At 55.2% G+C, this 114410-nt stretch carries 102 protein-coding genes and 2 pseudogenes (2 of these 104 cut by a window edge); 36 read left to right on the top strand and 68 right to left on the bottom strand.

Annotated features, from left to right (window positions below):
- Both ACOTX5_RS10780 and ACOTX5_RS10775 read right to left on the bottom strand, forming a co-directional pair.
- Window positions 1-275: pseudogene (locus ACOTX5_RS10780) on the bottom strand (LysR substrate-binding domain-containing protein) (it extends 381 nt beyond the left edge of the window).
- A 139-nt stretch (window positions 276-414) separates the two neighbouring features.
- Window positions 415-1296, bottom strand: a complete 882-nt coding sequence (locus ACOTX5_RS10775; RefSeq protein WP_017693407.1) for a LysR substrate-binding domain-containing protein — start codon at window positions 1294-1296, stop codon at window positions 415-417.
- A 109-nt stretch (window positions 1297-1405) separates the two neighbouring features.
- On the opposite strand from ACOTX5_RS10775, the gene ACOTX5_RS10770 reads away from it, so the two are divergent.
- Window positions 1406-1990, top strand: coding sequence for a nuclear transport factor 2 family protein (locus tag ACOTX5_RS10770; protein ID WP_015570507.1), 585 nt, complete (start codon window positions 1406-1408; stop codon window positions 1988-1990).
- Between the two features lie 117 nt (window positions 1991-2107).
- Here ACOTX5_RS10770 and ACOTX5_RS10765 read toward each other — a convergent pair whose 3' ends face one another.
- From ACOTX5_RS10765 to ACOTX5_RS10755, 3 genes are all read right to left on the bottom strand, one after another.
- Complete coding sequence (locus ACOTX5_RS10765; RefSeq protein ID WP_045911743.1) at window positions 2108-3085, bottom strand: MBL fold metallo-hydrolase; 978 nt, start codon at window positions 3083-3085, stop codon at window positions 2108-2110.
- Between the two features lie 107 nt (window positions 3086-3192).
- Window positions 3193-4077: an SDR family oxidoreductase gene (locus ACOTX5_RS10760; RefSeq protein WP_017382335.1), complete on the bottom strand. Its 885-nt coding sequence runs from the start codon at window positions 4075-4077 to the stop codon at window positions 3193-3195.
- 111 nt (window positions 4078-4188) lie between these two features.
- Window positions 4189-4716 (bottom strand): GNAT family N-acetyltransferase, encoded by a 528-nt coding sequence (locus ACOTX5_RS10755; protein WP_032653615.1) that lies wholly within the window; start codon window positions 4714-4716, stop codon window positions 4189-4191.
- 131 nt (window positions 4717-4847) lie between these two features.
- Between ACOTX5_RS10755 and treZ the strand changes: the two genes are divergently transcribed.
- The 3 genes from treZ to glgX are packed head-to-tail and all read left to right on the top strand — an operon-like array spanning window position 4848 to window position 11191.
- A complete protein-coding gene (gene treZ / locus ACOTX5_RS10750) occupies window positions 4848-6635 on the top strand; it encodes a malto-oligosyltrehalose trehalohydrolase (RefSeq protein ID WP_047727088.1) in 1788 nt (595 codons plus the stop codon).
- Window positions 6632-9100 (top strand): malto-oligosyltrehalose synthase, encoded by a 2469-nt coding sequence (gene treY / locus ACOTX5_RS10745; protein WP_045911741.1) that lies wholly within the window; start codon window positions 6632-6634, stop codon window positions 9098-9100. The genes treZ and treY overlap by 4 nt, the downstream gene beginning before the upstream one ends.
- A gap of 15 nt (window positions 9101-9115) precedes the next feature.
- Entirely contained in the window at window positions 9116-11191 is a 2076-nt protein-coding gene (gene glgX, locus ACOTX5_RS10740; RefSeq protein ID WP_045911740.1) for a glycogen debranching protein GlgX, read from the top strand.
- On the opposite strand, the gene ACOTX5_RS10735 is transcribed toward glgX, so the two are convergent.
- Window positions 11188-11736: a winged helix DNA-binding protein gene (locus tag ACOTX5_RS10735; protein ID WP_003857118.1), complete on the bottom strand. Its 549-nt coding sequence runs from the start codon at window positions 11734-11736 to the stop codon at window positions 11188-11190. The genes glgX and ACOTX5_RS10735 overlap by 4 nt on opposite strands.
- A 224-nt stretch (window positions 11737-11960) precedes the next feature.
- On the opposite strand from ACOTX5_RS10735, the gene ACOTX5_RS10730 reads away from it, so the two are divergent.
- The 3 genes from ACOTX5_RS10730 to ACOTX5_RS10720 are packed head-to-tail and all read left to right on the top strand — an operon-like array spanning window position 11961 to window position 14671.
- Entirely contained in the window at window positions 11961-12683 is a 723-nt protein-coding gene (locus ACOTX5_RS10730; protein WP_003857121.1) for a DUF969 domain-containing protein, read from the top strand.
- A complete protein-coding gene (locus ACOTX5_RS10725; RefSeq protein ID WP_017382341.1) occupies window positions 12680-13666 on the top strand; it encodes a DUF979 domain-containing protein in 987 nt (328 codons plus the stop codon). Before ACOTX5_RS10730 ends, ACOTX5_RS10725 begins: the two co-directional genes overlap by 4 nt.
- 9 nt (window positions 13667-13675) lie before the next feature.
- Window positions 13676-14671: a DUF2891 domain-containing protein gene (locus tag ACOTX5_RS10720; protein ID WP_015570513.1), complete on the top strand. Its 996-nt coding sequence runs from the start codon at window positions 13676-13678 to the stop codon at window positions 14669-14671.
- Window positions 14672-14692: 21 nt separating this feature from the next.
- On the opposite strand, the gene ACOTX5_RS10715 is transcribed toward ACOTX5_RS10720, so the two are convergent.
- Complete coding sequence (locus ACOTX5_RS10715) at window positions 14693-16075, bottom strand: MFS transporter (RefSeq protein WP_045911739.1); 1383 nt, start codon at window positions 16073-16075, stop codon at window positions 14693-14695.
- Window positions 16076-16204: 129 nt separating this feature from the next.
- Here ACOTX5_RS10715 and ACOTX5_RS10710 point away from each other — a divergent pair, with 129 nt between their 5' ends.
- The 3 genes from ACOTX5_RS10710 (at window position 16205) to ACOTX5_RS10700 (ending at window position 17937) form a co-directional block, all read left to right on the top strand.
- Entirely contained in the window at window positions 16205-17134 is a 930-nt protein-coding gene (locus tag ACOTX5_RS10710) for a LysR family transcriptional regulator (protein ID WP_045911831.1), read from the top strand.
- Between the two features lie 63 nt (window positions 17135-17197).
- Entirely contained in the window at window positions 17198-17464 is a 267-nt protein-coding gene (locus ACOTX5_RS10705) for a DUF1778 domain-containing protein (RefSeq protein ID WP_003857131.1), read from the top strand.
- On the top strand, window positions 17452-17937 hold the full coding sequence (locus ACOTX5_RS10700; protein WP_003857133.1) for a GNAT family N-acetyltransferase: 486 nt from the start codon (window positions 17452-17454) through the stop codon (window positions 17935-17937). Before ACOTX5_RS10705 ends, ACOTX5_RS10700 begins: the two co-directional genes overlap by 13 nt.
- A 377-nt stretch (window positions 17938-18314) precedes the next feature.
- Here the strand turns inward: ACOTX5_RS10700 and ACOTX5_RS10695 are convergent, their stop codons facing one another.
- The 9 genes from ACOTX5_RS10695 to ACOTX5_RS10655 form a co-directional block, all read right to left on the bottom strand.
- Entirely contained in the window at window positions 18315-19577 is a 1263-nt protein-coding gene (locus ACOTX5_RS10695; RefSeq protein WP_234101230.1) for a type II secretion system protein GspD, read from the bottom strand.
- Window positions 19574-20608 (bottom strand): zonular occludens toxin family protein, encoded by a 1035-nt coding sequence (locus ACOTX5_RS10690; RefSeq protein ID WP_234101229.1) that lies wholly within the window; start codon window positions 20606-20608, stop codon window positions 19574-19576. Before ACOTX5_RS10690 ends, ACOTX5_RS10695 begins: the two co-directional genes overlap by 4 nt.
- A gap of 3 nt (window positions 20609-20611) precedes the next feature.
- Window positions 20612-20899, bottom strand: a complete 288-nt coding sequence (locus ACOTX5_RS10685) for a DUF2523 family protein (RefSeq protein WP_003033743.1) — start codon at window positions 20897-20899, stop codon at window positions 20612-20614.
- A 10-nt stretch (window positions 20900-20909) separates the two neighbouring features.
- Window positions 20910-22772 carry a hypothetical protein gene (locus ACOTX5_RS10680; RefSeq protein WP_234101228.1) on the bottom strand — a complete coding sequence of 621 codons (1863 nt, stop codon included), beginning with the start codon at window positions 22770-22772 and terminating at the stop codon, window positions 20910-20912.
- An 85-nt stretch (window positions 22773-22857) separates the two neighbouring features.
- The gene (locus ACOTX5_RS10675) at window positions 22858-23106 is read right to left on the bottom strand and encodes a hypothetical protein (RefSeq protein WP_023277127.1); all 249 of its coding nucleotides are present in this window, start codon (window positions 23104-23106) and stop codon (window positions 22858-22860) included.
- An 11-nt stretch (window positions 23107-23117) separates the two neighbouring features.
- Window positions 23118-23384, bottom strand: a complete 267-nt coding sequence (locus tag ACOTX5_RS10670) for a hypothetical protein (RefSeq protein ID WP_234101227.1) — start codon at window positions 23382-23384, stop codon at window positions 23118-23120.
- A gap of 30 nt (window positions 23385-23414) precedes the next feature.
- Window positions 23415-23750: a hypothetical protein gene (locus ACOTX5_RS10665; protein ID WP_065944866.1), complete on the bottom strand. Its 336-nt coding sequence runs from the start codon at window positions 23748-23750 to the stop codon at window positions 23415-23417.
- A 12-nt stretch (window positions 23751-23762) separates the two neighbouring features.
- Window positions 23763-24935, bottom strand: a complete 1173-nt coding sequence (locus tag ACOTX5_RS10660) for a replication initiation factor domain-containing protein (RefSeq protein ID WP_234101226.1) — start codon at window positions 24933-24935, stop codon at window positions 23763-23765.
- Entirely contained in the window at window positions 24926-25123 is a 198-nt protein-coding gene (locus ACOTX5_RS10655; protein ID WP_065944868.1) for a hypothetical protein, read from the bottom strand. The genes ACOTX5_RS10660 and ACOTX5_RS10655 overlap by 10 nt, the downstream gene beginning before the upstream one ends.
- 142 nt (window positions 25124-25265) lie before the next feature.
- On the opposite strand from ACOTX5_RS10655, the gene ACOTX5_RS10650 reads away from it, so the two are divergent.
- The gene (locus tag ACOTX5_RS10650) at window positions 25266-25493 is read left to right on the top strand and encodes a hypothetical protein (protein ID WP_065944869.1); all 228 of its coding nucleotides are present in this window, start codon (window positions 25266-25268) and stop codon (window positions 25491-25493) included.
- Between the two features lie 156 nt (window positions 25494-25649).
- Window positions 25650-26045, top strand: a complete 396-nt coding sequence (locus ACOTX5_RS10645) for a hypothetical protein (RefSeq protein WP_058671973.1) — start codon at window positions 25650-25652, stop codon at window positions 26043-26045.
- Between the two features lie 185 nt (window positions 26046-26230).
- Here the strand turns inward: ACOTX5_RS10645 and ACOTX5_RS10640 are convergent, their stop codons facing one another.
- Window positions 26231-27523 carry a glycoside hydrolase family 28 protein gene (locus ACOTX5_RS10640; RefSeq protein WP_023303742.1) on the bottom strand — a complete coding sequence of 431 codons (1293 nt, stop codon included), beginning with the start codon at window positions 27521-27523 and terminating at the stop codon, window positions 26231-26233.
- A 104-nt stretch (window positions 27524-27627) separates the two neighbouring features.
- Window positions 27628-28386 (bottom strand): DeoR/GlpR family DNA-binding transcription regulator, encoded by a 759-nt coding sequence (locus ACOTX5_RS10635; RefSeq protein WP_015570520.1) that lies wholly within the window; start codon window positions 28384-28386, stop codon window positions 27628-27630.
- Window positions 28387-28472: 86 nt separating this feature from the next.
- Here ACOTX5_RS10635 and ACOTX5_RS10630 point away from each other — a divergent pair, with 86 nt between their 5' ends.
- Entirely contained in the window at window positions 28473-29057 is a 585-nt protein-coding gene (locus tag ACOTX5_RS10630) for an NUDIX domain-containing protein (protein WP_017382349.1), read from the top strand.
- Between the two features lie 84 nt (window positions 29058-29141).
- Window positions 29142-29900, top strand: coding sequence for a trans-aconitate 2-methyltransferase (gene tam, locus ACOTX5_RS10625; RefSeq protein ID WP_023296628.1), 759 nt, complete (start codon window positions 29142-29144; stop codon window positions 29898-29900).
- A 6-nt stretch (window positions 29901-29906) separates the two neighbouring features.
- Here tam and ACOTX5_RS10620 read toward each other — a convergent pair whose 3' ends face one another.
- The 9 genes from ACOTX5_RS10620 to ACOTX5_RS10580 all read right to left on the bottom strand — a co-directional run bounded on the left by ACOTX5_RS10620 (window position 29907) and on the right by ACOTX5_RS10580 (window position 39628).
- On the bottom strand, window positions 29907-31097 hold the full coding sequence (locus tag ACOTX5_RS10620) for a cytochrome c biogenesis protein/redoxin (protein WP_017382351.1): 1191 nt from the start codon (window positions 31095-31097) through the stop codon (window positions 29907-29909).
- A gap of 135 nt (window positions 31098-31232) precedes the next feature.
- On the bottom strand, window positions 31233-32528 hold the full coding sequence (locus ACOTX5_RS10615; protein WP_017693422.1) for an ATP-binding protein: 1296 nt from the start codon (window positions 32526-32528) through the stop codon (window positions 31233-31235).
- Window positions 32525-33265, bottom strand: a complete 741-nt coding sequence (locus tag ACOTX5_RS10610; RefSeq protein ID WP_017382353.1) for a response regulator — start codon at window positions 33263-33265, stop codon at window positions 32525-32527. The genes ACOTX5_RS10615 and ACOTX5_RS10610 overlap by 4 nt, the downstream gene beginning before the upstream one ends.
- A 44-nt stretch (window positions 33266-33309) precedes the next feature.
- On the bottom strand, window positions 33310-34305 hold the full coding sequence (locus tag ACOTX5_RS10605; RefSeq protein ID WP_032634395.1) for an alpha/beta fold hydrolase: 996 nt from the start codon (window positions 34303-34305) through the stop codon (window positions 33310-33312).
- 134 nt (window positions 34306-34439) lie between these two features.
- On the bottom strand, window positions 34440-34667 hold the full coding sequence (locus ACOTX5_RS10600; RefSeq protein WP_254909581.1) for a GNAT family N-acetyltransferase: 228 nt from the start codon (window positions 34665-34667) through the stop codon (window positions 34440-34442).
- Between the two features lie 11 nt (window positions 34668-34678).
- Window positions 34679-36886 (bottom strand): peptidase domain-containing ABC transporter, encoded by a 2208-nt coding sequence (locus tag ACOTX5_RS10595; protein WP_047727094.1) that lies wholly within the window; start codon window positions 36884-36886, stop codon window positions 34679-34681.
- Window positions 36886-38139, bottom strand: a complete 1254-nt coding sequence (locus tag ACOTX5_RS10590) for an HlyD family secretion protein (protein WP_032624257.1) — start codon at window positions 38137-38139, stop codon at window positions 36886-36888. Before ACOTX5_RS10590 ends, ACOTX5_RS10595 begins: the two co-directional genes overlap by 1 nt.
- A 14-nt stretch (window positions 38140-38153) precedes the next feature.
- On the bottom strand, window positions 38154-38798 hold the full coding sequence (locus ACOTX5_RS10585; protein WP_032103015.1) for a CPBP family intramembrane glutamic endopeptidase: 645 nt from the start codon (window positions 38796-38798) through the stop codon (window positions 38154-38156).
- Between the two features lie 497 nt (window positions 38799-39295).
- Window positions 39296-39628, bottom strand: coding sequence for a hypothetical protein (locus ACOTX5_RS10580; RefSeq protein ID WP_071524110.1), 333 nt, complete (start codon window positions 39626-39628; stop codon window positions 39296-39298).
- Between the two features lie 444 nt (window positions 39629-40072).
- Between ACOTX5_RS10580 and ACOTX5_RS10575 the strand changes: the two genes are divergently transcribed.
- The gene (locus tag ACOTX5_RS10575) at window positions 40073-40621 is read left to right on the top strand and encodes a GNAT family N-acetyltransferase (protein ID WP_023303733.1); all 549 of its coding nucleotides are present in this window, start codon (window positions 40073-40075) and stop codon (window positions 40619-40621) included.
- Here ACOTX5_RS10575 and ACOTX5_RS10570 read toward each other — a convergent pair.
- The 8 genes from ACOTX5_RS10570 to sad all read right to left on the bottom strand — a co-directional run bounded on the left by ACOTX5_RS10570 (window position 40609) and on the right by sad (window position 49378).
- A complete protein-coding gene (locus ACOTX5_RS10570) occupies window positions 40609-41523 on the bottom strand; it encodes a bestrophin family protein (protein ID WP_003857155.1) in 915 nt (304 codons plus the stop codon). The genes ACOTX5_RS10575 and ACOTX5_RS10570 overlap by 13 nt on opposite strands.
- Before the next feature lie 201 nt (window positions 41524-41724).
- Complete coding sequence (locus ACOTX5_RS10565) at window positions 41725-43176, bottom strand: tagaturonate reductase (protein WP_047727095.1); 1452 nt, start codon at window positions 43174-43176, stop codon at window positions 41725-41727.
- 117 nt (window positions 43177-43293) lie between these two features.
- Window positions 43294-43821, bottom strand: coding sequence for a GNAT family N-acetyltransferase (locus tag ACOTX5_RS10560; RefSeq protein ID WP_023296618.1), 528 nt, complete (start codon window positions 43819-43821; stop codon window positions 43294-43296).
- Window positions 43822-43903: 82 nt separating this feature from the next.
- A complete protein-coding gene (locus ACOTX5_RS10555) occupies window positions 43904-44869 on the bottom strand; it encodes a sensor domain-containing diguanylate cyclase (RefSeq protein WP_023296617.1) in 966 nt (321 codons plus the stop codon).
- A 58-nt stretch (window positions 44870-44927) separates the two neighbouring features.
- The gene (locus tag ACOTX5_RS10550; protein ID WP_003857163.1) at window positions 44928-45290 is read right to left on the bottom strand and encodes a DUF4186 domain-containing protein; all 363 of its coding nucleotides are present in this window, start codon (window positions 45288-45290) and stop codon (window positions 44928-44930) included.
- A complete protein-coding gene (glsB, locus tag ACOTX5_RS10545) occupies window positions 45290-46216 on the bottom strand; it encodes a glutaminase B (RefSeq protein ID WP_003857165.1) in 927 nt (308 codons plus the stop codon). The genes ACOTX5_RS10550 and glsB overlap by 1 nt, the downstream gene beginning before the upstream one ends.
- Before the next feature lie 62 nt (window positions 46217-46278).
- A complete protein-coding gene (locus tag ACOTX5_RS10540) occupies window positions 46279-47868 on the bottom strand; it encodes a methyl-accepting chemotaxis protein (RefSeq protein ID WP_045911729.1) in 1590 nt (529 codons plus the stop codon).
- Window positions 47869-47995: 127 nt separating this feature from the next.
- Complete coding sequence (gene sad / locus ACOTX5_RS10535; protein WP_045911728.1) at window positions 47996-49378, bottom strand: succinate-semialdehyde dehydrogenase; 1383 nt, start codon at window positions 49376-49378, stop codon at window positions 47996-47998.
- A gap of 99 nt (window positions 49379-49477) precedes the next feature.
- Here sad and ptrR point away from each other — a divergent pair, with 99 nt between their 5' ends.
- A complete protein-coding gene (gene ptrR, locus ACOTX5_RS10530; RefSeq protein ID WP_017382364.1) occupies window positions 49478-50356 on the top strand; it encodes a putrescine utilization regulator PtrR in 879 nt (292 codons plus the stop codon).
- On the opposite strand, the gene ACOTX5_RS10525 is transcribed toward ptrR, so the two are convergent.
- Together ACOTX5_RS10525 and ACOTX5_RS10520 are read right to left on the bottom strand one after the other, a co-directional pair.
- A complete protein-coding gene (locus ACOTX5_RS10525) occupies window positions 50353-51165 on the bottom strand; it encodes a PhzF family phenazine biosynthesis protein (protein WP_032619672.1) in 813 nt (270 codons plus the stop codon). The two genes, ptrR and ACOTX5_RS10525, sit on opposite strands and share 4 nt — an antisense overlap.
- A 22-nt stretch (window positions 51166-51187) precedes the next feature.
- On the bottom strand, window positions 51188-51976 hold the full coding sequence (locus ACOTX5_RS10520) for a PhzF family phenazine biosynthesis protein (protein ID WP_017693433.1): 789 nt from the start codon (window positions 51974-51976) through the stop codon (window positions 51188-51190).
- Window positions 51977-52152: 176 nt separating this feature from the next.
- On the opposite strand from ACOTX5_RS10520, the gene ACOTX5_RS10515 reads away from it, so the two are divergent.
- Window positions 52153-53349, top strand: a complete 1197-nt coding sequence (locus ACOTX5_RS10515) for a sugar transporter (RefSeq protein ID WP_023296611.1) — start codon at window positions 52153-52155, stop codon at window positions 53347-53349.
- Window positions 53350-53586: 237 nt separating this feature from the next.
- On the opposite strand, the gene ACOTX5_RS10510 is transcribed toward ACOTX5_RS10515, so the two are convergent.
- On the bottom strand, window positions 53587-54252 hold the full coding sequence (locus ACOTX5_RS10510) for a MarC family NAAT transporter (protein ID WP_017693435.1): 666 nt from the start codon (window positions 54250-54252) through the stop codon (window positions 53587-53589).
- Window positions 54253-54507: 255 nt separating this feature from the next.
- Here ACOTX5_RS10510 and marR point away from each other — a divergent pair, with 255 nt between their 5' ends.
- The 3 genes from marR to marB are packed head-to-tail and all read left to right on the top strand — an operon-like array spanning window position 54508 to window position 55591.
- Entirely contained in the window at window positions 54508-54942 is a 435-nt protein-coding gene (gene marR / locus ACOTX5_RS10505; protein ID WP_017383983.1) for a multiple antibiotic resistance transcriptional regulator MarR, read from the top strand.
- Between the two features lie 20 nt (window positions 54943-54962).
- The gene (gene marA / locus ACOTX5_RS10500; protein WP_001303241.1) at window positions 54963-55343 is read left to right on the top strand and encodes an MDR efflux pump AcrAB transcriptional activator MarA; all 381 of its coding nucleotides are present in this window, start codon (window positions 54963-54965) and stop codon (window positions 55341-55343) included.
- Between the two features lie 32 nt (window positions 55344-55375).
- Window positions 55376-55591 carry a multiple antibiotic resistance protein MarB gene (marB, locus tag ACOTX5_RS10495; RefSeq protein WP_015570538.1) on the top strand — a complete coding sequence of 72 codons (216 nt, stop codon included), beginning with the start codon at window positions 55376-55378 and terminating at the stop codon, window positions 55589-55591.
- 38 nt (window positions 55592-55629) lie between these two features.
- On the opposite strand, the gene eamA is transcribed toward marB, so the two are convergent.
- Window positions 55630-56529 (bottom strand): O-acetylserine/cysteine exporter, encoded by a 900-nt coding sequence (gene eamA, locus ACOTX5_RS10490; RefSeq protein WP_045911727.1) that lies wholly within the window; start codon window positions 56527-56529, stop codon window positions 55630-55632.
- Between the two features lie 193 nt (window positions 56530-56722).
- Between eamA and ydeE the strand changes: the two genes are divergently transcribed.
- Complete coding sequence (ydeE, locus tag ACOTX5_RS10485) at window positions 56723-57940, top strand: efflux MFS transporter YdeE (protein WP_017383985.1); 1218 nt, start codon at window positions 56723-56725, stop codon at window positions 57938-57940.
- 46 nt (window positions 57941-57986) lie between these two features.
- Here ydeE and zinT read toward each other — a convergent pair whose 3' ends face one another.
- From zinT to ACOTX5_RS10445, 8 genes are all read right to left on the bottom strand, one after another.
- Complete coding sequence (gene zinT, locus ACOTX5_RS10480) at window positions 57987-58625, bottom strand: metal-binding protein ZinT (RefSeq protein WP_017693437.1); 639 nt, start codon at window positions 58623-58625, stop codon at window positions 57987-57989.
- 52 nt (window positions 58626-58677) lie between these two features.
- Window positions 58678-59376 (bottom strand): urea ABC transporter ATP-binding subunit UrtE, encoded by a 699-nt coding sequence (gene urtE, locus ACOTX5_RS10475; RefSeq protein ID WP_045911726.1) that lies wholly within the window; start codon window positions 59374-59376, stop codon window positions 58678-58680.
- A 9-nt stretch (window positions 59377-59385) separates the two neighbouring features.
- Window positions 59386-60183 carry an urea ABC transporter ATP-binding protein UrtD gene (urtD, locus tag ACOTX5_RS10470; protein WP_015570541.1) on the bottom strand — a complete coding sequence of 266 codons (798 nt, stop codon included), beginning with the start codon at window positions 60181-60183 and terminating at the stop codon, window positions 59386-59388.
- Window positions 60183-61256: an urea ABC transporter permease subunit UrtC gene (gene urtC, locus ACOTX5_RS10465; protein WP_015570542.1), complete on the bottom strand. Its 1074-nt coding sequence runs from the start codon at window positions 61254-61256 to the stop codon at window positions 60183-60185. The genes urtD and urtC overlap by 1 nt, the downstream gene beginning before the upstream one ends.
- Window positions 61256-62830, bottom strand: a complete 1575-nt coding sequence (urtB, locus tag ACOTX5_RS10460) for an urea ABC transporter permease subunit UrtB (protein ID WP_015570543.1) — start codon at window positions 62828-62830, stop codon at window positions 61256-61258. The genes urtC and urtB overlap by 1 nt, the downstream gene beginning before the upstream one ends.
- A gap of 22 nt (window positions 62831-62852) precedes the next feature.
- A complete protein-coding gene (urtA, locus tag ACOTX5_RS10455; RefSeq protein WP_015570544.1) occupies window positions 62853-64124 on the bottom strand; it encodes an urea ABC transporter substrate-binding protein in 1272 nt (423 codons plus the stop codon).
- Window positions 64125-64324: 200 nt separating this feature from the next.
- On the bottom strand, window positions 64325-65428 hold the full coding sequence (locus ACOTX5_RS10450; RefSeq protein ID WP_015570545.1) for a cobalamin-independent methionine synthase II family protein: 1104 nt from the start codon (window positions 65426-65428) through the stop codon (window positions 64325-64327).
- A gap of 156 nt (window positions 65429-65584) precedes the next feature.
- The gene (locus ACOTX5_RS10445) at window positions 65585-65995 is read right to left on the bottom strand and encodes a rhodanese-like domain-containing protein (protein ID WP_017383989.1); all 411 of its coding nucleotides are present in this window, start codon (window positions 65993-65995) and stop codon (window positions 65585-65587) included.
- Window positions 65996-66068: 73 nt separating this feature from the next.
- Between ACOTX5_RS10445 and ftrA the strand changes: the two genes are divergently transcribed.
- Window positions 66069-67067 (top strand): transcriptional regulator FtrA, encoded by a 999-nt coding sequence (gene ftrA / locus ACOTX5_RS10440; RefSeq protein WP_045911725.1) that lies wholly within the window; start codon window positions 66069-66071, stop codon window positions 67065-67067.
- Window positions 67068-67215: 148 nt separating this feature from the next.
- Here ftrA and ACOTX5_RS10435 read toward each other — a convergent pair whose 3' ends face one another.
- Window positions 67216-67578, bottom strand: a complete 363-nt coding sequence (locus ACOTX5_RS10435) for a hypothetical protein (RefSeq protein ID WP_015570547.1) — start codon at window positions 67576-67578, stop codon at window positions 67216-67218.
- Between the two features lie 243 nt (window positions 67579-67821).
- On the opposite strand from ACOTX5_RS10435, the gene ACOTX5_RS10430 reads away from it, so the two are divergent.
- Window positions 67822-68055 carry a DUF2554 family protein gene (locus ACOTX5_RS10430; protein WP_015570548.1) on the top strand — a complete coding sequence of 78 codons (234 nt, stop codon included), beginning with the start codon at window positions 67822-67824 and terminating at the stop codon, window positions 68053-68055.
- Here ACOTX5_RS10430 and ACOTX5_RS10425 read toward each other — a convergent pair.
- Window positions 68052-70016: a peptidase U32 family protein gene (locus tag ACOTX5_RS10425; RefSeq protein ID WP_015570549.1), complete on the bottom strand. Its 1965-nt coding sequence runs from the start codon at window positions 70014-70016 to the stop codon at window positions 68052-68054. The two genes, ACOTX5_RS10430 and ACOTX5_RS10425, sit on opposite strands and share 4 nt — an antisense overlap.
- 80 nt (window positions 70017-70096) lie before the next feature.
- A complete protein-coding gene (locus ACOTX5_RS10420) occupies window positions 70097-70624 on the bottom strand; it encodes a helix-turn-helix domain-containing protein (protein WP_015570550.1) in 528 nt (175 codons plus the stop codon).
- A gap of 92 nt (window positions 70625-70716) precedes the next feature.
- Between ACOTX5_RS10420 and ACOTX5_RS10415 the strand changes: the two genes are divergently transcribed.
- Window positions 70717-71883 carry a benzoate/H(+) symporter BenE family transporter gene (locus tag ACOTX5_RS10415; RefSeq protein ID WP_047727097.1) on the top strand — a complete coding sequence of 389 codons (1167 nt, stop codon included), beginning with the start codon at window positions 70717-70719 and terminating at the stop codon, window positions 71881-71883.
- Here the strand turns inward: ACOTX5_RS10415 and ACOTX5_RS10410 are convergent.
- Entirely contained in the window at window positions 71863-72735 is an 873-nt protein-coding gene (locus ACOTX5_RS10410; RefSeq protein WP_006810606.1) for a helix-turn-helix domain-containing protein, read from the bottom strand. The two genes, ACOTX5_RS10415 and ACOTX5_RS10410, sit on opposite strands and share 21 nt — an antisense overlap.
- 174 nt (window positions 72736-72909) lie before the next feature.
- Between ACOTX5_RS10410 and ACOTX5_RS10405 the strand changes: the two genes are divergently transcribed.
- Complete coding sequence (locus tag ACOTX5_RS10405; RefSeq protein ID WP_023303719.1) at window positions 72910-73806, top strand: DMT family transporter; 897 nt, start codon at window positions 72910-72912, stop codon at window positions 73804-73806.
- 34 nt (window positions 73807-73840) lie between these two features.
- Here the strand turns inward: ACOTX5_RS10405 and ACOTX5_RS10400 are convergent, their stop codons facing one another.
- Both ACOTX5_RS10400 and ACOTX5_RS10395 read right to left on the bottom strand, forming a co-directional pair.
- Window positions 73841-74515 carry a DUF3313 domain-containing protein gene (locus tag ACOTX5_RS10400; protein WP_047727099.1) on the bottom strand — a complete coding sequence of 225 codons (675 nt, stop codon included), beginning with the start codon at window positions 74513-74515 and terminating at the stop codon, window positions 73841-73843.
- A gap of 134 nt (window positions 74516-74649) precedes the next feature.
- Complete coding sequence (locus ACOTX5_RS10395) at window positions 74650-76245, bottom strand: ABC transporter substrate-binding protein (protein WP_045348280.1); 1596 nt, start codon at window positions 76243-76245, stop codon at window positions 74650-74652.
- Between the two features lie 111 nt (window positions 76246-76356).
- Between ACOTX5_RS10395 and pepT the strand changes: the two genes are divergently transcribed.
- The gene (pepT, locus tag ACOTX5_RS10390; RefSeq protein ID WP_045906708.1) at window positions 76357-77586 is read left to right on the top strand and encodes a peptidase T; all 1230 of its coding nucleotides are present in this window, start codon (window positions 76357-76359) and stop codon (window positions 77584-77586) included.
- Here pepT and tehB read toward each other — a convergent pair.
- A complete protein-coding gene (gene tehB, locus ACOTX5_RS10385; RefSeq protein ID WP_015570555.1) occupies window positions 77583-78176 on the bottom strand; it encodes a tellurite resistance methyltransferase TehB in 594 nt (197 codons plus the stop codon). The two genes, pepT and tehB, sit on opposite strands and share 4 nt — an antisense overlap.
- Window positions 78176-79171 (bottom strand): dicarboxylate transporter/tellurite-resistance protein TehA, encoded by a 996-nt coding sequence (gene tehA / locus ACOTX5_RS10380; RefSeq protein WP_023296595.1) that lies wholly within the window; start codon window positions 79169-79171, stop codon window positions 78176-78178. Before tehA ends, tehB begins: the two co-directional genes overlap by 1 nt.
- A 121-nt stretch (window positions 79172-79292) precedes the next feature.
- On the opposite strand from tehA, the gene ydcK reads away from it, so the two are divergent.
- A complete protein-coding gene (gene ydcK / locus ACOTX5_RS10375) occupies window positions 79293-80273 on the top strand; it encodes a YdcK family protein (protein WP_023296594.1) in 981 nt (326 codons plus the stop codon).
- On the opposite strand, the gene rimL is transcribed toward ydcK, so the two are convergent.
- The 4 genes from rimL to ACOTX5_RS10355 all read right to left on the bottom strand — a co-directional run bounded on the left by rimL (window position 80268) and on the right by ACOTX5_RS10355 (window position 84742).
- Window positions 80268-80807, bottom strand: coding sequence for a 50S ribosomal protein L7/L12-serine acetyltransferase (rimL, locus tag ACOTX5_RS10370; protein WP_032653529.1), 540 nt, complete (start codon window positions 80805-80807; stop codon window positions 80268-80270). The two genes, ydcK and rimL, sit on opposite strands and share 6 nt — an antisense overlap.
- 95 nt (window positions 80808-80902) lie before the next feature.
- Window positions 80903-82558: a glucan biosynthesis protein D gene (locus tag ACOTX5_RS10365; protein WP_017384001.1), complete on the bottom strand. Its 1656-nt coding sequence runs from the start codon at window positions 82556-82558 to the stop codon at window positions 80903-80905.
- Between the two features lie 230 nt (window positions 82559-82788).
- The gene (locus ACOTX5_RS10360) at window positions 82789-83562 is read right to left on the bottom strand and encodes an ABC transporter substrate-binding protein (protein ID WP_003857237.1); all 774 of its coding nucleotides are present in this window, start codon (window positions 83560-83562) and stop codon (window positions 82789-82791) included.
- A gap of 10 nt (window positions 83563-83572) precedes the next feature.
- The gene (locus ACOTX5_RS10355; protein ID WP_017384002.1) at window positions 83573-84742 is read right to left on the bottom strand and encodes a pyridoxal phosphate-dependent aminotransferase; all 1170 of its coding nucleotides are present in this window, start codon (window positions 84740-84742) and stop codon (window positions 83573-83575) included.
- A gap of 113 nt (window positions 84743-84855) precedes the next feature.
- On the opposite strand from ACOTX5_RS10355, the gene ACOTX5_RS10350 reads away from it, so the two are divergent.
- Window positions 84856-85698 (top strand): LysR family transcriptional regulator, encoded by an 843-nt coding sequence (locus ACOTX5_RS10350; protein WP_015570561.1) that lies wholly within the window; start codon window positions 84856-84858, stop codon window positions 85696-85698.
- Here ACOTX5_RS10350 and ACOTX5_RS10345 read toward each other — a convergent pair.
- Both ACOTX5_RS10345 and hglS read right to left on the bottom strand, forming a co-directional pair.
- The gene (locus ACOTX5_RS10345) at window positions 85685-87190 is read right to left on the bottom strand and encodes a carboxylesterase/lipase family protein (RefSeq protein WP_045911723.1); all 1506 of its coding nucleotides are present in this window, start codon (window positions 87188-87190) and stop codon (window positions 85685-85687) included. The two genes, ACOTX5_RS10350 and ACOTX5_RS10345, sit on opposite strands and share 14 nt — an antisense overlap.
- A 42-nt stretch (window positions 87191-87232) precedes the next feature.
- On the bottom strand, window positions 87233-88576 hold the full coding sequence (gene hglS / locus ACOTX5_RS10340) for a 2-oxoadipate dioxygenase/decarboxylase HglS (RefSeq protein ID WP_017384005.1): 1344 nt from the start codon (window positions 88574-88576) through the stop codon (window positions 87233-87235).
- A 227-nt stretch (window positions 88577-88803) separates the two neighbouring features.
- On the opposite strand from hglS, the gene ACOTX5_RS10335 reads away from it, so the two are divergent.
- The gene (locus ACOTX5_RS10335; RefSeq protein ID WP_015570563.1) at window positions 88804-89727 is read left to right on the top strand and encodes a LysR substrate-binding domain-containing protein; all 924 of its coding nucleotides are present in this window, start codon (window positions 88804-88806) and stop codon (window positions 89725-89727) included.
- A 41-nt stretch (window positions 89728-89768) separates the two neighbouring features.
- Here ACOTX5_RS10335 and ACOTX5_RS10330 read toward each other — a convergent pair whose 3' ends face one another.
- The 3 genes from ACOTX5_RS10330 to ACOTX5_RS10320 all read right to left on the bottom strand — a co-directional run bounded on the left by ACOTX5_RS10330 (window position 89769) and on the right by ACOTX5_RS10320 (window position 93046).
- On the bottom strand, window positions 89769-91460 hold the full coding sequence (locus ACOTX5_RS10330) for a methyl-accepting chemotaxis protein (RefSeq protein WP_040117625.1): 1692 nt from the start codon (window positions 91458-91460) through the stop codon (window positions 89769-89771).
- 159 nt (window positions 91461-91619) lie between these two features.
- A complete protein-coding gene (locus ACOTX5_RS10325) occupies window positions 91620-92738 on the bottom strand; it encodes an S-(hydroxymethyl)glutathione dehydrogenase/class III alcohol dehydrogenase (RefSeq protein WP_045911722.1) in 1119 nt (372 codons plus the stop codon).
- A 32-nt stretch (window positions 92739-92770) separates the two neighbouring features.
- Entirely contained in the window at window positions 92771-93046 is a 276-nt protein-coding gene (locus ACOTX5_RS10320) for a metal/formaldehyde-sensitive transcriptional repressor (protein ID WP_032104106.1), read from the bottom strand.
- 605 nt (window positions 93047-93651) lie between these two features.
- Between ACOTX5_RS10320 and ACOTX5_RS10315 the strand changes: the two genes are divergently transcribed.
- From ACOTX5_RS10315 to ACOTX5_RS10290, 6 genes are all read left to right on the top strand, one after another.
- Complete coding sequence (locus ACOTX5_RS10315) at window positions 93652-93963, top strand: hypothetical protein (protein WP_023303710.1); 312 nt, start codon at window positions 93652-93654, stop codon at window positions 93961-93963.
- 339 nt (window positions 93964-94302) lie between these two features.
- Window positions 94303-94926: a transporter gene (locus ACOTX5_RS10310; RefSeq protein WP_234101225.1), complete on the top strand. Its 624-nt coding sequence runs from the start codon at window positions 94303-94305 to the stop codon at window positions 94924-94926.
- A 168-nt stretch (window positions 94927-95094) separates the two neighbouring features.
- Window positions 95095-95367: a DUF883 family protein gene (locus tag ACOTX5_RS10305; protein WP_003857263.1), complete on the top strand. Its 273-nt coding sequence runs from the start codon at window positions 95095-95097 to the stop codon at window positions 95365-95367.
- 187 nt (window positions 95368-95554) lie between these two features.
- Window positions 95555-95794, top strand: a complete 240-nt coding sequence (gene ycgZ / locus ACOTX5_RS10300; RefSeq protein WP_003857265.1) for a regulatory protein YcgZ — start codon at window positions 95555-95557, stop codon at window positions 95792-95794.
- A 119-nt stretch (window positions 95795-95913) separates the two neighbouring features.
- Complete coding sequence (locus ACOTX5_RS10295) at window positions 95914-96213, top strand: hypothetical protein (RefSeq protein WP_032653519.1); 300 nt, start codon at window positions 95914-95916, stop codon at window positions 96211-96213.
- A 23-nt stretch (window positions 96214-96236) separates the two neighbouring features.
- Window positions 96237-96515: a biofilm development regulator YmgB/AriR family protein gene (locus ACOTX5_RS10290; protein ID WP_017384011.1), complete on the top strand. Its 279-nt coding sequence runs from the start codon at window positions 96237-96239 to the stop codon at window positions 96513-96515.
- Window positions 96516-96599: 84 nt separating this feature from the next.
- Here ACOTX5_RS10290 and ACOTX5_RS10285 read toward each other — a convergent pair whose 3' ends face one another.
- Entirely contained in the window at window positions 96600-98057 is a 1458-nt protein-coding gene (locus ACOTX5_RS10285; RefSeq protein ID WP_059452926.1) for an EAL domain-containing protein, read from the bottom strand.
- 285 nt (window positions 98058-98342) lie between these two features.
- Between ACOTX5_RS10285 and ACOTX5_RS10280 the strand changes: the two genes are divergently transcribed.
- Window positions 98343-99227, top strand: coding sequence for a hypothetical protein (locus ACOTX5_RS10280; RefSeq protein WP_023296585.1), 885 nt, complete (start codon window positions 98343-98345; stop codon window positions 99225-99227).
- 33 nt (window positions 99228-99260) lie between these two features.
- Here ACOTX5_RS10280 and ACOTX5_RS10275 read toward each other — a convergent pair whose 3' ends face one another.
- The 3 genes and pseudogenes from ACOTX5_RS10275 to ACOTX5_RS10265 form a co-directional block, all read right to left on the bottom strand.
- A complete protein-coding gene (locus ACOTX5_RS10275; protein WP_045911720.1) occupies window positions 99261-100436 on the bottom strand; it encodes an HlyD family type I secretion periplasmic adaptor subunit in 1176 nt (391 codons plus the stop codon).
- Complete coding sequence (locus tag ACOTX5_RS10270; RefSeq protein ID WP_040117621.1) at window positions 100433-102598, bottom strand: type I secretion system permease/ATPase; 2166 nt, start codon at window positions 102596-102598, stop codon at window positions 100433-100435. The genes ACOTX5_RS10275 and ACOTX5_RS10270 overlap by 4 nt, the downstream gene beginning before the upstream one ends.
- 176 nt (window positions 102599-102774) lie before the next feature.
- A pseudogene (locus ACOTX5_RS10265) lies at window positions 102775-114410 on the bottom strand (Ig-like domain-containing protein); it runs 6353 nt beyond the window's last position.

The raw sequence follows: 114410 nt of genomic DNA, 5'->3' as shown, positions 1-114410 counted from the left end.
CTGGGCTGTGGCATATTCATCGTCAAACAGCTTGCGTCTGACCCATGCATCGTGCGCCCCCGCGTTAACGCCGACATAAATATCCACATCGCCATTTTCCATCTGCGCTGGCAGCAGCGGGGTTTCCGGGAGCGAAAACGCAGGCGGATGCCTGGTGCTGCGCTGCTAATCTGATTCTGCAACTCTGCCCCCAGCATCAGCGCCGGGTTCTCGTGCAGGGCAATCACAAAGGTGCGGGTGCTGTTATGCGCGTTGAACGTGGTGGGTTCAAGCATCGCCGGCTGGCTGATGCCCAGCCGCGCGGCGGCATGGGTGATATTCTGATCCCTGAGTAACGCATCCAGCGTCAGGATCAGGTCCATATCCATATCGGAGGAGGGCATCTTATTGTGCGTCATAGCTTGCTGCCGTTATTCAACAGGGAAGGTTAGCCATTGCCAGAAAAGCAGTCACTGCATTACCTGGCTCCTGCATGCGGCTGATCATGACCAGATTTGCGGTCAACGCCTGAGCATTCAGGTTGCGGTAAATCAGTCCGGGTATTTGCACCTGTTGCAGGGGGGCGGGAACCAGCGCCAGACCGAGCCCGGCTGCGGCAAATGCCAGAACGCTTAGCGTACTGTTTGAACGATGTGCCACGCAAAAACCATCCCCGAGCTGCTGCGCCAGCAGCACAGTCAGATTTTCATTGGCGTCATGCGCGTCGTACAGGACCAGGGGATGACCGGCGAGCATTTCAACGGAGAGGTGCGGATGGATGGCTAAGGGATGATCGTCACACATTGCGATTATCATCTCCCAGTTTCCGGTTTTCTGCACCCTGATCTGCGGATCGGCTGTCGTACTGTTATCCGGTGTATAACCGACATCAATATGCCCTGCGAGGATCGCAGCTACCTGTTTCTGGGGAGCGATTTCCTGAATGGTGACTTCTGCATCCGGATGGGTTTTACGGAAGCGACGTACATCGGTAATCATTTTGCCACTAAAAATGGCGTTACCGGCAAAACCGACCCGTACACGCCCTGTCTCTCCCCGTATCGCACGCTGGACTGCCAGACGCGTGTGTTCCATCTGTTCCAGCATCAGTCTGGCTTCGCTGAGAAGAAGCGATCCGGCCTCAGTAAGTTCCACACGACGGCTGGTGCGGATAAACAGCGGACCGCCTAACTCGGTTTCAAGGGCTTTAATCTGCATGCTGAGCGCAGGCTGAACAATATTGAGTCGCTCAGCCGCGCGTCCAAAATGCTCTTCCTCTGCAACAGCCAAAAAATAGCGTAAGTGCCGGAGTTCCATTGCCACCCTGTCTCATCATTAAAAATGATTGTTTAGTAAAATATATATATTTGAGTATAAACCGCTTCACGGCCAAACTGAACGCATCAACTCAAACAGGAATCAAACAATGCAAACTCACCAACTGCAAGACCGTCAGGATCTTAACGACCTCATGAATGGCTGGATGCACCGCGACCTGGGCGAATGGGAGCAGCTGCGTAATCTTTTTCATCCGGACGGCACAATCGAAATTACGTGGTTCGAAGGGCTCGCGAGCGATTTTGTCGAGGGTTCCATGCGTATGGGCGCTTCAGATTTGCGCACAAAACATATGATTGGCTCGCCCGTCGTCACTTTTAACGACCGCGGCGACAAAGCGATTCTTGAAACCAATGCGATGATCATCGCTGAAAATATAAAACTTAATATTGGATGCGAATGCCACAATCGTTTCTACGATCTGGCAGAAAAGAGAGAGGGCGTATGGAAACTGTTCCATCGTCAGAGTATCTACGACATGGGTATTTTCACCTTTCCGCTGGGCCCGGTTGAGATTGATTCAAAAATTGCTGCCAACTATCCGCGGGAATATGCCGCGCTAGCTTATCTGCTGGAACAAAGCGGTTTCCCCCTCGGCCGCGTATTTGCCACGCGTGACAGTGAACTAGAAGCGAATATGAAAGCGAACGCAAAAAAATGGCTGGCTGTCTGACAGGTTGAGCGCAGGGCCGAACAGATTTCGCCGGCTGGTTAATACCCGGCCGCGGGGCCCTGGGCGTGAGATAGCGGTCCCAGGCTGAAATATTTAGCCTGGGACGCAGAGACTCTCTTATTGGGCGTCCCGGTTGGTATAGGTCACCGGAACCCACGCGTAGCCTTCCCGCTCACCTTTCTTCACATACCCGATCCCGGGGAAAGGCAGATGTGGCGCCGCAATCAGATCTTTGTTTTTCATAAACTCAGCGAACGCTGCGTTGCGTACCCGGGCGGCTCCGTCCTGATCCTCATCGTAAGCAATCGTCACGTTGGGCTGTGGGAACTGAACCGCGGCAACGTGAATGATGTCGCCGACAAAGGTAATTTTTTCACCTTTGCTCTCCAGCGTGTAGAACGCGGACCCTGGGGTGTGGCCCGGGTGAACCGTACCGCTGATGCCCGGCAGAAGCTGTTCCGTCCCGGAGAAAGTCTTCACTTTTCCGGCATCCAGATAGGGCTTTAAGGTCTTGTGCGCGACGTCGAAGTAGTTCTGGTCATAGCCAGATTTTTTCTGGTTCTCGTCGTTAAAGAAGAAATCGATATCCGGTTTGCCGACATACACCTGTGCGCGGGTAAATACGCGCTGACCGTCTTTGACCAGGCCGCCTGCATGATCGGAGTGCGCGTGGGTGATCAGGATATCGGTGATGTCCTGCGGCCTGATGCCCTGCGTCGCCAGGCTTTCAATCAGCCGCCCGCCTTTGCCGGGGCCAAAAAGCTGACCGGAGCCGGTATCCACCAGAATTTTGTGGCCGGGCATAGCGATATAGAACGCGTTAATCGATGCTTCCACCGGATTGGCCTGGAAGTTTTTGGCCAGTAACGCATCGGTATTTTCCGCCGTCGTCCGGCGCAGTAAGGCGTGCAGGTCCTGCGGCACGCTGCCGTCCGTAAAGGCGGTGACAATCGTATCGCCAACCTGAACGCTGTAGCCGCCGGCCTGCTGTTTCACCACATGCTGCGGAACGCTGGCCACCGCGTGGATCGCGGGAAAGAATAAAACCGAACCGGTCAACAGGGTTGATAACGCAAGTTTTTTCACAGTAAACATGATGGGCTCCTCAATAGTAAGTTCATCATAGTTCAACTGAGATTTTTGAGAACAGCAGGGAAGTGAATGTGACCTATCCATGAAATGGATAGGTCTGAGAGGATGCTTTACAGCACGCCGGTACCGCCGTCAGAGCACCATACTTGTCCGGAGGCGTATGAGCAGGTATCTGAGGCAAAAAGCACATACAGCGGTGCGATTTCAACCGGCTGGCCCGGTCGGCCCAGGGGCGTATCTTCCCCGAACTTCTGAACTTTGGACTGCGGCTGACCGCCGCTGGACTGAAGAGGCGTCCAGTATGGACCTGGCGCGACGGCATTCACCCGAATGCCACGCGGCCCCAACTGCTGAGCCAGAGACTTGGTAAATGCCACGTTACAGGCTTTGGTCTGCGCATAGTCCACCAGGATCGCGCTCGGTTTAAACGCCTGAACGGAAGTGGTGTTGATGATCACGGCGCCTTCCTGCAAATGGCGCAGCGCAGCTTTAGTGATCCAGAAGGGGGCATAGACGTTGGTTTTAAACGTCGCGTCGAAATCTGCCGTGGTGAGATCGTCGATCGATTCGCAGTACTGCTGGCGTCCGGCGTTGTTCACCAGGATATCCAGGCCACCCAGTTCCGCGACGGCTTTTTCCACCAGCGTATCGCAGAACGACTCCACGCGAATGTCGCCGGGAATGGCGACCGCTTTACGGCCTTCGGCCCGAATCAGCGCAATGACCGATGCCGCATCGGACTCCTCTTCCGGGAGATAGCCAATAGCCACATCTGCACCTTCACGGGCATAGGCGATCGCTACCGCGCGACCAATTCCGGAATCACCGCCGGTAATCAGCGCTTTTTTTCCTGCCAGTTTTCCTGACCCGATATAACTTGTTTCACCATGATCCGGTATTGGCTTCATTTCAGATGCCAGCCCGGGGGCCCTTTGCGGTTGTTCAGCAAACGGTGGACGAGGGTAATGCAGCGTGTGATTATTTCCTGTAGACATACCGGCCTCCTTAATAGTGAATTCCAAGATTAGTCGTTAATTAAACGTAAGCGGGCAAAATTGACAAATTCAGACAAATCTATCTTCTGGTAGCGGATATAAAATATTTTCTCAAGCCAGCATGTAATACCAGAAAAGGGCGACCTCATCTTTTTCCGGCAGGGCGTTGTAAAGGTAGCGATCGTAACCGCCGAGAATAAACCCATAGTGACGATAGAACTGACAGGCAGAAACATTAACGTTCTGCGTCTCCAGCCGTAACCCGGGCGCATTGAGGCTTCGCGCCCAGACGTGGGTGGCGGACATCAGCTTGTGCGCCGCGCCCGTACGGCGTTTTGAACGCTCCACGGCAATGTAATCCACCGAAATAAATTTATTCCAGTTGCAGGACGCGGTAATAAAACCGGCGATTTCACCGTCATCCGTTTCGGCGATAAGAAATATTGAATCCGGATTAACGCAATGATTTTCCAGCGTCTGGAGATCAAGTTCATAGGTTTTAAGATAAGGTTCGGTCAGCGCCTCGATATGCAAATCACCATTGAGAAATGGCTCTCTGGCAATCTCATCAACCTTGAAAGAAAAATCACAACATTCAAGGCGGGCGAGGTCTGTACTTAATCCTTTTCGAATATGCATAGTATTCCTTAAGTGGGAGTTATAAATAGATAATAGACGAAGCGGCATCCCCTGCTGGCATAACACTCTGTAGATCCTGGTCTAAGCTTGTATTTCGTTCCGCGTAAAAGGTGGTCATTCGAGGACAATGAATGGAATTCAGAACATGTCGCAGGCACTGGGGTGCTGAGTTTATTTCCGATGACGTTGTACGTTTTCGCGTCTGGGCAGAAGGGCAGAAAGATCTCACATTACGTTTAACCGATACCGATATTCCCATGGCGGCGGTGGGCGACGGTTGGTTTCAGATTGACGTGCCCGGCGTCAGGCACGGTACGACCTATCAGTTTGTTTTACAGGATGGAATGGCGGTGCCGGATCCGGCCTCACGCGCGCAGCAGGCTGACGTCAACGGCCCGTCGGTGGTGATCGACCCGCGTCGCAGCCAGCCCACTCAGCGGGAATGGCAAGGACGACCGTGGGAAGAGACGGTGATCTACGAGCTGCATATCGGCACCTTCACCGGGGAAGGAACCTTCAGGGCGGCCATCGACAAACTGCCTTATCTGGCCGGGCTGGGTATTACGCAACTGGAAGTGATGCCCGTGTCCCAGTTCGGGGGCGCGCGCGGATGGGGGTATGACGGCGTACTGCTGTATGCCCCGCACTCGGCTTATGGCACACCGGATGATTTTCATGCCTTCATTGATGCCGCCCACGCGCTCGGGCTTTCCGTGGTGCTGGATATCGTACTCAACCACTTTGGCCCGGAAGGTAATTACCTGCCGTTGCTCTCGCCAGCGTTTTTCCATCGGGATCGTATGACCCCGTGGGGCAACGGTATTGCCTATGAGGTTGAGGCCGTCCGGCAATACATCGCCGAGGCGCCGTTATTCTGGCTCTCGGAGTATCATCTTGACGGTCTGCGCTTCGACGCCATCGACCAGATCCATGACGACGCTGAGACCCATATTCTTCCCGAGATAGCGCAACGGATCCGCGACGCATTTCCGGATCGGCATATCCATCTGACCACCGAAGACAGTCGCAACGTGATTTTCCTGCATCCGCGCGATGAGCATGGTCAGACGCCGCTTTTCACCGCCGAATGGAATGATGATTTTCACAACGCCGCGCATGTCTTCGCGACCGGGGAATCACACGCCTATTATCAGGATTTTGCCTTTGAGCCGGAGAAAAAACTGGCGCGGGCGCTGGCAGAGGGCTTTGTCTACCAGGGGGAAATCTCGCTTCAGACCGGAAAGTCGCGCGGGGTAGAGTGTCGCGAGCAACCTCCGCAGTTTTTTGTCGATTTTATTCAGAATCACGACCAGGTCGGCAACCGTGCCCAGGGGGAGAGGCTTATCTCTCTGGCAGGCGCGGATAAAACGCGTGTGCTGTTTGCGGCGCTGCTTATGTCGCCCCATATTCCGCTGCTGTTTATGGGCGAGGAGTATGGCGAAACGCATCCGTTCCTCTTTTTCACCGACTTCCACGGCGACCTGGCGAAAGCCGTGCGGGAAGGGCGCGCGAAAGAGTTTACCGGCCATGCCGGGCACGATGAAACCGTACCGGACCCCAATGACGTAAATACCTTTATGCGGTCGAAGCTTGACTGGAACAAGGCAGACACGGAGGAAGGCAGGGCGTGGCTGCACGCTACGCGCGAACTGATTGCGCTGCGTCAGCGCTTTATCGTCCCGCTACTGAAACAGCGGGGCGCCGTGGAGGGTAACGTCCTGCAAACGGCGCTCGGCATGGTTGCCGTGAGCTGGCGTTTCCCGTCCGGTACGCTGTCGCTGGCGCTGAATATCGGCAAAAAGCCGCTCGCCTTACCGAACCTGCCCGGAAAAACGATCTTTAGCTGGCCGGAGGCAGTCGATAACCTGCCGCCAAACAGCATTGTTGTTCGCTTAGCTGATGGAGAAGCAGCGCTATGATCCCTTCCTCTACTTACCGAATTCAGTTTCGCAACGGCATGACCTTCGATCGCGTGGTGGACCTGATTCCGTATATGAAAGACCTTGGAATTAGCCATCTTTACGCGTCGCCTGTTTTCACCGCAACCACGGATTCCACCCACGGCTATGACGTGACCGACCCCAACGAAATCGACCCGGCGATTGGCGGGCGGGAAGGGTTTGACCGCATGGCGGCAGCGCTGAAACAGGCGGGGATGGGGCTGATTCTGGATATCGTTCCTAACCATATGTCGACCTCGCTGGAAAACCGCTGGTGGCGCGATGTTATAGAACAAGGCAGGCAGAGCCGCTATGCGGCGTATTTTGATATCGACTGGTCCCGACCGCTGACGTTGCCGTTTCTTGGCGACACCTTTGAAGCCGAGCTGGAGCGGGGGGCTATCACCTTAAAACGTGACAGTGTCACCAACAGCGCAGCGCTGGTTTACTATGATACCGCCTATCCGCTTAATCCCGGCACGTATGCCGAAGGCAAGAGCATCGCTGAGATCCACGAGGCGCAAAGCTGGCGGCTGATGTCCTGGCGGGAAGCGCCGAAACAGCTTTCATGGCGGCGCTTTTTTGAAATCACCGGGCTGGTCGGCGTGCGGGTAGAGGATGAGGCGGTCTTCGCAGACACGCACCGCCTGATCCTTGAGCTTGTTCACGCCGGGGTTGTCGACGGCCTGCGCATTGACCATGTGGACGGGCTTGCCGATCCGCTGGGCTATTTGCAGCGCCTGCGTGCGGCGACCGGGCCGGATTGCTACATCACGGTTGAGAAGATCCTCGCCAAAGGGGAACAGCTTCCTCCGGAGTGGCCGGTCTCGGGTACTACGGGCTATGAGTTTATTGCCTCGCTGGCGGAAGTGCTGGTGGATGATACCAACCTCTCGCGACTGGAGACGCTCTACGACGAGACGCTGGGTACGACCGTGGACAGGCAGGCGGAACTTCGCAAAGCCAAAGGGCTGATGACCGATCGTAATTTTGAAGGTGAATTTACCACGCTGCTCAAAATCGCCAGCGAGCTGGCCGGGCATAACGGCGCCGAAGTGGAGCATGAGGATATCCGCCATGCCCTGCGCGAGCTGCTTATCGCGTTTCCAGTGTATCGCACCTACGGCACCGGAGAGGGGCTGACGCCACCGGATGTGGCGCTGCTCAGTCGCGTGGTCGCCAGCGTCGACACCTCTGAACCCGCGCTCAGCCTGATCGTGCGTATTCTTACCGGCGATCTGCCGGAGGATGACCACGCGCTGGCCTCGCTTTTCCGCACCCGTTTTCAGCAACTGACCGGGCCGCTGATGGCGAAATCGGTAGAGGATACGCTGTTCTTTCGCCATAACCTGGAGCTGGCCCTGAACGAAGTCGGCGCTGACCCGACGCCGCGCGCATTTTCACTTTCCCGTTTTCATCAGGAGATGCGCATTCGTCTTGCCCGCCAGCCCGATGCGCTGCTGGGAACCTCCACCCACGACACCAAACGCGGCGAGGATGCTCGAGCGCGTCTGTATACGCTGACGGAAGCGCCAGATCTGTGGGGAGAAAACCTGGCGCGCTGGCGGCAGATGAACCAGACGCAGGTCCGATTCCTCAACGACGGCACCGCGCCGAACGCCGCCGACACCTGGATGATCTTCCAGGCGCTGGCGGGCGTCTGGCCAGCCACGCTGTCGCCAGACGATCATGATGGTCTTAAGTCACTGGAAGAGCGTTTCCTCGGCTTTATTGAGAAAGCCCTGCGCGAGGCCAAGCAGCGTACCGACTGGATCGACAGCAACGAAGGGTACGAGAGCGTGGTGCTGGACTACGTGCGCCATCTGCTCTCCCCGGATAACACCCTGTTCCTGCGTGATTTCAGTGCCGCACTCCAGCCGTTTATTCGGGCTGGGTTAATGAACAGCCTGAGCCAGACGGTGATCAAGCTGACTGCGCCAGGCGTACCGGACATCTACCAGGGCAGCGAAGGGCTTAACTTCAGCCTGGTCGACCCGGATAACCGCCGCGAACCGGATTTCACCGCGCTGGCGGAAAACCTCAGCGTAGCGGATGGAACCATTTTTAACGATGCGCAACGCTGGCGAGACGGCAGCGTGAAGCAGTACGTCACCGCCACGCTGTTACGGCTGCGGCCGCATTACCCCGCGCTTTTCCGCTACGGCGACTGGCTGCCGCTGAAGGTGACCGGCGAGCGGGAGGAGAATCTGATCGTTTATGCCCGCATAAAAGATGACGAGGCGCTGATCGTCGCCGTGCCGCGTCTGGTGTTTGACGTCACCGACAATGCGATGCTGTGGGCCAATACTACGGTGGCCATACCCCAGGAGCTGGCCGGGAAGCACTACCGGGATCTGTTTACCGGTGAGCGCCGCCTTCTGCCAGAGACGCTGGATTTAACGTCTGAAAAGGGATGTTTGTTGGTTCTGCTTACCTGCGACTAATCGAGGAGAACAAAAATGCCAAAGGATACAACGTTTGAAATTCGGGCCGGTCATGGCCAGCAGTTGGGCGCAAATTATGACGGGAAAGGGGTGAACTTCGCTCTGTTTTCCGCCCACGCGGAGCGGGTAGAGCTGTGTCTGTTTGATCCTTCGGGAAAAACAGAAATAGCCCGCCTGGAACTGCCGGAATATACCCATGAGGTCTGGCACGGCTATGTGCCGGATCTGAAACCGGGGGCGCTGTATGGTTACCGTGTGTATGGCCCTTACGATCCGGAGAACGGTCACCGCTTCAATCCCAATAAGCTGCTTATTGACCCCTATGCCCGTGAACTGGTGGGTGACATTGAGTGGAACGATGCCCACTTCGGCTATGAGCTGGGACACGATGAGCTGGATCTCAGCTTTGATACGCGAGACAGCGCGCCGTTTACGCCCAAATGTAAGGTCATCGACCCCAATGCCGTCGACTGGCAAGACTCCCGCCGACCCCATATCCCGTGGCCGCATACCGTGGTTTATGAGAGCCACGTAAAAGGCTTTACCCAGCTTAACCCGGCTATTCCGCCTGAATTGTGCGGTACGTTTGAGGGGATGGGGCATAAAGCGTCGGTGGAGTATATCAAAAGCCTCGGCATTACCTCGGTCGAGCTGCTGCCGGTTCACTGGTTCCCTGACGATCAGCACCTGCTCAATCGCGGCCTGAAAAACTTCTGGGGCTATAACTCGCTCGGTTTCTTTGCGCCAGCGTCCCGCTATTACGGCCCGGCGGGGATCAAGGGTTTCCGCGACATGGTGCGTGCCTATCATGACGCGGGCATCGAGGTGATCCTCGACGTGGTCTATAACCACACGGCGGAGGGCAACGAGCTGGGGCCAACCCTGTCGTTTAAGGGGATTGATAACTTCTGCTATTACCGCACCATGCCGGATCAGCACCGGTATTACATCAACGACACCGGCACCGGAAACACCGTTAATACTTCACACCCGCGCGTATTGCAGATGGTCATGGACTCCCTGCGTTACTGGGCGGAATCGATGCAGATTGACGGTTTCCGCTTTGACCTCGGGACCATTCTCGGACGTGAGCCGGAGGGGTTCGATCCGCGCGGCGGCTTCTTCGATGCCGTGACCCAGGATCCGGTGCTGTCGAAGCTGAAGCTCATCGGTGAGCCGTGGGATATCGGCCCCGGCGGGTATCAGGTGGGAGGCTTCCCGCCTGGCTGGGGTGAGTGGAACGACAAATACCGCGATACGGTACGTGAATACTGGAAGGGGGATAACGTCTCTAACGATTTTGCCGCCCGTCTGTTAGGGTCCGGTGATTTGTACGATCTGCGCGGGCGTCGTCCGTGGGCCAGCGTCAATTTTATTACCGCGCATGACGGCTTCACGCTGAACGACCTGGTGTCGTATAACGAGAAACATAACGCCGATAACGGGGAAGATAATAACGACGGACATAACGATAACCGGTCGTATAACTACGGCGAAGAGGGGCCGACGGAGAATCCGGATATCATCGCCACCCGCGAGCGGCAAAAGCGCAACTTCCTCACCACGCTCTTCTTCTCGCACGGCACGCCGATGCTGCTGGCAGGTGATGAATTTGGCCGGACGCAAAAGGGCAATAATAACGGCTATTGTCAGGACAGCGAGATCTCCTGGGTAAACTGGGAAGGACTCACTGAAAACGACGAGAAGCTGCGCGACTTTACCCGTCAGTTGATTGCCCTGCGCGCGACGCAGCCGCTGCTGCGACGTGAGAACTGGCGCGACGGGCTGGAGATCCGCTGGTTTAACGCCGGTGGCGGACCGCAGCAGTCGGAACAATGGGACGAGGGTTCCACCCTTGGTCTTGCCATCAGCCGCCCGGATCTTAAGCAGGAAGAGGGCGTCTGGCACGACGTGCTGATGCTGTTTAACCCGTTTGAAGGCACGGTTCCATTCCAGATCCCGCAGTTTGGCGAAGGGGGCTGGGTGCTGGAGCTTTCGACGGCGGATGAGGCCCCCACAGGGGAAATCATCACGGAATCCGTCGATTATGAACTGGCCGGGCGGAGTATGACGCTTTTCCGCCGTCCTTAAAGCGAGGCCGCCGCGCGTGCGGCGGTATCATACAGGGAGGAGATCGCGCGGAGTAACTGCGCGGTCTCGCCAATTGATGCTCCCGGAATGCCGCTTTCCGCATGAATGTTGATCAGGCAGGCCTCCCGCACCTCCCGGTACTTCATGCACAGCGCTTTTCCCTCCTCCGTGGTGGAGAAAAAAAGCTCTTTTCCGGCTTTCTCGCTGGTGACATATCCCGCCTTGACCAGCTTTTTCAGCGCATACGTCACCACGTGGGTATCTTCCACGTTCAGCACAAAGCAGATGTCGGCCAGCTTTTTCTTGCGGTTGCGGTGATTCACGTGGTGCAGAAGCGAAACGTCAAAGGCCCCCATATCCGGTTCACCCGCAGCGGTCATGCAGCGCACCATCCATTTGTTAAACGCATTGCTGGTCATGATCAGCGCATATTCCAGCTCTGATAATTCAGCACACCGCTCTGAGACGAGATGACGGGAGGAGACGATTCGCCCGTCCGCAATATCGTCGTGGTTTAACGCTGTCGTCTTTTTCTTTACTGTCATAACGATCCTTCCCCCGAAATGTAAACCCGTCGATAAAATAAGAACATTTTATTGATAAATTGTTTACATGTTTTTGACGTTCAGATATAGCTTTTTAGTGCAGGTTCTGTGGAGCCTGACGCAAAACACAACATCGCGCGCCGTAATGCACCGGCTTCGCTCTGCTGCGAAGTATAAAAAATAGCCGTCGGCGCGCAACGCTCACTTTGGATAGGGTAACGTTTATGGACAGTTCTACACTGTTGCCACTTATCGGGATTCCGGTGGTGGTTATTGGTTTTGCACTGCGTTTCAACCCGCTGCTGGTTGTCGTGGTGGCGGGGCTGGCGACGGGCCTGCTGGTTGGCATGGATTTCGGTATGCTGCTGGAAACCTTTGGCGAAAAGTTCGTGAATAGCCGATCGCTTGCCACCTTCATTCTGATCCTGCCAGTGATTGGCCTGCTGGAGTATTACGGGCTGAAAGAGCGCGCCCAGGCCTGGGTCGCGAAGATCGCCAGCGCCACCTCGGCGCGTATCCTGATGCTCTACTTTGTCGCCCGCGAAGGGACGGCTGCGCTGGGCCTGATGTCCCTTGGCGGCCACGCGCAAACGGTGCGTCCGCTGCTGGCGCCGATGGCGGAAGGGGCGGCCCTGAATGAATACGGCGAACTGCCGCAGACTATCCGCGACAAAATCAAAGCCCATGCCGCCGCGTGTGACAATATCGCGGTTTTCTTTGGGGAAGATATCTTTATCGCCTTTGGCGCGGTACTGCTGATTGATGCGTTCCTGAAAGAGAACGGGATCGAGGGGATCGAACCGCTGCATATCGGCCTGTGGGCCATTCCGACCGCTATTGCGGCACTAATCATCCATATGACGCGTCTGCTGCGCCTCGATGCCAGCATTCGTCGCGACGTGATGGCCTGGAAAGCAGAGCAGGGTACGCAGGAGATCGCACCATGATGACCCTCATCACCATTAACCGCGTGTATTACCTGATCGGCTTCGTCGTGATGCTGCTGGTTGTGATGACCCTTCGCGACCGCGCTAACCCGAAACGCTATACCACGGCGCTGTTCTGGTTTCTGTTCGGCGGGATCTTCCTGTTTGGCGATCTGATGGTGCAGGAGCTGGGTAAGTCGCTGGCGTATCGCATTATTGGCGGCGCCGTTATCGTGATTGCGCTGCTGGCCGGTTTCGGGCTGGTCGGGAAGGGGCACTATAAAATGTCCACCGAGGAGGAGCGTGTTGCCTCGTCGAACCGGCTGAAAAACTGGCTATTCTTGCCCGCGCTGATGATCCCCGTGGTAACGGTCATCGGGACGCTGTTTCTGAAAGGCGTGTCGATTGGCGGCGTTTATCTGCTCGACCAGAAACAGCTTACGCTGGCGGCGCTGTGCGTGGCCTGCGTGGCGGCTATCCTTACCGGCTGGTGGCTGACAAAAGGTACGCCGCTGCATGCGGTGCGTCAGTCGCGTCGGCTGGTCGATACCATTGGCTGGGCGGTGATCCTGCCGCAGATGCTCGCCATGCTCGGCGGGGTGTTTGTGGTGGCGAATACCGGCGAATCGGTACAAAAGGTGGTCAGCCTGTTTGTGAACCCGGACAGCCGCTTCATGCTGGTGGTCATTTACTGCGTGGGGATGGCGCTGTTTACCATGATCATGGGTAATGCCTTCGCAGCCTTCCCGGTGTTAAGCGCCGGTATCGCTCTGCCATTCCTGATTAACGTCCATCACGGTAATCCGGCGCCGCTGCTGGCTATCGGTATGTACGCAGGCTATTGCGGCACGCTGATGACGCCGATGGCCGCCAACTTCAACATTGTGCCCGCCGCGCTGCTGGAGCTAAAAGACAAATACCAGGTTATCAAGATCCAGATCCCGACCGCGTTAACCCTGCTGGTGGTGAACGTGTTCTTAATGTATTTCCTCGTGTTTCGCTAAGGAGCTGCAATGGAATTAACGCAACATCAGGCTGACGCCTTCGCCAGAATGCCGTTGACCTATTTACGTCAGGAATACCCGAACCACATTATGCATCTGCTCAACGATGACGGCGACGTTCTGCCGCCTCGCGAGCTGCACCCGATCTTTTACGGCTGTTTTGACTGGCACTCTGCGGTGCACGGCTACTGGCTGCTGCTGCGCTGTCTGCGTCTCTGGCCCGAACTGCCGTGCCGGGAAGAGATCATCACTCTGTTCGAAGAACACCTGACCGACGAGAAGGTGGCGAAGGAGCTGGCCTATTTTACCGCGCCGTTCCGCGCGTCGTTTGAGCGGCCTTATGGCTACGGCTGGCTGCTGGCGCTGGCGCAGGAGCTGAAACAGTCGTCACTGCCACAGGCGGAGCGCTGGTACCAGACGCTGCAACCGTTAACGCGGGATATTCGCCAGCGGCTGGTGGATTACCTCAGCAAGCTCACCTATCCCATCCGCGTCGGAACACATTACAACACGGCGTTTGCGCTCGCGCTGGGGCTGGATTATGCCCGGGCGGTGACGGATGACGGGCTTGAACAGGCGATCCTGGACGCGGCGACGCGCTTTTATCATACGGACACGCAATATCCGGCGCATTATGAGCCGGGCGGCGACGAGTATATCTCCGGGGCGCTGACCGAGGCCCTGCTGATGAGTAAGGTGGTGGAGAATTTCCCGGCCTGGTTTGATGCGTTTCTGCCTGAAGTGGGTGCCGTTTCGGCGCTGATGAACCCGGCTGAGGTAAGCGACCGCACCGACCCGAAAATCGCACATCTGGACGGGCTTAACCTCAGCCGCGCGTGGTGTATGAAACACATTGCCCGCGCTTTGCCGGAAAACCACCCGGCGCAACAGGCGTTACAGGATGCCGTTGCGCGCCATCTCTCGGCAAGCGTGGAGCATGTTGTCGGCAGTCACTACAGCGGCGGCCACTGGCTGGCGAGTTTTGCGCTGCTGGCGCTGGAGTAGCGCTTAGTTATATTTTCGTGCTCATCCTGTTTCCGCAGGATGAGTGATTTTACGCAACCGGCTCGCGCTGACGACGACCGCTACCGCAGAAGCTGCGGCGGCGACCCACAGCGCAACATGAATTGACCTTTCATCTGCGGCCAGCAGAACGGCCACGGCGGCGGCGCCAAGACACTGCCCGAACGTGCGCATAATGGATAAAACACCGGATGCATAGCTCGCATGCTCACGAATAACGTTGGAGAGCATTTCCCGGTTATTGGGACTCTGAAAGCAGCCAAACCCCACTCCGCACACCAGACTCCGCAGGCAGATATCCCACACTGAAGGGCGGTCGGGTAATGTTGCCAGCAGGATCAAACCGACGACAAAAATCATCAGCCCCAGTGTGGATATCGCCGGGGCTGAAATCGTGTCTGCCCACCGGCCTGCATGCGGCGCAATCAGTACGATCCCTAGCGGCCACGGCGTAAACAGCAGGGCAGACAACACCGGGCTGTAGCCGTATTCGCTCTGAAACAGGAAGGGCAGCGCAATAAAGGTGATCCCCTGGCTGACAAAAGCAATCATCGACGTGAAGGCCGCGAGGGTAAAACGTTCATTTTTAAACATCATCGGCGGCAGTAAGGGATTATCCGCGCGGCGGATCTGCCAGATAAACGCCATGCCGCTCAGCGCAGCGAGCATTGTCCAGCAAAGGCTACCGGGATGATAGTCCTGGAGGCTGTTCGCCGCCATGATCGTCGACCCCAACAGCAGCGCCGACAATATCGCGCCCGGGGTGTCGAAAGGCGCTTGCTTTCGAACCGCATCCCGCGGCAGCGCTTTGACCGCCAGCAGTAAGGCGAGGGTGCCGGGAACAACATTTATCGCAAACAGCCATTGCCAGCTCAGGGTGTGAAGGATCGTCCCGCCCAATACCGGGCCGATAGCGGAGCTGGAGGCGATGAGCAGGGCGTGTAACCCCAGAATGCGGCCAAGCAATCGCCCGGGAAATACGGACCGCAGGATTGCGGGGGCAATACTCAGCGTCGCCGCGCCGCCGATCCCCTGAAGCACGCGCATACCGATAAGCATTTCGGGTGTATTCGCCAGCGCGCAACCCAGTGATGTCAGGGTAAAGGTCGTCAGACCTGCCAGAAATACGGGGCGATAACCCAGGCGGGCCGCAAGCGCCGCGAATATCGCCAGCGTCATCGCAGCCGCCAGCAGATACCCGTTGGCGAACCAGACGGCAATACTGGCAGGTACCTGCATCTCCTGAGCCATGGAGGGCAGGGCAATGTTGATCATGGTGCCATCAAACACGCCCATTAAGGTGGTGGTCATAATTGCGGCCATCACCCGTGCGCGCGCCGGGCCGGGAAGTCCTTCGTCGCCGGGTTGACTGGAAAAGAGCGTCATTATGTTTTCCTCTGAGAAGAGTGTATGGATGACAAAACTATAAAGATGGCTTTTACAGGGCGGAAGGCGCACCATTTGCACTTTATCGTTGCACGAAACGCCTTATCTGAATGTACAGGAATGAGCGCTATGACCGATCCTGATTTTAATTTACTGATTGCACTAGACATATTGCTGAGCGAAGCGAGTGTCGCAGGTGCCGCCCGTCGGCTGAATCTCAGCACCTCGGCCATGAGCCGGACATTAAGCAGGTTACGCGACGTTACAGGCGACCCGATCCTGGTGCGCGCCGGGCGTAGCATGGTACTGACCCCGTGGGCCGAAGCGACCCGGGATCGCGCCAGACGTGCAGTGCACGAGGCGAGGGCGGTATTGCAGCCCTCAACTGAAACGTTCAGTGCGCAAAGTCTGGCGCGCCTTTTTACCATCAGGGCAAACGATGGTTTTGTGGTGGCGTTTGGGCCTGCGCTTATAGCGGCTGTGGCCGACGCCGCGCCGGACGTCTGTATACGCTTTGCGCCTAAGCCGGAAAAAACGTCGCGCTATCTTCGGGAAGGGCTGGTTGATCTGGAGATTGGCGTCCAGAGCAATATGGGGCCTGAAATACGGCTGCAACGACTGTTTGAGGATCGGTTTGTGGGCGTCGTGCGTAAGGGACACCCGCTGGCTAAGCAGGCAGAAATAGGCGTGAAGGATTATGTCGCCTGGGGCCATGTGGTTGCGTCACCCGAGGGCGCGTTGCATGGATCCGTTGACGATGCGCTGGCCGAACTGGGGACAAAACGTAAAATCGCCAGCGTCGTACCGGGATTTCCGACGGCGCTCTCCGTGGCGCTGGAATCGGATCTTATCGCCATGATACCCGCGCTCTATTTACTCAATCAGCAGGTAACGGACCAGGTACATCTGTTCGAGCTGCCGTTCAAAAGCCGTCGTATTACGGTATCGCAGATGTGGCACCCAAGAATGGAACGCGAACCTGGTCACCGTTGGCTGAGAGAGCAAATTCTTGCGATATGCGGTGTGGAGAGGTCAGACATGATTAAGGGTTCTGTATAGCGATTGCTATACACAGCGCTTATGCTATGCTTGTAAAGCAATTGCTATACAAGAGGTATACCTATGAAATCAGATGTTCAACTCAATCTCAGAGCCAAAGAATCCCAGCGGGCGCTTATCGATGCCGCCGCAGAGATCCTCCATAAATCACGCACGGACTTCATTCTGGAGATGGCCTGTCAGGCAGCCGAGAATGTGATCCTCGATCGACGTGTATTCAATTTTAACGATGAACAGTACGCAGAGTTCATTGACATGCTCGATGCCCCGGTCGCGGACGATCCTGCCATAGAAAAACTGCTGGCAAGGAAACCGCAGTGGGACGTGTAACAGCACCAGAGCCCTTATCCAGCGTCCATCAACTGGCGGAGTTCGTCAGCGGAGAGGCCGTGCTTGACGAATGGCTAAAACAAAGAGGTCTGAAAAACCAGGCGCTCGGCGCAGCCCGAACGTTTGTCGTTTGTAAAACGGGCACGAAGCAGGTCGCGGGATTTTACTCTCTGGCTACCGGGAGCGTTAACCATACGCAAGCGACAGGTAATCTGCGGCGTAACATGCCGGATCCCATTCCCGTGATTATACTTGCCCGTCTGGCTGTGGATGTCTCGTTACGCGGAAACGGGTTGGGAGCCGATTTACTCCACGATGCGGTTTTACGCTGTTATCGGGTAGCTGAGAATATCGGGGTGCGAGCGATCATGGTTCATGCACTCACTGAGGAAGCCAAAGCGTTTTATATCCACCATGGTTTTAAAGCATCGCAGACTCAGGAACGGACACTGTTTCTCAGGCTTCCTCAGTAGAGGCAAAGGGAGGGGGTAGGATGCGATGGGCTTATCTGACGAGGGATAGGCTTCATAATATCTTATTTAACATAATATACATTATGCGCACCAGTGCGCAGATAAGCCAGAAATCCGCCTGTCACCGTCACCACGGCATTAAACGGTCATCGCTGGTACATTCTTTCGTCTTCGACCGTCAGCCATCCGTATCGCTTCTGAGTACGCCGGAATGAAAAACAGGCTTTGCAGTGCCGGGAATTATTATGGCTGACGCCATAATGCTGTTTATGTCCTCGCTTCGCTGCGGGGCTTCCGGCGCTAAGCGCCTCCCATGCCTGACGGCATAAAAACCGGATATGCCGCCACGTCACCGCATGATACGTCCGTCGCCACCATCACCGCGCGCGCTCCTCGTGGGAACTCGGTGCGTGCGCGGCGATGGCGCGCCTGACCTTTTTCGCCTGTAACACGACGAGAATATCCGTCTTGTTCTTCTCGTCGGATGAACTGGTGAGCCAGCCTTTTGGCAAGAAGCTGAATCCGGTATCGGCGTTCGTGACCTTCGATTCAGCCAGGCCACCCAGCAGAATAATATCCCCGTCAGCCGCTGAGACCTCCGTATTGACCTCGCGCTTAATCAGCGTCGGGCTGTTATTGACGCCCGTATCCGTCTTCGCAAAGCTGGAAAGCTGCTGCTTAATCACAAGGTCAATGTTTTCGGTTCGAATCTGCGGCTTCACGTCGAGGATAACGCCGCTGGAGCGGTATTCAATCGACTGTATCGGCCTGTTATCGGCATAGCTCACCTGACCCAGTACCGGAACCTCGTTACCGACTGAAAACGTGGCAGATGCACCATCCTTCACCCTGAGCCGCGGGGAACTGACCACGTGGAAACGGCTGTCCGTCCTGAAAAGCTCATACAGCGCATCAAGAGAGCCTGTATTCACCCGGATAAAGTTATCAAAGCCGCCAGACGCGCCAATCTGTATATTCAGCTTGCCGGAAAGCAGCTTCGCCGCCAGTGCCAGCCCGGAACCGTTACGCTCACTGGTCTGAACCTCAAACACGTAAGCTGCGACAATCACTTCTTCAGAGGCAGTATCAATCAGCGGTAAAAGCGTCTGCAACCGCTTAATCTCTGACTTCCGGCCATAATAAACCAGCACATCGCCGGTACGGTTCATAAAGTCCGATGCCGTACCCGCTACGGCCGCTTCCGGCGATATCTGCCCGGACGGTAACGAGTTACGCTGACTGTTAAACTGCCCGGTAAACTGTCCGGCCAGAATGTCAGACAGATACGCCACGGAACGGAAGCGAGGCCGATAAACAAAGGTCTCCTGCGGCGGCACATACGCTTTCGGCGTGAACGGCGCCACGTAGTCAATGCCCTGTTTGTTGTAAATCGCAATATTCATGTTGCCGAGGTAACGCTTAATGAATGCCCGTTCATCGATATCCGGCGTGATGCGGAACGTCACCACCTTATCGGATTTGGCAAGCTCCGGGTCAAGCATAAACGGCTTGTCGAACACCTGAACGTAAATCATGTTCAGCGCCTGGGGCAGCGGAACAGCGTTGAGTTCCAGACTGACGCCCTTCGCCATAACCAGCCCCGGAACCAGTAAAAAAAGTAAACCTGTTATCAGCTTCATCGTATCGCCCCTGAATAAACCGTCACCGTTTCGCCGTCGATTTCACCCGTCATCATCATGCCGTCAAAGCTGAACTGCGAAGCCGGCTCTATACGCAATCTGCCTGACGTGTCAGCCACAACAACCCATGCCTGACCATCGCGTTTAAGCCGTCCGGCAAGTCGCCATTTGTCCGACACAACAGGCTTAGCTGGCGCGGCAGGTACAAAAGACGCTGAATTATTTGCGGCGGGTAAATCTTTAGTCTGCTGTTCAGCCTCTGAACTACCGTTTGACGTGAAAAACCAGAACAGATAAAAAATGGCAATTACCGCCAGAATCAGTAACCCGGCAGCTTTAAACCACAGCATTTTAGAACTGAAAATATTCTGACGTTTATCGGTGACAAGCTCCCTTCCCTGCCCGTTCTCATGGGATTTATATAAAGGGAATATCGCCTTGTCATATTTATTCTGATAACTGTTCGTCAGATTCGACTTAAACAGTTTGATACCCGTAAATACGTCCACACGGTAGCGGTTATGCAGACCCAGCGCCACATGCTTACTCATGCGATACGTTGTTTCCACCCGGTCTTTAATGAATCGCGGAAGGTTGGCAACCGACTGATTCATAACCACTAAATCACAGGTTACGCCCGTTTTTTCATCGGCAAAATGGCGGTGTTCTGCAATGAAAGAGCGATGATTTGCAGGAATCCCTTTATCGTTCTCCCATATGCGCCATGCTTCATCAATACAGATTAAATCCCCCGGACGGCAGAACGTATCATCCGCAATGCCTGAATCCGTTTTGTAGGGAAAGAAATTCTCGTTCTGAACGTCTTCATTCTGAACAAGTAAAATTTCTCCAAGTGATTCTCTGTCTGCCTTTTTAATATCAACGCAGTAATCATAAATACTTTGCGTGGCAAGGCCGTAAATATTACTGACAATGCGACGCCCCGCGATACAGGCGGGAATAATGACGCTTGCCACCACTTCGTAAGATTTACCGCTCCCGGGGATGCCCACATACGCAGAAATAGCCATAAATTAACCAATCAAAGGAATGCGACGAATAATAAAGCGCGTTAACAATGCTGAAAACATCAGTTTAATCCCTTCCGTGACCATAAACAGATTCACGAAATACCATACACTATCAGGCAGTGAGGAAAACAACCCGGCAATATCAACAGATTTTGGCAACAGTGACGCCAGAACCGGAACAAACGCCTGTACGACAAAGTACAGGCCAAAAAACAGAATAAATTTGACAACCACCGTTCGCAGCACAAAACCCAGCGCCACGTTAAAGGCTGAAACCAGAATACCAAACATAACGCCTCCGTCACGCAGTCAGAATGATACGCAGCGAAATAATGCCCCAGATAAGCAGGAATACCGCTTTCAGAAGTGGCCTGATTTTTTCCAGAAGCTCGCAGTGAGAATCAATTGAATATTTATTGTCCCAGAGTTCGAACGACCATACCGGACACTGAACATCCTTCGATGAAATACTCAGGTTTTTAATGTCCGGCATTAATTCCGTAATTGGCTTGAGAATTTCCTCACCTGTAGGCGGTTTTTCAAGTTCCGGCGCTTTAATGCCGGGGTCTTCACCTAAATCAACAGAAGTATCGGTATCTGTGCCTGTACCAGGGTGTACACCTGTATCCGTTCCCGCACCGGGTCTGGCATTAACCCACGACTGAGGAACGACAACCGGACTATAAAGCAAGCCCTTATCAAGTTTTACGCCAACAGCATTAGCCGCAGCCGTCAGTTCAGCCGCCGTAAAAGGTTTATCAAGCGGTATCCCCTGATATCCTTCCTGAACAACAGTCTGACCTGCAAGGCCATTAATAAGATTAACCAGCGCAGCCGGGTTTAACTGTTCCTCCGGCTTGAAATCTATATTATCAATAACCTCGCCATTAATTACCTGAGGTAAATTTGATGTATCAAATTCTGTATTAAAAAATATCTGGTCTTTAACATCCTGAACATCATTCGTCGTTTTATACACGGCCTTCTCAGGGTGGCAAATACTTTTCCACTGCGTTTTGGGATGATCAGCCGTACTGCCCGGCGCAGGTACTTTCTCGCTTTTACATAAATCCCATGAATTTTCAAGCGTAACCGTTGTTGTCGCAACAGATAAAACAACAGTTACAATCGATGAATATCCACCAAAATAAGGATTCGGCTTTTCATACTGAAAGTCTTTAACGGAAACCGAATAAACCTTAAAATTTCTTGGCATCCTGATATGTAAATTATTGTCGTCAGAAGCCTCATGATAAGTCACATTGGAATGAGAATAACCATTAATCGACTTATAAAGCGCAATCATTACCGGATTATCACTGACAAGTACAGCATCGCCCTTAGAATCCCTGATATCAGTCGAATAAGGATATTTAGTACCCTTTACTGACACACGATATACATCATTCGGAAATGGCTGGCTTATCGGCGGTGGTGCATCAATATTGTAATAGGTTGGCGCAATCTGAACAGGTTTAACCTGCTGATTATAAGGGTTTATCGAGTCCTGAATATTCTTCGCAGAAAAGCCAGTAGCATCAGAGGGCAAATAAACAGCAACAGGGCTTTTAGGTGAAGGTGCAACAGAAGAAGTAACAGTAGCGCCATTGGACAAATTAAGTAAATAAGTTCCATCATCCTGTTTTATTCCACTTGTAATATATTCAACAGCTTTTGCGCCCTGCTTTAAAGCAAGGTCAGCAACGGAAATAACACCCGCAGCCTGCCCCAGCAATCCCCATGTTGTCTGTCCGGCAGCCATCATATTACTGCCAAAACTTGAAATACCCGTAGATATCGAATCGTCAATTGTATGCTTCGCAAGGCCATAAGCAGCCGCGAAAACTGACGTTCCGGTGCAAAGCTGAGGATTACCCACTTTCTCGCCACACATGCGGATTGAATCAAAAACGTCAGGACGTTCGCGTATAACCTCCGCAGCGACAGCGATACCCGCGCCCATACCGAGAGAACTGGCACCCGTTGCGAATACACGCCCCGCAGATTGAGAAACAACCTGAGCTTCACGGGTTTCAACCATTTGCTGAATTACACGTCCAAATCCGTCTGCTGTTACTGCATCAGCATGTACACCGGATGAAACCAGTAAAGACAATATAGTAATACCTAACTTTCCAGACCCTGAATGACCGCCCAGGCGCATAAAAGCCCCCATAAAAAACACATAAAATCAAAAAGATATTGAGCCATAAATATAAAGGGGCTGTTACGCCCCTTACCTTTATGAATTAAGCGCCACGAACCATACGCAAAATCCAGCGGACACCCGCAGAACCTGCATACAGAACAATAAGAGAACCCGCTACCGCCATAATTCCGGTCAGAACGGAACCGAAATTAACGCTGTTAGTCAGTGGCGTAAGGTCAATACCTTTACCACCAACAACATCACCTTCAGCAGCAAATACGGCAGGTGCAGCAACTGCCAGAGTAAAAGCACCAATACGGGTTAAAGCCTGTTTAGTCTTAACAAACATAAAAACTCCTTTTATGCATTTCTTACGTGTTTAAGAATTTCACCTATTCCCTTTGCAAAGAGCCACAGGAAAAAGGTTGTCGTAAAAGCCAGCCCCCAGAATTGCGCCGCGACTGAATAATCAATATCGGGAACAGGCTTATCCTGAGAAACTACCGAAGACTTTAATTTAACAACTTCTGACCTCGGTAATTTCAGATTAATATTATTACAGCCATACTCACCATGAAAATAATTATAATGGCATGTTGTGGCCTTTAAAATAATTTCATCTGACATAATAATTCACTCAATGGGAGAAGCCAATAATCACTTCACATCAGGCTTTCCAACAATTTTATAATCAACAATTACCGGAATCATGACACCTTTAGAAGCCTTAAGCCCATAAGATGGAATAATTTCAAGGAAAGGCCTTCCGGATTTATAAGCATTTTCCAAATCATCACGCATTTTTAAACATATAGCATGACGGTTATCCGGTGTGATTTTCACTTTAGCAGGAGCAAAACCACACGAGCTGTTCGTAGATTCAAATTCAGTAGATAATGCCTGCGCATTACCCCAATTGAAGTCTTCATTTGTCTTATCATTTTTCATTGTGCCAAATTGCACGAAAAATACTTTAAGCGTTTCCTGTTCCATAAATAACCTCATTTAGAATGCACATTCACGGTTGTAAAATTTTTGAGCCACAATGCTTTGATAAATATCCGGCGTCCTGAACTTAAGCGTTAAATCATCCATGTGCTCTTTCCGAACAATTGACGAAAAAACAGCTTCATAATCATTGCCAAGCTGATGAAAAATTCTGGCAATAGTCTTCGATGCCTGTTTTCTGAGCCAGCGAACGTCAGATTCAAAACTGTTGATCGCCAGCCGAACGACTCCAGAACGCTGAAAAGTTTTAGGTCTGGCGGGATTTATCTGCTGCGCATACTCACAAAGGCCAGTAAAAGCCCCTTCTATGTCCAGAAGTATCTCAAGCGGGAAGCCTTTAAGCTCAGCCTCAGAACGATGCCAGATATCATCTACTTTCTGTTCAAGTGCTTTATTGTAAATACGCCAGTAAACGCGAGATTCACGGGAACCAACAGTAATCATTTCCTGCTGTAACGAGCCATCGCCATGATATTTGTGAGAAATACCAAGTCCCGGTTTTGGTCCCTTGCCGCCATAAAACGCTTCACATTTATGATCCCGCATGGCGGCAGAAACAGTAAATACACCGTCAAAATCATCAACCGCAAGATCGATACGCTTCAGCATCGTTACATCAAGATGATTGAGCCAGTTATAGATTTCATGCGATGACGTACCATTAAAAACATGAGTACAGCCCTCACCGCTAATCTGAATATAAATCGTGTCATTATTGCCGCCCCAGAACACCATTCCAAGATGTTCATAACCACCATCAACTGAATACAGGGGCGCAGAACGGTCATAGTTATAGCCGCCCCTGTCCCGCTCAGGGCCAAGATGAAGGCCAAAGACTGTAGATAACCACAATTTAAGGCGATGCATACGCGCTAAATAAATTTCCCGGTTCAGGTCGTTTATTTTTTGCTCAAGTTCATCTTTTGAGCAGGTACTGTAACTTTGAACCTGTTCATTAAGTTCATCGTCCGATGGGCACCATTTACCGCCTTTAATCACATCGGTAAAAAAAGCATCTCTATGAGATACATGATTATGAAATGTCGGATAAATTCCGTACTTACGCCACTCATTCAGCCCATGCGGGTAAGTTTCAAGTGACTTAAGAGAACAGAAAGGCATGGTGAAGGCCAGATAGTCAATTTTCACATTTCGTTCAGTCAGTTGCATGCCAGTGACTCCCTGTAACCCACGAAAGAGCCGGAATGTAAAACCACAGAAACTAAAAGAAAATCATCACCATAGAAGCCAGTGCACTCATCTACCAGTTCATCAAAGGAACGGTAAAAATCCCACTCCCCGCCAACGCTGGCGTTGACTCCAAAATTTGGCGTGTAGTCGAAGTAGATGATTTGCATGAGACGTCCGTATTCAGGTATTCATGTATTCAGTAAAAAAAATCTAGCACGCGCGAATTCATGAATGCAAGTATAAGTGAGTGTTTTTTTGTCATTCATATATACTTGAATACAATTGATTGATTTTAAGAGATTGATTTATATGCAGAAAAATAAGAGAACGACTATATCAATATCGCAAGAAAAAAAATTGCGACTGGAAAGAATGGCGATAGAAGCAAGTCATGCAACAAAAACGTCTATAACTTGGACTGATATTGTTAACTATCTAATTGATTCATATGCAAAAGATGCTTGTGAAGATCTAAAGTCAAAAGCAAAAGCTGCTAACAAAGTCGCAGCTAATGAAAAAAACGAACAGCAGAGCTGACTTTGACATTAAAAGTTAGGTTGGAGTGGCCTGATAGCCCGTAGTTATCCTGAGACTACCCCCGTTTTACAGGACGGGGGTATACCTTGGGACGCTTGATAAATTGGAAGAAATGAACAGCAACTTGCCTAAAAACTAACCGCAAAAGGATAGCAAATGTTAAACATCCCTATTTCACTATGCATTTACACAGGACCAACACAAACCAAGTATGATGTAAAAACTGGCATTAAGGCTGAAGAGGCGTATAACGCATTAAAAACTGCGTATATCGTTGGAATTAGGAATAAATCTCAAAAAATACTCGCTGCTGGTATCTTCATATCCAGCATAGAAGACAAAAAAGATCCAAAGCTAGCAGATGTGGCTTATGAGATTTTTAAGGCGCACAAACCAACCAAGAAGCTTGTTAAAGATATCTACTCGTTACCGATTGCGAGACTAAAGATCAACTTAGCGAATGGCACAATACAAGAGGCATTTTCAGATCTAGAAACTGATATGTTATTCGCTGATTTCTATATGAATAATAGCATCGATGGGAAAGCGTAACCGCACAGGTTCGCACAATGACGTTATGCTAAAGAGGCCGCTGCGGGATCCGATTTTCGCAGCGGCCTTTTCAACATAACGCGTTGACATTATGCGCACTAAGATTAATTAAGAACAAATCCAGCCGTTTCGGACCCATCCTTGTTCTGCTCATTCAGCGCATTATGTCCATCGATTCTATGCCCTTAACGTTCATAACTGTCGTTACGGTCTTGCGTGTTCTCCACGGCAGTCACCTGCACATCCTTAAAGCGCAACCCATCCACACCGGAAATTTTCCCGAACTCTGACGCGTCAATCAAAATTCCGTCCAGCGTTAACCCGGTCACAGGACGCTCCGGATACCCCTCAATGAAAAATGCCCGCGAGAAATATTTGTTGTCTGAGCGACGCGCCGTCATATTTTTAATCGTCAGTCCGCTGACCGCAGTAAGACCGGCTTCGCCCTCAACACCTTCAGCCAGCTTGCGCCAGTGTTCTGGTTTATCAGATAAATTTCCCCGGTCGCCATAGCTGTACTGCGGAAACCAGTTCAGCTGGATCAGCACCGGAAAACGCACGTCCGTAAGATGTAAATTTTGGACGGTGATATCACGGATAAATCCGCCCCGGTTGCGGGCCGACTTAATGCGAAACCCGACGCCCGTACCGTTAAACGCATTATCTTCTATCAGGACGCGTTCAATGCCGCCTGAGGTTTCGCTCCCCAGCGTGATCCCGGACCCCTTATTCAGCGTACAACCGCGAACCACTATATCCCTAGCGGTACGTGCTTTTTGCGCCGCTTCGCGTCCTCGTCCTGATTTTATGCAGATATTGTCGTCATTACAGGAAACAATGCAGCGTTCAACCCGCACCTGTTCACAGGAATCGATATCGATCCCGTCGGTGCTCGGCCCCGCAGAATTGCTGATTTGCACGCCCTCAACCGTGATATGGCGCGAATAACAAAGATGCATGTTCCAGAATCCGGACTCCCGACTGGTAAAATCACGCAGCAGAATGCTCTGGCTTTCAAAGACCAGAATATTGCGCGGGCGCTGACAGTCGTAATCAACCACCCAGCGCAATCCTCTGGCGCTGTAATCGCCGACCATGCCGCTGCGCTCGTCATCGCCCCAGAAGCGTTGCCACCAGATAACACCCTGCCCGTCTATTGTGCCTGTACCGGTAATACTGACGTTTTCACAATCGATGATATTAATAATGCCTGCCGGCCAGCGCATATCAATGCCGGCCACCCGGGTGTTTATCAATGGATAATCAGCCAGATCCTGGCTTCCAACGAGCTGTGCGCCAGCGTCCAGGCGAAGCGAAACACCGCTTTTCAGGAACAGTGCTCCGGTCAGAAAACGGCCTTGCGGAATAACAATGACATCGTTCTGTTGAGCGGTATTTATGGCCTGCTGAATGGCAGACGTTGACAGGCGTTGCGCGGTTGGGTCCGCGCCGCACGTCAGAATGGAGACCGCTTTCATGGCTTGTCCTTAAACAGATGAAAGCCTTAGTCTAGAAATCCGCGTGAAGGATAACCTTTGTCTGTTTGACAGCCACGCGGTCAGGCTGGCAAAAAAGCAGATATTTACTGGCTTGCGATCACCGCAACGCCCTTTTCTTTCAGAGCGCTCACCCAGCGTTCATCCGTTGTGTTTTCAACAACCAGCGTATTCACCAGCGACAGGTCGCCAATCACAAACGCCGAGGCCGTGTTGATCTTTTCCGGTGAGGCCAATACCACCGTTTCCGCCGCTCTACCGGAAAATGCACGTTTGATGCACGCTTCTTCGTAATCTCCGGTGGTCAGCCCGGCCTCAGGATGGACGCCGGTGACCCCCATGAAGAACAGATCCGCATGAATATTATTGATGCCTTCAATAGCGGCCGCGCCGACCGTGACGATGGAGTGTTTATACAAACGACCACCAATCAGGATCACCTCTATGCATGGATGGTCGACCAGCCCCAAAGCGATACCCGGGCTGTGCGTCACCACGGTTATCCGTAAATCGGGTGGTAAGAACGTAATAAGTTCGGAGGTGGTCGTCCCGCCATCAATGATCACCACCTGCCCCGGTGAAATGAGCTGCGCGCCTCGCCGTGCCACGCGTTTTTTTGCATCCATTTTAACGGACTGACGCTCGGCAAAAGGCGCAATCGCTGACGATGCTGGCAGTGCGCCGCCGTGAACACGCTGCAAACGCCCTTCTGCCGCCAGTTCACGTAAATCCCGGCGGATAGTGTCCTCAGACACCGAGAAAAAGAGGCTGAGCGCAGTAGACTGGACCTGACCTTCCGCCTCCAGTTTTTCCAGAATCAACTGTTTACGCTGGCTTGTGAGCATGAATTATTCCTGTTGTTGCACGATATGTCTTGTATTTGCACGATAGTGCTGTTTATGATGCTTACTCTACGAGAGGAGAGCCAAACGTGCAATCAAAACGTGCAGATATACGCATTATCAACAGCGAAACGTTGTCCGACAACTGGTATAACCTGAAAAAATATACTTTTGACCTCCAGCGCAGCGATGGCGACTGGCAGCGACAAGAGCGTGAAGTGTATGACCGGGGGAATGGCGCGACGATCCTGCTCTATAATCGCGACAGCAAAACCGTCATTCTGACGCGTCAGTTCCGTTTCCCGGTGTTTATAAATGGTCACGAAGAGGATCTCATTGAGGCGGCCGCCGGGTTGCTCGATAACCTTGACCCGGAAAGCCGGATTAAGGCCGAAGCGGAAGAAGAAACCGGGTATAAGGTGACGCGCGTAGAGAAAATTTTTGAGGCCTATATGAGCCCGGGCTCGGTTACCGAGAAACTCTACTTCTATCTGGCGGAATATCACCCGCAGGATCGGACCAGCGCGGGCGGAGGCGTTAAAGCAGAGGGAGAAGATATCGACGTACTGGAAATGACGCTGGACGACGCGCTTCGGGGCATTGAAAATGGGCAGATTGTCGACGGAAAAACCATCATGCTGCTCTATCACCTGGCCCTCAAAGGCATTTTATAATCTCACCATTAGCCAGATACCTGCCCCGGCGCAGGTATTTACCTGTGCTATTCTTGCTGAACACCTCAACATGGAGATGCGAAAATGGCCGACTGGGATCCCTCTCTTTATCTACAGTACAGCGCAGAACGCACACGTCCCGCCGCTGAGTTACTCGCCCGGGTGCCGCTTGCTGACATAACCTCTGGCGTGGATTTGGGCTGCGGGCCAGGCAACAGCACCGCGCTGCTGAAACAGCGCTGGCCTTCTGCGCAGATCGCCGGCGTGGATAACTCCCCGGCCATGCTGGAGGAAGCCCGACAGGCCCTGCCAGACTGCCACTTTGTTGAGGCGGATATCCGGCACTACAAACCTGACCAGCCGCTCAGCCTGATCTACGCCAACGCCTCACTGCAATGGATCCCGGACCATTACCACCTTCTGCCACACCTGGTTTCACTGCTCCAGTTAAACGGCGTGCTGGCGGTGCAAATGCCTGACAACTGGCTTGAGCCGACGCACGCCCTTATGCGTGAAGTTGCCTGGGAACAGGGCTACCCCGATCGTGGCCGCGAGCCATTGCCGGGTATCCATGCCTACTACGATATTCTGACGGAAGCGGGATGCGACGTGGATATCTGGCGCACCACCTACTTCCATCAGATGAGCTCTCATCAGGCGATTATTGACTGGGTCAGCGCGACGGGGTTACGGCCGTGGTTACAGGAACTCAACGAAAGCGAGCAGAAAAACTATCTGAAACGCTACCTTGAGCTGCTGGAAGAGCAGTATCCGCTCCAGGAGAACGGGCAGATACTGCTGGCTTTTCCGCGCCTGTTTATGGTCGCTCAGCGGGTTCCGTAAGCCGGATCAGGAACGCGCTTCCTTGAGCAACTGCTGAATTACGGCCTCCTGCTTGTCGTAGTTCCCCTCGCCAAACGCGGTGTAACGCAGTTGCCCTTTCGCATCGAAATAGTAATGTGCTGGCCAGTACTGATTTCCGAACGCGCTCCAGATTTTGTAGTTATTATCCGTCACTACGCGGTACGGCAGCTGCCATTTGTTGACCGCGTTTTTCACCGATGATAACGGCTTTTCCCAGGGGTATTCCGGGGTGTGGACGCCAATCACTACCAGACCTTCAGACTGATATTTCTTCGCCCAGTCACGCACGTGCGGAAGCGTATGCTGGCAGTTGATACAGTCCCAGGTCCAGAAATCGATAAGCACAACTTTCCCCCGCAAGGCCTCAGACGTGACAGGGTCACCGTTTACCCAACCCGTACCGCCGCTTAATGACGGTAGCTGGCTGCCCGGCGTCGCGTCAGCGACCGGTTGCAGTTTCACCTGCGTGGAGGTGGGTTGCGCAAGGCTCAACAGGGCATTTTCCAGCTGGTCGGCAATACCGTTGGCGCCTTTCAGGGCTGAGGTCATCCCGCTGGCGTTGAACGCAACGGCGGCTAACATCATCACTCCCGCTCCCTGACGCAAACGCGCCATCAATGCGGATTTGGCTCTCAGAGGGGTTATCAACTTACGGCCCCCCGCGACAAGCAGCCCCAGCATCAACGCGCACCCGCTGCCGTAAGCGGCTAACAGCGCTCCGGTTGCGATAGCCGAGTGGCCCGCAATATTAATGCTGAAGATCGCCCCGAGAATCGGTCCAGCACAGGGGGACCACAGCAGCCCGACGGCCAGCCCTGCCAGAAAAGCCGAAACCAGGCCGCGTCGCTGCATGCTGTGGGTGTTGAGAACGTTTCCCGCGCTGACCGCCGGGCGGGCAATGCGCTGAGCGAACTGCGGAAAGATCAGGGCCAGGGCGGCAATGCTCAGTACCAGCAGCGCAATCCAGCGACCGATAATGGTGGCGTCAGCGATCCACTCGCTGGCAACCGTTACTACCATCGCCACCAACGTGAACATCACAATCATTCCCGCCAGAAGCGCCAGAATGTGTTTGCGCTGCCCCTGAAAGCCAGCGAACAGCAGAGGAATGACGGGAAGCGTGCACGGACTGAGCAGGCTAATCATGCCGCCTAAAAAAGCGATTATCAGAAACATAACGACCTCACGATACGGTTGCTGCGAAGGTGCAGTGAGGTTATTTCACCGTACGAATGTGTTCAGGCCGTGTGCGAAAAGCTGTATTTTGTCTGCCGGCGTATCGGCGCGGCGTGCAGATACACAGGCGTACAATTAACCGCGCGGAAGGGTCACGCTTACGGCCAGCCCTCCCTCTGCCCGGTTTGCAAGATGCAATTTCCCATCAAGCTGGGCGGTGAGCTGCGCGGCAATGGCGAGGCCTAACCCGGTGCCGCCCGTTTCCCGGTTGCGCGAGGTTTCAACCCGGTAGAACGGCTGTAACACCGCCTCCAGTTCTGCCTCCGGGATGCCAGGGCCGTTATCCATAATGCGGATCGCTACCTGCCTTTCATTTTCATCAATCTCTATTACCGCGCTATCGCCAAACTTCAGCGCATTATCGAGCAGATTGGTCATTACCCTGCGCAATGCCTGGGGACGAGTGACGATCGGCAGACGCGCATTGCGTGCATGAAACTGCACGTTTTTACCAATGTCCTGATAATCACTGGCGATGCTGTTAACCCACGCGTTCAGTTCCAGCTTCAGCGTGGTCTCTTCCAGGGATTCTGATGACCGGGCATAGGCAATCCCTTCCCGTACAAGGCGCGACATATTATCCAGGTCGCTCAGCAGCTTATCGCGGAGTTCGGGCTGATCCGCCATTTCGATCCGCAGCTTCATGCGCGTGATGGGCGTCTGGAGATCGTGAGAAATGGACGCCAGAATCTGCGCGCGTTCACGCAGATAGGTCTGTATCCGCGACTGCATCTCATTAAAAGCGTGCGCTGCCTGGCGCACCTCAACCGGACCTTGTTCAGTCATCGGAGAATGGGCCGCAGGATCGAGGGAATCAACCGCGCGCGTGAATTGCAGGAAGGGCCGGACAACCTGGCGCACGGCAATCCAGGAGCAGAGCGCGACAAGTAACAGCTGAAGAACCAGCACCACGGGCAACCAGCTGGCGACAGGCGGCATGCGCGGGATCAGATCGATGGTGAGCGGTGCGCCGTCGCGGAGCGTCAGATGGGCCTGAATATGGGAAATCGGCCCTGGCACAGCCGTAAACTGAAGCGGATATTGGGCTGAAAGCGTCTCTTTCAGGGTGCGAATCGCATCCCGCGAGCGCTTGTCAGTTGGCGCGGCGCCTGCCTCGCCGGGGCCAAGGATATAGCGATAATTACCGCGACTGAGCCGTTCCAGCCACTCTGGCCGCTCTTTGGCCGGAAGCCGGTCGAGAATAGCCACGCTGGTCGCCACGTCGTTCTCAAGATTGCCCAGCATAACCGTACGCGCGCTGCGCATTCGCTCAACCATGACCAGCGTCAGGCTGAGCGCGTTAGCCAGCAAGAGTCCAAGCAGCACAATGATCAGCAGCCGGGCCAGTAAGGTGCGGGGCCACAGCGTCATTCATTGGCCTCGACGATGGTCACCGGCATGGTAAAGACGTAGCCCTCGCTGCGAACGGTTTTAATGTAGGCGGGCGTGCGAGCATCTTCATTCAGGCGCTGTCGCACGCGGCTCACCAGGAGATCAATCGAACGTTCAAACAGCTCGGCATCACGTCCCTGCGTCAGGTTCAGCAGCTGATCGCGGGTCAGCACCCGTTGAGGATGATCGAGGAATACGCGCAAAAGGCGATATTCCGCCCCGCTGAGCGCCACAACCATCCCCTCGTTATCAATCAGATGACGCGCCACGGTATCCAGCTGCCATTCCCCGAACACCACCAGGCGCCCTGCCTCGGTCACCTGAAGATTAGGCGGCATAGTACGAAAACGACGCAGGATAGCTTTGATACGCGCCAGCAGTTCGCGGGCCACAAACGGTTTGACCACGTAATCGTCGGCGCCCATCTCCAGCCCCAGGATCCGGTCCGTGTCCTCGTTGCGCGCGGTGAGCATCAGGATCGGCAGATCTTTATGCCTGCTGCTGCGCAGCTGCCGACACAGCGTCAGGCCATCATCGCCGGGCATCATCACGTCCAGCACCACCAGGTCGATATGCTGTTTGTCGAGCACTGCGCGCATCTCTTTCCCGTTCGCCGCGCCAGAGGCGTGGTAGCCGGATTTCACGAGGTAATCGACAATCAGTTCACGAATATCCCTGTCGTCATCGACGACAAGGATGTGATCAATATGCTCCACCGCAGGCTCCTGATTAAGAGGTAACGGATTGAAAATAGCACATATCAGAGCTTATCCGCGTCGACAACGGCGTTAACAAAGTCCTGCGGATCTTCCTGCGGCGGGTTGTGGCCAACCGTTGCGCCGAAAGTACGGTGCTCATATTTTCCGGTGAATTTCCCCGCATAGGCGGCGGGTGCAGGATGTGGTGCTCCGTTGTTACCGCCCTCGATGGTGATGGTCGGCACCGTAATGTTCGGCAGCGTAGCCAGCTTTTGTTCGTAGGCGTCATATTTCTGCTCACCCTTCTCCAGCCCCAGACGCCAGCGGTAATTACTGAGCGTGACGGCAACGTGGTCCGGATTATCGAGGGATTTGGCGCTCGCATTGAAGGTGGCATCGCTGAATTTCCAGTCAGGCGAAGCCTGGGACCAAATCAACCGGGCAAAATCGTGCGTATTTTTAGCATAGCCTTCCGCACCGCGCGGCGTGGCGAAATAGAACTGATACCACCACTGAACCTCTGCCTTCGGCGGTAAAGGCTGTTTGCCAATCGCCTGGCTGCTGATCAGGTAGCCACTCACCGAGACCAGCGATTTCACGCGTTCCGGCCAGAGCGCCGCAACGATATCCGCCGTACGCGCCCCCCAGTCATAACCGGCAAACACCGCCTGTCTGATATTCAGGGCGTCCATCAGGTTGACGATGTCTTTTGCCATCGCCGCAGGCTGGCCGTTTCGCGGCGTTTTTTCAGAAATAAAGCGCGTGGTGCCGTACCCGCGCAGGGACGGCACAATGACACGATACCCCTTTGCGGCCAGCGCGGGGGCCACTTCTGCATAACTGTGAATGTCGTACGGCCAGCCATGCAGCAGGATCACCGGTTGCCCCTCTTTTGGCCCGATATCGACGTAACCGACGTTCAAATCGCCAGCGTTAATCTGTTTAACCTGATTAAAGGCCGACGCGTAATCCTTACCTGTCGCTTCTGCCTGACAGGACATCACGGTGCCAAGTGAAACGGTCAGGGCGACGGCTGAGTATGCGAGTTTATTAAACATGATGTTATCTCCGGGTGAGTTCAGTTGGCGGAGATATATCACCATGCGTTTGTATAAAGGATGTGTGCGGATGCGGCTTTATTGCATACCTGTGTATGTATCACAGACGCAGATACAGTGTGATACAAACCCGGTTAAGGGGTGATTCGGTACCGGACGTAATCGTCGGCTTCACCATAGTGGTCATACAGCTTACGCGCCGGATTGTGCATGCGGGTTACCCAGTAGAGTTTTGACCACCCTTCCCGCTTACCCTCATCGATCAGGGCGTCGATAAGCGCTTTACCCGCCCCTGCGCCACGTTCGGCAGCGTCAACAAATAGATCTTCCAGATAGGGGTAAGTTTGGATATCGAAAATTATGTACGTTAAGGTTAATTTTTTGCCATCACGTCATTAGTATATTCACAAACAGACTCGCCATTATTGACTGTATGCTGGAGATTCAGCTCCGTTAAGTAGCCGTCTGCCAGATACAAAACCCGGTCTGCAGAGGCTATGGTTTCCGGGCGATGGGCTATCAGCAGAACAGGAAGCCCCAGTTGACGTAAGGTCTGGCTTATCCGGATTTCACTCTCAACATCAAGGTGGCTGGTCGCTTCATCCAGTAACAGGAATCCCGGTTTCTTGTACAACGCCCTTGCCAGCAGAATGCGTTGTTTTTGTCCTCCGGAAAGCCCTCCGCCGGTTTCACCAATCAGCGTCTGATACCCCATCGGCATTGCCATAACATCGCTGTCGATAAGTGCCAGTCTTGCGCACTGGATCATTCGTTCATAATTTCGGTCATCACTGAAAAAAATAATGTTATCTGCTACAGAACCTTTGAAAAGATGGTCATCCTGCAGTACGGTACCGATACGCTGACGAACCTGAAAATAATCCGGATGCGTATGCAATATGCCAAATGCCCTGATCCTGCCCTCATCAGGGATGTGGATCCCAAGGATAAGCTTCACCAGTGTCGTTTTCCCGCATCCGGATTTACCTGTAATGGCAACGACTTCTCCGGGATTGAGTGTCAGCGACACCCCGCCGATTATCGGATTTTCCCCTCCCTTGTGGCTGAAGATGATGTGCTCAAGTACTAGAGGAGCATGAGCATATTCATCCATCTCCCTGCGGGATACAGAAGGAATGTGCGAAGCGTTGTTATGCTCACGAAAAGGCTGTTGCTGAAGGCCTTCTGTCGGGGTCAGTACAATATCAGCCAGTCGTTCGTTGTAAACATCGAGCATACGCCAGGAAAAAAACTTATCAGTCAGGCTACTGATACTGGAAGAAAAACGCGTCTGATAGGATAAATAAGCAACCAGCATGCCGACGGTGAAGGTTCCATTCAATACCTCCCCGGCGCCTTTCCACAAAATGATTGCTGATACCACGCTGCCGGTAAGAGTGTGAGCAATGTCATAGCACATCAGCAGACGGCTCTGACGCAACTGCGTATTTCTGCGGGCAACGTTGAGATTCAGCCAGGCGGCCTCACGATGTGCCGTCACACCGTTAATTCTCAGGCTGAGGATCCCGTTGAGTGTTTCAAGAAAATGCCCGGACTCCTTGGCAGCTGCATCCCAGGCATCTTCTGCCGACTGTCGAAGGGACGGATACCACAGTGCCCTCAACACACCATAGAAAATGGCTGCAAGTACGGCGATCAATGTCATTTCAGGACTGTACAGCAGCATCATGCAAAGCGCAGTCACCACGAGCAACACATCCAGAATACCTTCCAGCACTTGCGTAGTCAGCGCCTGCTGGATGGTATCTACCGCCTCAAAACGAGCATTAATACTCCCCTTACTGCGTGCATCAAACCAGGCCAGAGGAAGATGGACCAGATGATGGAAAACCCGTGCTGTCCACTGCATGTTAAAATTGACGGACAGTGTAATACTCGCCCACTGGCGGGCCAGTGACAGCAGCATCTGGGTCAGTGACATCAGCAGAAGCGCAATAATAATGACGGTCAACAAACTCTGGTCGGCAGCCACCAGGACTTCATCAATCACCAGCTGGTTGAGAAGCGGGCTTCCCAGTGTCAGGATTTCGAGTGCCACGGCAAAAACGATAATTCGCGACATTGCCGACAACAGACCCGGTGTTTTACCTGTCAGTTGGCGCAGATGGATTTTTTTCCTTTCATCCCGAGCGGTAAAATCACTGGCTGGCATCAGCTCCAGCGCGACGCCGGTGAAATGTTTTCCAGCATCCTGTAGGGAGAGCGTTACTTTTCCCTTTTCCGGATCATGAATAACCAGCCTGCTTCCGCGAACTTTATGTAGCACAACAAAATGATTCATGTTCCAGTGGAGAATACACGGGAGAGAAAGGGATCTTAGGTCCTCAAGCTCCAGCCGAACTGCCCGGCTGGATAATCCGATACCGGCCGCACATTCAGTCAGTCTCTGCAGGGTCATCCCTTGTGAGCTGATACTGAAACGTTCGCGCAGTGTGGGTAAGTCTGTTTGCAGACCATGCCAGCAGGCCATCATGACCAGGCATGCCAGACCACATTCCGCTGACTCTGTCTGTCGGGTGAGAGGAAGCTGTTTTCTCCCGGTCCATTTAAGTGTATCCATCACAGCTTTCCTTTCAGGCTCCAGAGCGGCTCAGTCAGCCACTCCCACAAATTGCGGGTATCCAGGCTGACATCCCCCTCAAGAACCATGCCGGGGCGCAGGGCTTCCTGTTTCCCATAAGCCAGAATAAAAGTATTTTCAGGTTCAACGATGACGCGGTAATGACCTTCATTCTCCTTCCAGGTCACAGGAGATACGGAGAGTAAATCAGAAGATGTCAGCGTTGTATGGCTTATTTCACGGATAGTCCCGTACTGCACACCAAACTTCTGATAGGGGAAGGCAGAGAACCGCAGGGCAACACGCTGCCCCGCCTGAATAAAGCCAGCATTCTGACTGGTAGCATAGAGTTCTATCTGCAAACGGGCATTGTCGGGAATGAGGGTCATGACAGGTTCAGATGCCCTGACAGACTGTCCCTGTCTGACCAGCACGGCAGCAACGGTTCCGGATACCGGTGAAGTCAGCGTGAAATTTTCCTTACCTGCCAGTTCGTCCTGCTGTTGCCTGATCACCTGCAACTGCCTGTCCATTTCAGCCTTCCGGCTTTCACCCTGAACGATGAGATGGTCAAGGTCGTCTTTAGCAGCCTCCATCGCGGTGTGCAGTTGCAGAAGCCCCTGACGCTGATCCTCAACGTTTTGCTGTGACGTTGAAACGTCAATCTGCTTCTGCTGGTATTCGATATCTGATACGTAATGCGTATCAGCAAGTTTCTTATAGCGCTCCATAACAGACACGGCCAGCGCAGCCTGATGCACGGCAAGTGACAGACGCTTTTCTGCACTTTTAACCTGAGGTTTCAGGGAAACTATTCGCTGTTGTATGGCATGCTGCTGCTGACTGTTGTCACGCAATTCCAGGGTCTGTTGAGAAGTCAGCATTGTAAACTGAGTTTGTAGGGAAAGTCTTATAGCAGCGAGTGTACCTGCCCCCTGTTCGTTGAAATGTTCACCGCTGATATGATAAAGAGTCTCACCGGCAATAATGTGTTGACCTTCTGAGGCGGTCAATTTGGTTACGTAGCCAGCATATTGAGGAGTGATTTTTACCAGCCCGGATGAGGGCATAACGATTCCGGAAAGGTGAGCCTTACGTGTATAGCTACCATAAAGAATAAAGAGTATCAGGCACAGAAATATGAATAACGTTGTGAGTGCGCTTACTGATAAACCGAATGACGCAGGTAAAACAATCTCACCATAATCAGAATCTGTTTGATGATTTAAAGCCTCTTCCCTGAAGATATTCATATCCCAAATACCCTTCAAAAATTTAACGACAAAACAAAAGCATTCATGCACGAATGAATTATAATAGGATAAAAAAGCCCTCTGCTTCTTATTCTAACTATTAATAGCAATATTGACACCAAAAAAAGAATGGATTGATCTAAAATGTTATAATACTGTCCATGCATCAGACAAAAAGACAATGAAGTCAATATACATGGGATAATATACTTTTTATTAAAAATTGAGTGGAAAACACCGAAGATACAGCCCCTGTATATAATCTCCTCATAATATGGGACTACGAAGGTGGCTATTATAAATGCTATAAAACTAATATGGGAAGGTCCATAATGATATAAATTATCCCTGTAAAGATAAACATTATACTGAACCAGCAAAATGACAAACAACACAACAATAGAAAATTTTATTGAAGCTAAATCTCTACTTGGGCGTAATTTAAAACCATCCAACTTCCTTAAGTAAAAAATATACAAGAAAAATGCAATTGAAAATTCCGCAATAAACAATAAGAAAAATGACACATCGAGAGTAAGATAGCGGAGGGTTATGGATGGCGATAACGTAATTATTATTGAGATAACAGACGCAATAAAAAGAACAATTACGTTTTTCTTACTATAAATGAATGGATAGACATGCCTAAAGATTATCATGTTCAACCTATTATTAATTCATATTTTATATAAGAATCAACAAATATGGCTATGATATCGTAATCATTTTTTGATATCATGCACTTTAACTTCAGTGAACATTTGTAATGATTCCATTCTGCAACACAACAATTTTTATCGGAGTGTACTTTATTTACTTTTAAACCTATTCATCAAGTTAACGCCCCATCGAGTTACTGCTATTAATACAATCAACGCAATAATAAACCTTGATATAATCCCTGGCCGTGATACTTCGTCAAACTCAAGAACTTCAGCGTATTTCAAAAGGGTAAATGCGATAATGAAAAAAAATAAGTAAATTAGGAAATTTAAAAATTGTTTCATGCTTAACCCGATACTTGTGATTACATTAACTTTATCAAAAATAATAGCTCATCATGACTACTTCGAATAATCATTAAATATCGAAACACCTAGAATAACATTCAGTTATAATGAGCTTTTAAATTATTATCACACACAACTCAAATTACTTACCAACGGCATTGTCCGGGGCCGTTGTAATTATTACTTTTATCTTTACTACCACGATCTGAAAAACTATCTTTTGTGCACTGGCCAGCTATAGCTCCACCAATTACCCCAGCGGTCATACCCACTGGCCCCCCAGGAGAGCCGGCGATTAGACCACCGATGATTCCTGCGCCGCATGAGTCAACGCCCTTGTAAATAGAGCCATTGTTTCCTTTTGAATTACCAGGTTTAGAGCTGGTGTTACGACTACCGGCACCTTCATAATTACCGCTTCCATTGCCGCCACTTACTAATGCTATCTCATTAAGGCTTAATGCTCTTATATTCGACATAAATCATCTCCATTTAATTTAGTTTTGCATTTTGTGCTAAAAAAATATCTTACATTACTTAATGTAAAGAAAGTGTATTTATGTAAGCAAATGTAAATAAGCTATTGAACTTCGTAAACCGTAGCTCCATTTGGGAGCAGTTCAGCTCCTGCATGGGCAGGCCTATAACACGAAATCGACCTGGAGGTACGGTAATGTTCAGGCATCTTTTCTGACGTCCAGCGCGCAATCACTTCTGCGTCGTAACAGATTTTACAGCCATGGCGCATCGCTTCGTTACGGACGTGCCAGAGTGTTTCGGCTTCTTCGGGCCTGGCTTTTCTTGGCATTACATACTCCTTTATGGATAAATCTGAATAACAAAAGCACGACCAACTGGAATGTGATATTGATGAAATATCAGAACCCAAACAAATGATAACGCTCAAATATGGAGATCACCGGATGACGATACCCACGCTTACGACAGAACGCTTATTACTTAAACCCCTTGTTGCCGCCGATGCCGTCCAGATCCAGCAACGCTATCCGCGCTGGGAGATTGTCCGCTATATGGTGGCTTCAGTCCCCTGGCCCTACCCGGAAAACGGTGCAGAAAATTATGTCAACAACGTTGCACTGCCCGATATGGCCAAAGGGATTGCGTGGTTCTGGACGATTCGCCGTCGCGAAGCGCCTGACGAACTGATGGGGTTGATTTGCCTGTATGACGTGGAGGACAACAACCGGGGCTTCTGGCTCGCACCGGAATTTCAGGGCCAGGGATATATGCGCGAGGCGAGTATTGCGGCCACGGATTACTGGTTCAATACGCTTAACAAACCGGTGTTGCGCGCGCCGAAAGCGGCGGCCAACAGCCGCTCCCGACGTATTTCAGACAGCAGCGGCATGCGGCTCATCAGGACGGAGAAGAAAGCCTATGTCAGCGGCCTGCTGGATTCGGAGCTGTGGGAAATCACCCGCGACGAGTGGAATGCCCGTCAGGTCAGCTGATAATGCTTATCCGGCATCAGTCTTTCAGGGATATTCTCTTCATCGTTCATCTGCAACAGATCGCGCTCCATCATGTTGCAGATGGCGTCCAGCGGCAGATCGTTATCTTCCGTCCCAAACGGATCTTCCAGCTCTTCCGCCAGCGTATCCAGCGAGATAAAAGTGTAGGAAATCAGCGCAGAGACAAAGGGCGTCATGTAATGCAGATCAACTACCAGCGCAAACGGCAGCATGATGCAGAACAGATACACCGTCCGGTGCAGGATCAGCGTATAGGCAAACGGGACTGGCGTATTGGCGATACGCTCACAGCCAGCCAGCACGATGGACATATCATTCAGGCGGTTGTTGAGGCTGTGAAACAGAATGTCTGAAAGGTGCCCGCTACGCCGCCGTACGGCCAGCCACTCCCCCATGATCAGCAGGATACGGTTCGCCGGCGAGTTGGCGTCCATCACTTTGCGTAAATCGTCAGGAGCCAGATAGCGGGACAGCTGATCGGCATTGGTTTCTCTGCGCAGGGTCATACGCAGACAGTTAGCAAACGCGATTTGCAGGCGGACAAACTCTCCAAGATGTTTATCATCCGGCAAGGTGTTTTTTACCTCGCGAAACAGCGAGCGCGCCGCTATCATCAACTGCCCCCAAAGCAGACGCGCCTCAACGTAGCGCGAATAACAGGCGTTATTGCGAAATCCCAGGAAGATGGCGATAGCCACGCCCAGAATGCTGAACGGCGCGACGGTAAACCGGATACCCAGCGAGGTGTACCACGGCAGCATGACAATCACGGCGATGGAAAGCAGGAAGTTAAGCAGCAGTCGGGTATAAATTTTGGGAAGTACCGAACCATGCCAGACAAAAATCAGTTGCAGCCAGTGCTGTTGAGGACGAACAATCATAATCAGCTTCAGAAAAGTAAAGAGCGCGGCTATTAAACGTGATCCCCCTCACGGTTGCAAGCATGTTAATAGTTCATTGCATTTTCTGACCTGTTAAGCCTCAACCGCACGGTGCTGCATGTGTTTTTTAAAAAAAGAACGTATAGTATGTTGTAACTAAAAGTAGTCTGTAAAAAACCCGGCCAACGCCGGGCATTATGATTAGCTGAGCGGTTTTACCGCATCGCGCATGCCTTTGCTTAAAATTGCATCCAGATCCAGCACAACCTGGTCTACCAGTCCGTTCACCAGAGTGAGATCCTGTTCCCAGTGCTCGCTCACGCTTAACACTGACGATACCAGTTCACGGGTAGTGACCTGTTTGTCGTGATGTTGCGTCCACAACTGCTGGTAACGTTCAAGCCAGTGCGCATCGTCCTGCACCGGATAGCGCTCACCGTTGCGCTCGGCACGGTAAAATGCAATCAGCGCCGCCAGAGCAAAGGTCAGACGTGCTGGCAGTTTGCCGGTCGCCTTCTGCCCTGCCAGCAGTTGCGGCAGAATGCGGGTGCGGTACTTGGTCATCCCGTTCAGTGCAATCGACAGCAGCTGATGCTTAATGTACGGATTACGGAAACGCCCCGTTACGGCACTGGCGAAGGAGTGCAGCTCGTCGCACGGCAGATCCAGGACCGGAATAATCTCCTCATAAATAGCCTTCTCTACGAACGCGCAAATTTCCGCGTCGTTCATGGCTTCCCCTACCGTATCCAGGCCAGCCTGAAAAGCGACCGGCACCAGCGCCGTGTGCGCGCCGTTGAGGATCGCCACCTTACGCTCTTTATACGGCTTGATATCGTCAACAATCAGGACGTTGAGCGGGTATTTATTCAGGCGCAGTTCAGCTGCAAGTGATTTCGGGCCCTGAATAACAAACAGATAGAAATGTTCCGCCGTGTCGAGGAAGCTGTCGTGATAGCCCAGACCGGCTTCCAGCTCTGCCACCTCATCACGCGGATAGCCGGTAACAATGCGGTCAACCAGCGTCGAGCAGAAGGTGTTAGCATCATTCAGCCACGTAATGAATGCCGCCGGCAGCGCCCACTCCTGTGCATAGCGCAGCACCAGTTCACGCAGGGCATCGCCGTTGTAGTCGATGAGTTCGCAAGGAATGATAATCCAGCCTTTATCCGCTGCCCCGTTAAAGTGGGTAAAGCGCTCGAACAGCAGACGCGTCAGTTTGGCCGGATAGCTGACAGCTGGCGCATCGTCAAACTTATCCCCCGCGTGATAGCTGATCCCCGCCTCCGTGGTATTGGAGAAGACAAACCGCATGTCCGGATTATGGGCGAGCTTCAGGAATTCATCGTACTGGCTGTAGACGCTGATTTCACGATTCACGGAACGAATAAGACGCGCATCGCTTACCGCTTCCCCCTGCTCATTCAGACCACGAATAATCGTGGTATACAGACCCTCCTGGGTGCTCAGCGACGGGGGAAAATCGCTCTGGATCGGCCGCACAATCACCACACCTGAATTGAGATCGGTATGCTCGTTTAAGAGGTCGATTTGCCAGTCAACGAACGCGCGCAGGAAGTTACCTTCGCCAAACTGGATGATACGTTCAGGATAGCGCGCACCGGGGAAATCACGACGGTTGAGTGTGTTCACAATGGAGGTCCTTTATGATTAGTCATACAGCCTGATAAGATTGGTGTGATAACTTATCAAAACTTCAGGACCATAACCCCTGTCTGGATCAACTCAGGATGCGATGGTGAAAAATAATCACAGAAATTTATAGAACACCGAGGTCGCCGTCATGTCCCCGTTCGGCATCAGGGCGTAGCGTGGGATCTCCCCCGCCTTTTGCCAGCCTGCTCTCTGGTAAAACGTCTCCGCGCCGCTGCCGGTTGAGGTATCAAGCACCAGTACCGTAAGCGCTTTTTCACGTGCAACCGCCTCCAGGGCTTCCATCAGCGCCATTGCCGCCCCTTTACGGCGCGCGTTCTCATGAACCAGCAGTTTCGCGACATCTGCACGGTGCGGCTGGTTTTCAGGCTGATCGGTGATCAGCTGGACCGTGCCAACCAGCCCCTGCTCCGCATCAAAACAGCCCAGGACGGTACGCTCGTCGCGCCCGACGCTGTCTGCGACGCCGACCCAGAAGGTTTGGGCTTTCCCGGCAGAAAAAGGCAGCATAAAGCTGACGGAGGCGCCTCCGTTGACACAGTTGACGAGAATATCGTTCAGGGCATCGATGTGGGTGAGGATGTCCTGCCGGGAGAGAGGTTTAATCAGCATGGGAGAGTTCATTGCGCGTCCTTAGGTTGAATCTCTCCACTTTGCTATTAACATTTTTGTAACGCAATAAGTGATGACATAGGATTTCGTTATGTCATTTCTCGCCGTGGTGTTGCCGCTTCATGGCGTACATTTGCGCATCCGCGTGTTTTAGCCATGCCTGCATATCGTTGCGGTGATGATCGAACTCGCTCAGCCCCCAGGAGAACTGTAACGACCAGGGATGCAGCTGACGCGCGTTATACTTTTCCGTTTGTTCCACGAGATACTGCATGGCGATCCAGGCGCCAGGCTCATCGGTATCCGCAAACAGCACCGCGAACTCATCTCCCCCGAAACGTACCAGCAGATCGGCCTCGCGGAACGAGGAACGCATCAGGGCGGCCATCGCTTTCAGAGCTTTGTCCCCCTCCTGATGTCCGAAGCGATCGTTAATGGTTTTGAAATGGTCCAGATCCAGCCAGCCAAGGGTTAAGGGTTCTGCCCGACGCTGCGAAACCGACAGTGCAAACTGCGCAAACTGGTTAAACCCGCGACGGTTAAACAGCCCCGTGAGTTCATCGGTTGTGGCCGCGCTAACGGCCGCAAATTCATCCTCTGCCAGCGCGCTGAGATCGGCCAGTACGGCGGCATCCGCCGCGGTAAACTCACGAGGCGCGTAATCAATAAGACATAACGATCCCACGCACGCCCCGTCACGTAAACGCAGCGGGAAACCGGCGTAAAAGCGCACGCCCGGATCTCCCACCACCTGCGGATTATCCGCAAAGCGTTCGTCCAGCAGCGTGTCACTCACCACCAGCGGCGCGTCACCCAGGATCGTATGACCACAAAACGAGAGATCGCGAGGCTGGGTGGCAGGTACCTGGCCGTCGGCAGACTTCACGATCGCGGCGTGGTCATCCACCAGCGTAATCATCGCCAGCGGCACCCTGAAAAAGCGTGTTGCCAGCCGCGTAAGACGATCAAACGCGGGGTAATTGTCGATCTCAAGCAGACCGGACTCGCGCAGAGCATTCATGCGCTCCGCTTCATTCACGGGAATTTGAGGTGCCTTCATAACGTCTCCTGACGCTGAGCATTAGTAAAAGCGTAGCTTAAACAGAGACATTGTCAGTTCAGGAGGCACGATTTACCTCTATGACCAGCCAATGATGGATTACGTTGACGATATACTGTTGTTGCTGCGCACTCAGCGGCACGCCCTGCGGGATAGCGTGCCACTTAGCCAGACAGCCCCGACAGCAGGTTGCCGTGGCATGCTGGGCGATAAAAACCGGATGGCCGCGCATTGGCGTCTGCTTACCGTCATTCACCGGGTGTGCAGGCGCCAGCCGCGCGGCGACAAAATCGGCGGCATGCTTATCGATAGTCTCCGCGCCCTTATCCCAGCAGTATTGCCGCTCTTTCGTCCCTAAATGAAATCGTGAACGGAATGTGGAGCGAGCCAGGCGCGCGAACAGAGGATCTAACGTGGACATCAGTATACGGACCGTCCAAGGCGTTTGGTCAGCTGTTCCAGCGCCGCCACGCCCGCCAGTGAATTTCCGGTCTCGTCCAGTTCCGGGCTCCAGACGGCAATCGCCATCTCGTGAGGGACAATCGCCACGACCCCACCGCCAACGCCGGATTTAGCCGGCAGCCCCACGCGCCAGGCAAACTCCCCGGCATTCTGATACATTCCGCTGGTTGCCATTAAGGCGTTGATCTGCCGGGCCTGCATCGGGGAGACAACGTCCTCGCCCAGATGCGGGGCATGGCCCTGATGCGCCAGAAACAGAAAAGTCTGCGCCAGTTCGACGCAGTTCATCTTCAGCGCGCAGTAATGAAAATAGTTTTGCAGCACCGTGGCGACGTCATTATGAAAGTTGCCGAAGGACTTCATCAGCCAGGCGATGGCGGCGTTACGTGCAGAGTGTTCAAACTCAGAGCGCGCTACCACCGGATCGTAGGCGATGTCCTGCACGCCGGAAAGCTGCCGCACAATCTGGAGCATCCGCTGGCGCGGCGCGCTCAGCCGGCTTTGCAGCATATCGCACACCACCAGCGCCCCGGCGTTAATAAACGGGTTACGCGGCTTACCCTGTTCGATTTCCAGCTGGAGAAGGGAGTTGAACGGCTGACCGGACGGATCTTTGCCCACCCGCTGCCAGATCTCCTGCTCGTCATACTGGCGCATGGCGGCAACGAGGCTAAGCACTTTTGAGATCGACTGAATCGAAAAGCGCTCAAGCGCGTCTCCCGCCTGAAAACGCTGACCGTCAACAGTACAAATGGCGATACCGAGCTTATTACCGCTGATCGAAGCCAGCGCGGGAATGTAATCGGCAACCTTACCCTGCCCCAGTAACGGACGAACCTGCGCCAGAATCTCGTCCAGCATCTCATTATGGATGACCGCAGCCACACTTTGCTCCTTGCCCTCAGGCTAAAACGGGCAGCGAGTATAACAGACGCTTATACGTCACGTCAGGCAGGGAGACGAAAACGCGAGACGGCCTGCAACAAAAGATCGGACTGCTGATGCAGGCGCTCAGAGGCATTTGACGCTTCGCTAACCAGCACATCTGTCCGACGCGATACCTGATTCAGCGCCTGAAGCTGACGGGTCATCTGATGAATGCTGTCCCCCTGATTCAGGGTAGCCAGCGAAATATCATTCAGCAGGCTGCTCAGATTCGCCACCAGCCCGGTGACCTGTTGCAAATTCTCTTCCAGACGGTTTACCACCTGAGAACCTTCTTCAATGCCCTGTAGCGAGTGGTTAATTAGCGCCTGGATGGTTTGCGTAGAGTGACTGCTTTTTCTGGCCAACAGCCCCACTTCCCGGGCAACCACAGCAAATCCGCGCCCCTGCTCTCCTGCATGGGCGGCTTCAATGGCAGCGTTGAGGGCGAGAATGTTGGTCTGAAACGCCACGCTGTCGATCATCGCGACGATCCCGCGCATCTCTGAGGATCGGTCGACGATCGTCTGCATCGAGCCATTCACCGCTGACATCATTTGCTCCCCACCAGCGGCAGCCTGTCGGGCTTCATCCGCGCGCGAGCGGGCGAGTTTTGCATAACCCGTGTTCCCCTCAACGTGGGTTTCGAGATCGGCGATGTGTGCGGTCACCTCCTCCAGCTCTTTGGCCTGTCGCGTAGACTGCTGATAAAGCTTCTGATTCCCCTGCGCAAGCGATCCGATATTTTCAACCATGGAGGTAGTGGCCTCGCTGACCTGGGTCACCAGTTGCTGGAGCCCGCGCTGCATGGCGGTAATACTGCCGCTGAGCTGGCTGATTTCACGGTTAAAGCGCACAACGTCAGGCGGCGTGCCTGACAAATCCCCTGCCGCAAGCTGGTTAATCTGGATAATCAGACGGCGTAGCGGGGATATCACCCACTTCGCCATTCCGAACCAGACGGCTATGGCAATGGCCAGCAGCACCAGCGGCGCAAACAGGAACAGCCGTTGCAGACCTGAGAGTTGTTCCATGAGCCACTGACGCCCCTGTATCGCCTGCTTCTCACTCCGTTGCTGATAGCGTGCGAAGTTGTCATTAAAATCGGTCTGAAACGCCTGGGCGGGTACGGCGAAAAAGAGGTCAATGCTGTTGGTTTTCACCAGCCCCTCCGCCTGCTCCCGGATGGCGTCGAAAAACAGCTGATAGCTGTTAACCAGCCCGTCGTCTTTCGGCGGGTTAAGCGCGAGCCAGGCCTGCCATGCCTGCTGTGACGCCGCCAGGGATTTTTGCGCCTCGTCCATCAGGCTATGCCAGCTCCCTTCCGAGCCGGTCTCCTTGTCCTGCATAAAGTACACGCCGGAGCGGTTGAGCAGATCGCTGGCCGCCAGCAGAGAAATACGGGCCTGATCCAGTCTGCTCTGCTGCTGCCAGGCCAGCTGATTGCGCTGTTCATTACGCTGGGCTTCATTCAGGGAGGCGGTCAGCAGGAAGGAGGAAGAGAGTTGCAGGGCGGAGAAAAGGCCAATGATACAAAAGATGCCGGTCAACAGGCCAAACTGACGAGGGATAAAGCGCGGCGCAAGACGACTAAAAATTTGCGTTAGGTTCATAATTTTCTTCTGTAACAATACGTTAGACGCGAGCGAGTCTACGAAACGAAAATGACAGAACCATTACGCAAAAATGACAGGAAACGTGAATTGCCGGGTAGCGGCCTGGCCTTACCCGGCAACAAGACTAGACGCGATCCTTCCACACCGTCTGCACATTACAGAACTCATGCAGGCCGAAATGAGAAAGCTCTCGCCCGAAGCCGCTCTTCTTCACCCCGCCAAACGCGACGCGCGCATCGCTGGCGCTGTAGCCGTTGATAAAGATCCCGCCGCACTCCAGCTCGCGCGCAAAGGTTACAGCCAGCGCATCGTTCTCGGTAAAGACCGTCGCCGATAAGCCAAAATCGCTGTCGTTAGCCAGCTGCAATGCGTGCGCCGCATCGTTCGCGATGGTAATTGCCGCCACCGGACCAAACAGCTCCTGACGAAAGGCCGTCATCTGTGGGGTGACGCCGCCGAGTACGGTTGGGGCATAATAGTTACCGGTCCCGGACATCTTCTCTCCGCCCAGCAGCAGGGTCGCCCCTTCCGCCAGCGTAGCCTGCACCTGCTGATGCAGTTCATCGCGAAGATCAAATCGCGCCATCGGGCCAATATAGTTATCTTCCTCATCCGGTGCGCCCATCTTCAGCGCCTTGACCGCGTCAACAAAGCGTTGGGTAAAGGCGTCCGCCACGCCCGCTTCCACAATAAAGCGTTTTGCCGCCGCACAAACCTGCCCGGTATTCTGATAACGTCCGGCCACCGCCGCGTTGACGGCCAGATCCAGATCGGCATCGTTCAGAACGATAAACGGATCGGAACCGCCCAACTCCAGCACGCATTTCTTCAGCGCCGCGCCCGCCTGCGCGCCAATTGCCGCACCAGCCCGAACGCTGCCGGTTACGGTCACCGCCGCGATACGACGATCGTTAATCGCCTGGCTGACGCCGTCATTCGTCGCGTTCACCCAGCCAAAGACCCCCTCCGGGAAACCGGCATCCGCGAATACCTTCCCGATCAGCTCCGCCGAGCCGAGCACATTAGGCGCATGTTTAAGCAGATAGCTGTTCCCTGCCAGCAGGATCGGCACCGCACCGCGCAGCACCTGCCAGAGCGGGAAGTTCCACGGCATCACCGCCAGAACGGGCCCAAGCGGACGGTACTCAATCACCGCATTTTCGACCTGGGTAGATTCCGGGTGCAGCATCGCCGGGCCGTGTTCAGCGTACCAGTCGCAAAGGCTGGCGGACTTAGCCACCTCCGCACGCGCCTGCATAATGGGCTTGCCCATCTCCCGGGAGATAGTCTGCGCCATCTCTTCCGCACGACTACGCAGCGCCGCACCCAGATCGCGAAGTTTTTGCGCCCGGTGCGCCACGCTTTCGCGTCGCCACTGACGAAAACCGGTATCCGCCTGCGCAATGGCACGCTCAACGTCATGGGACGTTGCCCACGGGTAAGCAGCCAGCGTTTCGCCGGTAGCCGGGTTGACAGAGTGGGCATGGGTAGCAGATGAATAGGTCATGATGTTCTCCACGTAATAACAGTTGATTGATTGTGGCCTACTCTGCTATTTCTTAAAAATGAATAATACTCACCACCTTATTCACGAATCGAGAATGGTATGGACTTAACTCAGCTTGAGATGTTTAACGCCGTCGCACTGACCGGCAGCATTACCCAGGCGGCGCAGAAGGTACACCGGGTGCCGTCAAACCTCACCACCCGCATCCGACAGCTAGAAGCGGATCTCGGCGTGGAACTGTTTATTCGCGAGAATCAGCGCCTGCGGCTTTCCCCCGCCGGGCACAATTTTTTGCGCTACAGCAAGCAGATCCTGGCGCTGGTTGACGAAGCGCGAATGGTCGTCGCCGGGGATGAACCGCAGGGATTATTCTCGCTCGGCGCGCTGGAAAGTACCGCCGCCGTGCGCATTCCGGAAAGTCTGGCGCGGTTTAACCAGCGCTATCCGCGCATTCAGTTTGCGTTATCCACCGGGCCTTCCGGTACGATGATTGACGGCGTGCTTGAGGGGACGCTCAGCGCCGCCTTTGTCGACGGGCCGCTCTCGCACCCGGAACTGGAAGGGATGCCGGTTTACCGGGAAGAGATGATGCTGGTCACCCCTGCGGGTCACGCGGAAGTATCAAAAGCCACGCAGGTGAGCGGCAGCGACGTGTATGCCTTTCGCGCCAACTGTTCTTACCGGCGTCATCTGGAGAGCTGGTTCCATGCCGACCGCGTCACGCCGGGAAGGATCCATGAGATGGAGTCCTATCACGGGATGCTCGCCTGCGTGATTGCCGGGGCAGGCATTGCGCTGATGCCCCGCTCCATGCTGGAGAGCATGCCGGGCCATCATCAGGTGGCGGCGTGGCCGCTGGCGGAAAACTGGCGCTGGCTCACCACCTGGCTGGTGTGGCGACGCGGGGCGATGACCCGCCAGCTTGAGGCGTTTATCGCGCTGCTGAACGAGCGTCAGCCACCAGCGCCCAGTTGTTAATGATGAACGTAGTCCTGGAGTCGAAGGAAAATTTTTCCCTTCATATACAGCGTGGCCTGCCCGCCAATCAGCACGCGGTCGCCTTTCAGCTCGCAGCGCAGATCCCCGCCGCGCAAGGAGACCTGGCGGGCCGACATCTGCGTTTTACCAAGCTTTTCGCTCCAGTACGGGATCAGCATGCTGTGAGCTGATCCCGTCACCGGATCTTCCGGCACCCCTTCCCCCGGGCAGAAGAAGCGGCTGACGAAATCATACTCATCCCCCGGCGCCGTAACGCAGACCATTTTCCCGAGCGGGAGCATGGCCGCAATATCCGGCGTCAGCGCTTCCACCTGCCGCTGGCTGTCGAGCACCACCATGTAGTCACGCCCCACACGCACCTCGTCTGCTGCGTTAATGCCCAGCGCGCTGAACAGCACTGCGGGTGGAGTATCGACAACCTCGGTTGACCACGCCGGGAAATTAAGCGTCAGCCAGTCGCCGCTGCGTTGTACCGTCAGATCGCCGACAAAGCGCGTGGTGAAGGTGATTTCCGTATGCGGATAATCCAGGTATTCGAAAATAACGTGAGAAGCCGCGAGGGTTGCGTGGCCGCAGAGGTTAATTTCATCCTGCGTGGTAAACCAGCGCAGTTCAAACCCGTTATCCGTTCGGACAAAGAACGCCGTCTCTGACTGATTATGCTGCTTCGCCATCTTCAGCAGCGTCTCATCCGGCAGCCACGCTTCCAGCGGACACACCGCCGCCGCATTGCCGCCGAACGCCCTGTCGCTGAAGGCATCTACCAGATAAAAATCAATTTCCTGCATCGTTGGTTCCTCTTAGATTTGTTCAGCGCAGAAATACTGTGCCCTTCAGATACAGTGCCGCCTGCCCGCCCATCCGCACGCGGTCGCCCTTGAGTTCGCAGCGTACGTCGCCACCACGGGCAGAAACCTGGCGGGCAAACATCTGTGTTTTGCCAAGCCGTTCACTCCAGTACGGGATCAGCATGGTGTGCGCGGAGCCGGTGACAGGATCTTCCGGCACGGCCACGCCTGGCGAGAAGAAACGGCTGACAAAGTCGTATTCCCCCTCGTCCCGGGCAGTGACGGCTACTTTATGCTCGCCCGGCGTCATGGCGGAGAAATCCGGATTAAGGGCTTCAACCTGCTCGCGGCTTTCCAGTACCAGCACCCAGGCGCGGCCTTTTCGCGCCTCGACGTAGTGGCTGATACCGAGTGCGGTGAGCATCTCCGGTGGCGGCGTCTGTGCCTGCGTCGGGCAGGCCGGGAAGTCCAGCGTCATCCAGTCACCTTCACGACTGACGGTCAGGCGACCAGAGGCGGTGTCAAAATGAAGGCGTGAGTCCGGATAATCCAGTTCGTGAAAAAGTACATACGCCGCGGCAAGCGTCGCGTGACCACAGAGATTAACCTCGGTGAGCGTGGTGAACCAGCGCAACTCGATCCCCCCTTTGGTACACACAAAAAACGCGGTTTCTGACTGGTTATGCTGTTGTGCCATTCGCAGTAACGTCTCATCCGGTAGCCATGCGTCGAGCGGGCACACCACCGCCGGGTTGCCGCCAAAGGAGGACGCGCTGAACGCATCTACCAGATAAAAATCAATCTCCTGCATCGTGTTACCGCCTGTTTTTGTTGTGTTGTTCTTTATCTTCGATGAAAACAACCCCGTTCGCTACCGCTGCATGAAGGTAAATTTTGTGATTCACATCACATAACGGTTGAGTTTTCGCCGTTTAAGGCTTTAAGATCGTCTCCTCATCTTTCAGGCAACGAATCCCAGATATCCCTATGACAACACACACGGTTTCCCGCAGAGTCGCGTGGCTACGCGTGGTCACGCTCGCCATCGCCGCGTTTATTTTCAACACCACGGAATTTGTTCCGGTTGGGCTGTTGTCCGACATCGCCGCCAGCTTCCATATGGAAACGGCACAGGTTGGCATTATGCTGACCATCTATGCATGGGTGGTGGCGCTGATGTCGCTGCCGTTTATGCTGCTGACCAGCCAGATGGAACGTCGTAAGCTGCTGATTGGGCTGTTTGTGGTGTTCATTGCCAGCCATGTGCTGTCATTTATGGCATGGAACTTTACCGTGCTGGTCATCAGCCGCGTCGGCATCGCGTTTGCCCATGCCGTTTTCTGGTCGATCACCGCGTCCCTCGCCATTCGTCTGGCTCCGGCGGGAAAACGCGCCCAGGCGCTGAGCCTGATTGCCACCGGAACGGCGCTGGCGATGGTGTTAGGCCTGCCGATCGGGCGCATTGTGGGGCAATACTTCGGCTGGCGCACCACCTTCTTTGCCATCGGCATGGGGGCGCTGATCACCCTGGTGTGTCTGATCAAACTGCTGCCAAAACTGCCCAGCGAACACTCCGGCTCGCTGAAAAGTCTGCCGCTGCTGATGCGTCGACCGGCGCTGATGAGCATCTATCTGCTGACCGTGATTGTGGTGACCGCCCATTACACGGCCTACAGCTATATTGAGCCATTTGTTCAGGTTGTGGCGGGCTTTAGCGCTAACTTTGCCACCGTTCTGCTGCTGATCCTGGGCGGCGCGGGGATTATCGGCAGCATCCTGTTCGGGAAGCTGGGCAATAAGCACGCGTCTGCGCTGGTAAGCAGTGCGATTGGTCTGCTGCTGGCATGCCTGCTGTTACTGATGCCTGCGGCAGGCAGCGAGAGTCATCTGGCGATCCTCAGTCTGTTCTGGGGCGTGGCAATCATGATTATTGGTCTGGGAATGCAGGTCAAAGTGCTGGCGCTGGCCCCGGACGCCACGGACGTAGCGATGTCGCTCTTCTCCGGGATTTTTAATCTGGGGATTGGCGCCGGTGCGCTGGTGGGAAATCAGATCAGCCTGCATGTATCGATGTCGGCCATTGGTTATCTCGGGGCGATTCCGGCGCTGATCGCGCTGATCTGGTCGGTGCTTATCTTCCGTAAATGGCCGGTCGCGATGGAAGAACAGTCCAGCCACGGTTGACGTTTGTTATGCCGGGTGGCGGCTTCGCCTTACCCGGCCTACGAAGCATTAATATCCGTGTTCTTCATCACCGCCAAGATAACGGAATCTTTCATCTGTCATTTTGGTCTGACAATCATAGATACCGATTCTCGTTGCCAGAGGAGTGGTTGCAGAAGACGCATCGCTTTATATTCATAAGAATTATATCCATTGCGAGTAGGCCGGGTAAGGCGAAGCCGCCACCCGGCAACGTTCTCAATGATACGTCTTAACAATCTCCAGCACGCCGTTAATAATAAACTGCACGCCCATACAGACCAGCAGAAAACCCATCAGTCGGGAGATAGCTTCAATCCCCCCCTTACCCACCCAGCGCATAATCGCCCCGGAGCTGCGCAATGACCCCCAGACGATAATAGCGATAAGCGCAAAAATGATCGGCGGCGCAACGGTGATAACCCAGTGCGGGAATGTCGTCCCATCACGCACCGTTGAGGCGGAACTGATGATCATCGCAATCGTCCCCGGCCCCGCCGTGCTCGGCATGGCTAACGGCACAAACGCGATGTTGGCGCTCGGTTCGCTTTCAAGCTCCTCCGATTTGCTTTTGGCTTCCGGGGATTCGTGCGCTTTATGCGCCGGGAACAGCATCCGGAAACCAATAAAGGCCACAATCAGCCCGCCAGCAATACGCAGACCGGGAATCGAAATACCAAAGGTATTCATCACCAGTTGCCCGGCGTAATAAGCCACCATCATTATGGCAAAGACATAGACAGAGGCCATCATCGACTGCTGATTGCGCTCTGCGCTGTTCATGTTCCCCGCCAGCCCCAGAAAAAGCGCCACCGTCGTTAACGGGTTCGCCAGCGGCAGCAACACCACCAGTCCAAGCCCCACTGCTTTAATCAAATCCAACATAATGCACCGCAGTCCTTATCCTTATTCAACATCGCAATTATAGGGGCAAATCCTCGTCCGGAGCCATCCGACAGCGTAACCATAATTGTCTCGCGTAATTCATAACCCCAGATTATCTGTATGATTTAAAAGCGTACAGAATAAGTTCCTGAAGCGTTTTAGCATTTCGTGGCATCGGCCGATTCATTCAGTTGACTTATACTTGCCTGAGCAATAATATCTGCCGTGACTAAACTACTTGCCAGGGCAACCATTGTGAAAAGCACCAGTGACCTCTTTAACGACATAATTCCACTGGGTCGTCTTATTCATATGGTTAACCAGAAAAAAGATCGCCTGCTCAATGACTATCTGTCACCGCTGGATATCACCGCAACACAGTTCAAAGTGCTGTGTTCCATTCGCTGCGAAGTGTGTATCACGCCGGTTGAGCTGAAAAAGGTGCTCTCTGTCGATCTGGGTGCGTTAACCCGCATGCTGGATCGTCTCGTCTGTAAAGGATGGATAGAACGAAGCCCTAACCCGAATGACAAACGTGGCGTACTGGTGAAACTGACCAGCGATGGCGCGGCCATGTGTGAGCAATGTCATCAATTAGTAGGACAAACACTGCACCAGGAACTGACAAAAAACTTATCGGCAGATGAAGTGGCAACGCTTGAGCTCTTACTCAAGAAAATCCTGCCGTAAACAGAAAAAGAGGTATGACGATGTCCAGACGCAATACTGACGCTATCACCATTCATAGCATTTTGGACTGGATCGAAGATAACCTGGAATCTCCACTCTCTCTTGAGAAAGTGTCTGAGCGTTCAGGTTACTCAAAATGGCACCTGCAACGGATGTTTAAAAAAGAGACCGGCCATTCATTAGGACAATATATTCGCAGCCGCAAGCTGACGGAGATTGCCCAAAAACTGAAAGAAAGCAATGAGCCGATCCTCTATCTGGCGGAACGCTACGGATTTGAATCGCAACAGACCCTGACGCGTACGTTCAAGAACTACTTTGACGTGCCGCCTCATAAGTACCGTATTACCAGTATGCCGGGTGAATCCCGTTATCTGTATCCGCTAAAACATTGCAGTTAATCATCGCCTGTTAAGACGTAACCGAGGAAATCATGAAATTTATCGCCTCCGCCGCCCTCACCTTGCTGGTGCTGGTTTCCGGCCAGAGCTTCGCGGAGCAAACCCCCAATGCGGGGCAGCAAAATAATCGTGACACCATGATTATGCCGTCCACGCAAAACCAGTCGCCCTGGGACTTCAATCACATGGGCGCTGGCAGCGACAAATCCGACGAATTAGGCGTGCCGTATTACAACCACGACCTGTAATTCGTTTTTGCCCCGCTAATGCGGGGCTTTTTTCTGCCTTAACCCCGCACCTGCGTTGCCCGACGCACCCGCAAGCCAAAGACGTTGATATACAGCCCGGCCATAATCAGCCCTGCGCCACACAGTTGCAGCACGCTGAGCGTTTCATCCAGCAACAGTGCGGCGCTGGCAAGCCCGACCACCGGTACCAGCAGCGATAACGGCGCCACACGCCAGGTTTCATAGCGTCCGAGCAGCGATCCCCAGATACCATAGCCAATGATTGAGGCGACTAACGCCAGGTAGATCAGCGACAAAATGGTCGTCAGGTCGATCTCCACCAGGCTTTTCAACATCGCCTGCGGACCATCCAGAATAAACGACGCGGCCATAAACGGCACGATTGGGATCAATGCGCTCCAGACCACCAGCGATAAGACCGGCGGACGCGTCTCGTGCTGCATTATCAGTTTGTTAAAGATATTGCCGCACGCCCAGCTCAGCCCCGCCGCCAGGGTGAGCATAAAGCCTAGCAGCGCGACATGCTGACCGTTGAGGCTGCCTTCAATCAGCACCAGCACGCCAAAGACCGCAAGGCTAATGCCCGCCAGCTGCTTGCCCTGCAAGCGTTCGCCGAAGACAAATGCGCCGAGAATGATGGTAAAGAACGCCTGCACCTGAAGCACCAGCGAAGCCAGGCCCGCAGGCATACCGAATTTGATGGCGCAAAAAAGAAACGCAAACTGACCAAAGCTGATGGTAAGGCCGTAGCCCAGCAGCAGCTTAAGGGGAATTTTCGGGCGGGCAACGAACAGCAGCGCCGGGAAGGCCACCAGCAGGAAGCGCAGCCCCGCCAGCATCAGTGGAGGCATGTTGTGCAACCCCATTTTGATGCCCACAAAATTGAGTCCCCACACCACGACAACCAGCAACGCTAACAGCCCGTCTTTCCGCGTCATTTTCCGCCCCTGAATTATTAAAATTTTGTAAACACTTCAAGGTAACAGAAAAAATAGCCCCGCGAGAAGATCATTAATTCTGGTACTGGAGAGAAGCACCTGCGGATAAATTGGGTGCTATACAAGCTGCCGATCCCATGATAATCCTGTAATAACACAACAAAAAAAGCATAAGCATTTGTCGGGCAGGAAAATGAAACCATCAATCAGGCGCTCAACCGCAGCGCTGCTGGCATCGTCATTGTTATTAACAATTGGCCGCGGGGCAACGCTGCCCTTTATGACCATATATCTCACACGCGTGTACGATATGAGCGTGGAGAATATTGGCTATGCCCTTACCGTGGCGTTGACCATCGGCGTGGTGTTTAGCCTGGGGTTTGGCATCCTGGCGGATAAGTTCGACAAAAAACGCTATATGCTGATCGCCATCGTGGCCTTTATCGCCGGGTTTGTGGCGATTCCGCTGGTGAATAACGTGACGCTGGTGGTGCTGTTCTTTGCCCTGATTAACTGCGCCTATTCCGTCTTCTCAACGGTGCTGAAAGCATGGTTTGCCGACGTGCTGACCTCCAGCGAAAAGGCGCGCGTTTTCTCACTCAACTACAGTTTCCTGAACATTGGCTGGACGATCGGGCCGCCGATCGGCACCCTGCTGGTGATGTACAGCCTGCAACTGCCGTTCTGGCTGGCCGCCTTCTGCGCCGCACTGCCGCTCGGGTTTATCCATTTCTTTGTGCAGAAAAGCATAGCCTCAGACAGCCCTGAGGAGAAAATGCCGTGGCAGCCCTCGGTGCTGCTGAAAGACCGGGCGCTGTTCTGGTACACGCTCTCCGGCCTGCTGGCGTCGTATGTGGGTGGATCGTTCGCCACCTGCATTTCCCAGTATGTCCTCGCCGCACATGCGGACAGTGATTTCGCAGAAAAGGTGGTGGCCGTTGTGCTGCCCGTCAACGCGGCGGTGGTCGTCACCCTGCAATACGCGCTTGGACGTAAGATCACCGCCAGCAATATCCGTCCGCTAATGACCGCCGCGACGCTTTTTTTCATCCTCGGGCTGGGCGGGTTTATGCTTTCCGGCGAGAACCTGATTTACTGGGGGATCGCGGCGGCGATTTTCACCCTGGGTGAAATTATTTATGCACCGGGTGAATACATGCTGATCGACAATATCGCCCCGCCGGGCATGAAGGCGAGCTATTTCTCCGCCCAGGCGCTGGGCTGGCTCGGCGCGGCGGCGAACCCGATGATCACCGGGCTCATCCTGACCCATCTGCCGCACTGGTCATTATTTATCATTATGATGGCCGCCATCATTGCGGCCTGGCTGATGATATTGCGCGGGATGCGCGTGAAAAGTGAAGATAGCGTGTCGGGTGGCGCTGCGCTTACCCGACCGACAAAACCCTAATCGTAAGCCGGGTAAGGCGAAGCCGTCACCCGGCAAAACCAACACCCTAGTGGTGCAACATCTCCTCCACCACCTGCTCTTTGTACATCTCATTCGGGTAGTAGGTCGGCCAGTTATCCATCTCTTTCAGCAGCGCCTCGTGGGAGGTGTTGCCCATAAAGATATGGAAGTGTGAAGAGGCTTTCGGCCCGATGATATGGTCGCTGAACTGCACAAACTTAGGCGCCTGGCTCGCGTTATCCTTGCACTCAAACAGGTAGCGCACGCCTTTTTTCCCCGACGCATAGGTCAGAATTTTGTAGCCGCTGTAGTCGTAGCGGCAGCTGCTCACCGTTTTGCCGCGGTGGAATTCCATCACGTTGTTTTCAATGCCGATGGCGTCCACGTCCGTCGCGTACCCCTTACGGTAGTAGGCCTTCACCTCGGCAGCGGATTTTTCTCCCTTCTGCGCTTTCTTTTCGAAAACCGGATCCAGCGAACCATCAAGCAGGAACGGATAAACGGACTGCCAGGTCCCGTCCCAGTCAGACAGCTTCCTGTCCCTGACGTCTTTATCCTCAAAGACGCCGTTAGCCGCCTTCTGTTCCGCCTCCGTCATCTGATGACCGTGCGAATGGGCAAAAAGCGAGCCGCTTACCAGCAGCGTTCCCAGAGTAAGCGCAATTTTTGCAAGTTGTGCAGCCACAGCAAAATCCTCATTCCGTTTTATAAGAATGAGGATGTTATATTATAACATTTCAGATCGCAACCAGCCCGCGAACGCCCTCCTGCTCCATGTTCTCCCCGCGCCCCTGCTGGACGATGCTGCCGCGCGACATCACCAGATACCTGTCGGCCAGCTCTGCCGCAAAATCATAAAACTGCTCCACCAGCAGGATGGCCATATCCCCCCGGTTCGCCAGGCTGCGGATCACCTGCCCAATCTCTTTAATCACCGACGGCTGAATACCTTCCGTGGGTTCATCCAGAATCAGTAACCGTGGACGGCTCGCCAGCGCGCGACCTATCGCCAGCTGCTGCTGCTGACCACCGGAAAGATCGCCTCCGCGTCGGTGCTTCATCTCCTTCAGCACCGGGAAAAGCTGCCAAATCTCCTCCGGTACGCTCCTTGCGTTTCCCGCGGAGAAGCGTGACAGCCCCATCAGCAGGTTTTCTTCTACGGTCAGACGCGGAAAAATCTCCCGCCCCTGCGGAACATAGGCCACGCCGGACTGCACCCGCTGGTGCGGTTTACTGTGAGTGATGCTCTTTCCCTGCCAGACCACCTCCCCGCCTTTCACCGGGATCAGCCCCATCAGGCACCTCAGCAGCGTGGTTTTGCCCACCCCGTTGCGCCCCAGCAGGCAGGTAACTTCCCCGACGACCGCCTCAAAGCTCACCCCGCGCAGAATATGACTTCCGCCGTAGTACTGATTCAGTTCGCTAACCTGTAACATCACCTCTCCTTAACGTCCCAGATAGACGTCAATTACCTGTTCATTGGCCTGTACCTCGCGAAGCGAACCTTCCGCCAGTACCCGCCCCTGATGCAGCACCGTGACGTGGTCGGCGATGGTCTCGACGAAGCCCATATCGTGCTCAACCACCATCAGCGAATGCTTGCCTGCCAGGGTGCGGAACAGCTCGGCAGTGTATTCCGTCTCTGCGTCAGTCATACCGGCAGCGGGTTCGTCCAGCAGTAACAGATGCGGGTCCTGCACCAGCAGCATGCCGATCTCCAGAAACTGCTTCTGTCCGTGGGAAAGCAGCCCGGCACGGCGATCGCGCTCGCTGCCAAGCCGCAGCAAAACCAGCATCTCATCAATGCGGTCGCGCTGCTCGCCGCTGAGCGTGGCCCGCAGGCTCGCCCAGACGGACCTGTCGGCTTTCATGGCGATTTCGAGGTTTTCCCCTACGGTCAGCGCTTCAAACACGGTCGGCTTCTGGAACTTACGGCCAATGCCCTGACGGGCGATGGCCGCCGGTTCCAGGGCAGTCAGATCGATGGACTGATCGTAAATAGCTTTCCCGCTTTTTGGCCGGGTTTTGCCGGTAATCACGTCCATCAGCGTGGTTTTACCGGCGCCATTAGGGCCAATGATGCAGCGCAATTCTCCGACGCCGATGTTCAGCGAGAGATCGGTCAACGCCTGAAAACCGTCGAAACTGACGTTAATGGCCTCGAGCTGCAACACCGGATCGGTCTGCTCGCGGTAACGGTCGCCCGGTAGCTGGCGGGTAAAGAGTCCTTCAGAGGGCTGCATTAATTCTCTCCCTTACGAAACAGACCGAACACGCCGCGCGGTAAAAACAGCGTCACGGCGATGAAAATCAGCCCCAGAAACAGCTGCCAGTACTCCGGCATCGCCACGGTGAAAAAGCTCTTCGCACCGTTGACCAGCGCCGCGCCAATCACCGGGCCCACCAGAGTGCCGCGTCCACCCAGCGCTACCCAGATGGCCGCTTCAATCGAGTTGGTCGGCGACATTTCACCCGGGTTGATAATTCCCACCTGCGGAACGTACAGCGCTCCCGCCAGGCCACACAGCACGGCGGAAAGCGTCCAGACCAGCAGCTTGAAACCGCGCGGATCGTAGCCGCAGAACGTGAGACGGTTTTCCGCATCGCGCACCGCCGTTAAAATGCGGCCAAATTTACTCTTCGCCAGCGCGTAGCCTGTGCCCAGGGCCAGAAGCAGCAGCACGACCGTTGCGAGAAACAGCGCGATCCGCGTGGTGGTCGCCGTGACGGAAAACCCGAGCAGCGTGGTAAAGCCGGTAAAGCCGTTATTGCCGCCAAAGCCGGTTTCGTTGCGAAAGAACAGCAGCATGCCCGCGTAGGTCAGCGCCTGGGTCATGATGGAGAAATAGACCCCTTTGATCTTCGAGCGAAAAGCAAACCAGCCGAAGACCAGCGCCAGCAGGCCGGGGATCGTCACAATTAACACCAGAGCCCATGCAAAATGCTGCGTTCCCCACCAGAACCAGGGCAGCTCGCTCCACGAGAGAAACGACATAAACGCGGGCAGCCCGTCCCCGGCCGCCTGGCGCATCAGGTACATGCCCATCGCATAGCCGCCCAGGGCGAAGAATATGCCGTGCCCCAGTGAGAGCATACCGGCATAGCCCCAGACCAGATCGAGGGCCACGGCGACAACTGCGTAGCAGAGGATCTTGCCGATGAGCGTCAACATCCACGTAGAAACGGCCAGCGGATGCGTTGCGGGCAACAGCGCGAGAAAAGGCAGCACCAGCAGCGCCGCAACCAGCAGACTGCCGAAGATTTGCGTGGAGCGCGGTGCCCTGCGCGCCAGTGTTAAGGTCAATGGCTGGCTCATCAGTCTGTCACCCTCCCTTTAAGTGCGAATAACCCCTGCGGACGTTTCTGAATAAACAGAATGATCGCCACCAGAATCAGGATTTTGCCCAGCACGGCGCCCATCTGCGGTTCAAGAATTTTATTGAAGATCCCCAGACCAAAGGCCGCCGCGACGCTACCGGCCAGCTGGCCGACGCCGCCGAGCACCACCACCAGGAACGAATCAATGATGTATCCCTGGCCCAGCTCCGGTCCCACGTTCCCCAGTTGGGACAATGCCACGCCGCCCAGCCCGGCAATGCCGGACCCGAGGCCAAACGCCAGCATATCTACCCGTCCGGTGGGGACGCCGCAGCAGGCCGCCATGCTGCGGTTTTGCGTCACCGCCCGCACGTTCAGCCCCAGACGCGTTTTATTCAGAATGAGCCAGGTGAAGAACAGCACCATCAGCACAAACCCGAGCACCACAATGCGGTTCCACGGTAGCGTCAGGTTGGCGAAAACCTGCACCCCGCCGGACAGCCAGGCCGGGTTTGCGACCTCAAGGTTCTGGGCGCCAAAGGTCATGCGCACCAGCTGGATAAGCATCAGGCTGATCCCCCAGGTAGCGAGCAGGGTTTCCAGCGGGCGGCCATACAGATGGCGGATCACCGTGCGCTCCAGCACCATCCCGATACCTGCCGTCAGGCAAAACGCCACCGGCAGCGCCACCACCGGATAAAGCGCCAGCCACTGAGGCATCCACTGCGCCATCACCTGCTGCACCATCCAGGTGGCATACGCCCCGAGCATCAGCATTTCGCCGTGGGCCATGTTAATCACCCCCAGCAGACCATAGGTGATAGCCAGCCCGAGCGCGGCCAGCAAGAGTACCGACCCCAACGACAGGCCCATGAAGGCCTGCCCCAGCAGTTCGCCCCACATCAGCCGGTGCTGAATACGGTCCAGGCTCTCAGCGGCGGCGGCACGTACTCGTGCGTCCGGCTCGGTTTGCGCCCGGGTGAACGGCGTCAGCGTGGCCTGAACATCCGGATCGTCAGACTGTCCCAACAGTTCAACCGCGTTGAGGCGCGTTTCCGCCTGCGGACTCGCCAGCTGAAGATTTGCCAGCGCCAGCCTCAGCGACTGTCGGGTGACGTCATCCGTTTCGCGGTTAGCCCGCTGTTGCAGAAACCCGAGCATATCCGGCTGGGCGTCACGCTGAAGTTGCCGCGCGGCATGACGCCTTTCGGTGACACTGTCACTGACAAGCTGATGCGTCGCCAGCGCCGTGACGGTTAACACGCGCAGCCGGTTGGTCAGCCGCACGGCTTTGGTCGTTCCTTCGGCGCTCTTTGCCGCGCCCAGGGCAACCATTTCGCCGTCGATGCGGGTAAAAGCCTTCTTCTGGCTGTCGGTGTAGAGGTTCTCCTGTTGCAGCGCTTTAAGCAGCGGCAAACGTGCAGGTTCCGGCGTGGCTGCCCAGCGGGTCAGCATGGCGGTCTGCTGGCTGCGGCTAGCGGCAACGAAATCATCGGCATCCGATGCCTGCACCATCCCTGGCAGCAGTCCGGTAAGCCACACAATCGCAATAATTATGCGCATGGCGTTCATGACGTCTCTCCCTGGTGGTTGCTTAGTTGCTGGCGGTTTTCATCGGCTGGTCAGGTTTTTTGTCATTCCCGGCGATAAACGGGCTCCACGGCTGAGCGCGTACCGGCTGTTCGGTTTGCCAGACGACATTGAACTGGCCGTTGCCTTCGATTTCACCAATCATGACGGGCTTATGCAGGTGGTGGTTGGTGGCATCCATGGTCAGCGTAAAGCCGGACGGCGCATTGAACGACTGGCCCGCCATTGCCGCGCGCACTTTGTCCACGTCGGTTGTCCCCGCTTTTTCAACCGCCTGCGCCCACATATGCAGGCCGACATAGGTCGCTTCCATCGGATCGTTGGTGACGACGGTATCGGCATTCGGCAGCTTATGGGCTTTCGCGTAGGCTTTGTAGGCCGCGACAAAGGTCTGGTTGGTCGGGTTATCGACGGATTCAAAGTAGTTCCACGCCGCCAAGTTACCCACCAGAGGTTTGGTATCAATGCCGCGCAGTTCCTCCTCGCCCACCGAGAACGCCACCACCGGCACGTCCGTGGCTTTCAGCCCCTGGTTCGCCAGCTCTTTATAGAAAGGCACGTTGGAATCACCGTTGATGGTTGAGACCACCGCCGTTTTACCGCCCGCGGAGAATTTCTTGATACTGGCGACGATGGTCTGGTAATCGCTATGACCAAACGGGGTGTAGACCTCTTCAATATCTTTATCTTCCACGCCTTTCGAGTGCAGGAAGGCGCGCAGGATCTTGTTCGTGGTGCGCGGGTAAACGTAGTCCGTTCCCAGCAGGAAGAAGCGTTTCGCGCTGCCGCCGTCCTCGCTCATCAGGTACTCCACCGCCGGGATCGCCTGCTGGTTTGGCGCCGCGCCGGTATAGAAGACGTTAGGTGACATCTCTTCACCTTCATACTGCACCGGATAGAACAGCAAACCGTTCAGCTCCTCAAAAACCGGCAGAACTGATTTACGCGATACGGAGGTCCAGCAGCCAAACACCACGGCGACCTTATCCTGGCTCAGAAGCTGGCGGGCCTTTTCTGCAAACAGCGGCCAGTTGGATGCCGGGTCAACCACCACCGGCTCCAGCTTTTTCCCGAGCACGCCGCCTTTGGCGTTGATTTCGTCGATGGTCATCAGGGCGACATCTTTCAGGGGCGTTTCTGAAATGGCCATCGTGCCGGAGAGTGAGTGCATGATCCCGACTTTAATGGTCTCTGCGGCCTGGACGCCAAAACTGACCCCCATGGCGACCACGGAGGCGGACAAGGCGAACGCTTTTATAAAGGTACGACGGTGCATATTTTCACTCCTGAAAAAGAAAGCTGTGCGAAGACGTCCGTTACCGCCCGGACGCAGAAAAAGTAACGTCAGTTTCAGGAGAGCAAAAAGGGTGCCAGGTTGCAGAGGCAGGATTTAAACGGGTTCGAAGAGAGGATCTACGGGAAACGACTCAGAATGGTACAGCGCTGCACTGTAATAATGCAGCGCTGTGAACGATGTTACCAGACGTCGCTGGCGATTTGCGTCACCAGGCGAACTTTATCCCACTGCTGGGCTTCGCTCAGGCTGTTACCCTCTTCCGTGGAGGCAAATCCGCACTGTGGGCTGAGGCAAATCTGCTCTTTCGCCACGTAGCGCGCGGCCTCTTCCAGACGCGCTTTCACCCCTTCCGGGTTCTCCAGTTCACCGTGCTTGGTGGTGATTAGCCCCAGAACCACCTGCTGTTTACCCGGGCGCACAAAACGCAGTGGCGCAAAGTCGCCGCTACGGTCGTTGTCGTACTCCAGGAAGAACGCGTCGACGTTCACCGTACCGAACAGCACCTCCGCCACCGGCTCATAGCCGCCTTCGGAAATCCAGGTTGAGCGGAAGTTGCCGCGGCAGACGTGTAGCCCGATGGTCAGATCGTCCGGTTTGCCCTCCAGCGCCTTATTCAGCACCCGGGCATAGGTTCGGGCAAGTTCGTCTGCATCATCACCGCGCTCGCGGATCTGCCGGCGCTGGTCTTCTGAACAAAGGTAGGCCCAGACGGTGTCATCCAGTTGCAGATAGCGGCAGCCTGCATCGTAAAAGGCCCGAATGGCATCGCGCCAGGTGGTCGCCAGATCGTCAAAATAATCTTTCAGATCCGGGTAGACCGTGGCATCAATATCCTTGCGGCCACCGCGGAAGTGCAGCACGCTCGGGCTCGGAATAGTCATCTTCGGCTGTGCGTTACCGCTGATGCTTTTGAGGTAGCGGAAATCTTCCAGCATAGGATGATCGCCGAAGCCCAGTTTGCCCGTTACGCGCACGCCATGGGCTTTGGTCTGCACCCCGTTGAACTGAATGCCCTGCTGCGAATCATAACGCTCTACGCCCTGTAGCCCGTCAAAGAAGTCAAAGTGCCACCAGGCGCGGCGGAATTCACCGTCCGTTACCACATGCAGACCGCAGGCGCACTGCTGCTCGACAACATGGCGAATGGCCTCGTCCTCAACCGCGCGAAGCTGACCGGCATCGATCTCACCGCTGGCAAATTGCAGACGGGCCTGTTTAACAGAATCCGGGCGTAAAAAACTGCCGACTACATCGGCGCGGTACGGGGCGTGGTGTCGCTGCATGGAAATCTCCTCTGTCTGTCGGCGTTAATTGCCCACAGTGATAATTCATCTCTTGAATCTTTAGACTTCTGGATGTCTAAACGTCCTGAAAAGATGTCATACCGGCTCGCCGCCGACAAACGAGAAAATTTCATCTGTGTTGAAATAAATTCATGTTCACAGGGCGGGTGATGAAGATCCTGCAAACGCGAACCGCTCATCTTCCCAGCCGGTGATGCCCCCGAGCATAATCTTGACCGGCAGACCCAGACGCGCCAGCTTCAGCGCCGCCCTGTCCGCCCCGTTGCAGTGCGGGCCTGCACAATAGACGACAAACAGCGTGCCCTCTGGCCACGCTTTCATCCGCTCGGCGGTGATCTGGCTCCAGGGTAAATGCAGCGCGCCGGGCAGATGCCGCCGGGCAAAATGTTCAGGTTTTCCGACAACGTGCAGCAGAACAAAGTCCTGCTCACCGCTGGATACCGCGTGATGGACATCGGCGCAGTCCGTCTCGACGCTCAGACGACGCAGGAAATGCCCCACGGCTTCCTGCGGCTCAGCAGCCGGAAATTCAGTAACATAGCTCATGAATCTTCCTCATTTGTGGTGTTTGTGTTAACACTACTTTATCCCTTAATTCAGCCCATGAATGCGTCCGCCTATGCCAGAAAACAGCAAAAAGATGACAAACTTAAGACATCCCTCGCCGCGCGCGGTCGTGCTGGCATATGACGGTTTATGTACCTTTGAGTTTGGCGTGGCGGTAGAGATCTTTGGCTTGCCGCGCCCGGAGATGGGCGAGGACTGGTATCAGTTCGCCGTGGCGAGCGTGGATGACGGCGAGCTCCGGGCAACGGGCGGGATCCGTATTCTGGCCGATGGCGATCTGCGTCTGCTGGAGACGGCGGATCTGGTTGTCGTACCCGGCTGGCGAGGGCTGGATGACCCCGTACCCGAAGCGCTCTGCCAGGCGCTCCGCGCGGCGCATGCCCGCGGCTGTCAGCTACTCTCGATCTGTTCTGGCGTTTTCGTTCTGGCAGCCTCAGGCCTGCTTGACGGGCGGAAGGCAACCACCCACTGGCGCTACACGCAAGCTCTGAAAGCACGCTATCCCGCTATCACCGTGGTTGAGGATGTGCTGTACCAGGACGAAGGCGATATTCTCACTTCCGCAGGCAGCGCCGCGGGGATTGATCTGTGCCTGCACGTGGTGCGCCGGAATTACGGTATTGAAGCGGCAAACCGCGTGGCGCGTCGGCTGGTGATCCCGCCCCATCGGGACGGCTCGCAAACCCAGCAGCTTAGCCGACCGGTGGCTCAGTTGCGGGAGAGCCAGCGCCTGGGCCAGCTGTTTGATTATCTTCACCAGCATCTGGCCGTTTCCCATACCGTCGAATCGCTGGCCCTGCGGGTGGGTATGAGTCAGCGCACCTTTCTGCGCCGTTTCGAGGATGCGACCGGAACAACGCCCGCGCGCTGGTTATTAACTGCACGATTGCAGCGGGCAAAAGATTACCTCGAAAACAGTCGGCTCAGCATCGACAATATTGCGGAACAAACCGGATTTGGACAAAGCGGCACGCTGCGCCACCATTTCCGGCAGCAATTTGCGCTTTCGCCCGCGCAATATCGCAAACAATTTTCACAGCCGGTACGATAAACGGGCAAAAAAAAACCGCCATAATCTGGCGGTAAATGCTTGCATGGATAGATTTGTATTTTGGTATCTACGCTCCGGTATTCCATACCGGGATGTGGATCATCTGCAATCTACCACTGTGAGCCTCAACGAAGCATAAACGAATCGATTAACCCGCTTTGGTATTAATTTGCAGATAACGCATCAGCCCCTGCTCAGCACTCTGGCGGGCATCATCATTAATCGCTTCGAGATAAAACGCACGAGAGACCCCATACGGCGCCTGCTCGGATGGGTAAACGGCGAACTGGAAGGTTTTGCCCCTCGCCTTATTGGTACAGCCCAGCTCCCAGCGATCTTCACTTACCTGGGTGCTATTACATTCGACACGTCCGTAATCGCTGGTTAAATACGATCCGACACGGCTTTTTGCTGACTGAATATATTCTGGTTCTTCATTTGAATAGATGCTGGCCGCAGCACCCACCGCAACCACTACGCCCAGAAGTGATAGCACGATTATTTTTTTCATTTATTCGATCCAATCCTTAGCCAGAAAAATCTTATTGTAAATGATTTCCCAATAAATCTAGCTTCTCTTTGCATACCAGAAATGGGAGTTTACAACGGCGATATTGCTTTTAAGAATAGTCTTAAGTGAGTTTTATTGCGACCACAATTTTTGACAGTCTATTTTCTCAAATTTAAACAGTCGAATAATTACTCTATGAAATTATCCCTACGATGACCGTAGCGTATTTTCAGGGGATAAAGGATGTTCAGAAAAGAATTTTCGCTACTGCTGGTGATTAGCGCCCTGTTCTCAGGGCAGATTATGGCGGAGCACAAAGGGCATGAATTTGTGTATGTGAAAAACGCCGACCATCAGCTTCGTCATGAAGCTGACAGCGACGAGTTACGCAGCGCGGCTGAGGAGTCTGCGGAGGGGTTGCGCGAGCACCATGCCTGGCAGAAATCGCGCAAACCGGATACCCACTCTGCGGGTTAGCTGCCTTTACGCTTCGGCAGGGTCTTCATCAAATCGTCAGGGCTGACGGAGGCCACAATGCTTCCCGGAGGCGGCATTTTGAAGATGTGATTCTTCATCTTGCCGATAACGTGCATTTCACACGGACGGCAGTCAAACTTCAGCGTCAGCACTTCATCGCCATTCACCAGCTGCATCGGCGTCGCTTTCCAGCTTTTAATATTGCCTTTCGCCTGTTTCGGACAAAGGTTAAAGGCAAACCGCAGGCAGTGTTTGGTGATCATCACCGGCACATCGCCCTTCTCTTCATGCGCTTCATACGCGGCGTCAATCAGCTGCACGCCGTGACGATGGTAAAACGCACGCGCTTTGTGGTTGTAAACGTTCGCGAGGAACGAGAGATGCGTGTCCGGGTAGACCGGCGCAGGCACCGTTTCGGCCTTACGGCTGCCGCGCGGATAGTTTGCCAGCCGTGCTTCATCCAGCATCTCTGCCGTTTCACGGCGGAACTGGTTCAGCAGGCTGTTCGGCACGAACAGCGCGTCCGGCAGATTCACCTCAATATTGCGCGCGTAATAAATGGTCTGCCCCAGCTTCGCCACGCCATCCTTGAGGTTGCTAAGCGCTTTCTCCGCATTGTTCGCCACCTCGAACAGGCCGTCGAGCGTATGCGTCACGCTGATACCGTCTTCGCAGGTCATGGTCAGGATCAGCTGCTCTTCCCAGCCCCCCAGCGCGATATCCACCGCAATGCGGCGCTCGCTGGAGGTCTTGAGCAAGGCCTGCTGCCAGTTGTGATCCAGGTTACGGTTAAGCGCCGCATTAGGACGGGCTTTATAGAGATCGGCAGGCATTTCGTTCGGCCAGACGCGATAGCGATTTTCGCCGGTTTTCTCCACCGTATTGGCGCGGAAACCCACTACTTCACGTTTGATCATCACGTTGAGACCATCGCCGTTCGCCAGCGGCTCTGTAACCTGAACGTCAAGATGATCTTTCGCCACTTTCAGCACTTCACCCACCGGTAAACCGATAAACTTCGGTGAATCGAACGCGCCAATATCCCCTTTACGGGCATTCACGAAATAGTCCGTGCTGCCGCGGTGGAAGGTCTTGTCCGTCGACGGAATAAAGAAATGCTCTGTACGACCGGCGGACGCGCGCGCCAGGTCACCGCGATCGTCGATGATGGCATCCAGCATCTGACGATAATGGGCGGTGATATTTTTCACGTAGCTCATGTCCTTGTAGCGCCCTTCAATTTTGAAGGAGCGTACACCGGCATCGATCAGCGCGCCGAGGTTGGCCGTCTGATCGTTATCTTTCATCGACAGCAGGTGTTTTTCGAATGCCACCACGCGGCCCTGATCGTCTTTCAGGGTATAAGGCAGACGGCAGGCCTGAGAGCAGTCGCCCCGGTTAGCGCTGCGCCCCGTCTGGGCGTGAGAGATATTACACTGCCCGGAATACGCCACACACAGCGCACCGTGGATAAAGAATTCAATGGTCGCGTCGGTCGCCTGGTGGATATCGCGGATTTGGTTCAGGTTCAGCTCGCGCGCCAGAACAATCTGCGTAAACCCGACGTCCGAAAGAAACTTCGCCTTCTCAACGGTGCGGATATCGCACTGGGTGCTGGCGTGCAGCTCAATCGGCGGGATATCCAGTTCCAGAACGCCCATATCCTGAACGATCAGGGCGTCAACGCCGGTCTGGTAGAGATCGGTAATAAGACGCTGCGCGGGCTCAAGCTCATCATCATGAAGAATGGTGTTCAGGGTCACGAACACCTTCGCCCCGAAACGGTGGGCGAACGGGACCAGCTCGGCAATGTCGCGCAGGCTGTTGCTGGCGTTATGACGGGCACCGAAGCCAGGGCCGCCAATGTAGACGGCATCTGCTCCGTGAAGAATGGCTTCACGGGCAATGGCGGCGTCGCGGGCCGGGCTTAGCAGTTCAAGATGATGGGAGTGCAGGCGCATACTTCGTCGTTATCCGTTATGGTCAAAATGGCGGCTATTGTAGTCAGAAGTCTGTGCCAGTGAAACCGTTTTGCGACGCTTTAGCGGGGATAATGGATCAGAGAGTGAAAATGCACCGTCCGGGCGCTGCTGTTGCGGTACGCGTGCGGTTTATCGCCGGCAAAACGCACGCCGGAATCAGCGTATAGCGTGCGCCAGACACCGTCAATCTGCATGTCCAGCTCACCGCTTATCACCACCACGTGCTCGATCACCCCGGCTTCGTGCGGCGTGGACTCACTCAGTGCGCCGGGCGACAGGGTGATGGAGAAATGGTCGAACTTAAGCTGTTCATCCCAGGGGAAAAGCGGTTTCACCACCATCGCCTGCTGCTGCGGATCGAACACCGCCTGCGGTTCGCTTTCTGGAGTGATAAACGCCGAAAAAGGTACGTTCAGCCCGGTGGCGATTTTCCACAAAGTAGAGACCGTCGGGCTGGACTCATTGCGTTCGATTTGCCCAAGCATCGCTTTCGACACGCCCGTCTCTTCCGCCAGTTTCGACAGGCTCCAGCCCCGCGCCTGACGCAGCGCTTTCAGTGTGGTTGCCAGGTGTTGAGTGATATCCATAGTTCCTCCCGTTGCGGCAAAGCATACCACTTGTACGCTATAGCGCACAGTGATACCTTATCCCGGACGTTATAACGCACAACGGAGTATCCATGCGATCGACTGCCTCTCTCTTTCCTGCCGTGCTGGCCGGTTTTGTTGCCGTTCTGGTGGGCTATGCCAGCTCTACCGCCATTATCTGGCAGGCGGCTGCTGCGGCTGGCGCCAGTACACAGCAAATTGCCGGATGGATGACCGCGCTGGGGCTCGGGATGGGGATCAGCACGCTGGCATTGTCGTGGTGGTATAAAGCCCCCGTGCTGACCGCCTGGTCGACTCCCGGCGCGGCGCTGCTCGCCACCAGCCTGCAAGGCGTGACGCTGGCGGAAACCATCGGGGTATTTATATTCGCGAATGCGCTGATTCTGCTGTGCGGCGTCACCGGCCTGTTTGCCCGGTTGATGAAACTAATCCCGCACTCGCTTGCCGCCGCTATGCTGGCGGGCGTGCTGTTACAGTTTGGCCTGAAGGCATTCAGCAATCTTGAGGGACACATTTTTCTTTGCGGCAGTATGCTGGCCGCCTGGCTGGTGACCAAAGCCGTAGCGCCCCGGTACGCCATTGTCGCCACGCTGCTGGTGGGCGTGTTCGTGGCATGGGCCGGAGGTGACGTTGTCACGAACAGGATGACGTTATCAGTCATCATGCCGGAATTCATTGCCCCTGCGTTCACCTTCACCAGCCTGCTCAGCATCGGCTTACCCTTCTTCCTGGTGACCATGGCGTCGCAGAATGCGCCCGGCTTCGCCACCATGCAGGCATCGGGCTATCCGCTGGCGGTCTCACCGCTGATCGTTGCCACCGGCGGGCTGGCACTGCTGTTATCCCCCTTCGGCGTTTATTCTATATGCATCGCCGCCATCACTGCCGCCATCTGCCAGAGCCCGGACGCCCATCCGGATGCCAGTAAACGCTGGCTGGCCGCGGCGGCGGCAGGCGGGTTTTATCTGCTGGCGGGGGTGTTCGGCGGGTCGATTTCCGGGCTGATGGCCGCCCTGCCGCTGAGCGGCATCCAGACGCTGGCCGGGCTGGCCCTGCTCGGCACTATCAGCGGGAGTTTGTATCAGGCACTGAACCATGGAGCAGAACGCGACGCGGCGATCGTTACCTTCCTGATGACCGCCAGCGGCGTCACGCTCCTGGGAATTGGCTCCGCCTTCTGGGGGCTGGTGCTGGGAGGGATCTGTTACGCCGTCTTCTCACGCCTTCGCCGCGCGTAGCTGTGACGGCGTAATGCCGGTCATGCTGCGAAAACGGTTACTGAAATGGCTGGCGGAGTTAAATCCGCAGGCCAGCGCGATGTCGGTGAGCGGCGTGGTCGTGTGCTGCACCAGCGCTTTGGCCTTCTCCATGCGGCGCTGCATGACATACTGATGCGGCGCCAGCCCCATCGACTGGCGGAACATCCGCGCAAAGTGATACTCACTGAGTGCGGCCTGGCCCGCCAGTTCCGCCAGGGTTAAGGGTTGTGCAAGGTTTTCCTCGATAAAGGCCAGCACGTTGCGCAGTACAAACGGTGATAACCCGCCGGTCACTACCGGCAGCTTCCACTGTACGCTGGAATAGTGCTGGACCAAATGCGTCAGCAATAAGGTCGACGCGGTGCTCAGGGTGAGCTGATTGGCGTTTTGCTGCCAGTCGCAGCCGAGCAAAAACTGGCGATAAAGGGCGGTGATTTTCGGATCGCTGCCGAAGATTTTTTCCTCCAGCGTCAGCGATAGCGGTCGTTTATCCCAGATTTTCTCCCCCACGTCCCGCAGGTGTTCATCGGTGCAGTAGAGGTGCACAAACGACAGGTCGTCACGAATATCCCACGTGGATTCGCTCTCTTCCGGCATCAGACAAAAACGGTCCGGCCCGCCACCATTTTTCCAGCCACCCGGCGTTTTTTGATAGCTTTCATAGCCATCCGCCACGTACAGGCTAAGGGTGTGATGGTTGCTTTTCACCGTGATCGTGTCGTGCTTGTTGTACCACGCCGCCAGTTGAATGCCAGTATTGAGCGCGACGGTTTCCCGCAGCACTGCATTTTGTTGGCGTAACGTTTCAAAGGTGTCGTAAACGAGAGACATGGCCGTAAACAGGTGATTAATCAGACTGTCAGTCTAAGAAGTGTTGCAGCCTGTTACCAGCCATTGTGCGAGAAAAAAGCGCAAGAATTTGCAAGTCCGGCGCAAGACGATGAAAGCCGGCCCCCCCTTCTTTCGCCACACTGTCGTTTTTCGCGGTATGAGAAGAGAGACACCATGAACGCATTACTCTATGGGCTGGTCGTTGTGATCTGGGGCACGACCTGGATCGCCATTTTTTTGCAACAGGGGCCGGTTGCAGCGCCGGTCTCCATTTTCTGGCGCTTCGCCGTGGCCAGCGCCACGATGATGATCGTCCTGGTCGCCCTTCGCCGCCTGCGCAGGCTGGCGCTGCGGGATCATCTCTACTGCATGCTTCAGGGCTGCTGCGTTTTCTGTTTCAACTTCTGGTGCTTTTACACCGCCGCCGCCCATATCAATACCGGCCTTGAGTCGGTGATTTTCTCGATGGCCGTGCTGTATAACGCCATCAACAGCTTTATCTTCTTCGGCCAGCGCCCACCCGCACGCTTCTGGACGGCGGCAGCGCTAGGGCTTATCGGGATCATTACCCTTTTCTGGAACGATCTGCTCGCCAGCGGCTGGAGCGCGTCGTTGCTTACGGGCATCGGGCTTTCCGCCCTCGGCACCTACGGCTTCTCGCTGGGGAATATGATCAGCATGCGTCATCAACGAAACGGGCTGGAAACCATGACCACCAACGCCTGGGCGATGCTGTATGGCACCGTCGTGATGGGCCTTATCGCGCTCTTCAGGGGCGATAGCTTTATGCCGGAATGGACGGTGAGCTATATGGGGGCGCTGCTCTATCTTGCGCTGTTTGGCTCGGTGATTGCCTTCGGCGCCTACTTTACGCTGGTAGGCCGCATTGGTCCCGGTAAAGCCGCGTACAGCACCCTGCTGTTCCCGCTGGTGGCGCTGTCGATTTCAACGGTGTACGAGGGTTACGTGTGGCATCTCAATGGGATCGTCGGCCTGCTGTTGATTCTGGGGGGAAATATGGTGATGTTTACGAAGCCGGAAACCTGGTTCCGCCGCCTGCGGACGGCATAAAAAAACGGCCTGCGAAAATGCAGGCCATTTTTTATTATTTTGTTGTCTGATGGACATCAAACATGGTGGCATCCGTCGCCATATCATCCACAACCTGCTTCAGGGTGCCGAAGCCCATTGGCGTATTCTCGTTCGCCAGCTCTTTCCCTTCACCCTTACGAACAACCTTAATCACTGGTTTGTTCGTGGCCGCATCGATTAACTCACCTTCGAAGAACAGATGCGTATCCATGGTACGATGGCCCGTTGCCATCTGCGTACCCGCAACCAGCAGCGCCACAGGCACCACTTCATAGAACTGCAAACCTTCTTTGTCTGAGCTCACACCCGTGATGGCGCCGCGGAAGATCAGGCTATGTTTGCCCGGCGTCGTCACAATCGGCTTACGCTGGCCAATCGCGGTTTTCAGTTTGGTATTGGTATAATGCAACAGCTCATCAAGCGTTTTTTGCCCAAGCTGAGTGGTCGGTTTTGGCGTCGGATAATAGGTTATCGGCGTCCAGATAATGCTGTCGTAATTCGCCTCATTATAGGACGGGTCAACCCAACGCAGGGTTGGCTTCCCGGTTGCAGATTTCATCTCCTGCAAGCCGGAGTAATCTTTTAAAAAGCCTGAATATTGATCGGGGGCTGCGACTTTTGACGCACAGCCGGAAAGGGCCAACAGACCAGAAAGCACTGCAACTTTAAAAAAAGTGTGAGTACGCATGATGGTATTCCATGTTATCTGCAAGTATGCACTTGAAGTTATAACAAAAAACCGGGCGATGTGTTGTGGCAAAAAATGACGAAGACAGCACAAATAGCGAAAAAACTGCCCGACCGAAACCGGGCAGTGAAAAATTACTCCTTCAGGTCCACTTGCCAGAACAGGTGCTTGCCGAAAGGATCGATTTCATAGCCCGTGACCTCTTTACGGACTGGCTCAAAAATCGTCGAGTGGGCAATCATTACCGCCGGCATTTGATCGTGCATCATCTGCTGCGCCTGCTTGTACAGCGCCACGCGTTTTTCGCGATCGGTTATCGATTTAGCTTCGGCAATCAGGTTATCAAACGGCTTATAGCACCATTTGGCCGAGTTCGACCCGCCGTTGGCGGACGTACAGGTAAACAGCGGGCCGAAGAAGTTATCCGGATCGCCCGTCGCCGTTGTCCAGCCCATCAGTGCGGCCTGATGCTCCCCGCCCTTCACGCGCTTCAGGTATTCGCCCCATTCGTAGGTCACGATTTTGGTCTGCACGCCCACTTTCGCCCAGTCCGCCTGGATCATCTCCGCCATACGCTTCGCGTTCGGGTTATACGGCCGCTGCACGGGCATGGCCCACAGATCGATGCTTACGCCGTTGGCAAATCCCGCCTCCTTTAGCAGCGCTTTCGCTTTTTCTGGATCGTAATCATAGTCTTTCAGCTCGCTGTCGGCACTCCAGACGCCAGGCGGCAGCAGGTTTTTCGCCGCCGTGCCGGTGCCGTGGAACACCGCCTCAATGATGGCGGGTTTGTTAATCGCCATCGCCAGCGCCTGACGCACTTTTACGTTATCCAGCGGCGGCTTTTGCGTGTTAAACGCCAGGAAACCGGTATTCAGACCGGCCTTGCTCATCAGGTTGATGTCTTTGTTAGCCTTCATACGCGGCAGGTCCGCCGGATTCGGGAAAGGCATCACCTGGCACTCATTCTTCTCGACTTTGGCAAAACGCACCGAGGCGTCCGGCGTGATGGTGAACACCAGACGATCCAGCTTCGATTTTCCCTGCCAGTAGTCAGGGAAAGCGGTGAAGAGGATGCGGGAATCCTTCTGATATTGCGCCAGCTTAAACGGCCCGGTGCCAATCGGCTGCATATCAACCTTTTCTGGCGTGCCCGCTTTCAGCATGGCATCGGCATACTCCGCCGACAGAATGGAGGCAAAGTACCACGCCAGATCAGCGACAAACGGCGCTTCCGGATGCGCCAGGGTGAAGCGCACGGTGCGATCGTCAACTTTATCAATGGCGGTAATCAGGCTGCCGAACTCCAGACTTTCGAAGTTGGAATAACTGCCGTTGGAGACGTTATGGTAGGGATGATTCACATCTTTCTGGCGCATAAACGAAAAAATCACGTCGTCCGCGTTGAAGTCGCGCGTCGGCGTGAACAGCTTATTACTGTGGAATTTCACCCCTTTGCGCAGGTGGAAGGTGTAGATCTTGCCATCGTCGCTTACCTCCCAGCTTTCCGCCAGGCTCGGCACCAGTTCGGTAGTGCCCGGTTTGAAATCGACCAGACGGTTATAAACCGGTACGGCGCTGGCGTCCACGCTGGTCCCCGACGTATAGAGCTGAGGATTGAAATTTTCCGGCGATCCTTCGGAGCAATACACCAGCGTTTTTGCCGCGACGGTGGAACTGACCGTCAGCGCAGCAAGCGCCAGCGTTATCATTGTGAATGTGCTTTTCATCATTTATTCCTGTCTTTTTAATTCGACGGCTAATTACTTCTTTTGCCATTTCATAAATAACATTAAAGTGATGGCGCAAACACATGAAAAATAAATACAGAAGGAAACACTATGGGCTCAGAACTCTCCAGACAATTAACCCAACGCTTTTTCCGCTATCTCGCCATCACCAGCCAGAGCGACCCGAAAGTCAAAACCCTGCCCTCCACTCCGGGCCAGCACGACATGGCGCGGGAGCTGGCGAAGGAGCTGAAAACGCTGGGGTTAGATGATATTGTGATAGATGAGTTCGCCACCGTTACCGCCGTGAAAAAAGGCAATGTTCCCGGCGCGCCGCGGATTGGTTTTATTACCCATATCGACACCGTCGACGTCGGTTTATCCCCGGATATTCATCCACAAATATTAACGTTTACGGGGAATGATCTCTGCCTGAATAAAGAGAAAGATATTTGGCTGCGCGTAAATGAGCACCCGGAAATTCTGGCTTATCCTGATGAGGAGATTATTTTCAGCGACGGAACCAGCGTATTAGGCGCAGATAATAAAGCGGCCGTCACCGTGGTCATGACGGTGCTGGAAAACCTCACCGCTGAACATAAGCATGGCGATATTGTGGTGGCGTTTGTACCCGATGAAGAGATTGGCCTGTGCGGCGCGAAAGCGCTGGATTTAAAGCGCTTCGACGTCGATTTTGCCTGGACCATCGACTGCTGCGAGCTGGGGGAGATTGTTTACGAGAACTTTAACGCGGCGGCGGCTGAAATTCGCTTTACCGGCGTCACGGCTCACCCGATGTCCGCCAAAGGGGTGCTGGTCAATCCGCTGCTGATGGCAACGGATTTCATCAGCCATTTCGATCGCCGGCAAACCCCGGAATGCACCGAGGGGCGCGAAGGTTATATCTGGTTTAATGGCATCCAGGCCGGGCAGAACGAAGCGATACTGAAAGCCAATATTCGTGATTTTGACAAAGATGGTTTCGCCGCCCGCAAGCAGCACATTGCCGATGTGGCGGCGCAAATAGCCGCGCAGCATCCCACGGCAAACGTGGAATACCGCATTGAGGATACCTACAGCAATATCAGCAATGCGATTGGCGAAGACCGCCGCGCGATCGACCTGATGTTCGAGGCGATGGAGTCGCTCGGCATCACCCCAAAACCGATCCCCATGCGCGGTGGCACGGATGGAGCGGCCCTGTCAGCCAAAGGCCTGCTCACCCCGAACTTCTTCACCGGCGCCCATAACTTCCACTCGAAGTTTGAGTTTTTACCGCTGTCGTCGTTCGAGGCCTCCTGTCGCACTGCCCTGCAACTCTGTCTGCTGGCGGCGCGTTAAGCGGGCTTGCGTGCGAGCATGGTGGCGAAGCGCAGCTTGATACGGTTCCCGTTGGCATCGGTACGGTGGAGTTCCCCTACCTCTTCGTTGTACTTGATCAGCTCCCAGCCTTCGTAGTAGTTGCTCAGTTCACCGGTTTTGAAGGCAAACGGGAAGCCGACTGTGCACGGATAATCCTCCGTATCCATGGCAGCAACGATCAGGTTATAGCCGCCTGGTCTGGTGCAACGCTGCATATTGGCGATAAGACCAGGGATGGTATTCGCTTCGAGGAACATCAACACGACGGTGGAAAGAATAAAGTCGTATTCGCCGTCAAAGGTCAGGTTGTTCAGATCCTTAATCGCCGTTTCCAGATTCGCGATCCCTTCCGCCGCCTTAATGCGCTCGATGTTATCGATGCTCATCGGGTTTTTATCCCACGCCGTCACGTCATAGCCGTTGGCCGCGAGGTAGAGGCTGTTGCGGCCATTTCCGCAACCCAGATCGAGCGTTTTACCCGGCTTAACAATGTCCGCGCTGAGCAGCACCTCTGAGTGCGTGCGGGTCAGCCCATATTTCTCAGTAAAGTAGTTTTCATCGACAGTCATTATTTTTCCTCAGATTGCATAAGCAGTGCCTTATCAGCGCGCACCAGAAGTTTGCCCTGCATCAGCAAGATAAAAGTACGGACCAGCAGCATCGCGATGATGACGTTGGTGAAAATAAACAGGGGAACCGCGAGGGCATGAAAGAACCCTGACGGACTGCTCTGCCCCAGATGTAAACCGGTGGTCGCCAGCGCCGACACCCCGAACGAGAAGCTCCAGAACGACGCGTTGAACGGCTGCGACAGATACCACGGCATCAGACGCAGCATAAACAGGAGTTGCAACAGGCCATAGCCGAAAAGCATTTTGGCGAAGGTGTCCGCTTCGCCGCCGTTGACGCTAAACCAGGCGCTACAGGCCACCAGGGCAGGCGCAAGCTGGATCCCGAGCGAGGTACGAAGGGCAGCGGGCAGTTCGCCCGCGCTGCGCAGGCGTTGCAAAATGACCGGCTCCAGGCTCAGCCAGGAAAAGACCCCGGCACCAAGGAACACCAGCCCCGCGTCGTGGAAGCCTAGCGCACCGCAGGCCATCGCGCTGATAAAATTGTTCGCTACCGTCGGCAGATACAGTCCCGGCGTCGTGGCTTCTTCCGGATGCTTGCCGCGCCACAGCCCGGCGCTTTGCCAGGCGGCATACGCAAGCTGGATCACCACGCCCACGCTAAACAACCCCAGCGCCAGCGGGCGATACCACGGCACAAAGCCGATGGCCACCAGCAGCGTTGTGGCAGGAAACAGGCTGACAAAACTGCTCATTACCGGATGCCGCATCTCGGCCAGCACGCTATGTGGAAACCGTACCGCACGGGTAAGAAACGCCACGCTCAGAAGGAACCAGATCCCCACCGCCAGCGCCACCAGGATCTCGCCCGGCCAGCGCGTCACCGGCCAGATGGTGCCGGCGTAACGCCAGGCGAACCCCATGCCTATGGTCCCGAGGACCATACCGAAATACCCGGCGGGCAAGTTAAGAACGCGTTGGTTTTGGTTATGCATTTTTTTTAAACTTTAAAATGTATTTTAAATGCCATTTTAAGGGGTTTCCTGAGCGGACGCCAGCACTTCGAAAAACCAAAACTTTGCTACGTTTATTGAAAGGCTTTTCAGGGATAACACGATGACAAAATATCGGCTTAGCAATGAAACGCGTCTCTGGCGCTGGCAGGACGGATCAACGCCGTGCACAACGCCTCTCAGACAAATTATTGCCGTGAAGGATTTTAACGATGTGACCAGCGGGACTAAAGGCGGTTGGGTTGAGGATGAACACGCGCTCGCCCAGGATGGGGATTGCTGGGTTTACGATGAAAACAGCGTGGTGTTTGCCGGGGCCAGGATATCCGGTAACGCCCGCCTCACCCAACCCTGCATCGTAAGCCACCGCGCACACGTTGGCGGCAACGGCTGGCTTGACGCGGCAGAGGTGAGTCACGGGGCGGTAGTAAGTGACAACGTCACCATTCAGCACTCCACCGTACGCGGGGAATGCCGTATCGCGGGTGACGCGCGGGTGTTGCATAACAGCCTGGTGATTGCAGCCAAAGGGCTGACACCCGACCGTGAGCAGATCCTGCAAATCTATGACAGAGCCACGGTCAGCCAGTCGCGTATTGTGCATCAGGCGCAAATCTACGGCGATGCCATGGTGACCTGGGCCTTTGTTGAGCACCGCGCCGAGGTGTTTGATCGCGCCATTATTGAGGGCAACGCGCTGAATAACGTCTGGGTGTGCGACTGCGCCAAAGTGTACGGCAACGCCCGTCTGCTGGCCGGTCTGGAGGATGATGCCATCCCGACCGTGCGGTACAGTTCACAGGTCGCGGAAAACGCCCTCGTCGAAGGCAACTGCGTCATTAAACACCACGTATTAATAGGCGGCGAGGCGTGGTTACGCGGCGGGCCGATCCTGATTGATGACAAAGTGGTCATTCAGGGGCGGGCGCGTATCAGCGGCGATGTCCTGATTGAGCATCAGGTGGAAATAACGGACGATGCGGTTATCGAGGCGCTGGAGGGTGAAAGCATTCACGTCCGGGGAGCCAAAGTGATCAACGGCGACACGCGGATCACCCGGACGCCGCTGCTGGGGGCGCTATAGCGGGAAGATTCTGGCGTACAGGTTCACGTCATCGTAGCGACCGTTGAGCATTTCCGCTTCCCGCAAACAACCTTCCAGCGTGAAACCGTTGCGCTGCGCCACCCGGTTACTGCTCTGGTTATCCACGCGACACTTGATCACAAAACGGCGGATCTCACCGCGCTCAACGTAATAGCGCATAAACGCCTGGAGCGCCTGAGAAAGAATACCCTGCCCCTGATGCGCCTCGTCAAGCCAGTAGCCGATATACCCGGCCTTATTCGCAGGCTCGATCGCGTTGAAGGAGAGCACGCCCACCAATTCGTCATTCATAAAAATCAGGAACATTTTGGCGTAACCGCGCTGGTGCAACATCTGGTTGCTCTGCACGTTGCGGCGCGTGTCCTCTTCGCTGCCGACATGCTGCGCCCAGTCGAAGGCGGTTTGCAGCCAGGTTTTGTTTTTGATTACGAGGTTATGCAGATCGGTGGTATAGCGCTCTTCGACGGCGCGAAGCTCGATTTCCTGGTTAACGGGGATGATTTCTGAAGACATGGTGCCTCTTAATTGCCGGGTGACGCTAACGCTTACCCGGCCTACAAATGCGTCCGGAGCAGGCCGGGTCGCCACCCGGCACAAACCCATAAGGACTAGCGCATGATCCGGTCGTCAACGTAGTTACGTTTGTCCGGCGCGGGCGGGAAGTACTGATACAGCCAGGTCTCGCTGATGGCATCGCCCTGACAGCGCAGGAACAGGCGCATATCCACCGGCTCGGTGGAGTCAGAGGTTGGATACCAGTCAAACAGAATGCGATACCCGTCGAACGGCTCGACGTAGAGTATCTCCACCTGCTTCGCTTCACCGCTGGACAGGGTGATCACCGGCTCAATGCCCTTCGGTGCGGCGGCCTTCAGATCGCCTCCGACGAAGTCAATGGCAAAGCGACGGGCCCACACTTTCGGGTAATTTTCACCCGGCGCCCAGCCCTCCGGGAAGCCACCCATACCGGTACGGGTGGCGTAGACGTTTGCCAGCGGGGAACGCACCGGCGGCTGCGCGCTCCAGTAGAGACGGTATTTGAAGTCCAGCTCATCACCCGCCTGCACCGGTTTCTCTGGCTGCCAGAAGCAGACCACGTTATCGAGCGTCTCGCCGGTTGTCGGGATCTCCATCAGGGCAATGGAACCTTTCCCCCAGTTGTTGCGCGGCTCGACCCACAGGCTTGGTCGCTTGTTATACCAGCCCATGACGTCCTGGTAATGGGAGAAGTCACGGTCAAGCTGCAACAAACCAAAGCCCTTCGGGTTTTTATCCAGGTAGGCGTTAAATTGCAGCTTTTGCGGGTTGTTCAGCGGCCGGCAGATCCACTCCCCGTTACCGCGCCACATCGCCAGGCGGTCTGAATCGTGGATCTGCGGATGAATGGTGTCGCACATGCGGCGTTCGTTGTTGCCGCAGCTAAACATGCTGGTCATTGGCGAGATGCCGAGCTGCTTGATGTCTTTGCGCGCATAGAGATGGTTTTCGACGTCCATGATCACCTGGCTCTTCTCACAGTGGATCACAAACTTATAGGCACCAGTAATGCTCGGGCTGTCCAGCAGCGCATAGACGGTAAAGGTGGTATCACCCGGCTTCACGGTTTCAAACCAGAAGGAGGTGAAATCCGGGAACTCTTCCGGGGTGTCGGTAAAGGTATCCACCGCCAGACCACGCGCAGAGAGGCCGTACTGGTAGGTATCATCCACCGCGCGGAAGTAGCTCGCGCCCAGGAACGAAACGATATCGCGTCGCGCCAGCTCCGGCGCTTTAAAGACGCGGAATCCGGCGAAGCCGAGGTCGCTCTGCCCTTCAAGCTGGCGGGTATCCACGCCCGTATCGCCGTAGCTGAACAGCTCAGGCCGGAAGTGGATCTCACGCGCCTGAGAGGTGGTTTGATCCAGCGAGAACATGCGCACGCGGCGGCGGAACCCCATCCCCATATGGAAGAACTGGGCGTCCAGCTGACGGCCTTCAATGTTATTCCACAACGACTGCTTCTCATCGTAACGGATGGCGTTGTACGCCTGCGGCGTCATGGTGGCCAGCGTTTCCGGCAGCGGACGCGGCGCACCGCCCCACGCGGTTTTCGCCAGATCGTGCGCCATGGATTGCAGAACAGAGAAGTCAAAGCGACGGCTCTGACCGTCGGCAATGTCGGAGTCAGCAGCATACGCCGCCTGGGAAAACAGAGAAGCAAGGCCAGAAGTGCCGCTCAGGGCAGCCATTGCCAGGGAACCTTTGAGAAAACGTCTGCGATTCATGCCTGAGAAAACGTCCTTATGGTCGTGTGAATGAGTTTCGCGCGCAGCGAAATGACGGCAAGAAAGAACGCACAGCCTAAACAAAAACGGTTAAGAATCCAATTGTTGGCGGGTGATTATCTGAACAAACCGAGAAATATTTTCTGTCGACCAGAACGGCCTGAAAAAGGGGTAAAGTTATGTATAAAAGTGTCCCGGCTGGACATCAACAGCCGGGACCAACGAGGCGGTTATTTTACGCTGACATCGATACCCGGGAAGTACTTATCAGCCAGTTTAGCGATCGTGCCGTCGGCACGTACTTTATCAATTGCGGCATCAAGCTGCTTTTTGGTGGCCTCATCCCCCTTACGCAGCCCAAAGCCGATCCCACTGCCGAGGATGGTGTCGTCCGACACCGGTTTGCCGATAAAGCCAAACCCTTTACCCTGCGGCTTACTGAGGAAACCTGCCTGCCCGGCCGCTGACATGACCAGCGAGGCATCGATGCGGCCATTCAGCAGATCTCCCCAGGCCATATTCTGATCTTTATAAGACACCACGGTGACACCGTGCTTTTCCCAGTGCTCTTTGGCGTAAGTTTCCTGAATTGAACCCTGAAGAACGCCGATGGTTTTGCCCTTCAGCCCTTCGGGGGTAGCCTCTACCGCAGAACCGGCTTTGCCCACCAGCTGGGAGGGAATGCGATAGATGGGCTGGGTGAAATCAATGCTTTTGCGACGCTGTTCGGTGATGTTCATCGCCGAGTTTATGGCGTCGAACTTTTTCGCCACCAGACCGGGGATCAACGCATCAAACGAGGTTTCAACCCAGCTGCACTTCAGCGCGGCGGCTTTACAGATGGCATTTCCCAGCTCTACGTCAAACCCTTCCAGCTCCCCTGACGCATTGCGGCTTTCAAACGGCGGATATTCCGCCTCCAGCCCGTATCGCAACTCGGTAGCGGCAAACGACGAGAATGAACACAACAGTCCCATGCCGACAACTAACGCGCGTAATTTCATCTCAAATTCCTTAACGTGGTGTAACCCGACAAAGGGCCTGGGCACCTGCCCGTAACGTCGCCTCATCTTTCGCAAAAGAGAGACGGATTAACTTATTGTCCGTACCATCGGCATAAAACGCCGACAGCGGAATGGTGGCAACCCCGTACTCGACAATCAGCCTTTTCACCATCTCGCTGTCGCGCTCGTCGCTAAAGCCGCTGTAATCCGCCAGCAGGAAGAACGAACCGGCACTTGGTAGCAGCCTGAACGGTGAGTCGGCGAGCAAACTTTGCAGCAGATCGCGCTTGCGCTGATAAAACGCCGCCAGCGACAGCCAGGTTTGCGGATCGGTCATGTGTTCGGCAAACGCGTACTGCATCGGCGTATCGGCCGAGAACATTAAAAATTGATGGACTTTACATATCTCATCCATCAGCTCCGCGGGTGCCACACAATAACCCACGCGCCAGCCGGTGACGTGATAGGTTTTTCCGAAAGAAGAAATAATCACGCTGCGCTCCGCCAGCTGCGGGTGCGTCGCCATTCCGTGGTGCGGTTCGCCATCAAAAACGACGTGCTCGTACACTTCGTCAGACAAAATGATGATGTCGGTGTGGCGCGTCAGCGCTGCCAGCTGGTGCAGATCGGCGGCTGAAAACACCTGCCCGCTCGGGTTGTGCGGCGTATTGACGATGATCATCCGCGTGCGCGGGGTAATAGCCGCCCGTACTTCATCCCAGTTCACGGCAAAATCCGGTACCGTCAGCTTAATGGCGATCGGCGTCGCCCCTTGCAGACGCACAATCGGCGCATAGCTGTCAAAGGAGGGCTCGAAATAGATCACCTCATCCCCAGGATGAACCAGCCCGCTGATGGCTGAGTAAAGCCCTTCGCTGGCGCTGGCGGTCACCAGCACCTCACTCGCCGGGTCATAGCGTGTGCCATAGAGCGTGGCAATTTTGTCCGCAATGCGCTCCCTGAGCGGTTGCAGCCCGGTCATGGAGGCGTACTGGTTATGCCCTGCCTCCATGGCGCGGGTCACGCCGGTGATAAGTTTTGGGTCGCAGGAAAAATTCGGCGCACCCTGAGAAAGGTTGATGGCGTTATGCCGGGCTGAAAGCTGGCCGATAACGGTAAAAATGGTGGTTCCCACATCGGGCAATTTGGATCGTGTCTGCACCGGCGTTTTCAAAGTCATCCTCTGTCCCTTCTCGTGGTGAATGCATAACTATTCAAACAACAACTTCATTGCCGGGACAATCGAATTGTTGTCATAATAGCCATGACAAAAACGCATAGCTAAGGTGAGATATGTCGCGTCGATCATTTCCGCTCAATGCCGTAGAGACATTTATCGTGACCGCGCGTCACCTGAATCTAACCCATGCCGCCAGGGAGCTTTGTCTGACGCAGGGGGCGGTAAGCCGCAAAATCGCTTCGCTGGAAAGCTGGTTCGGCTTCCCGCTGTTCGAGCGCCATGCGCGCGGCCTGCGTCTCTCCTCTCAGGGAAGCGCCCTGCTGCCGGAGCTGCAATCTGCGTTTGAGCACCTGCTGAACGTTGCTGAACAGGCACGAACGCACCAGACCGTTATTCGTCTGAAAGCGCCTACCTGCGCGATGCGCTGGCTGGTGCCGCGGCTGCTACAGGTGGAGCGCGAACAGCCGGAACTCCAGATTGCGCTGACCACCACCACCGATCATAACGTCAATTTCAAAACCGAATCCTGTGACGCGGCGATTGTGTTTGGGACACACATGAGCGCCGGCGATCTGCTGTTCGAAGAGGCCTTAACCCCGGTGATGAGCCCGGTACGGGCCGGTTCTGCGCTGGAAACTCTCACCTTCCTTCACCCCACGCGGGACAAAACGGACTGGACGCTGTGGCTGGCGAAACAGCCGGGTCCGCCGCCAGCTATGCTCAAAAATCAACACTTCGAAACCATGGATCTGGCCATTACCGCCGCCATTCAGGGGCTGGGCATCGCCATCGCGGATGAAACGCTGGTGGAGGAGGACGTGCGCGCCGGACGGCTGATGCGGCCTTTTGACACAAGCATAAAGACGGGGGCGAGCTACCGGCTGGTATTACGCGACGCACCCGGCCCGGAAAACGGACTGGATGCGTTTCGCGCCTGTCTGCTCAGTCGAGGCTGACGTGGTGTTTCATCACCCGTTTAAAGAGGCTCATACGGGCACGCATGAAGCGGTTTTCAAGCCGAAAACCTGCATGTTTATTCACACCGATACGTAACAGCACGTCTCGCCCTTTCCGGCAGGCGGGCCAGCGCGTGGGCCCTGTCAGGCTATCGCGTGCCCCCGCATCCCGGGCGAAGCTCACCCAGTAGTCCGCCACCTGAGCGGCGAAGGCCAGATCGCGTTCATTTACATACTGCCGCGAGGGTTCCACCTGTCCAAGGGTATCGAACACGTAGGGCACTTCGTTGCCGTGCCAGGCGCCGTTGATGTACGTCGCGTGCTCCGCTTCGGCCACATAATCAAACCAGTATCGCCAGCACAGGCCGCCCGCCCGCTGCTGCGCCTGCATCACCACGTATCCCATGGTGGTGAAGGCCATGTCGCGGCATACCTGCCTGCCAAGTTCCTCATCGCCCTTCACGCCAGGATAAAGCAGCTTAATCAGCCCCAGGCCAAAGCGCCGCTCGCGGCGAAGCTTCTGGATCTGCCCGGCCAGATCGACCCCGAACACCGACATCACGCTGGCTTCGTCGCTGTTTGACCCAATCATCACCGGTACAGGATGCTGGCGGGCCGCGAAGAAAACGTCGAGCATGGCCTCAGGCAAAACGCAATCCCCCACGATGGGCGCAGGGGCGATATTCAGCGGCGAGGTCAGCGGCCAGAACGCCTCAGGCGGGATCGCGCGAAGCTGTTCCGCGGTGGCATTGTGCAGGCCGAAGTGGGCGGCAATCGCTTCGCCTTTATGCATGGCCTGCTCGCGTGGCGTGTCCGGCAGCGTGTACCCGCTTTGCACAATGGCTTTATGGAACAGTCCTCGCGCAAGCGGGGAGGCCATCAGCGACAGCACGCTGCGCGCGCCGGCCGACTCGCCAAATACGGTGATGTTCTCAGGATCGCCGCCGAACGCGGCGATGTTATCGCGCACCCATTCCAGGGCCTGGATCTGATCGAGCAACGCAAAGTTATGCACCACGCGCTCTTCTTCCCCCTCCAGCGCCGGATGGGCAAAAAAGCCGAGGTGCCCGAGACGGTAATTAATTGTCACCACCACCGCGCCGCGCTTCGCCAGCGCCCTGCCGTTATACGGAGGCAGCCCGCCAGCGCCGAGGGTAAAGCCCCCGCCGTGCAGCCAGACCATCACCGGAAGCGGATCGGCGCGTGCGACTGGCGACCAGACGTTAAGGTACAGGCAGTCTTCAGAGAACTGGCCGGGATCGCCGCCACCCAGCTCCTGACAGCTTTCGCTGCTCTGCCAGCTGGAGGCGGAGAACGCCGTCGCCGGACGTACGCCATCCCAGCGCGCGGGAGGACGCGGGGAGCGCCACCGCCACTGGCCTACGGGCGGTGCCGCATAGGGAATGCCGCACCACACGTGAGTATCGCCTTCAGTAAAACCAATCAATGCGCCCTGGCGCGTTTCAACCACAGGGGCGGAGGGATTTTCCATACCAACCTTCTTTTTCCATCACACCCTTGCAGAGTAACGGTTTCAGAGCAAACCGCAACGCTGTTTGCTGCGAGCTTCCGCCTCCTCGTAAAGCGAAAACTCGTCGTACACCGCACAGCCGAGCGCGGCTTCGAAGGCATTGCGGCTGGCATTGCCATGGCTGCGCGCCTGCGTTTCATTGCCAAGATTCGACTGGAAGATCCCCGCCGCACTGACGGGCAGAAAATCCTCGTAGGTGATGGGCTGTGCCACAACCCAGCCGCGTTCGATCAGCGGCTGCGGATCGTCGCCGGGACGAAACGCGTGGCGATGCGCCTCACCTGTCGGGGTCAGACGGTAGCGGAAATAAGCCAGCCGCTGACGGCGCAGGAACATTTCGCTGTCCGGGAAGGCGCTGAAGATCTCGCGCAGGTGAAGCTGGTGGGTCAGGTTGTCTTTGCCGGTCCCGGCCTGATTTAACAGACTGTCGTACAGCTCGCGCCCTTTCGGCGTAAGGGCCACGCCGCGCTGCTCAATCTCACCGAAACGCGCGGTATGGGTGCCCTTGTGTTCTCCCGCGAAAAGCACCGGCTCCTCCAGCGCCTTAAAGCTGGTCTGGCGCAGGAGGATCGGCACCTCGCGGCGCGGCGGGCCTTCAATCAGAATTTTCGGCTCAATGCCGTACTTCGGCATTAGCTCCTGCACCCGGTCGATATCCAGCGTGCGCGGCGTGAGATGGTTGATATGGCACCCCGGGAAACAGACCACGTCGGCAATCAGGCGATGTTCGTTGCTCAGCGCCAGATAGGTTTCCTGATCGACCGTCGCATGGCGATGCCAGCGGAAGGTTTCCAGGGCTTCCTGCACAAATTCGCGCGCCTGTGCCTCAGTAAAGTGTCCCTGCGCATCATGCAGGTCGATCAGTTCCAGGCAGCGCGGCGTAAAGATGTTGCGCCGGGAGAGGATCTCCGCCGCCCTTTCACGCAGCGCAACGTTTTCAATCAGCTCAAGGCGCAGCAGCGAGGTAAAAATGCGAAACGGATTACGGCAGAGCGCCGCATCGTCTGTCGGACGAAACGCCGTCGAGTGGACGGGCACGCCCGCCTGGGAGAGATCGTAATAGCTGACCGGGTACATGCCCATAATGGCGAAGATCCGGCGCAGGGTGGAAAGCTCCTGCGCGGTGCCAACGCGGATCGCACCGTGACGTTCAACATTCAGGCGCGCCAGTTCGTCTGCGTTTGCCAGTTGTTCATGTAAAAGTGGGTTATTTTCCAGAACCGCCAGGTTAACGTCCGCCACCAGTTCCAGCAAGGTGCCGTACTGCGGAACTTCCTGCTGGTACATCGCCGACATAGCCTGCGAAAAGTGTTCCCGAATATCATCAGCCGTGATGGTGTTCGCCATGATGTCATGCCTCCAGTGAATACTACCTGGAGTGTAGAGAAGCCCGTTCCTTTCGTTGGGAAGAATTTACGAATTGTGATCCAGGCAGACCAGTGGTCAAAGCGTGGGCATTTTCGAAAAACGGTTGTAACTCAAATAGATCAAATGTTAAAAATATTTTGCTATCAGGTTATCAAATTCAAACATCTTAACTTGTCACCCGCGTCGCTCTGTTTTTAACATCGCCTATGGAAAAAAATGGTCTGTTCAGTCAGCGCATACGCTTGCGCCATTTGCATACTTTTGTGGCCGTCGCTCAACAGGGAACGCTGGGGCGAGCGGCTGAAACCCTTAACCTCAGTCAGCCTGCACTATCCAAAACGCTGAACGAACTGGAACAGCTTACCGGAACCCGCCTGTTCGATCGCGGCCGTCTGGGCGCTCAGCTTACTCTCGTGGGTGAACAGTTCCTGACGCATGCCGTTAAAGTTCTCGATGCCCTCAATACCGCCGGTCAGGCGCTCAACCGTAAAGAGGAGTCGGCCAGCGACATCGTGCGCGTGGGCGCGCTGCCAACGGCGGCGCTGGGTATACTGCCTGCGGCGATCGGCCAGTTCCACCGTCAGCAAAAGCACGCCACGCTTCAGGTCGCGACCATGAATAATACCATGCTGCTGGCGGGCCTGAAGTCAGGCGAGCTGGATCTGGGCATTGGGCGGATGTCCGATCCGGAACTGATGAGCGGCCTGAATTACGAGCTGCTGTTCCTGGAATCGCTGAAGCTGGTCGTGCGTCCGAATCATCCCCTGTTGCAGGACACCGTGACCCTGAGCCGCGTGATGGAGTGGCCGGTGGTGGTCTCACCAAAAGGAACCGTTCCGCGTCAGAATGCGGAAGCGTTGCTGCAAATGCAGGGCTGCACGCTGCCTTCCGGGTGTATTGAAACGCTCTCGGCGTCGCTGTCGCGCCAGCTTACGGTGGATTACGACTACGTGTGGTTTGTGCCGTCTGGCGCGGTGAAGGACGATCTGCGACGCGGCGTGCTTACGGCGCTGCCGGTAACATCTCCCGGCGCGGGAGAACCGATTGGGATCCTGACGCGGGTAGATGCCCCGCTCTCTGAAGGCGCCCAAACGCTGTTAAGCGCTATTCGTAAATCAATGCCTCTCTGACCCTAAACGCAGAACCCGCCGCGAGGGCGGGTCTGTCTTACTCAGAACGTTTCCCAGTTATCACCTGAGACGGCCGCCGCCGGGGTTAAAGGCGCGGGTTTCGCTGCGGTTGCAGCGGCTGTAGTCCGTCCTGCGCGCGCCCCGTTGAGACGAAACGCGCCAACGGCCTCCGTCAGACGTGCGCCCTGCTCTTCCAGCGAGGCCGCCGCCGCAGAAGCTTCTTCCACCAGCGAGGCATTCTGCTGCGTCACCTTGTCCATCTCGGAAATCGCCTGGCTCACCTGAACAATGCCGCGGCTCTGCTCATCGGACGCCGCTGCAATCTCCAGCATAATATCGGTGACGCGTTTAACCGCCTCGACGATCTCATTCATGGTATTGCCCGCCGCAACCACTTCCCCGGAACCCTGATCGATAAGCGACACAGATTCATTAATCAGGCTTTCAATCTCTTTCGCCGCATTCGCGCTGCGGCTTGCCAGGGTGCGGACTTCACTCGCCACGACCGCAAAGCCGCGTCCCTGTTCACCCGCACGCGCCGCCTCGACCGCCGCGTTGAGCGCCAGAATATTGGTCTGGAACGCGATACTGTTAATCACGGCGGTAATTTCAGAGATCTTCTTCGAGCTGGTGGAAATATTACCCATGGTTTTCACCACGCCGGAGACCATCTGCCCCCCGCGGCTGGCCTTACCGGAGGCATCTTCTGCCAGTTTACTCGCATGATGCGCGTTATCGGCGTTCTGTTTCACCGTCGCGGTGAGCTGCTCCATGCTGGCCGCCGTCTGTTCAATCGCCGCCGCCTGCTGCTCGGTACGGGAAGAGAGATCGGTGTTACCCGCGGAGATCTCGCTGGTTCCACGGTAGATCTCCTCCGCCCCTTGCCGCACGGTGCCCACGGTTGTCACCAGCGCGTGCTGCATCGTTTGCAGATCGCGCGTCAGGCGGCCAATTTCGCTGCGTCCGGTCGGTTCGTCCGGCATGGTCAAATCGCCTTTTGCGATATTTTCGATACGCGTAGCGGCTCGCTGGAGCGGGTTTATCACCGTACGGCGCAGCACCACAAAGGTGATCACCGCCAGCGCCAGCGCAAGGCCAAACGCGCCGAACATAAACATCAGCCCCAGCCGGGTGCGGGTGTGAGCCTGTGCCGTCAGCGCGTTGGCGCGTTCGGTGCGGATTTTTATCGCCTTCAGCAGCACCGCGTTATAGGCATCGTCCAGCGGACGCGCGGTCTCATTTTCGTGGTTAATAATGGCTTCAAACATGCCATTTTTGGCATATTTCAGCATCGGCTGCATACCGGCGATGTAGGCGTCATAGCGGGCTTTCAGATCGCCATCCAGCGCTTCATCAGCCGGGGTACGAACGGTGCGCTTCATATAGGCGGCAAATCCATCCTGCGACTGCCTGATGCGGATCTCAGCCTCAGCGATGTTTTGTTTCATCGCCTCCATCTCCGCGATACGGCTCGCCGCCCCCGCGTGGATCATGTTGATACGGGCGGTGCGTAAATGGTTGGAACTGTTTGACAGACCGGTGCGCACCTGGATTTCTGCCGTGACATCCTGCTGATCGTTATCGGCCTGGAGCAGGAAATAGCCTGCCAGACCTGAGCTCAATGCAAACAGGAGAATAATGCCACCGAGAATGGAGGAAAACAGCGGAACCAGCCGGATGTGATGCAAGAAACTCAGCTTAGGCTGCGCCTGCATCGATGTTGTGTTGTCCATGACCGTCGACTCTCTTATAGGTAAGATGCGTAATAACACGCCTGTAAAAGAGTCATCGGCACGCCAGGGAATTAAATTACGTCTAAAAGCGCCGGACAGGTCACACTTTAGAGAAGATCAGGGAAGAAATGCCAGCGGAAAAAACCGCTGGCAGAATAATCAGTTGTCGCCGAAATGGATAACGGTGCGAATGGATTTTCCTTCGTGCATCAGATCGAAGGCTTCGTTGATCTGCTCCAGCGGCAGGCGGTGCGTAATGAACGGATCAAGCTGAATTTTACCGACCATCGCATCTTCAACCATGCCCGGCAGCTGAGTACGGCCTTTCACGCCGCCAAATGCTGACCCGCGCCATACGCGCCCTGTCACCAGCTGGAAGGGACGGGTTTTGATCTCCTGACCCGCGCCGGCCACACCGATAATGATGCTCTCGCCCCAGCCTTTGTGGCAGCACTCCAGCGCTGAGCGCATTACGTTGACGTTGCCGATACATTCGAAGCTAAAGTCCACGCCGCCCTCGGTCAGCTCAACGATCACGTCCTGAACCGGTTTGTCGTAGTCTTTCGGGTTGATAAAGTCGGTCGCCCCCATCTCACCTGCGAGCTTAAATTTCTCCGGGTTGGTATCCACAGCAATGATACGCCCAGCTTTCGCCTGTACCGCGCCCTGGATAACCGCCAGACCGATCCCGCCCAGGCCGAACACCGCCACGGTGTCCCCCTCTTTCACTTTCGCCGTGTTATGCACCGCGCCGATACCGGTGGTGACACCGCAGCCGAGCAGACAGACTTTATCCAGCGGGGCCTGCGGATTCACTTTCGCCAGTGAGATCTCGGCGCACACCGTGTATTCGCTGAAGGTGCTGGTACCCATGTAGTGATAAATGGGCTCGCCGTTATAGGAGAAACGGGTGGTGCCGTCCGGCATAAGTCCTTTACCCTGCGTGGCGCGCACGGCCTGGCAGAGGTTAGTTTTGCCGGATTTGCAGAACTTACACTCGCCGCACTCTGCGGTGTAGAGCGGGATCACATGGTCGCCGGGCTTCAGGCTGGTGACGCCTTCACCCACTTCCACCACCACACCGCCCCCTTCGTGGCCGAGCACCGCCGGGAATACCCCTTCCGGATCGTCACCGGACAGGGTAAACGCATCGGTATGGCAAACGCCGGTGTGGGTAATTTTGATCAGCACTTCGCCTTTCTTCGGCGGAGCAACATCAATTTCAACGATTTTCAGCGGCTGGCCTGGGCCGAACGCGACAGCTGCGCGAGATTTCATGATGTCTTTCCCTTGTTGTGAGGTGTGTGGGTTTATTTTAGATAAGAGCGCAGTAAATGGCCGACTTCCGCCATCCGCACTGCCCGCTGATCCGGGGTGGTCTCCCCCGTCACCAGCTCATCTTTGAGGTGAATTTCGACCATTTCCCCCATCAGACCATTGGCAGCGCCGCGCACGGCGGCAATTTGCTGCAAAATGGCGAGACAGGGATCGCCCGATTCCAGGGCGCGTTCAAGGGCATCAACCTGGCCCCGAATGCGGCGGACGCGGGTCATAATACGTTTTTTATCTTCGGGTGAATGCGGCATACGCCCTCCTTATACTATAGGGGGGTATTGTATCTGTTAATACGATTTTATGTAAACATGAAGTTTAGTGTGGGTTTTAAGTAGAGCCGTAGGAAAGGTGAAAAATCAGCGTCTGGAGTTAATATTGGTGACTCGCTGTATACCAGAAGTGGGCAATCAGGTGCGTCATGAGCGAAAAGTAGATTGGATAAATTCATGGCAGACATGCACTGTCCCTTTAAAATTAACGTGTTGGTTGTTCTTGTTATTAAGTGTAATGCAGGTGTGGTACAGATGAAGTCATACAACGTCATTCTCCCTTAAAAATCCTACTTTTAAAGACTTGTGCAAGCACACTACCCCCCACTAAAGAATGTAGGTGTCATAAGAATACGAAAAAGAATAGACTAATACATGTTGGATATATTTATCTTTGATAACATTTAGCCTGTAGTAAACAAAATAAGTCGGATACAGCATGTTCGGACAGAAAACATTGCTGAAACTGGTTCGGATCCGGTTTATCTAATAGAATTTCTATACACTTTGATAAATATTACTATCACAATTGGGTTTTACAAATTGAATTCGGATCACAACGCTTCATCATTAAGGAATGACTAAGTATGAAAAGAATTGTTCTCGCCTCTTTGGTTGTAGCTTTTTCGTTATCTGCTAACGCAAATCAATTAAGCATTGATGACCAAATTAATAATGCTTGCGCTAAGGCCTTAAGCGGTGACAAAGAACCTTTGGGTGACTTCCCGCCAGATAGTTATGCTGCAACAGTCAGTCCGAAAGTTAAAGATGCTTACAACGAAGTTTTAAAATCTCGGTCCTCTATTGTAAACGATCAGAGTTTACAGAATGCAACCAGTTGCGCCAACCTTGTTAGAGATAAACTGAAATCAAAAGGTGAGTACACAGAAGAAAAATAATTGCCAGGGTGGAGAAACAGCATTTTTTGTGGAACTGAACGCTTTCTCTATCAGAGTTCGTTCTTAAGAAAATATCGACAAGATAGTTCCGCAGCTGTGTTTTCCACCTCTCGCTGGTCCCTCAATACCCTAACATCCCGTTGCCTGAAGGCACCCTCCGTAATGACAGCGCCCGCCTAAACAGCACAGACGAGGCTGACGATATTTACACTTTCGTCTCGTCGTGACCAACCCTATTTAGCTCAAAATGTTAAAAATCCGCACTTATATGGCACAATGTGAACAGAAATAACATTCTCGTCACCTAACATACTCGCTACAAACAAAATGGTGGTGTTAATGATTGTACTAAAGAGCTTTTTATTCTTCGTTGGCGCAGCGGCCGCTTGCGCACTTATCGTACTGTGTCTTTGGGTTGATATGCGGTTTGTCGGCCATGATATTCCGGAATTATCACTGACCGAAATTATGCAGGAAACGGTATTAGCGACTATTGTCTTTCTCCATTTTCGTCTGGCGAAAATGGACGAATCCATGCGTTACTGTAATATTCTGGTGGGCGGATTTTTCCTGACAATGCTAATTCGTGAACTGGACGCGCTTTTTGATCTCATTTCTCATGGGAGTTGGGTGTGGTTCGCGCTGATTACCGCTCTGCTGGCGTTAATTCGCCCCGTTATGCATTTTCGCGCTACCCTGGAACAGCTGGCAAAATATACCCAATCCCCCTGGTACGGCATTCTGTTGAGCGGCCTGCTGGCTGTACTGGTCTTCTCCCGCCTCTTTGGAATGCAGGTGCTGTGGCACGACATCCTGGAGCATGGCTATATGCGTGTCGTGAAAAACGCCGTGGAGGAAGGTTCGGAATCATTCGGCTATATGCTGTGCCTGGCCGTATCCCTTGGCTATTACGTTACCTTTCACACTCACGCACGGCAGAAACAGTCTCTTCGCGCTGCGTAGAGAAAGATGGCGAGGGAAATATTTATCAACGACATTTTTTGGACGTTATGGTGGTCATGTAAGAAAGACATGTCCTAAAAAGGGGCAATCTGCCGTCGAATTCAGCGAATTCTCGCTCACTGCTGCAATCAGCGTCTATTCTTAGACTACCAACAAAAGGAGGCTGGAATGTCTGATTTCGACACTGATAAAAATGCACAGTACGCTGGCGATAAAGCCAAAAACAAACTTGATGAATTATCCGGCTCTGCGCAGCAGCAGTTTGGTGAATTCGTTGATTCCCCTAAACACCAGGTGAAAGGTGCAGCGAAAAAATATGCTGCCCAGGCCAGTGATGCCGTCTCGGATGTCACTGAAGCCGTCAGAAACAATCCCTTAACGGGCTTAATCGCTGCGGGTGCGGTAGGTATCGTTCTGGGACTTCTGCTGGGACGTAAATAATTTCAGGCCCTTCGGGGCCTTTCCTTTTCCCCTCTTTCCTGCTCTTTCCCCCCCTATTGTTGATAGTTTTCCTGACAAAAACACGATCCATGTGAAAAGTTGTACAATTTTAATGTACAGATTTGATCGAATAGTATAAATTCAATGCCACTGATGTTACAAAATTGTTTGTTAACGGTGGAAAATTATGCGTCGCAACCATGCTCCCTCTACAGCAGAAAGCGCTATCACCTTGTATTTTAACAAGGATAATGTCCCAACACAGCAGGAAACCCTTGGTGCTATCGTCAGTGAGATCATCAAAGAAAATGTACAACTGAGCAGAATGACAATCTGTACAAAGCTGTTGCGCAGAATTGAAGAGTCAACGTCTGACGTTGAGAAAGCGCACTATAACGGTCTGATAGCCCTCTTCTTCGAGCGTTAACCTGAACACTGTTTTTTTAACTTACTAAGTTAGTCATGCTGAGTGAGAATAGAGCTCCTGAATGCGATGACTAACCCCATGCTACAGCCTCCTGCGTGTAGCAGAGTGAGATTGAAGCTATGCATAGAACTAAATTTGAACGACTTAAGGATGACCTTATCGGTGAGGCCGTATTATCCATACTGAAAGAGAACGGACCTATTACCTTTGCGTCTCTTGCTGGTCGCCTGCGGGCGATGGCTAACGTTGAATCAAATGATGAACGTAAAAATGCATTGATTGCCGCTGAAGATGAAGTGCGCCAGCGTGTAACCGGCGTCTCGCACGACCGGGGAAGAGTGATGGGCGATTATGAAATTGGGCGCATGCGCTCTCTCTTTACTCACAACACGCTTCTGACCCCAGACAAGAAACACTAATTTTAACCGAAACGGTGACCACCATGAGTAAAGCGATTATGCAGCAGACGTATAATTTTGAAGCCCTGCACGATAAAGAACTGGCGGAACATTTTCTTAATGCTGGAAAGCATCTCAGTGGTGAGGTTGAAGTGTTGGGCTCGGCAATACGCTGTATTATGCTGACCGGTGACAATCTCTCAAATAAAGAGATTATCCTGCAACTGATTCACGCCCTCGAAATTACCGAGGAGCCCGAAGCCTGCGATGTCATTCGAAACACGCTTGAAATTGTTGTCGGTTTTACGCGCGATGATATCTGATAACAGATTATTGCCCTGGTGAGTGACTGTTTTTGCTGGTGGTCGAAGAGTTAAGTCTGTCGTACCACCAGTATAGTGAAGCCATTAACTAAATAGCCGTACCATTCGATCCAGCTCATCTTCTTTAACCGCCCGGGAAAGATAATATCCCTGGAAGCGCTTAACCCCTAATGCGACAAGTTTTTCAAATTTTTCTTCGCTATCGACGCCTTCCGCAACGCATTCCCTTCCCGTCATGTCGCTGTATATCTGTATCGCTTTAATAATGCTATTGTCATTGTCGTTAGCAACAAAGTGCTCGACTATATCGCGGTCAAGCTTCAGTCCATCAACATTAATCTGTCGGATGGGTAACATAGCGTAATTTCTGGAAAAGCAATCATCCAGAAACAGCCGGCATCCCTCGGCGCGTAAACGCTGGAGAGTGACAGGAATATTTGGATCCTTTGTTACATCAATGGTTTCAGCTAATTCGAAGACAAGTTTCCCGGCCCACTGCGGTTTCAGTAACATTTCAACGGCTTTTTTCGCCATTCCCGGCAGCGCGTTCCCGGCAGCCAGTTGAGGAGGAATATTAACCGAAAAATAATATTTTCCATTGTATCTGTTGATACCTGATACGGCCGCGTGAATGACTAACGCCGTCAGCTTGAGCCAAATTTCGCCATTTTTTATCCCATCCAGAAATTGGCCTGGTTTCAGGACCTGACCGTTTTTATGCCAGCGCAGCAGAATTTCAAAGCCTACTCCTTTTTTATCGCCATCGGTAATAATTTGATAAGCCGCAAAGATTTCCCGCTTATGTAACGCCTGCAATATATTTATTTCTGCTTCCGAAAACCCCTGCGCTTTGTTCTTTACTGCACAGACCTCATCCCTTAAGACACGTGCATCGCTAAACCACACTCTGATAAGATATAATTTACTCAACCCCACTTTCCGATGGGTATAAATGGTTTTATCTGACAACCCTAACCTCGCTGACTGCTCTTTTATCGAAATACCCCGATAAAAATTCAGCAATACGGTTAACTCACGTTTTGTAAAACCATGCAGGCTTTCCTTACCTTCCTTCTCAGGTCCTTCACGCAATAAACGTGACGAATCGGCATGCACATCAGAAATACTCTCTACACAATTCATTACCTCTGAAATATTCGCCACCCTGATCCTCGACAACGATTTGGTATTATTAACGAGACTTTTCAGCGTGGCATAAAGCCATCTCTCTGGTATTGCACCATACAGGGTCACGCTACAAATAACCGGCAGTGCATTCAGAACCGAGACCAACCGTTTCAGGCTTTCAAGAAAGGCAGTCACGTCGCGACCAAGAAAAACAGAAATATCAGGCTGTTGATTTTGCATCATTTTTTGCACATCACCTGAGCAAACTTCATCATCTTCAAAATGGAGCCGCGTGACGTTTACGCCACGAGACTTGAGAAGCAGGCTATACCCCTCGAAGGTGAAACCGCAGGCTGAAATAACGAATCGTTGCTTGTAGCAAGTACCTTGCATAAAAGGTAAGTTTTGAGACATAACCTGCTCCTGAGAATGCAAACATCATTCCCAAATGTGATTAAAGCCAATATTCTTTGTCGCATTGAATAATTTTACCGCACCCCATTTGGTTAATAAACCGTTATCAATGTTATGCACGGGAACATCTTTGCGTTAATCAACCCACTCATCCATATGCAGCATAAATATTACTTTCTTTTCATATAACGACAGTAAATATGCACTTCACAAGGTATAATGAAAATTCCGAAAAAGAAGACCGGACACTTCATCTTATCGGCCCAGACAAAAAGAGAAAATGCTATGGATAATCACATTTCATCCAGGGCTTTGCTACATCGAAGGGATGTTATTAAAAACAACCCGCGATTTGGTGAAGCTATAACAGAGCACTACAGAATCAATGATGCCATTTATAAAAAACAACCCTTGTTCTACAAAACGATGCTTCAGGAATCACGCTTCAACATAATACTGTCAATGTGTTGTTTTGTTTTTGGTAATCAGGCTGAGTCAGTTTCAGAGATAAAGGCACTGTGTACCCGCTATAATATCGCCAGTCCTAACAGTGTTATCGCGATCATCACCATACTTAAGACCACCGGGCGAATTAAGACCTGGCGCTGTACCGAAGATCGCCGAAAAACAAAAATCGCGCCAACGGAAAAAGGACTGGATGAGCTGAAACGCTATATGTCTGGGGCATTTACGCCTGTCAGCATTCTTTATCCGACATTCAACATTAATGTTAACCTTCTGGACAATGACATTTTGAGGCACAACTTTTTCCGGCGCGCCGCAGAGTACCTTTTCCGCGGATTAACATTCAGGAAAGTGCTTCCGGAGGTGGGTTTATTTATTGATAAGGATGGTGGCCGAATGATTATGCTCTATCTCTATTTGCAGGCCATTAAAAACAAAACAGCACACGGTGCCATAATAGCGTATTCAGCCAGCACACTGGCAAAAGAATTTTTCGTCTCGCGTATCCACGTCAACCGCATTATCAAATCGGCGCAGGAGGCAGGTTACCTTAAAGATCGCGGCGATGGCCGGATGTCAATTTACCCGGCCTTTATCGAGCTGGTCGAAAATTATGCCGGATTATATTTTGCGTATGTCACACATTACATCAACGTGGTACCAAAAGAACGACGCCATGCTGTCAACATGACGCCTACACTCTGATCTGACGGGCGTTCGGTTTGCTGAACGCCTTTTTTATCGCTCGCGCAGCGCCTCTTTTGCCTTATTCAATGGTTTCAGCAGATAATCAATGACGGATTTACTGCCGGTTTTGATATCAACCGTGGCTATCATGCCCGGGAACACCGGGAATTCCTTGCCCTGCCTGTTGGTCAGATGGTTACTGTCAGTACGAATATAAACGCGATAATAATAAACATCCCGTTTCACCTCGTCCTGAAGGGTATCCGGGGAAATCATCGTCACCTCCCCTTCCAGCCCGCCGTAGATCGAGTAGTCATAAGCGGTGATTTTCACCAGCGCTTTTTGCCCGGGATGGATAAACGCGACATCGCGCGGCGAGATTTTCGCTTCTATCACCATCTGGTCATCAAGCGGTACCAGGCTCATCAGTTTGCCGTTCGGCGGGATCACTCCGCCCACCGTCGTCACGTCAATGTCCTTCACGATGCCACGCACCGGCGCATTAAACGTTAAGCGGGTGAGTGAATCTTCGCGTCCTTTCATGACCGAACGCTGCGCTTCCATTTCCGCGTTCGCTTTTGCCAGTTCTTCGCGGGCGCGAACGTAGTACTGGTTTTTCATTTCGGTGATTTTGCTCTCCAGCTCATTTTTTTGACGTTCAAGGCGTAAGACTTCGACCTTACTGGCCGCCCCCTGCGTCACTAGCGGGCGCGTTAATGCCAGTTCACGCTGCACGAGATCTGCTCCCTGGCGTAAACCCGCCAGCCCTTTTTCAAGGCTTTCGCGACGTGACTGATAAAGCGCCGTTTCCTGTTTGACCAACTCAACGTCGTCATCCAGCTCTGCCGGGAATGTCAGCCCGGTGTCGTTTACCTCAGCATTCAGACGCTCGGCCGTCGCCATCGCAGCGTTTAATCGAGACTCGCTCTCCAGCACACTGGACTCGGTTTTCGTCCGGTCCAGTTGGGCAAGCTGTTGACCACGCTCGACGATATCGCCCTCGCGCACCATCAGACTGTGGATAATCCCCCCTTCCAGGGACTGGATCACCTGCTCGTGGGAGGACGGGATCACCTTGCCGCTACCCGTCGTGACCTCATCCAGCTGGAACAGGCTGGCCCAGGTTATAAAGACCACCAGCAGGGCAAACAGCGACCATGCCACCAGCGACGAACGCGGCAGGCGGGGCTCCTTCAGCCGGCTGTTAAAGCGGGAGAAATCATTCATGCCACGCCCTCCGTTTTCAGTTTAACCGTGCGCTGCGGCGCCTGCTGCGGGGCCATTCCGTGCTGGCGTAAAATGGCATCACGAGGGCCATCCATCACCACTTTGCCGTTTTCCAGGACGATGATGCGGTCAACCAGGTCCAGAATCGGCAGACGATGCGTCGCCACCACCAGCGTCCGGCGCTTACCGAGCCACTGGTGCAGATGCTGGATAAACTGCTTCTCGCTGACCTCATCCAGCCAGGCGGTGGGTTCATCCAGCAGCAGAATATTCGGCGAGGTGATCAGCGCGCGCGCCAGCAGCAGCGCCTGACGTTGCCCGCCGGAAAGCCCCGTTCCGCCCTCATTGATGATGGTGTTCAGCCCCATTTTCTGCTTGCGCACAAACTCCAGCGCGCCGCTGTTGACCAGCGCCTGATGGATTTCCTCGTCTGTCGCCAGCGGATTACCCATCAGGATGTTGTCGCGTACGGAGCCGAAGAACAGCCGCGCCTGCTGGCTGAGCAACTGCATGTCGCGGCGCACGTCGGCCGGGTCAAGATGATTGAGAGCAATATCGTCCAGCAAAATGCTGCCCTGCTGCGGCTCCTGCATTCCCGCCAGCAGATGCAGCAAGGTGCTTTTCCCCGAACCATTACGCCCGAGCACCGCCACGCGCTCCCCGGCGTGAATGCGCAGTTTGCTGATATTCAGCACGGTAAGCTTCTCTTCTTCATCGTAATAAAACCCAACGTCGTCCAGCCGATAATCACCGCGCAGATGGGCTTTATGCACTTTTTTGCCGTGCTGGGGATCGTCAATCGGGCGCTGCATCAGGTCATCCAGCCCCTTGCGGGCCACCTTTGCCGACTGCCAGCGGGAGAGCACGCCGGAAATCTGCGACAGGGGCGCAATGGTCCGGGACGCCAGAATCGAGGTCCCCACCAGCGCACCGGTGGTCATGTCGCCGCTGATGACCAGATAACACCCCACCAGCAGCACCACGGCGTAGACGATAGACTGCACCTCCTGGGTCCATGTCAGCAGCAGCCCCGTCAGCCAGCGCTGCTTCATGCCGACGCTCGCGGCAACGTCATTGGTGTTATTCCACTGGTTCTGGAACCTCTGCTCGGCACGCATTAGCTTGATGTCCTCAAGCCCCTGCACCGCTTCCACCAGCGTGGCGTTACGAATCGCCGATTCACGCATCCCTTCGCTGGAGAGTTTTCCCAGCGGGCGCTGCACCAGCAGGCCGGGAATGAGCAGCAGCGGTACGGCCAGCAGCACCACCAGCACCAGCGGGCCGCCAATCATCCACAGAATGAAGACGAACAGCAGGAAGAACGGCAGATCGGAGATAGCGGCAATGGTGGTGGAAGTGATCAGCTCCCGCACCGACTCCAGCTCGCGGATCTGGGCGATAAACGACCCGGTCGATTTCGACCGTGCGCCGTTTTTAATCCTCAGGGCGTGGGCAAACACGCGCTCGGAAATACGCAGGTCGGCGCGTTTCCCTACCACGTCCGAAATATGCACCCGCAGCATGCGCATGATGAATTCAAACACGATGGCGATCATCACACCGCCAAACAGCACCCACAGCGTGGCCTCCGACTGGGACGGCACCACCCTGTCATACACCTGCATGGAAAAGACCATGCCGGAGAGCGCCAGCACGTTGGCGACCAGCGCCACCAGCATTATGTCGCTGTAACGACGCCAGTCTTTCAGCGCCAGCTGCCAGAACCAGTTTTTCTCATAGGGTTTGATGTAATCATCCACGCGCGCATCCGGCGTGGACTCCAGGGGACGCAGCACCATCAGCCCCTTTAACCGCGAACCGAGTTCGTCGCGCGTCAGCGTCGTCTCCAGGCCCCCGTCGCCGCTAAACTGCACGCTGACGTTCCCTTCGTTGTCCATACGGTTGATGACCGCAATTTGCCCGCCGGTGAACTCCGCCAGCAGCGGTAAACGCCACGGATCGAGCGCTACGGCTCCCGCCGCCACCCAACGCATCCCCAGCCCAAGCTGGCGCGCCATCTCCTCCAGCACCAGCTGGCGTGGAGACTGGCTTTCATGGTTAATCGTGACCCGAACATGCTCCGCCGAAAAATCCAGCCGATAATATTTCGCGATGATGAGCATGCCCTGCAACCAGGGTTCGTACTGTGGATGTGTCTTCATAATGCTACGTCCTGTTCAGGGCGATGATTTCGCTCTGAAATGATACCTTTCCGGGATGATTAGAAATCGAACACTGTCTAAACGAGCCCGCAAAATAATCTTGTGAAATATAGGGTTATGGCTATTCGTGTAAAGAAACGCAAAAGGCCGCGAGGATCGCTCCCCGCGGCGTTGTTTTACGCAATTAACAGTTGATGATTGGCCAACAGCGTCGCCAGATCCGTCTGCACGCCGTTCAGCGTTACCAGCGTGGTGGGCGTGAACTGACCGCCCGTCCCGTCCAGGTCAACCTGGATCTCGGTGTTGCTGCCGTTTTGCACAACGCGGATGTAGTCGGCGATGTTGCCCGCGCTGCTGTCCAGCGTCGCCACGCCGTTCACGTAGCTCGCCGAGCCGGTGCCGGTATAGCCGCTGTCGGAAAGCAGGTCGCGCAGATCGATACGGTCCGTATCCGCCGTCCCTTCCCAAGTGCCGACGGTAAAGCCGTTCACCACATCGCTACCGTTGCCGCCCGTCGCGTCAGACGCGTTGATCAGCTTATAGAGCAACGTATCGTGACCGCCGCTGCCGATGTTGAAGGTGTCGTTCCCGCCCCGGCCTTCGAACTGGTTATCACCGCTGTTGCCGGTGATCACGTCGTCATAGTCGGAGCCGTTAATCCCTTCAATATTCAACAACCGCGTGGTACCGAATCCGGTGTCCTGCGCCGTTGAGAGGCGCAAATCAACGGTTATCCCAGAGGTGGCATTACGATAATCCACCACGTCCATGCCGCCGGTATTGCTCCAGGTGTCGTAGTCGGAATGGGTATTCCAGCCGCCGGAGCCGTTATAGGTATAGGTCCCATCCTCTGCGATAAAGGTGTCGTTATACCCGGTACCGGTAATGGTTCCGCTGTGGCCGCCGGTGGCCGCTTCGGCGGTGAGAACATAACCCTCTTTGCCGTTGCCCGCGTCCAGGCCGGTCCAGGTGACGTTATCCGAGACGCCGTTGGTGATCTTCACGATCTCCGCCGAGTAGGTTTCGTTCGGATCCAGCCCGTAGAAACTCACCAGCGCAGAGGTATCGTTCGAGCCAATGCCGGACTGAGCGTTGATGATCTGCGAGGCCACCAGCACGCCCGCAGCGTTATACAGATTGACCGTATTGCCGTAGTACGCGTTGATGCCTTCGCTATCGACAATGTGCAGATGCATCGCGGTACCGTCAGCGATCTCCGCATTGTTCTGCACCAGCACCACCTTACCGTTCTGCTGAGACACCAGCAGATCCTGCGCACCGTCCCAGTTGTAGTCCACCGCGGCGACGCCGGTGACGTTGGCCAGCCCAGAAGCCAGCTGGCTTGAAGTCCAGGTTGAGCCGTAGCCGTTGTTGGTGAACAGGGTCGCCGTCTGTGAGCTGCCGTAGGTGCTGAGCTTGATGATGTCCATCTGCCCGTCACCGTTCCAGTCTACCGCCACCGACAGATAGCCCGCCGTGGCGTTAGAGGCTTCCACCGCGCTTTTGGTCGTGGAAAGCTGCCCGGTACCGTCGTTGTAGTAAATCACCCCGCCGTTGTTGTTGTAGCTGCTGCCGAGGTACAGATCCATGTAGCCATCGCCGTTAAAGTCCGCCCACGTCATGGAGGCCGCCGTGGTGGTATTCGAGGCGTTGGCCACAAACACGTTGGTCAGGTTCTGGCCAATGGAAAGCGTACCGTTCCCGTTGTTGTTAATCACGGTGAGCGAATACGCCCCGCTGCGGTTGGTGTGCTGCACGATGTCCACGGTACCGTCGTTGTTCAGGTCGACGCCGGAGATTTCACGCCCGGAATCGAACTGGCCGTAGAATCCACCTTCCCCGCCGGTGCCGTCCGGCGACAGAACGCCGTTGGTATTCACCAGGTAGGTCAGGGAGTCCATACCGGCATCGCCGTACGCCAGATCAAGATAGCCATCGCCGGTTTTATCGTAGGCAATTACGCCGCCGTACCAGATGGTGGTTCCCATCGCCAGCTGGCTGGCGGTGTAGCTGCTGCCATCGTAGGTCCACATCACCTGCGTAGAGCCCGCGTAGGTGTTCTCCGTCGCAAAGATATCCTGCGTGCCGTTACGGTCAAAGTCAGCTGCCGTCTGGCTCACCACATAGTAGCTACGGGTGTTAGTTAACGTATTCCCGGCATAGGTTGAATCATCGCTGCTGGAATAAGACTGTCCATTAGCAATGATATTCCACAGCCCGCTGCTGTTCATGCCGAGAGTCATGGTTGAGTTGTTGCTGTTCCCCGCAGTGGTCGCCCAGTCGGTATTCACCGAGGTGGTATCGATCACCAGGCTACCGGTTGCCGTACCGGTGGTGTTACCGTTGCCCGCGCTACTCTTCACCTGCGCGGTTACGTCGTAACTCGCCACACTCAGGGCATCGCTGTCCGGGATCTGTAGATACCAGGTATTGTGATCCGGGTCGACGACCACCGCACCGCCGGTCTGGGAGGTGTAGGTTTTCCCGTTCACCGTCACCACCAGATATTCACCGTTCACCAGGTCTGCGGAGACCGTACCGCTGACAATCGGCGTGGTATCCGAGGTGGTCTGGGCAGTAATCGCCGCGGTGGTGGTCGGGATGCTGGTATCGACGTTCAGCACAAAGCCATCCGATTCCGTGTAGTTACCGGCTTTGTCGGTGACGCGCAGAATATAGGTGTGATTCCCGTCGAGCAGGCCGTTGTCCTGATAGGACCAGCTTGCGCTGCCGTTCATCGTGACCTGACCCAGCAAGATCCCGTCCCGGTAAAGCTGCACGATTTCGCCATCTTCCGGAGCGCGGTTAAGCGTACCGTTGATCAGCGGCGAGGTATCGTCCGTCGCGACTGATGCGCCGTACGTGCCTGTACGTTCACCTTCCCCGTCGGTATAGCTGACCACCGTTCCCACCGTGTCAGGCGGCGTGGTATCAACCGTTACCACCTGCGAAGAGGTTGAGCCGACGTTGCCCGCCTGGTCGATGATCCGCACCTGGTAGGTGTAATCCCCATCTGCCAGATCGCGGGTATCCGTATAGCTCCAGCGCTGGTTAGTGACGGTAGTGTCAATCCAGGTATTACCGCCGTCGAGGCTGATCTGTACGCGCTCGTCGCTGGCCAGCGCGCTGCCCAACGAGCCGTTGATCGTCAGCGAGGTGTCCATGGTGATGAAATCACTCCCGGACTGCCCGGTATCTTCGCTGATGCTGTCAATGGTGATGCCGTACTGCGGCGCCTGGGTATCCACCGTCACGTCCTGCGTGGTGGTGGCCCCAACGTTGCCCGCCTGATCGACAACCCGCACCTGATAGCGGTAGTCGCCGTCGGCCAGGGTGCGGGTGTCGTTATAACTCCACCGGGTGCCGCTTACCGTGGCGTAAACCCAGGTGGTGCCGCCATCCATGCTCACCTGCACATACTCACCCGCCCCGAGTTCGGCCCCAAGCGTCCCGTTGAGCGTGTACGAGGTCGAACTGGTCAGGAAGTCGTTATTGTCGAAGCCGGTATCGACGGTGATGTTATCCACGGTCACCGTAATCGCCGCATCCGGCGCGACCGTATCGACCGTCACCTGCTGATGAGCGCTGGCACCTACGTTGCCTGCCGCATCCACTACGCGAACGTAGTAGTCATAGGTCTGGTTACCCAGCGTGCGGCCGTCCACGTAGTACCAGCTGTTGCCAGTGACGATCACGTTCTGCCAGGTGACCCCGCCGTCGATGCTGATCTGGGCATATTCGCCGTCGGCCAGCGTTGCGCCGAGCGAGCCGTGCAGCGTCAGGGAGGTATCATTGGTGATAAAGTCGCTGCTGCTCAGGCCGGTATCGTCGCTGATGCTGTCGATAGCGATCGTTTTGCTGGCGTCCGGCGCGACGGTATCAATGGTCACCACCTGGCTGGTAGTGGCGCTGATATTCCCCGCGTCGTCAATCACCCGCAGCTGATAGTTGTAGTCTCCGTCGGCCAGCGTGCGGCCGTCAACGTAGGTCCAGCTCAGGCCGCTGACGCTCACGTCAGTCCAGGTTGCGCCACCGTCGAGGCTGATCTGAGCGTGGTCGCCGCTGCCCAGGGCCGCGCCGAGCGTCCCTTTCAGGCTGATCTGGTTGTCGCTGGTAATAAAGTCGCTGTCGGACAGGCCGGTATCCTGCGAGACGGAATCCACGGTAATAGTCGCCGCCGCAGGCTTCGTCAGATCGATTACCACGTCCTGGCTGTCCGTTGCCCCAACGTTGCCCCCATTGTCGATCACGCGCACCTGGTACTGGTACGTACCGTCGGTCAGGGTACGGCCATCGGTGTAGCGCCAGGTGGTGCCGGTGACGGTCAGGTCAATCCAGGTGGTACCGCCGTCAAGGCTGATCTGCGCCTTCTCGTTATTGCCGAGCTGCGCGGTCAGGGAACCATTCACCACCACCTGGCTGTCGTTGGTGATGAAGTCATTCGCGCTGAGGCCGGTATCGTTTTGCAGGGAATCAATGCTGATCCCCATCGACGGTGCGGTGAGATCCACGGTAACGGTATGGTTATCGCTGGCGCTGTTGCCGATGGCGTTGCTCACCTGCGCGTTAATCACGTACGAACCGCCGTCCGCCAGCGCGGTCACGTCTGCGCTGCCGACCGTATAGCTCCAGGTGCCGTCATTTTGAACGGTAGCCGTGTAGGTTTTACCGTTAAGCGTAATGGTCACCGTCTGGCCCGTTGGCGCATCGGTGGTGCCGCTGATAACCAGCGGCGTGCCGTGCTCGGCGGCGTTGACGATATCATCCTGCGCAAAGGTGTTAATGGCGATGGTCGGCACGTCGCCGTTCAGCGTCACGTCGTGCGTTGCGCTGCCCGGGTTACCTGCCTTATCGCTCACCGTAGCCGTAATGGTGTAATCCCCGTCGCTCAGTCCGAGGAAGTCGCGTCCCGGCACGAAGACGGACCAGGAGCCATTCGCCGCCACGGTCGCCTGATAGCTGTGGCCGTTGAAGGAGACGGTCACCGTCTGGCCCTGCTCCGCGGTGGTGGTCCCGCTGATGGTCTGTCCCGCCAGCTGCTCGGCGTTGTTGACGATATCGTCATCGGCCACGGTGCTGATGGTCACGGCTGGCGCGACGGTATCGACCGTTAAGGTATGCGTCGTCTGGCCGTTATTACCCGCCTTGTCGTTCACCGACGCGGTGACCGTCAGCGCGCCTTCGCTCAGGTTGGCAAGATCGGCGGCCGGGACGTCGAGCGTCCAGGTGCCGTCGTTTGCCACAAGCGCAGTGTAGGTTTTCCCGCCCAGCGTGACGGTCACCGTCTGGCCTGCTTCCGCGCTGGAAGAGCCGTGTACGGTGAGCGGCTGTTGGGCTTCCGCCGCATTCAGCACATCGTCGCCCGACAACGTGTTCACGCTAATCACCGGCGCGGTGGTGTCCACGCTGATGGTGTGCGTCGCCGAGGCGCTGTTCCCGGCGCTGTCCTGCGCCGAAACAGAAACCTGGTAGCTCGCGCCGTCGGCCAGGGTGCCCACGTCGGCGGCCGGTACGGTGGTTGTCCAGGAGCCATCGCTCTGGATAGTGGCCGTATAGCTCTTACCATTCAGGGTGATAGTGACCTGCGTGCCGTTAGCAAACTGCGCGCTGGAGCCGTTGATGACCAGCGACGCCCCCGCTTCTGCCGCATTGATCACGTCATCACCGCTGAGGGTGTTGACGGTCAGCGCGACCGATGCGGTATTTACCACCACGTCATGGGTCTGGGTGCTGCTGTTGCCCGCGCTGTCGGTGATTGTCGCGCTGAGGGTCACGGTGCCGTCGGTCAGGGCAGAAATGTCGCTGGCAGGAACGCCCACGCTCCATTTGCCACTGGCGTCAACGGTGGTGGTGTACTGGTTCGAACCTATCGTGATGACCAGCTTATCGCCGACGCTGGCGCCGGTTGCGGTGCCGCTGATGACCTGCGCCTGCCCGTGCTCAACGCTGTTGATGACGTCATCGCCCGCCACGACGTTAAAGCTGACGGTCGGCGGCGTGGTATCGAGCGTAATCGCTTTGCCCGCGCTGCCCGGGTTACCCGCGGCGTCACTCACGCTCACCTGCACGGTGTAGCCGTTATCCGCCAGAGTGGACAGATCGGCGGCCGGCACGTTAATGCTCCAGACGCCGCCCTGCTGAACCTGTGCGGTATAGCTGTTTCCACCGAGGTTAACGGTTACCGTCTGACCGACTTCAGCCGTGGTGGTGCCGGAAATGGCCACGCCCGCAGCCGCTTCGCTGCCGTTGATCACGTTGTCGCCGGCTACCGTGTCGATGGTCACGGTTGGCGCCGTGGCATCGACGCTGTACTCCCGGCCCGCAGACGCGCTGTTGCCGTTCACATTGGTCACGCTCACCTGCACGCTGGCGTCGCCGTCTTTCAGACCCGCAAGATCCGAGGAAGGCACGGTGGCCGTCCAGTTGCCGTCGGCATCGACTTTGGCGGTGTACGTCTTGCCGCCGAAGGTGACGGTAACGGTCTGGTTTTCCTCTACGTTCGAGGTGCTGCCGGACAGCACCAGATCCGCGCCTTTTTCTGCCGCGTTAATCACGTCGTCGGTAGCAATCGCATCAATACTGATAGCGACTGCCGCCAGATCCACCGTCACGTCATGACTGATGGTCACCGGATTGCCCGCCGCGCTCTGGCCTGCAACGGTCACGGTAACCGTGCCCGCAGCCAGGGCCCCGACATCTGCTGCCGGGATCGCCGCGCTCCAGGTACCGTCTGCCAGCACGGAGGCCGCATAGGTTTTGCCATTGACGGTCACGGTGAGCGTAGTGCCTGCCGCCAGTCCGTCGCTGGAGCCGGTGACAATCAGGTTCTGTCCATGCTCGATGCTGTTAATCACATCGTCGCCCGCGACGGTATCCACGCGCAGGCCCGGCAGGCTGGCGTCGATAGTGATATCGCGCTCGCCCGTTCCCGTATTGCCATGGTCATTAGTGACGGTTGCTGACACCGTTAAATCGCCATTGCCCAGCGCGGTCAGGACGGATTCCGGCACGTTAACGGACCAGGTCAGATCGCTCTGCACCGTCGCGGTATAGGTGTTGCCGCCGATGTTCACCGTCACGGTGTTACCGATGTCCGCGTTCGCCACCTTACCGGTAATGGTCTGGCCTGCGGCCACTTCCGCCGCGTTGATGACGTTGTCCCCCGCCACGGTGTTGATGGTGACGGTTGGCAGCGCGGTATCGACAAGCAGGTTCGCCGTAGTGCTGATGCTGTTGCCCACGCCGTTGGTGGCCGTCGCGCTCAGGGTGTAGCTGGCTTCACCGAGGCCTGACAGATCCGCAGCCGGAACGGTCAGGCTCCAGGTGCCGTCTGCCGCAGTCGTCGCCGAGTAGTTTTTACCGTTCAGGGTCACGGTGACCACGGTGCCTTCCGCCAGGTTGGCGCTGGTGCCGTTGACGCTCAGATCCTGCCCTTTTTCTACCGCGTTCAGGACGTTGTCATCGCTGATGGCGTTGAAGCTGACCGACGGCAGACCGGTATCGACGGTCACATTATGCGTGCCGCTGCCGGTATTGCCCGCCGCGTCGGTGACTGACGCAGTGACGGTCACGCTGCCGTCGCTGAGGCCTGAAATCACATTCGCCGGAACGCCCACGCTCCAGTTACCCGCCGCATCCAGCACGGTGGTGTACGACTGGCCGCCGATGGTGACGGTGACGGTGTCGCCCGCCGCCGCGCCGGTGGCGGAGCCGCTGATAATTTGCGCCTGATTGTGTTCAGCCACGTTAATCACATCGTCGCCTGCAACGGTGTGGATGGTCACCGCAGGTACGGTGACGTCCACCGTCAGGGTGTGGTCAACCGACGCCGGGTTACCCGCCTTGTCGCTGACTGAGGCGGTGACCGTCACGCTGCCGTCGGTTAATCCTGCCAGATCCGCCGCCGGAACGTTCAGCGTCCAGCTGCCGTTCGCGCTGACGGTTGTGGTGTAATCTTTGCCGTTCAGCGATACGGTCAGCGTCTGGCCTGCTTCGGCGGTACTGGTGCCGGAGATTGCCAGGTCTGACTGAGCTTCCGTGGCGTTCAGGATATCGTCGGTGGCAATCGTGTTGATGGTCACGGACGGCGCGGTAGCATCCACGCTGTACTCACGGCCCGCCGAGGCGCTGTTGCCGTTCACGTTGGTGACGCTCACCTGCACGCTGGCGTCGCCATCCTTCAGGCCAGCCAGATCCGCTGACGGCACGGTGTAAGTCCAGTTGCCGCTGTCGTCCACGGTGGTGGTGTAGATCCTGCCGTTCAGACTGATGGTCACGGTCTGCCCGGCTTCCACGTTGGTGGTCACACCGGACAGTACCAGATCCGCGCCCTTCTCCGCCGCGTTAATCACGTCGTCGGTGGCAAGCGCATTGATGCTGATGGCAACGGTAGCCAGATCCACGGTCACGTCGTGGCTGATGATGATCGGATTACCCGCCACGCTGTCACCGGTAACGCTGATTTTCACGGTGCCTTCCGGCCACGCGCTCACGTCGGTGGACGGGATCGCCGCGCTCCAGGTGCCGTCTGCCAGTACCGTTGCCGCGTAATCTTTACCGTTGACGGTAACCGTCAGCGCCGTGCCCGGCGCCAGCCCGTCGCTGGAGCCTGAAACAATCAGGTTCTGCGCGTGCTCGATGGTGTTGACCACGTCGTCACCCGCCACGGTATTCACGCGCAGGCCCGGCAGGTTAGCGTCGATAGCGATCTCGCGTTCGCCGGTGCCGGTGTTGCCGTGGCCGTTGGTGACGGTCGCCGTCACGCTCAGGCTGCCGTTGCCGAGTGCGGTCAGAACGTCAGACGGCACGTTGACGGACCAGGACAGATTATTCTGCACCGTTGCGGTGTAGCTGTGGCCACCGATAGTCACGGTCACGGTGTTGCCCGCTTCGGCATTCGCCACGGTGCCGCTCAGTGTCTGGCCTGCCGCCACTTCCGCCGCGTTGATGACGTTGTCGCCCGCCACGGTGTTGATGGTGACGGTTGGCAGCGCGGTGTCGACAAGCAGGTTCGCAGAACTGCTCACGCTGTTGCCAACGCCGTTGGTGGCCGTCGCGTTCAGGGTGTAACTGGCCTGACCGAGACCGGCCAGATCCGCAGCCGGAACCGTCAGGCTCCAGGTGCCGTCTGCCGCAGTTGTCGCCGTGTAGTTTTTACCGTTCAGGGTCACGGTGACCACGGTGCCTTCCGCCAGGTTGGCGCTGGTGCCGCTGACGCTCAGATCCTGGCCTTTTTCAACGGCGTTCAGGACGTTGTCATCGCTGATGGCGTTGAAGCTGACCGACGGCAGACCGGTATCGACGGTCACATTATGCGTGCCGCTGCCGGTATTGCCCGCCGCGTCGGTGACTGACGCAGTGACGGTCACGCTGCCGTCGCTGAGGCCGGAAATGACGCTGGCCGGGACGCCCACGCTCCAGTTACCCGCCGCATCCAGCACGGTGGTATAAGTCTGGCCGCCGATCGTGACGGTGACCTTATCGCCCGCCGCCGCGCCGGTGGCGGAGCCGCTGATAATCTGCGCCTGATTGTGTTCAGCCACGTTAATCACGTCGTCGCCTGCCACGGTGTGGATGGTCACTGCCGGAACGGTGACGTCCACCGTCAGGGTGTGGTCCACCGACGCCGGGTTACCCGCCTTGTCGCTGACGGCCGCGGTCACGGTGACGCTGCCGTCGGTTAATCCTGCAAGGTCAGCTGCTGGCACGTTCAGCGTCCAGCTGCCGTTCGCGCTGACGGTTGTGGTGTAATCTTTGCCGTTCAGCGATACGGTCACCGTCTGGCCTGCTTCGGCGGTACTGGTGCCGGAGATTGCCAGGTCGGACTGCGCTTCTGAGGCGTTCAGGATATCGTCGGTGGCAATCGTGTTGATGGTCACGGACGGCGCGGTAGCATCCACGCTGTACTCACGGCCCGCCGAGGCGCTGTTGCCGTTCACGTTGGTGACGCTCACCTGCACGCTGGCGTCGCCGTCTTTCAGACCGGTCAGATCCGCAGACGGCACCGTGGCGGTCCATTTACCCTCAGCGTCCACCGTGGCGGTGTAGTTCTTGCCGCCGAAGGTGATGGTGACGATCTGGTTTTCTTCGACGTTCGAGGTGGTGCCGGAGAGCACCAGATCCGCACCCCTCTCGGCGGCGTTGATCACGTCATCGGAAGCGATGGCGTCAATGCTGATGGCGACGTTTGCCAGATCCACCGTCACATCATGGTTGATAGTCACCGGATTGCCCGCGCTGCTCTGGCCTTCAACGTTCACGGTGACCGTGCCTGCGGCAAGGGCACTCACGTCCGCAGAAGGGATCGCCGCGCTCCAGGTGCCGTCTGCCAGCACGGTAGCCGGATAGGTTTTACCGTTTACGGTGACGGTCAGCGCTGTGCCCGCCGTCAGGCCGTCGCTTGAACCCGTGATAATCAGATTCTGCCCGTGTTCGATGCTGTTAATCACGTCATCGCCCGCTACGGTGTCCACGCGCAGGCCCGGCAGATTCGCGTCGATAGTGATATCGCGCTCGCCGCTGCCGCTGTTGCCCACGCCGTTCGTGACGCTGGCGGTCACAGTCAGATCGCCATTGCCCAGCGCGGTGAGCACAGACTCCGGTACGCTGACGGACCAGGTGAGATTGTCCTGTACCGTTGCGGTGTAGCTGTGGCCGCCAACAGACACAGTCACGGTGTTGCCCGCTTCGGCATTCACCACTGTGCCGCTAATGGTCTGGCCGGTTGCCAGCTCCGCTGCGTTGATCACGTCGTCGCCCGCCACGGTGTTGATGATGACGCCAGGCAGCACGGATTCCACGTTCACGGTGTGCGAGGTGCTGGAACTGTTGCCGACGCTGTCCGTCGCGGAGGCCGACACGGTGTAAAGCGCTTCACCCAGTTGCCCCACCTCGCTCGCCGGAACGGTTGTGGTCCACTGGCCATTGGTGTCCACCGTGGCGCTGTACGCTTTGCCGTTGAGCATCACGGTGACCACCGCGCCCGCTGCCAGCCCGGAAGCCGTACCTGTGATGGTCAGATCCTGCGTTTTCTCGCTGCTGTTGATCACATCGTCACCGGACACGGTGTCAATGGTCAGCACCGGCGCGGTGAGGTTGACTTCAACCTCGTGCGTTGTGCTGTTGCTGTTTCCGGCTTTATCGGTCAGCGCCGCGGTGATGGTGTAATCCCCGGCGGCCAGGGCACTCACGTCCGCCGCAGGCACGCCCACGCTCCACCTGCCGGAAGTGTCCAGGGTCGCGGTGTAATCTTTGTTATTGATGGTGACGGTCACCACGTCGCCCGCCGCCGCACCGGTCACGGAACCGGTGACAATCAGCGCCTGCGCATGCTCGGCGCTGTTAATCACGTCGTCGTCGGAAACGGTGTTAATGGTCAGCTGTGGCACCGTGGTATCCACCAGCACATCGCGGTCCGCCGAGGCCGGGTTACCCGCCTTATCCGCGACGGCTGCCGTGATGGTGTAATCGCCGTCGGTAATCGCGCCGATATCCGCAGACGGTACGGTGACGCTCCAGCTGCCGTTCGCCTGTACGGTGGTGGTGTAGTCCACGCCGTTCAGCGTCACGGTCACGGTCTGGCCCGCTTCGGCGTTGGAGACACCGTTAATGACCAGATCCTGCTGCGCTTCGGCCGCGTTGATGATGTTGTTGTCGCTGACGATCTCGATGGACACCGTCGGCGCGGTGGCGTCCACGCTGTACTCGCGGCCCGCCGAGGCGCTGTTGCCGTTCACGTTGGTGACGCTGACCTGCACGCTGGCGTCGCCGTCTTTCAGTCCGCCCAAATCGGCAGACGGTACGGTCGCCGTCC

Origin of the sequence: Enterobacter cloacae complex sp. IR5441 (genome assembly GCF_049238215.1) — a bacterium.
Lineage (GTDB): Bacteria > Pseudomonadota > Gammaproteobacteria > Enterobacterales > Enterobacteriaceae > Enterobacter > Enterobacter hormaechei_C.
The sequence above is the reverse complement of the archived record's forward strand: the minus strand, read 5'-3'. Positions and strand labels throughout refer to the sequence as shown.

What these genes read in the sequence shown, in the direction of transcription:
- ACOTX5_RS10775 (WP_017693407.1), bottom strand. Translation starts at nt 1,296, where the DNA reads ATGGAACTCCGGCACTTACGCTATTTTTTGGCTGTTGCAGAGGAAGAG.
- ACOTX5_RS10770 (WP_015570507.1), top strand. Translation starts at nt 1,406, where the DNA reads ATGCAAACTCACCAACTGCAAGACCGTCAGGATCTTAACGACCTCATG.
- ACOTX5_RS10765 (WP_045911743.1), bottom strand. Translation starts at nt 3,085, where the DNA reads ATGTTTACTGTGAAAAAACTTGCGTTATCAACCCTGTTGACCGGTTCG.
- ACOTX5_RS10760 (WP_017382335.1), bottom strand. Translation starts at nt 4,077, where the DNA reads ATGTCTACAGGAAATAATCACACGCTGCATTACCCTCGTCCACCGTTT.
- ACOTX5_RS10755 (WP_032653615.1), bottom strand. Translation starts at nt 4,716, where the DNA reads ATGCATATTCGAAAAGGATTAAGTACAGACCTCGCCCGCCTTGAATGT.
- treZ (WP_047727088.1), top strand. Translation starts at nt 4,848, where the DNA reads ATGGAATTCAGAACATGTCGCAGGCACTGGGGTGCTGAGTTTATTTCC.
- treY (WP_045911741.1), top strand. Translation starts at nt 6,632, where the DNA reads ATGATCCCTTCCTCTACTTACCGAATTCAGTTTCGCAACGGCATGACC.
- glgX (WP_045911740.1), top strand. Translation starts at nt 9,116, where the DNA reads ATGCCAAAGGATACAACGTTTGAAATTCGGGCCGGTCATGGCCAGCAG.
- ACOTX5_RS10735 (WP_003857118.1), bottom strand. Translation starts at nt 11,736, where the DNA reads ATGACAGTAAAGAAAAAGACGACAGCGTTAAACCACGACGATATTGCG.
- ACOTX5_RS10730 (WP_003857121.1), top strand. Translation starts at nt 11,961, where the DNA reads ATGGACAGTTCTACACTGTTGCCACTTATCGGGATTCCGGTGGTGGTT.
- ACOTX5_RS10725 (WP_017382341.1), top strand. Translation starts at nt 12,680, where the DNA reads ATGATGACCCTCATCACCATTAACCGCGTGTATTACCTGATCGGCTTC.
- ACOTX5_RS10720 (WP_015570513.1), top strand. Translation starts at nt 13,676, where the DNA reads ATGGAATTAACGCAACATCAGGCTGACGCCTTCGCCAGAATGCCGTTG.
- ACOTX5_RS10715 (WP_045911739.1), bottom strand. Translation starts at nt 16,075, where the DNA reads ATGACGCTCTTTTCCAGTCAACCCGGCGACGAAGGACTTCCCGGCCCG.
- ACOTX5_RS10710 (WP_045911831.1), top strand. Translation starts at nt 16,205, where the DNA reads ATGACCGATCCTGATTTTAATTTACTGATTGCACTAGACATATTGCTG.
- ACOTX5_RS10705 (WP_003857131.1), top strand. Translation starts at nt 17,198, where the DNA reads ATGAAATCAGATGTTCAACTCAATCTCAGAGCCAAAGAATCCCAGCGG.
- ACOTX5_RS10695 (WP_234101230.1), bottom strand. Translation starts at nt 19,577, where the DNA reads ATGAAGCTGATAACAGGTTTACTTTTTTTACTGGTTCCGGGGCTGGTT.
- ACOTX5_RS10690 (WP_234101229.1), bottom strand. Translation starts at nt 20,608, where the DNA reads ATGGCTATTTCTGCGTATGTGGGCATCCCCGGGAGCGGTAAATCTTAC.
- ACOTX5_RS10685 (WP_003033743.1), bottom strand. Translation starts at nt 20,899, where the DNA reads ATGTTTGGTATTCTGGTTTCAGCCTTTAACGTGGCGCTGGGTTTTGTG.
- ACOTX5_RS10680 (WP_234101228.1), bottom strand. Translation starts at nt 22,772, where the DNA reads ATGCGCCTGGGCGGTCATTCAGGGTCTGGAAAGTTAGGTATTACTATA.
- ACOTX5_RS10675 (WP_023277127.1), bottom strand. Translation starts at nt 23,106, where the DNA reads ATGTTTGTTAAGACTAAACAGGCTTTAACCCGTATTGGTGCTTTTACT.
- ACOTX5_RS10670 (WP_234101227.1), bottom strand. Translation starts at nt 23,384, where the DNA reads ATGTCAGATGAAATTATTTTAAAGGCCACAACATGCCATTATAATTAT.
- ACOTX5_RS10665 (WP_065944866.1), bottom strand. Translation starts at nt 23,750, where the DNA reads ATGGAACAGGAAACGCTTAAAGTATTTTTCGTGCAATTTGGCACAATG.
- ACOTX5_RS10660 (WP_234101226.1), bottom strand. Translation starts at nt 24,935, where the DNA reads ATGCAACTGACTGAACGAAATGTGAAAATTGACTATCTGGCCTTCACC.
- ACOTX5_RS10655 (WP_065944868.1), bottom strand. Translation starts at nt 25,123, where the DNA reads ATGCAAATCATCTACTTCGACTACACGCCAAATTTTGGAGTCAACGCC.
- ACOTX5_RS10650 (WP_065944869.1), top strand. Translation starts at nt 25,266, where the DNA reads ATGCAGAAAAATAAGAGAACGACTATATCAATATCGCAAGAAAAAAAA.
- ACOTX5_RS10645 (WP_058671973.1), top strand. Translation starts at nt 25,650, where the DNA reads ATGTTAAACATCCCTATTTCACTATGCATTTACACAGGACCAACACAA.
- ACOTX5_RS10640 (WP_023303742.1), bottom strand. Translation starts at nt 27,523, where the DNA reads ATGAAAGCGGTCTCCATTCTGACGTGCGGCGCGGACCCAACCGCGCAA.
- ACOTX5_RS10635 (WP_015570520.1), bottom strand. Translation starts at nt 28,386, where the DNA reads ATGCTCACAAGCCAGCGTAAACAGTTGATTCTGGAAAAACTGGAGGCG.
- tam (WP_023296628.1), top strand. Translation starts at nt 29,142, where the DNA reads ATGGCCGACTGGGATCCCTCTCTTTATCTACAGTACAGCGCAGAACGC.
- ACOTX5_RS10620 (WP_017382351.1), bottom strand. Translation starts at nt 31,097, where the DNA reads ATGTTTCTGATAATCGCTTTTTTAGGCGGCATGATTAGCCTGCTCAGT.
- ACOTX5_RS10615 (WP_017693422.1), bottom strand. Translation starts at nt 32,528, where the DNA reads ATGACGCTGTGGCCCCGCACCTTACTGGCCCGGCTGCTGATCATTGTG.
- ACOTX5_RS10605 (WP_032634395.1), bottom strand. Translation starts at nt 34,305, where the DNA reads ATGTTTAATAAACTCGCATACTCAGCCGTCGCCCTGACCGTTTCACTT.
- ACOTX5_RS10595 (WP_047727094.1), bottom strand. Translation starts at nt 36,886, where the DNA reads ATGGATACACTTAAATGGACCGGGAGAAAACAGCTTCCTCTCACCCGA.
- ACOTX5_RS10590 (WP_032624257.1), bottom strand. Translation starts at nt 38,139, where the DNA reads ATGAATATCTTCAGGGAAGAGGCTTTAAATCATCAAACAGATTCTGAT.
- ACOTX5_RS10585 (WP_032103015.1), bottom strand. Translation starts at nt 38,798, where the DNA reads ATGATAATCTTTAGGCATGTCTATCCATTCATTTATAGTAAGAAAAAC.
- ACOTX5_RS10580 (WP_071524110.1), bottom strand. Translation starts at nt 39,628, where the DNA reads ATGTCGAATATAAGAGCATTAAGCCTTAATGAGATAGCATTAGTAAGT.
- ACOTX5_RS10575 (WP_023303733.1), top strand. Translation starts at nt 40,073, where the DNA reads ATGACGATACCCACGCTTACGACAGAACGCTTATTACTTAAACCCCTT.
- ACOTX5_RS10570 (WP_003857155.1), bottom strand. Translation starts at nt 41,523, where the DNA reads ATGATTGTTCGTCCTCAACAGCACTGGCTGCAACTGATTTTTGTCTGG.
- ACOTX5_RS10560 (WP_023296618.1), bottom strand. Translation starts at nt 43,821, where the DNA reads ATGAACTCTCCCATGCTGATTAAACCTCTCTCCCGGCAGGACATCCTC.
- ACOTX5_RS10555 (WP_023296617.1), bottom strand. Translation starts at nt 44,869, where the DNA reads ATGAAGGCACCTCAAATTCCCGTGAATGAAGCGGAGCGCATGAATGCT.
- ACOTX5_RS10550 (WP_003857163.1), bottom strand. Translation starts at nt 45,290, where the DNA reads ATGTCCACGTTAGATCCTCTGTTCGCGCGCCTGGCTCGCTCCACATTC.
- ACOTX5_RS10540 (WP_045911729.1), bottom strand. Translation starts at nt 47,868, where the DNA reads ATGAACCTAACGCAAATTTTTAGTCGTCTTGCGCCGCGCTTTATCCCT.
- sad (WP_045911728.1), bottom strand. Translation starts at nt 49,378, where the DNA reads ATGACCTATTCATCTGCTACCCATGCCCACTCTGTCAACCCGGCTACC.
- ptrR (WP_017382364.1), top strand. Translation starts at nt 49,478, where the DNA reads ATGGACTTAACTCAGCTTGAGATGTTTAACGCCGTCGCACTGACCGGC.
- ACOTX5_RS10525 (WP_032619672.1), bottom strand. Translation starts at nt 51,165, where the DNA reads ATGCAGGAAATTGATTTTTATCTGGTAGATGCCTTCAGCGACAGGGCG.
- ACOTX5_RS10520 (WP_017693433.1), bottom strand. Translation starts at nt 51,976, where the DNA reads ATGCAGGAGATTGATTTTTATCTGGTAGATGCGTTCAGCGCGTCCTCC.
- ACOTX5_RS10515 (WP_023296611.1), top strand. Translation starts at nt 52,153, where the DNA reads ATGACAACACACACGGTTTCCCGCAGAGTCGCGTGGCTACGCGTGGTC.
- ACOTX5_RS10510 (WP_017693435.1), bottom strand. Translation starts at nt 54,252, where the DNA reads ATGTTGGATTTGATTAAAGCAGTGGGGCTTGGACTGGTGGTGTTGCTG.
- marA (WP_001303241.1), top strand. Translation starts at nt 54,963, where the DNA reads ATGTCCAGACGCAATACTGACGCTATCACCATTCATAGCATTTTGGAC.
- marB (WP_015570538.1), top strand. Translation starts at nt 55,376, where the DNA reads ATGAAATTTATCGCCTCCGCCGCCCTCACCTTGCTGGTGCTGGTTTCC.
- eamA (WP_045911727.1), bottom strand. Translation starts at nt 56,529, where the DNA reads ATGACGCGGAAAGACGGGCTGTTAGCGTTGCTGGTTGTCGTGGTGTGG.
- ydeE (WP_017383985.1), top strand. Translation starts at nt 56,723, where the DNA reads ATGAAACCATCAATCAGGCGCTCAACCGCAGCGCTGCTGGCATCGTCA.
- urtE (WP_045911726.1), bottom strand. Translation starts at nt 59,376, where the DNA reads ATGTTACAGGTTAGCGAACTGAATCAGTACTACGGCGGAAGTCATATT.
- urtD (WP_015570541.1), bottom strand. Translation starts at nt 60,183, where the DNA reads ATGCAGCCCTCTGAAGGACTCTTTACCCGCCAGCTACCGGGCGACCGT.
- urtC (WP_015570542.1), bottom strand. Translation starts at nt 61,256, where the DNA reads ATGAGCCAGCCATTGACCTTAACACTGGCGCGCAGGGCACCGCGCTCC.
- urtB (WP_015570543.1), bottom strand. Translation starts at nt 62,830, where the DNA reads ATGAACGCCATGCGCATAATTATTGCGATTGTGTGGCTTACCGGACTG.
- urtA (WP_015570544.1), bottom strand. Translation starts at nt 64,124, where the DNA reads ATGCACCGTCGTACCTTTATAAAAGCGTTCGCCTTGTCCGCCTCCGTG.
- ACOTX5_RS10450 (WP_015570545.1), bottom strand. Translation starts at nt 65,428, where the DNA reads ATGCAGCGACACCACGCCCCGTACCGCGCCGATGTAGTCGGCAGTTTT.
- ACOTX5_RS10445 (WP_017383989.1), bottom strand. Translation starts at nt 65,995, where the DNA reads ATGAGCTATGTTACTGAATTTCCGGCTGCTGAGCCGCAGGAAGCCGTG.
- ftrA (WP_045911725.1), top strand. Translation starts at nt 66,069, where the DNA reads ATGCCAGAAAACAGCAAAAAGATGACAAACTTAAGACATCCCTCGCCG.
- ACOTX5_RS10435 (WP_015570547.1), bottom strand. Translation starts at nt 67,578, where the DNA reads ATGAAAAAAATAATCGTGCTATCACTTCTGGGCGTAGTGGTTGCGGTG.
- ACOTX5_RS10430 (WP_015570548.1), top strand. Translation starts at nt 67,822, where the DNA reads ATGTTCAGAAAAGAATTTTCGCTACTGCTGGTGATTAGCGCCCTGTTC.
- ACOTX5_RS10425 (WP_015570549.1), bottom strand. Translation starts at nt 70,016, where the DNA reads ATGCGCCTGCACTCCCATCATCTTGAACTGCTAAGCCCGGCCCGCGAC.
- ACOTX5_RS10420 (WP_015570550.1), bottom strand. Translation starts at nt 70,624, where the DNA reads ATGGATATCACTCAACACCTGGCAACCACACTGAAAGCGCTGCGTCAG.
- ACOTX5_RS10415 (WP_047727097.1), top strand. Translation starts at nt 70,717, where the DNA reads ATGCGATCGACTGCCTCTCTCTTTCCTGCCGTGCTGGCCGGTTTTGTT.
- ACOTX5_RS10410 (WP_006810606.1), bottom strand. Translation starts at nt 72,735, where the DNA reads ATGTCTCTCGTTTACGACACCTTTGAAACGTTACGCCAACAAAATGCA.
- ACOTX5_RS10405 (WP_023303719.1), top strand. Translation starts at nt 72,910, where the DNA reads ATGAACGCATTACTCTATGGGCTGGTCGTTGTGATCTGGGGCACGACC.
- ACOTX5_RS10400 (WP_047727099.1), bottom strand. Translation starts at nt 74,515, where the DNA reads ATGCGTACTCACACTTTTTTTAAAGTTGCAGTGCTTTCTGGTCTGTTG.
- ACOTX5_RS10395 (WP_045348280.1), bottom strand. Translation starts at nt 76,245, where the DNA reads ATGAAAAGCACATTCACAATGATAACGCTGGCGCTTGCTGCGCTGACG.
- pepT (WP_045906708.1), top strand. Translation starts at nt 76,357, where the DNA reads ATGGGCTCAGAACTCTCCAGACAATTAACCCAACGCTTTTTCCGCTAT.
- tehB (WP_015570555.1), bottom strand. Translation starts at nt 78,176, where the DNA reads ATGACTGTCGATGAAAACTACTTTACTGAGAAATATGGGCTGACCCGC.
- tehA (WP_023296595.1), bottom strand. Translation starts at nt 79,171, where the DNA reads ATGCATAACCAAAACCAACGCGTTCTTAACTTGCCCGCCGGGTATTTC.
- ydcK (WP_023296594.1), top strand. Translation starts at nt 79,293, where the DNA reads ATGACAAAATATCGGCTTAGCAATGAAACGCGTCTCTGGCGCTGGCAG.
- rimL (WP_032653529.1), bottom strand. Translation starts at nt 80,807, where the DNA reads ATGTCTTCAGAAATCATCCCCGTTAACCAGGAAATCGAGCTTCGCGCC.
- ACOTX5_RS10365 (WP_017384001.1), bottom strand. Translation starts at nt 82,558, where the DNA reads ATGAATCGCAGACGTTTTCTCAAAGGTTCCCTGGCAATGGCTGCCCTG.
- ACOTX5_RS10360 (WP_003857237.1), bottom strand. Translation starts at nt 83,562, where the DNA reads ATGAAATTACGCGCGTTAGTTGTCGGCATGGGACTGTTGTGTTCATTC.
- ACOTX5_RS10355 (WP_017384002.1), bottom strand. Translation starts at nt 84,742, where the DNA reads ATGACTTTGAAAACGCCGGTGCAGACACGATCCAAATTGCCCGATGTG.
- ACOTX5_RS10350 (WP_015570561.1), top strand. Translation starts at nt 84,856, where the DNA reads ATGTCGCGTCGATCATTTCCGCTCAATGCCGTAGAGACATTTATCGTG.
- ACOTX5_RS10345 (WP_045911723.1), bottom strand. Translation starts at nt 87,190, where the DNA reads ATGGAAAATCCCTCCGCCCCTGTGGTTGAAACGCGCCAGGGCGCATTG.
- hglS (WP_017384005.1), bottom strand. Translation starts at nt 88,576, where the DNA reads ATGGCGAACACCATCACGGCTGATGATATTCGGGAACACTTTTCGCAG.
- ACOTX5_RS10335 (WP_015570563.1), top strand. Translation starts at nt 88,804, where the DNA reads ATGGAAAAAAATGGTCTGTTCAGTCAGCGCATACGCTTGCGCCATTTG.
- ACOTX5_RS10330 (WP_040117625.1), bottom strand. Translation starts at nt 91,460, where the DNA reads ATGGACAACACAACATCGATGCAGGCGCAGCCTAAGCTGAGTTTCTTG.
- ACOTX5_RS10325 (WP_045911722.1), bottom strand. Translation starts at nt 92,738, where the DNA reads ATGAAATCTCGCGCAGCTGTCGCGTTCGGCCCAGGCCAGCCGCTGAAA.
- ACOTX5_RS10320 (WP_032104106.1), bottom strand. Translation starts at nt 93,046, where the DNA reads ATGCCGCATTCACCCGAAGATAAAAAACGTATTATGACCCGCGTCCGC.
- ACOTX5_RS10315 (WP_023303710.1), top strand. Translation starts at nt 93,652, where the DNA reads ATGAAAAGAATTGTTCTCGCCTCTTTGGTTGTAGCTTTTTCGTTATCT.
- ACOTX5_RS10310 (WP_234101225.1), top strand. Translation starts at nt 94,303, where the DNA reads ATGATTGTACTAAAGAGCTTTTTATTCTTCGTTGGCGCAGCGGCCGCT.
- ACOTX5_RS10305 (WP_003857263.1), top strand. Translation starts at nt 95,095, where the DNA reads ATGTCTGATTTCGACACTGATAAAAATGCACAGTACGCTGGCGATAAA.
- ycgZ (WP_003857265.1), top strand. Translation starts at nt 95,555, where the DNA reads ATGCGTCGCAACCATGCTCCCTCTACAGCAGAAAGCGCTATCACCTTG.
- ACOTX5_RS10295 (WP_032653519.1), top strand. Translation starts at nt 95,914, where the DNA reads ATGCATAGAACTAAATTTGAACGACTTAAGGATGACCTTATCGGTGAG.
- ACOTX5_RS10290 (WP_017384011.1), top strand. Translation starts at nt 96,237, where the DNA reads ATGAGTAAAGCGATTATGCAGCAGACGTATAATTTTGAAGCCCTGCAC.
- ACOTX5_RS10285 (WP_059452926.1), bottom strand. Translation starts at nt 98,057, where the DNA reads ATGTCTCAAAACTTACCTTTTATGCAAGGTACTTGCTACAAGCAACGA.
- ACOTX5_RS10280 (WP_023296585.1), top strand. Translation starts at nt 98,343, where the DNA reads ATGGATAATCACATTTCATCCAGGGCTTTGCTACATCGAAGGGATGTT.
- ACOTX5_RS10275 (WP_045911720.1), bottom strand. Translation starts at nt 100,436, where the DNA reads ATGAATGATTTCTCCCGCTTTAACAGCCGGCTGAAGGAGCCCCGCCTG.
- ACOTX5_RS10270 (WP_040117621.1), bottom strand. Translation starts at nt 102,598, where the DNA reads ATGAAGACACATCCACAGTACGAACCCTGGTTGCAGGGCATGCTCATC.